We start from the raw sequence: 115,343 nt of genomic DNA, 5'->3' as shown, positions 1-115,343 counted from the left end.
TGACAGCTTATGGTGAACTCGATCTCATTAAAGAATCAATGAATTGGGGGGCGGAGCGTTATTTCACTAAGCCTTTCGATGTCTTTGAAGTGCGTGATGCAGTTAAGCAACTACTCGAACAGTAGATAGCGAAGAAGTGGCGTAACTACTGGGTTTTTGATATAGTATAAAGGATATTCGCTTTAACCATCGCTGAGGAGGAAATTTAAATGCCGTTAGTTTCTATGAAAGAAATGATGATAAAAGGTAAACAAGAAGGATATGCAATTGGTCAATTCAATTTAAATAATTTAGAATTCACACAGGCTATTCTTCAAGCCGCACAAGAAGAAAATTCTCCAGTTATTTGTGGAGTTTCTGAAGGCGCAGCACGTTACATGGGTGGATTTACAACAGTTGTTAACATGGTTAAAGGATTGATGCACGATTATAAAATTACGGTTCCGGTGGCGATTCATTTAGACCACGGTTCGAGCTTTGAGAAGTGTAAAGAAGCGATTGATGCAGGATTTACATCGGTCATGATTGATGCATCTCATCATTCGTTTGAAGAAAATATTGAAATTACAAAACAAGTAGTCGAATATGCACGTCAGCACAATGTTTCTGTGGAAGCAGAATTAGGGACTGTCGGTGGACAAGAAGACGACATCATTGCGGATGGCGTTATTTACGCGGATCCACAGGAATGCAAGCAAATGGTTGAACAAACAGGTATTGATTGCCTAGCACCTGCACTTGGTTCAGTTCACGGACCTTATAAAGGTGAACCGAATTTAGGGTTTAAAGAAATGGAAGAAATCTCACAGCTATGTGACGTACCGCTCGTGTTGCACGGCGGAACAGGAATTCCATTAAAAGATATTCAACGTTCAGTTTCTCTTGGTACATCGAAAATCAATGTCAACACAGAAAGCCAAATTACATCGGCTCAAGCAGTTCGTGAAGTGTTGAAAAACGATGCGGATGTTTATGATCCCCGCAAATACATGGGACCAGCCCGTGAAGCGATTAAAAAAACAGTTACTGGTAAAATGCGTGAGTTCGGAAGTTCAGGAAAAGCATAATTTAAAAACAACAAGACGGAGGAGAAGCGTCCGAAAGGCGTCTTCTCTTTTTCCCGTCAAACTGGAGGAGAGAACATATGAAATTTTTTATTGATACAGCAAACTTTGACGAAATTAAAGAAGCACACGCATGGGGGATTCTTTCGGGGGTTACAACAAATCCATCATTAGTCGCAAAAGAAAAAAATGTTTCGTTCCATGACCGCTTAAAAGAAATTGCTGCGCTTGTTGACGGTTCAATTAGTGGAGAAGTGATTGCACTTGATGCAGAAGGGATGATCAAAGAAGGTCGCGAATTGGCTGATCTTGCTCCAAACATCACGGTGAAATTGCCGATGACACCAGAAGGCTTGAAAGCTTGTGCAGTTCTTGCCTCAGAAGGCAAAAAAGTAAACGTTACATTGATCTTCAGTGCGAACCAAGCATTGCTTGCAGCACGTGCTGGAGCGGCTTACGTGTCACCATTCCTTGGGCGTCTTGATGACATTGGACATAACGGCATGGACTTGATCGCAACAATTTCAGAAATTTTTGCAATCCATGATATTTCTTCAGAAATTATTGCGGCATCTATTCGCCATCCACAGCACGTTACAGAAGCGGCTTTAAACGGTGCACATATTGCGACAATGCCAATTAAAGTGATGCACCAAATGTTCAGACACCCGTTGACAGACCAAGGAATCGAAGCATTCCTTGCAGACTGGGAAAAACGTTCAGTAGAAGTAAACTAAAAAAGCTTGAAACAGTCGATTCCTTCCTGAAATGGGAAGGGACGCCTTCGTGAAAGTGGAAAAAATGCAAGTTGAGATCGGCAATCAGCTGAAGCGCCGAACCAATGGAACTTTTCAAGCCAACCAAACGGCCCGAAAAGTGGATAAAGGAGAAATTCAATGGATGTTTATAAAATAAAAGGTGGTAATCGCCTTTCCGGAACGATTAAAGTCAATGGCGCTAAAAATAGTGCAGTAGCATTGATTCCTGCGTCGATATTAGCTAATTCGCCAGTATCGATTGAAGGGTTACCGGGGATTTCTGATGCATGGACACTGAAAAGTATTTTGGAGGAAATTGGTGGAGAAGTGACTTTTGAAGACGGAACAATGACGATTGATCCGACGACAATGGTAGATATGCCTTTACCAAATGGCAATGTGAAAAAATTGCGAGCTTCTTATTACATGATGGGCGCAATGCTTGGCCGATTTAAGCACGCAGCAATTGGTCTTCCGGGAGGCTGTTTCTTAGGACCTCGTCCAATTGATCAGCATATTAAAGGCTTTGAAGCGCTTGGCGCAAAAGTAACGAATGAACAAGGTGCGATCTATTTGCGTGCCGATGAACTTCGTGGTGCTAAAATTTATTTAGATGTTGTCAGTGTCGGAGCAACCATTAACATTATGTTGGCGGCCGTTATGGCTAAAGGACAGACAACGATTGAAAATGCGGCAAAAGAGCCGGAGATTATTGACGTTGCGACTTTATTGACGAATATGGGCGCCAAAATCAAAGGAGCCGGAACCGATGTTATCCGAATTGACGGTGTAGAGGAATTACATGGAACCAATCACACAATCATTCCTGATCGAATCGAAGCCGGAACATTCATGATTATGGCAGCTGCAATTGGTGATGGCGTGACGATTGATAACGTCATTCCATTCCATATGGAAGCATTGACTGCAAAATTACGTGAAATGGGTGTTGACGTTCAAGAAGGTGAAGAATCGATTTTTATTCCTAAATCTACTGATCTTCATGCGATTGACGTAAAAACATTAGTTTACCCAGGGTTTCCAACAGATCTTCAGCAGCCATTTTCTGTACTTATGACTCAGGCTCAAGGATCTTCTATGATTACCGACACCATTTACTCGGCACGCTTTAAGCATATCGATGAACTTCGTCGCATGAATGCCAGTGGCCGTGTTGAAGGCCGAGCAGCAATTGTCACAGGGCCAACGCCATTGACGTCTGCAACTGTAGTGGCATCTGACTTACGTGCAGGAGCAGCTTTGGTAATCGCAGGGCTACTTGCAGAAGGTGAAACTGAAATTCGTGAAATTTATCATATCGAACGTGGGTATTCATCTATTATTGAGAAGCTTCAAGGTCTGGGTGCTGATATTCGGAGAGAAACAATTGACCCTGTGACGAGCATGAAGTCCGACCTTAGCCAAGACGCAAATTGATCTTCTTTTAGCATAAAAATATGTGCTACACTAACTAAGACATAGTTAAAGCTGAACGGAGGAACTGATCGTATGGAACGAAGTTTATCGATGGAATTAGTGCGTATTACTGAAGCAGCAGCAATTGCCTCTTCAAAATGGATGGGCCGCGGCATGAAAATCGAAGCAGATGATGCAGCGACCACAGCGATGAGAACGGTATTTGATACCATTCCGATGCGTGGTGTAGTGGTCATCGGTGAAGGTGAGATGGACGAGGCACCTATGCTTTATATCGGTGAGGAATTAGGAACAGGCAATGGTCCTGAAGTGGACGTTGCAGTAGATCCTTTAGAAGGAACGAATATTGTTGCCGCTGGTGGATGGAATGCTTTGGCAGTTCTAGCAATCGCGGATCGTGGCAACCTGTTAAATGCACCTGATATGTACATGGACAAAATTGCGGTTGGCCCAGAATCGGTTGGCAAAATTGATATCAATGCGCCAGTTATTGATAATCTCCGTGCTGTAGCAAAAGCTAAAAATAAAGACATTGAAGACGTGGTTGCGACAATTATGGATCGTCCGCGTCACAAGGATGTTATTGATCAGATTCGTGCAGCGGGAGCCCGCATCAAGCTAATTGGTGATGGAGACGTTGCCGGCGCAATCAATACCGCATTTGATCAAACAGGCGTGGATATTCTATTCGGAATTGGTGGAGCACCTGAAGGCGTAATCGCTGCAGTTGGCTTAAAATGCTTAGGTGGCGAAATCCAAGGGAAGCTGCTTCCGCAAAACGAAGAAGAAGCACAACGTTGCATAGATATGGGGATTGATGTGAACAAAGTGTTGATGATGGATGATCTTGTTAAAGGCGACGATGCTATTTTTGCAGCAACCGGTGTTACAGACGGAGAACTGTTAAAAGGCGTTCAGCTAAAAGGTGGCTTCGCAGAAAGCCACACACTGGTTATGCGAGCAAAATCAGGAACCATTCGCTTTATCGAAGGACGTCACAGTCTGCAGAAAAAGCCAAATCTCGTAATGAACGATTAACGATCCTACTTCATAAATGAGTCCGGCAATTTGCCGGGCTTCTTCTTTAAGATCTTCTCAATCATTCACTACTGATCCTCAAATTACGTAACAAGAATCAAATGCCATCTGCACCATCTTTAAACGAGCAGACGTTAAGAATGCTTAAATCAACAGATAAATGAACAAAGCAATAAGCCTATTTAAACGATTTATAAAAAATAATACGAATAAGAGTGGTGTCCGATACATGGCAACGATAACAATCTCCGCATTGGAGAATATGACGTTAAAAGAGCTTTACAATTTAGCAAAAGAATACAAGCTAACTAACTACAGTAAGCTATCTAAAAAGGAACTAATTTTTGCGATTTTGAAAACGCGTGCAGAACAAGAAGGTTTTTTCTTTATGGAAGGTGTATTGGAAATTATCCAATCTGAAGGTTTTGGTTTCTTACGACCAATCAATTATTCGCCTAGCTCACAGGATATTTATATTTCCGCTTCTCAAATCCGTCGTTTTGATTTGAGAAATGGCGATAAAGTTTCAGGGAAAGTACGTCCGCCGAAAGAAAATGAACGCTATTTCGGGTTACTGCAAGTAGAAGCAGTCAACGGTGAAGATCCAGAAGTGGCGAAAGAACGTGTTCACTTTCCAGGGCTTACACCACTTTACCCAGATCGTCACATTCGTTTAGAAACGACGCCGGCTCATTTATCTACGCGCATTATGGATTTAGTATCGCCTGTCGGATTTGGTCAACGCGGTTTAATCGTAGCGCCGCCTAAAGCGGGTAAGACAATGCTACTAAAAGAAATCGCTAATTCCATTACAACGAATCACCCAGAAGCAGAACTAATTGTCTTGTTAATAGATGAACGTCCAGAAGAAGTAACGGACATCGAGCGATCAGTAAATGCAGATGTCGTGTCATCGACGTTTGATGAAGTCCCTGAAAACCACGTGAAAGTCGCTGAACTTGTTCTTGAACGTGCTATGCGCCTCGTCGAACATAAACGTGACGTAGTTATTTTAATGGACTCAATTACGCGCCTAGCTCGAGCATATAATTTGGTGATTCCTCCGAGTGGACGTACACTATCAGGAGGAATCGATCCAGCAGCTTTCCACCGACCAAAACGCTTTTTCGGAGCAGCACGTAATATCGAAGAAGGCGGCAGTTTAACTATTTTAGCGACAGCTTTAGTAGAAACTGGATCGCGTATGGATGAAGTTATTTATGAGGAATTTAAAGGAACAGGTAACATGGAATTGCATCTTGACCGCAGTTTGGCTGAGCGTCGAATCTTCCCAGCACTTGATATTCGTCGTTCTGGCACACGTAAAGAGGAATTGTTAATTGAACCGAAACAACTTGAAAAGCTTTGGACTATTCGAAAAACGTTCTCGGATACACACGATTTTGGAGAACGTTTCCTGAAAAAACTAGGTCAAACAAATACCAATGAAGAATTTTTTGAGCAATTAGCAACTGAGATGAAAACGCATCGGAACAATAAGAAGATGATTTAATTACTTGCAAAAGACGCAGGAATTTGATATGATTGCGTTAATGAATTAAAGCAAAGCTATTGCATATACGGTCTGAAGAACCGTGTAAGGCAATAGTAAAATAGATTAAACTCTGTTCCAGATGGTTCAGGGCGAGAGGAGAAAATTACGATGAAAACAGGAATTCACCCAGATTACAAACAAGCTACAGTAACTTGCTCATGTGGAAACTCTTTCACAACTGGTTCTGTAAAAGAAAACATCAATGTTGAGCTTTGCTCGGAATGTCATCCATTCTACACTGGACGTCAGAAATTCGCAGCAGCTGATGGCCGCGTAGATCGTTTCAACAAAAAATACGGCTTAAAAGAAGAAATTAACGAGTAATACTTGCTCAGCGCTAGACTGGGATTGGGGATTTCAATTGTTGAATTTCCAACTTCCAGTCTTTTGCTTTCTTCTATCAATTAAAATTATACCTGCCTCGCGCGAAAACGCCTGGCGGGTATTTTTTCGTTTTATATCAGAAAAAACGCCTTACATATTCCAAAAAATCAGCAGGTTACGACATTATTTTGGTATGATAAATAGCAAAGAAACTCCTTAATCCATCTATTTCTTCGCTCATTGAGTAAATAACTAGGGATAAAAAGCGTTGCTGATCGCTAAAACAGTAAAAAACACAAGTGTTTGAAAGGGGTCTCACCTATGTATGTTATGAAGCAAACAGGCTGGGTCGAATTGATCTGCGGGAGCATGTTTTCCGGGAAATCGGAAGAATTGATTCGCCGTGTCCGTCGTTCCCAATTTGCTAAACAAAAAATTGCTGTATTTAAACCGAAAATCGACGATCGTTATAGTAAAGAAGAGGTCGTTTCTCATAATGGTTCAACTGTAATTGCCTTGCCCATTTCTTGCTCATCTGAAATGTGGGAATACATTACGGATGAATTTGATGTAATTGCTATAGATGAAGCTCAGTTTTTTGACGAAGATATTATTGGCAATGTTCAGAAACTCGCCAATCACGGATTCCGTGTAATTGTTGCGGGACTCGACCAAGACTTTAGAGGCCGTCCGTTCGGACCAATGCCAGCACTACTCGCAATTGCTGAGCAAGTAACAAAACTTCAAGCAGTTTGCACAGTTTGTGGTTCACCGGCAAGTCGCACGCAACGTTTAATCGACGGAAAACCGGCAGGCTCGGACGATCCAACCATTTTGGTCGGCGCATCAGAAGCCTACGAACCTCGCTGCCGCCATCACCATGAAGTGCCGACTGGCGTTACTGTTAAGTGAATAGAGTATAGATATTGAGATGGTTTTGACGAAATCGCTGCAGGCGGACGCTTTCCGCGGGCACGGCTTCTGCCGCTCTTCCTTCTAAGAGTCATGTGAACAATTATGTAAAGTGAAAACTCTATTTAAAAATTACAGTTGGCTTATCATTAAATCATCAGTGAAGACTTTGATTATTAATATCATTTATTAAGATATGAAGCAAACTAGCGGAGACTCCCGCGGGATAGCGAAGTACCGAAATCCACTCGGGCATAAAGCCCGAGTTAGTTCGGTGCAAGCCCGCAGGAAAGCGGAGCTAGTTTGCGGAATATCACAACAATAACCAAAAATTAGAACTTGAGGTGACACCTATGTTTGATCGATTACAATCAGTAGAAGATCGGTATGACCGTTTAAATGAATTGCTAAGTGATCCAGATATCGTTAGTGATACCAATAAGTTACGCGACTATTCAAAAGAACAATCAGACTTGCAAGAAACGGTTGAAAGTTACCGTGAATACAAAGACTTAACCACTCAATTGGCAGAAGCCAAAGCCATGTTCGACGAAAAAATGGATGCCGATATGCGTGAAATGGTCAAAGAAGAAGTGAGTGAACTAGACCAACAGGTTTCGGTTGTTGAAGAGCGCCTTCACAAATTATTGATTCCAAAAGATCCGAATGATGACAAAAACGTTATTATGGAAATTCGTGGAGCAGCAGGTGGCGATGAAGCAGCTTTGTTCGCTGGAGATTTATACCGCATGTATACGCGTTTTGCTGAATCCAATGGCTGGAAAGTGCAAGTAATGGATTCAAATCCGACGGGTCTTGGCGGATTCAAGGAAATCGTCTTTATGATTACGGGTAAAGGTGCTTATTCAAAAATGAAATACGAAAATGGCGCACACCGTGTACAACGCGTTCCGGAAACAGAATCAGGCGGACGTATTCATACTTCTACTGCTACGGTTGCTTGTTTACCAGAAGTTGAAGAAGTAGAAGTTGATATTCATGAAAATGATATTCGTACCGATACGTATGCATCTTCTGGAGCAGGTGGACAATCGGTAAACACGACCATGTCAGCTGTTCGTTTGACGCATCTTCCAACGAATACAGTAGTAACGTGTCAGGACGAGAAATCACAAATTAAAAACAAAGCGAGTGCAATGAAAGTATTACGTGCGCGTGTTTACGAAAAATTCCAGCAAGAAGCTCAGGCTGAATACGATGCAGTCCGAAAATCAGCTGTTGGAACGGGTGACCGTTCTGAACGAATCCGCACATATAATTTTCCTCAAAATCGTGTAACGGATCATCGAATTGGTTTAACCATTCAAAAGTTAGATCAGATTTTACAAGGGAAAATGGATGAAATTATTGATGCCTTGATTATTGAAGAACAATCTGCTCGTATGGAAAGTCTCAATAATGACCAAGCTTAAGTATGTTTATGAGGCCCTGAAGAGGGCTTCTTCTTATTTAGAGGAAAATGGCCGCGAAGAAGGAGCCGCACGTGTGCTTCTTCAACACCAACTGGGTCTTTCGTATTCAGGGTTAATGGCATCAATGCGTGATGAAATAACCGAAGCGCAATTAGAAAGTTTTTGGACGAATATTGAACTACACACAAAAGGAATTCCTGTCCAACATTTGACAGGTACAGAAGAATTTTATGGGAGGCAATTTCGCGTAAATGCCGATGTATTAATTCCTAGACCCGAAACTGAAGAGTTAATAGAAGAAACGCTGCAACTAATCGAACGCCATATGTTAAAAAAAGAAATCGCAATTGCGGATATTGGTACGGGAAGTGGTGTTATTGCCATTACGATGAAATGTGAATTGCCACAAGCGCAGGTCACTGCGACAGATATCTCCGAGCCAGCGCTACAAACAGCAATGCAAAATGCGGAAGAGTTAAATGCTGAAATTGATTTTCGGTTAGGTGATTTAACAAAACCAATCGAAAATCAAAAATGGGACGTTATATTATCCAATCCGCCCTATATCGCCTATGCAGAAGCCCCAGGACTATCGGATAGCGTTCGTGATTTTGAGCCGCATCATGCTTTGTTTGCAGATAATGAAGGGTTGGCGCTTTATGAAAAAATGGCAAAACAATTTCCGAAATTGCTAAATAAACCGGGAATTATCGGATTTGAAATAGGTTATCAACAAGGAGCTGCCGTAGAAAAGATGCTAAAAAGAGCTTTTCCGACAGCATTAATCTATTGTAAAAAAGATATCAACAAAAATGACCGAATGGTTTTTGCGGTAATCGAGTAATTTATACACAAGTTACGCACAAGCTGCATGACTTTATCCACGATTTGTGGATAAAAGATGAAAAACCCTTAAAAATAGGAGTTGTTCGTGTGAAAACGAAAATTGTTGTTGTGGATAAAAATGTGGATGAGGAAAAAAGTTATACACAGGCCGTGGATATTTTGAAATCTGGTGAAATAGTCGCTTTTCCAACCGAAACAGTATATGGTCTAGGAGCAGATGCAACGAATTTTGAAGCAGTCAGTAAAATTTTTGAAGCAAAGGGCCGTCCTGCAGATAATCCACTGATTGTTCATGTTGATTCAAAAGAAACGGCATTGAGATATGTACGAGAAGTATCATCAAAAGCATTGGACTGCATGGATGCTTTTTGGCCGGGTGCTTTGACGTTGATTTTAAAAGCCGAACCTGAAATTTTTGCGTCTAATGTAACAGCGGGTTTGCAAACGGTCGGAATTCGCGTACCCAATCATCCAGTTGCGTTAACCTTACTGCAAAAATTGCAATTGCCTTTAGCTGCGCCGAGTGCCAACACGAGCGGCAAGCCTAGTCCAACTTTAGCTGAACATGTATTTCATGACATGGAGTCTAAAATCCCATTGATTTTGGACGGGGGAGCTACTGAGATTGGTATAGAGTCAACTGTTTTAGATATGACGAGCGAACCACCGGTCATTTTACGTCCGGGTAAAGTTTCAAAAGAACAAATAGAGGCAGTAATCGGAACGGTCCGGTCGTCATCAGGTAACACAAGCAATGTACCTAAATCACCAGGAATGAAATACATGCATTACGCGCCTACAGCTCCTTTGTATTTGATTGAAAATGAAAAAGGCTTGATTGAAAAAGCGATCGAATACGTTCAAGAAAAAGGGAAAAGCATCGCAGTCATTAGCGAAACTGAATACCCAATGGCTGACTTTAATTTTCCACTGTCGATGGACAGCCTCTATGCTAGTTTACGGAAATGCGATTTAACAGATGCTGACTTGATTTTGGCATCAGTAGAATCTGGCATGAAAGAAAATGACGCATTAATGAATAGACTCGAAAAAGCGGCCGACCATAAATGGTTTAGTTGAGTTGCTGAAAGGAGATGCAACATGAAAATTCTTTTTGTTTGCACGGGCAATACATGCCGAAGTCCGATGGCTGAAGCAATCTTAATGTCCAAAAATGTGGCTGGTGTAGAAGCGCGTTCTGCTGGTATATTCGCTGGAATTGCTCCACTCTCTACAAACGCCCAAGCGGTTCTGAACCAACAGCAAATTTCGTTTGCGCACACTTCAAAGCCGCTCGATGCTGAAGATTTGCAGTGGGCAGAATTAGTTTTAACTATGACCCATTCACATAAAATGACGCTGTTGCAAGCATATCCGGAAGTGGCCACTAAACTTCATACGTTAACTGAATTCGCCAAAGATTCGAGTAAGGATATTAGTGATCCATACGGTGGACCACTGGAGCTGTATGAAAAAACATTCCAAGAACTCAAGTTCTTAATTGATAAAATCGTTCTCAAAATGACGTGAGCAAAAAAGACAGACAAGCCTTTCAGGGGTTTGCCTGTCTTTTTTGCGTAAAAATGTTAGAATTAATTAAAAGCGTGAAGAAAATTCGGCATGATTCGACACTGGCGCTTTTGCTGATTCATAAATTTGATTCCAAGAAAAGAGGGTATATTATGAGAGTAGCAATTTCATCAGATCATGGCGGCAATAATCTACGGAAAGAAATCGTTAATTTAATGAACGAAATTGGGATTGAATACAAAGATTTTGGTCCACATACAGACGATTCAGTAGATTACCCAGATTATGCAAAACCGGTAGCAGATCTTGTAGCAAGTGGAGAATTTGATCGGGGTATTTTGATTTGCGGCACGGGTATCGGGATGTCTATCTCTGCGAATAAAGTTAAAGGAATCCGTTGTGCACTTGTGCATGATGTATTTAGTGCAAAAGCGACAAGAGGACATAACGATTCGAATATTTTAGCAATGGGCGAGCGCGTTATTGGTCCAGGTCTTGCACGCGAAATTGCGCAGACTTGGCTAACTGAAGAATTTGAAGGCGGTAGACACGAAAAACGCATTCAAAAAATCACAGACCTCGAAAAATAAGGAGGAGTCGGCATGCAAACTTTATGGCAATTGCAACTTGAAGAGGTTTTAAGCGAATTAGAGCAGCAGATCGAATTCAGGAAAGGCCAAGTGTTTGTAGTCGGCTGTTCAACATCAGAAGTAGCAGGAAAGCGTATCGGAACAGGTGGAGGCCTGGATATTGCAGAAAGTTTGTTTGGACCTTTAGCAAAATTTGCAGCTCGCCACCATCTCTTTTTGGCGTTTCAAGGCTGCGAACATATTAACCGGGCCTTGACTGTAGAGCGCCGGGCAGCTGAAAAATATGGCTGGGAACCGGTCACGGTGATTCCTGCTCCAAAAGCGGGAGGGTCAATGAGTGCATACGCATTCGGTAATATGATCGATCCTGTGGTGGTAGAAGAAATCCAGGCACATGCGGGGATTGATATTGGACAAACAATGATTGGCATGCATTTAAAAAGAGTTGCCGTTCCGTTGCGTACATCTGTTAAACTAGTAGGTGAAGCGGTTGTGGCATCCGCTACGACACGGCCGAAATTAATTGGCGGTGAGCGTGCGAACTATAATCGTGAGCTTGTTCAATCACGGGAGGGATATACGGATGGAATTGATTAAGACGCAAGACCCAGCAGTATATGAAGCGATGAATGCAGAAAAAGGAAGACAAGAAGCGAATATCGAATTGATTGCTTCTGAAAACTTTGTTTCGCAAGCCGTTATGGATGCACAAGGATCAGTATTAACAAACAAATACGCAGAAGGCTATCCGGGCAAACGCTATTACGGAGGCTGTGAATATGTAGATGTGGTTGAAAACATCGCTCGCGACCGGCTGAAAGAGATTTTTGGCGCAGAGCATGCGAACGTTCAACCCCACTCAGGATCACAGGCCAATATGGCTGTATACACAGCCATTTTGGACAAAGGCGATACGATTCTTGGGATGAACTTAAACCATGGTGGGCATTTAACACATGGTAGCAAAGTGAATTTTAGTGGGATGCAGTATAATTTTGTTGAGTACGGAGTCACGGAAGAAGAGCAATTAATTGATTATGAAGCAGTTCGTCAAGCGGCATTAGAGCATAAGCCAAAAATGATCGTTGCTGGAGCAAGTGCTTACTCACGTCAATTGGATTTTGCTAAGTTCCGTGAAATTGCTGATGAAGTTGGCGCATACTTGATGGTCGACATGGCTCATATTGCAGGTCTAGTTGCTACTGGAGCTCATTCCAATCCTGTCCCTCATGCTCATTTCGTTACATCGACTACGCATAAAACATTGCGTGGGCCACGTGGTGGATTGATTCTTTGTAACGCAGAATTTGCGAAAAAAATTGATAAAACGATTTTCCCAGGAATTCAAGGCGGTCCGCTTATGCACGTAATCGCAGCGAAAGCCGTTGCATTTGGTGAAGCGCAACAACCAGAATTCAAAACCTATATTGAACAAGTTGTAAAAAATGCGGATGCACTAGCTAAAGCATTGATCGCAGAAGGTGTGAATATCGTATCTGGCGGCACGGACAATCATTTGCTGCTGCTCGATCTTCGTTCGTTAAATCTGACCGGGAAAGTTGCAGAACATGTACTTGATGAAGTTGGTATTACGACGAACAAAAATACCATTCCATTCGATCCAGAAAGTCCATTTGTCACATCGGGTATCCGCTTAGGAACTGCTGCTGTTACATCTCGTGGATTTAAAGAACAGGATATGAAAGAAATTGCTGCGATTATGGCAATGCTTTTGAAAAATCCGGAAGACGAAAGCGTGAAAAAAGATGCTACAGAACGTACGGCTAAACTAACTGCTGCGCATCCCTTATATAAATAAATTCATGCAGCTACCGAGTAAAACTGCTTGGTAGCTGTATTTTTACACTATTAAATTTGAAGAGGTACTTCATTTCTCGTAGTGATAGCGATTCTTCTAGCTGCTACGCTCAGCTTGCAGAAGTCTATACTTTTTTTCGTTATATAGCGGCACCACTTTAAGTTGTAGATGGTCAAATTTCTTCGTATCAGCATGTAAAGGTGAATGTATATTGTTCAGTTGAAGTACATAGAAATAACAGCAGGAGGGACGTGTCGCATGTACACGAATGAACTTGAAAGAGATAAGAAAGTGATTATAGAGTGGCTGCGCCGTCTAGGTGTAGAATTCCATACATCGTTTCTAATCATCAATTCTGAAATAGAAAATCATCCCATCGTTTATGCAAATGATGCTTTCTACAAAATGATCGGCTATAGCGAAGCGGAAACGCTTGGGCGCAATGGACGCTTTCTGCACGGAGAAAAAACAGCGAAAGAAGCAAGTGATAAAGTACGTGCTTGCGTGGCTTCTGGTGAGAGTGGAGTAGTTGAAATCGTCAATTACCGAAAAAACGGCACACCTTTTTGGAACGAAATATCAATGGAGCCTTTGTCTTTTCCAGAGAAGAATTTCAATTTCACTTTGATGCTGCAGCACGATATTACAGATCGTAAGCGTGCGGAAGCGCTGATTAAACTTCAAAAAGAAACGTATAGAGGCATTGAAAAAGGACATATGCTCAGTGTGCTGTTGCAGGACATCTGTCATACAGCCGAATCGTTTTTTATTGATAGTGCAAAATGTACAGTTTTGTTGATCGATGATGATGAATTTTATAAAATCGGTGCAGCCAATTCTATGCCAAAAGGTTTTCAAGAAGCGATTAGTGGCTTAGCCGTTGAAGAAGATATTGGAACGTGCGGAGCTGCGTTTCATAGACAGAAATTAGTAGTTGTCGAAGACATGGGCACAGATTATCTATGGCGGAATCATCAGCAATTAGTGAAAGATTATGAATTAGTATCAAGCTGGTCCATTCCCATATTCAACGTTGAAGGAAAGACAATGGGTACGTTTGGGATTTACTTTTCTGTTCCATTGACTCCACACGAAGAAGATTTAGCCTTTATGGAAGAAATCGGATCCATTACTTCACTGGCGATCAAGTATTCTCAGCAGCAAGAAAAAATTCTGCGGCTTGCTTATGTCGATGAGCATACAGGATTGCCCAACCGAAATTATTTCAGAAATGAAGTCGCTGAACTGCTCAAAGAAAAACGAGAAGGCTTTATTGCCTTTATATCAACAGATGAATACGTCGCAGTAGTCGATCAATACGGTCACAGCACAGGAGATACCATTATGAGTGAAATCGGCAAACGGTTGATGCTGTCACAAAATTCTTCTGAGGGCTTGATTGCCCGGTTTTCAGATTCAACGTTGGCCATGTTTAGCATGATGCCATTCACTAAAATCCCGGAATATTTAGAGCATCTGTTGCAGGGGCTAGTCGAACCGATTACTGTTGGCGATATGGAATTATTTCTAACTTTGAAAATTGGTGTAGCAGTTGTGACTCCTCATCAAGAGAATTCGGAAGAATTGATTCGTTGTGCAGATAGTGCTTTGTCTCAGGCAAAACTTCGAACAGGCGAAGCGATTTGTTATTTTGAGAGTGAACATGATGAGTTTATGATGAAATACCTGCGTGTGGCTAATGAATTGACCGCAGCCCTCAGGCGCAATGAAGTGGGCGTGCACCTGCAGCCGAAAGTCGATTTGGCAACTGGTGAAATTTTAAGCTTTGAAGCGCTCGCTCGCTGGACTTCACCGGACCTTGGCACGATTCCGCCGGATGTCTTTATTCCAGCAGCTGAAAAAAATGGCAAGATTCGTTTGTTGGAGCAGAACATCTTACAGCAAGTGTTGGACTGGATGAAAAAAAGAGTAGAGCAGGGCTTGAAGGTTCGACAAGTAGCTATCAACATATCAGCAGATCATTTTTTCCATCATTCATTTGTTCCGCATCTGATGGATATGACTGCCGAGTATGGTATTGATCCACAGTGGATTCAATTGGAAATTACAGAACGAATTGGCTTTGTTGATATCGAGACAGCCAATAAAGTATTCAAACACTTGAAGCAGTGCGGCTTTACTACGTCGATTGATGATTTTGGAACAGGTTACTCATCACTCAGCTACTTGCAAAAACTGCCTGTCGAAGAATTAAAAATCGATCGTTCATTCATTTCGAATATGAATGAGCCAGGAACATTGGCAATTATTCGAACCATCATCCAGCTTGCAGAAAACCTGAACATGCGTGCAGTAGCAGAAGGTGTGGAAACGGAAAAAGATCGTCAAACATTGTTGGAGCTTGGCTGCAAAGTAGGGCAAGGTTATCTGTTTTATAAACCGATGCCACTGAATGAAGCGTTTTTCTTGTAACAGAAAAACTTGTTAGCAACTGAACATTAATTGCGTTAGCTCAAAAATGAATGGCGCTGATGGTTGTCCGAAAATTTGATGCCAAGAAAAGCTGGGGAAGTTATCCTGGCTTTTTTTTTGTGAAATAAACCATAGGTGAAAATAACTGAATAATGCTAAAGCAATATCTGACAACTTGGGCTACTGGTTTTCTGTTATACTATTTAAGATAATATTTGAAAAGGAGAGATAGGCCATGGGAAAAGTATACGTTTTCGATCATCCGCTGATCCAACATAAAGTAACGTACATCCGTGATAAATCTACAGGCACAAAAGAGTTTCGTGAATTGGTGGATGAAATTGCTACATTGATGGCATTTGAAATCACACGCGACTTGCCATTAGAGGAAATCGACGTGGAGACACCAGTTCAAATGGCGAAATCTAAAGTTTTAGCAGGAAAAAAATTAGGCGTTGTGCCGATTTTGCGTGCAGGAATTGGAATGGTAGATGGAATTTTGAAATTGATTCCAGCTGCTAAAGTTGGACATATTGGGTTATACCGTGACCCGGTTACGTTGCAGCCGGTTGAGTACTACTTGAAATTACCTTCTGATGTACAAGAACGAGATTTCATCGTAGTTGATCCAATGCTTGCTACAGGCGGATCAGCAATCGAAGCAGTCAACTCTATGAAAAAACGTGGAGCCACAAAAATCCGTTTCATGTGCATCATCGCAGCTCCTGAAGGTGTAGAAGCTTTGCAAAAAGCTCATCCGGATGTGGATATCTACATCGCAGCGCTTGATGAGAAATTGAACGAAAAAGGATATATCGTACCAGGTCTTGGAGATGCTGGCGACCGATTATTCGGAACAAAATAAGAGAGCGAGGTATATCAGCTTGACGAAAAAATGGAAAGTAATGACGATATTTGGTACGCGGCCTGAAGCCATTAAAATGGCACCGCTTGTGTTAGAACTGCAAAAACATCCAGACACCATTGAGCCATTAGTCACGGTGACGGCGCAGCACAGAGAAATGCTGGACCAGGTTCTGGAGACATTCGGTATCACGCCTGATTTCGACTTGAACATTATGAAAGATCGCCAAACATTGACTGATGTGACAATGCGCGCGATGCAAGGGCTTGATGAAGTTATGAAAAAAGCAAAACCAGATATCGTACTGGTTCATGGCGATACGACAACAACTTTCGCCGCTAGTCTTGCCGCATTTTATAACCAAGTTGCCATTGGACATGTAGAAGCGGGTTTGCGTACGCACAATAAATACTCGCCATATCCTGAAGAAATGAACCGTCAATTGACGGGAGTCATGGCAGACATTCATTTTTCACCAACTGAAAAATCTGCTCAAAATCTGCTTGCTGAAAACAAAAAAGAAGAAACCATTTATATTACAGGAAATACAGCGATTGATGCACTTCAAACAACGGTGCGTGAAACGTATTCGCATCCAATTTTGGAGAAAATCGGTACGGATCGTATGATTCTTTTGACGGCACATCGTCGTGAAAATTTAGGCCAACCGATGCGCAATATGTTCCGTGCCATCAAACGTTTGATCGAAGAGCATGACGATATTCAAGTAGTTTACCCGGTGCATATGAATCCGGCAGTACGTGAAGTAGCAGATGAGGTATTGGGTCGCGATCCGCGTATCCATTTGATCGAACCGTTGGAAGTTTTGGATTTTCACAACTTTGCAGCACGTTCGTTCTTTATCCTGACTGACTCTGGTGGCATTCAAGAAGAGGCGCCATCACTAGGTAAGCCGGTATTGGTCCTGCGTGATACGACTGAACGCCCTGAAGGTATTAGTGCGGGAACGCTTAAGCTTGCGGGAACGGACGAAGAAACAATTTACGGAATGGCCAAAGAATTGCTGACGGATGAAGCGGCTTATAAAGCAATGTCGCAAGCATCTAATCCATATGGAGACGGTAAAGCATCTGCTCGGATTGTAGAAGCATTGCACACTTATTTCTCGAAGTTGTAAAAGAGTGAATCGCCGATTCCACTTTTCGTGTTGTCCAGTTGCATCGGCTAGCTCCTCGGGGTCTTAAGTCAGCCTGGCTGTGTGGCTGAAAAAACGCCACTTCGCCATTCTGCCTTAAGCCTGTCGGAGCTAAAATAGCCGATTCCACTTTTCGTGTTGTCCAGTTGCAAGTGCCCAGCTCTTCGGGATGTAAGCCACTCCGGCTGTGCGGCAAAGAACGCCGCTTCGCCAGATTGTCTTACACCTGTCAGAGCTAAACAAGCACTTTCACTTTTCGTGTTGTCCAGTTGCATCGGCTAGCTCCTCGGGGTCTTGAGTCAGCCTGGCTGTGTGGCTGAAAAAACGCCACTTCGCCATTCTGCCTTAAGCCTGTCGGAGCTAAAATAGCCGATTCCACTTTTCGTGTTGTCCAGTTGCAAGTGCCCAGCTCTTCGGGATGTAAGCCACTCTGGCTGTGCGGCAAAGAACGCCGCTTCGCCAGATTGTCTTACACCTGTCAGAGCTAAACAGGCACTTTCACTTTTCTAGTTAAAGTTTGTCGACAATATGTCAGAGGGAAATCGCTTGTGAAGTTTTTCACTTCTACTAATTGACATGATTTTACCCCTAATGTATGCTTACAAAGGGTATGCATGAGAAGGTTTTCTTACATAGAATATGTAATTTGGAAGCCTGATGCGACTACTCTTTTTGAGGGTGTAATGTCAAATCAACGAAGTTCGAGGGGGTTGTCATGCGCCCAACAAAAAGGCCCTTGCAAGCGATGGCAATTTACAGCGCCATCCTCTCACAACTTGTCGGGTCCGTACTCATCGGGGTGTTTACAGGTATGTGGCTCGATGAAAGGATCGGAACCGCCCCGTTTTTCATGATCATCTGCCTATTCATAGGCATTACTGCCGGTGTTTGGGCAATGCTTCAGACTGTCCGCAAATTCGAATCAGGAGACAAGTGAAAATGGATGGACTTAGGGAGATATATACAAGGCTGAAAAAGATGATCCTTTTCATCTTAGCGTTCTACGTTATTGGTTGGGGGTTTACCTCTTATCAAGAAGTGTTCGCAGGTCTCATCATCGGAACTTTGTTCGGCATTTACAACATGTGGATTCTCGTTCGTCGGATGGAGAAATTCGACCGAGCGGTGGCTGAAGGCTCGAAAGTTCGTTCGCTTGGAACGGCATTACGGTTTGCATCAGGTGTTGCAGCTGTGGCGATTGCCATTTTATTCGCAGAGCACATTCACTTGGTCAGTACAGTAATTGGGTTGATGGTCCCTTATGCTCTGTTATTAACAGAGCGGATTGTTTATCACGTGAAACACCATTAAGAATGTGGAAAGAGAGGTGAAACTATCGTGGAACATGGCGCTCCTATGCTCAAGGTGTTCGGGATCTGGTTCAACCTATCGAACGTTATGATGCTACTTGTAGCCGCTCTTATCGTCTTCCTAATTGCTTTTGTCGCTACACGGAATTTGCAACTCAAACCGACGGGTATGCAAAACTTCATGGAATGGATCATGGATTTCGTGAAAGGGATAATCAAAAGCAATATGGATTGGAAAGATGGTGGCCGATTCCATGTTCTTGGAATCACCCTGATTATGTTCATTTTTGTGTCGAACATGTTGGGTCTTCCATTTGCAATAGTTGTCAACGGAGATCTGTGGTGGAAATCACCAACAGCTGATCCGACGGTAGCAATGACACTAGCCGCAACGGTACTAGTTTTGAGCCATTTTTATGGGATCAAGCTAAAAGGACTAAAAGGATATGGCGGAAGCTATCTTAAGCCCATGCCATTCCTATTTCCTTTAAAGATTATTGAGGAATTCGCAAATACGCTGACACTCGGTCTGCGTCTTTACGGTAACATCTATGCGGGGGAAATCTTGTTAACTTTGTTAGCAGGCCTCGCATCAGCAAGTGCTTTCGGATTTGCAACAGCTATTTTACCAATGATGGCGTGGCAAGGGTTCTCGATCTTTATCGGGGCAATCCAATCATTTATTTTCGTTATGTTGACGATGGTCTATTTATCGCATAAAGTTGCCGACGACCATTGAGTATAAACTGCTCATCGAGCAAACAAAAAAACAACTATCCTGAGGAGGACACATTACAATGACAGGTTCATTAGGTTTATTAGCAGCAGCAATCGCAGTAGGTTTAGCAGCACTAGGCGCGGGTATCGGTAACGGTCTTATCGTTTCAAAAACAGTTGAAGGTATCGCTCGCCAGCCAGAAGCTCGTGGCGTATTACAAACAACTATGTTCATCGGTGTTGCATTGGTTGAGGCATTGCCAATCATCGCTGTAGTTATCGCGTTCATCGTTATGAACCAATAGTATTTTTATACAAAAAGTTAAATGGTGGGGATGCTTCGACATGGTTTTCGCCATTTAAACTTGTATGAACTAGTATTTTTCAGAAACACAACTTACGAAAATAAAAGATCTTACTATAGAAGAAATTGCATTTTAGGCTCTTGAAGGGAGTGAAACAATCGTGTTTTTTGATCACCTCGTACTCGGTGCAACCGGGGAGTTTTTGAATATTGGAGACATTCTCGCTACACTTGTGATCTTCATTTTACTAATGTTGCTATTGAAGAAGTTCGCATGGGGTCCTTTGATGGGCATAATGCAGCAACGTGAAGATTTGATCAAGAGTGAGATCGAAACTGCTGAAAACAGCCGTCTAGAATCACACAAATTGCTTGAAGAGCAGCGCAGCCTTCTTAAAGATGCGCGTACGCAAGCACAAGAAATCGTTGAAAACGCTAAAAAGCAAGGCGAAGTTTCGCGTGAGGAAATCATTACAACTGCACGTGCTGAATCTGCTCGCATGAAAGATGCTGCAGTTCAGGAAATTGCTAACGAAAGAGATAAAGCGATTTCAGCTGTTCGTGAAGAAGTTGTGGCATTGTCACTACTTGCTGCTACGAAAGTGCTTGAAAAAGAAATCTCTGAGGAAGACAACCGTCAGTTGATTAATGAAACGATTGCGAAGGCAGGCGAAGTTCAGTGAGTCAAGTTGCAGAACGCTACGCTTTAGCATTGTTCCAAGTCGCTCAAAAGCATGAATCGTCTTTGGCAATTGAACATGATTTACGTGAAGTGAAAAAAGTCTTTGAAATGACTCCTGAACTTTACAATTTGATTGTTTCTCCAAAACTTTCAGCTGATAAAAGAACAAACTTAATCAATGAAGTGTTTCATGAGGCAAATCCGTTTGTCGTTAACACACTTCAATTGATGGCAGAACGCAAACGTCTGAACGAAGTTGGCTCATTGGCTGATGAGTTTATTGCTTTATCTAATCATGCACAAGGAATCGAAGATGCAGAAGTATATTCTACACGTCCATTGACTGAAGAAGAACGTGCATCGATTTCTTCTGTATTCGCTAAAAAAATTGGTAAACAATCTTTGCGAATTGAAAATATTATCGACCCATCGTTGATCGGTGGATTACGTATTCAAATCGGTAACCGTATTTATGACAGCAGCGTGAGCACGAAACTGGCACGCTTGCAACGTCAACTAATCGGTTAATTATGAAATTATGAGAGGGTGACATACATGAGCATCAAAGCTGAAGAAATCAGCGGTCTGATTAAACAACAGATTGAAAATTATCAATCAGAGATGAAAGTTGACGACGTTGGTACTGTAATTACCATTGGTGATGGTATCGCGCGCGCTCATGGCCTCGACAATGTCATGGCTGGAGAACTTGTAGAGTTCTCAACTGGTGCTATTGGTATGGCGCAAAACTTGGAAGCCAACAACGTTGGTATTATTATCCTTGGCCCTTACACAGACATCAAAGAAGGCGATGAAGTACGTCGAACTGGCCGTATTATGGAAGTACCGGTAGGACACGAACTTATCGGACGTGTAGTAAATCCACTTGGACAACCTGTTGACGGTCTTGGACCAATCAACACAACAAAATCTCGTCCAATTGAAAGCCCTGCACAAGGTGTAATGGCCCGTAAATCGGTTCATGAGCCACTTCAAACAGGTATTAAAGCGATTGATGCACTTGTGCCAATCGGTCGTGGACAGCGTGAGTTGATCATCGGTGACCGTCAGACAGGTAAAACTTCTGTAGCGATCGATACGATTTTAAACCAAGCTGACCAAGATATGATTTGTATCTATGTGGCAATCGGACAAAAAGAATCTACTGTACGTAACGTAGTAGAAACTTTCCGTAAAAATGGAGCATTAGATTACACAATCGTTGTAACAGCTTCAGCTTCACAACCAGCTCCATTATTGTACTTGGCTCCTTATGCAGGTATTACAATGGCAGAAGAATTCATGTTTGAAGGCAAACACGTGTTAATCGTCTATGATGATTTAACAAAACAAGCATCTGCTTACCGTGAACTTTCACTACTACTTCGTCGTCCACCAGGCCGTGAAGCTTACCCAGGTGACGTTTTCTACTTGCACTCACGTTTACTAGAACGTGCTGCAAAATTAAACGAAACTCTTGGTTCAGGTTCTATCACAGCATTGCCGTTCGTTGAAACGCAAGCTGGCGATATTGCTGCATATATTCCAACAAACGTTATCTCGATTACAGATGGTCAGATTTTCCTTCAGTCGGATCTATTCTTCTCGGGTGTACGCCCAGCGATCAATGCGGGTCTTTCTGTATCACGTGTTGGTGGTTCAGCTCAGATCAAAGCAATGAAAAAAGTTGCGGGTACATTACGTCTTGACTTGGCTGCTTTCCGTGAACTTGAGTCATTCTCACAGTTTGGTTCAGATCTTGATGCTGCAACTGCTGCGAAACTTGAGCGTGGAAAACGTACAGTTGAAGTCTTGAAGCAAGACTTGAACAACCCAATCAAAGTTGAAAAACAAGTTGTTATTTTCTACGCGTTAACTCGTGGATTCCTTGACGATATCGCGATCAACGACATTTCTCGCTTTGAAGCTGAATTGACAAGCTGGTTAGATCTAAACCACACAGAAATTTTGGATACTATTCGCACAACTCAAGGATTACCAGCTGATGAAGCATTTGCTGCAGCGATTAATGAATTCAAACGCACATTTGCAAAATCTGAGTAATACCGAGTTCGAATAAGAAGAAAAAATAATAAGGTGGTGAAATACCAGTGGCATCATTACGCGATATAAAAAACCGAATTACGTCAACGAAGAAAACAAGTCAAATCACAAGAGCCATGCAAATGGTTTCTGCATCTAAACTAAGCCGTGCGGAAGTAAACGCGAAAGCGTTCGTTCCATACATGCACAAAATTCAGGATGTTGTCGCATCTATCGCAGCTGGGTCTTCAGACACTAGCAACCCGATGATGATTGCTCGCCCTGTAAAGAAAACCGCTTATTTAGTGATTACATCAGATCGTGGGCTAGTAGGTGGATATAACAGTAATATTCTTCGTACTGTTATGGCTAAAATCCGCGAACGCCATACATCTAATGACGACTTTGTAATCCTCAGCGTTGGCCGGAAAGGAAAGGAATTCTTTGCAAAGCAAGGAATGACGATTCTTGAGAGTGCAATCGCACTTCCGGATCATCCGACGTTTGCGGACATTAAAGAAATAACGCGCAAAGCTGTTGGTATGTTCTCAGATGGTACGTATGACGAAGTTTATATGTACTACAATCACTTTGTTTCAGCTATTCAACAAGAAGTCACAGAGAAAAAAGTCTTGCCGCTGACGGATATTCAACCGACAGGATCAACTGCATCGTATGAGTTTGATCCTTCAGCAGAAGCAATTTTGGAAGTTCTACTTCCTCAATACGCAGAAAGCTTAATCTTTGGGGCTGTTCTTGACGGCAAAGCGAGTGAACATGCTGCATCCATGACAGCAATGAAGAGCGCGACTGATAATGCGTCTGATTTGATTAGTGGACTTACACTTCAATACAACCGTGCACGCCAAGCAGCAATCACACAGGAAATTACAGAGATTGTCGGCGGAGCATCTGCTTTAGAATAAAACATACAGAAGTATTCATGTAGACTCGACAGGCTAATGGCGAAATGCACTAGAAATTTTATTTCTAGAGTAAATTGCCTGAGAGCCTGTAAAATCTAGATGCTACATTCTAAAAAGCGAGTATCCCGTATAGGGAATTTTATAAAAAAGTAAGACAGGAGGGAACAGCATGAATACAGGACACGTTCTTCAGGTTATGGGACCTGTTGTAGATATCAAGTTCGCTAACGGACAGCTACCAGCTATTTATAACGCCTTAACTGTAAATATTGATCGTCCCGGCCAAGATCAAGTCGTTTTAACGCTTGAAGTGGCTCTTCACCTTGGTGATGATTCAGTCCGTACAATCGCGCTGGAATCCACTGATGGATTACAACGTGGTTCAGTAGTAACTGACTTGGGCAAAGCAATTTCTGTTCCAGTTGGAGATGTAACATTAGGCCGTGTATTCAACGTGCTTGGTGAAGTTATCGATTTAGGGGAAGAAATTCCAGCAGCAGTGCGTCGCGATCCGATTCACCGTTTAGCACCTACATTTGAGCATCTTTCCACAGAAGTTGAAATTCTTGAAACAGGTATCAAAGTTGTCGATTTGCTTGCACCTTATATCAAAGGTGGTAAAATCGGTCTCTTCGGTGGTGCCGGTGTAGGTAAAACAGTTCTTATTCAAGAATTGATTAACAACATCGCACAAGAACACGGTGGTTTATCCGTATTCGCTGGTGTTGGTGAACGTACACGTGAAGGAAATGACTTGTTCTTTGAAATGAGCGATTCTGGCGTTATTAAGAAAACGGCTATGGTTTTCGGCCAAATGAACGAGCCACCGGGTGCACGTATGCGTGTTGCTTTGACTGGTTTGACAATGGCAGAATACTTCCGTGACGAACAAGGCGCAGACGTTCTTCTATTCATCGATAACATTTACCGTTTCACACAAGCAGGATCTGAGGTATCTGCATTACTAGGCCGTATGCCATCAGCAGTTGGTTACCAACCAACACTTGCTACTGAAATGGGTCAATTACAAGAGCGTATCACGACGACAAGCAAAGGGTCAGTAACATCAATTCAAGCAATTTATGTACCAGCCGATGACTATACGGATCCGGCTCCGGCTACAACTTTCGCTCACTTAGATGCAACGACTAACCTTGAGCGTAAACTTTCTGAGATGGGTATTTACCCAGCAGTGGATCCTTTGGCATCAACTTCTCGTGCATTGTCACCAGAAATTGTTGGCGAAGAACATTACGGAATCTCGCGTGAAGTTCAAGAAACTTTGCAGCGCTACAGAGAATTACAAGATATTATTGCAATCCTTGGTATGGATGAGCTAAGTGATGAGGACAAGCTGACGGTTAACCGTGCACGCCGCGTTCAAAACTTCCTTTCTCAAAACTTCCACGTTGCTGAACAGTTCACAGGCCAAAAAGGTTCTTATGTTCCAGTTCAAGAAACGATCAAAGGATTCAGAGGAATTCTTGATGGAAAATATGACCACTTGCCAGAAGATGCTTTCCGTTTAGTTGGACGCATTGAAGATGTTATTGCAAAAGCAAAAGGCATGGGCGTAGAAGTCTAAAACCAGGGACCAGGAGGGAAAAAAATGAAGACCATTACAGTCAATATTGTCACTCCCGACGGCCCGGTATACGATTCAGAAGTATCTATGGTTATTGCAGTTACAGCAACAGGTGAGATGGGTATTTTACCAGGTCACATTCCAACAGTAGCTCCTCTTGGAATCGGTGCAGTCCGATTAAAGAAAGACAACTCGACAGAATTAGTTGCGGTAAACGGCGGATTTCTTGAAATCCGTCCTGAAAAAGTGACTATCCTTGCACAATCGGCTGAACGCGCAACAGACATCGATCTGTCTCGTGCTCAGGAATCCGCTAAACGTGCAGAAGCACTTTTACAGGCAAATAAAGATGAAATCGACTTTAAACGTGCAGAATTGGCGTTAAAGCGTGCGATGAATCGTATCAACGTTTATGAGGGTAATGTTTAAAGAAAAGCGTAAGAGCCCGTGTAGATTCGACGGGCATAAGACGCACTGACGAAGCGGCGTTCTTTGCCGCACAGAAAGAAAAGTGAAAGTGCCTGTTTAGCTCTGACAGGCATAAGACAGACCAGTAGTGTGGCGACTTTTGCCACACAGCTGGGTTGCCTTATGACCCGAAGAGCTAGGCACTTGCAACTGGACAGTCAGAGTGGCTTATGACCCGAGGAGTTGGCCGTTGGAACTAGAAAATAAAGAAAAGCAGAAGCGGGCAAAAGGGCAATTGACTTTTGTCCGCTTTTTCAATTTATGAAAGGATGGATAACATGGAAAACATGATTGGACAAACAGCATTGATTTCTATTTTTAGCCATATTTTCTTCACCGGGGTTGCTTTTTATGCGATGCGTGCATTAATGTTTGAAAAATTTATTCACAAGCATCATGTGTTACAGGCCCAAATTCTATATATTTTTCTTAGTATTTCAATAGGGACAATGGTATCTACTTTTTTCCTAAATATTTCATCTTGGTCTAGGCAATTGCCTTATCTGTTTTAAAATTGCCGTTTTGCCATGGCCTTGAAGTTCATAGCTGTGGCAAAACGGCAAAATTAATATTTCCGGGGAAATAAAAGAGTGTATAAGGTTTACGCTAATGACAGAGGGGAAAAGGTTTAGTAGAAATACTTTTAAAACATGACTTTTAGCCTTAACGGACATAAAAGTGAATAGGTATACGAACAATGTAGTGTTCCGATTAATAATAGAACAAAATGAGAGTATAGTTGCTTGTTTTTTATTAAAAAAAAAGGTAATATGAATAAGGTTTTGGTTCTAAATAATGACATTGGACTTTTAATTGTAGATGAGATATATAGATGAATATTAAACATATGGAGGGCATATTAGTGGATCAGATTATTGTAAAAGGCGGCCAAAAGTTAAAAGGAAAGGTACGGGTAGAAGGTGCTAAAAACGCAGTTCTCCCTGTATTGGCTGGAGCATTATTGGCTTCTAAAGGCTCAAGTGTAATTAAAGAAGTACCGAATTTAGCAGATGTATACACAATCCAAGAGGTCTTGAAAAGCTTGAACGTTTCCATTGAGTATTTCCCAGAAAAAAATGAAATGTTAATTGATTCTTCTGCAACGTTATCGAGCGAAGCACAATTTGAATATGTACGTAAAATGCGTGCCTCAATTTTGGTAATGGGACCAGTTCTTGCGCGTAATGGTTTTGCTCGTGTAGCGTTGCCAGGTGGCTGTGCAATTGGATCACGTCCCATCGATCAGCACTTAAAAGGTTTTGAAGCAATGGGTGCGAGCATTACATTTGGGAACGGATTTGTTGAAGCAAAAACAGTAGGTCGTTTACGTGGTGCGAAAATCTATTTGGATTTTCCGAGTGTAGGCGCAACTGAAAATATTATGATGGCTGCTGCTTTAGCAGAAGGCACAACACTTATCGAAAATGCTGCTAAAGAACCTGAAATTGTTGATTTAGCTAATTACATAAATGAGATGGGTGGTCGCGTTATTGGCGCGGGTACAGATACGATGCGCATCGAAGGGGTAGAAGAGATGCATGGTGCTGAACATTACATCATCCCAGATCGTGTTGAAGCAGGAACGTTTATGGTCGCAGCTGCAATTACAGAAGGCGATGTAACGATCGAAAACGCTGTGCCAGAACATATGACAGCTTTGATTTCTAAAATGGGTGAAATGGGTGTTGATATTCAAGAAACAGCAGAAGGATTGCGTATCCGTGCAAGTCGTCCGCTCCGTTCAATCGATATCAAAACAATGCCACATCCAGGATTCCCAACAGATATGCAATCGCAGATGATGTCATTAATGCTAACGGCAACTGGCAATGGTATTTTGACGGAAACAGTTTTTGAAAATCGCTTTATGCATGTGGAAGAATTCCGTCGCATGAATGCTGCAGTTAAAATTGAAGGACGTTCGGTAATTATGGAAGGTCCCTCAAAGCTTCAAGGAGCTGAAGTTGCGGCTACAGATTTAAGAGCTGCGGCTGCATTGATTCTTGCGGGACTTGCTGCAGATGGAATTACACGAGTAAACGAACTTTATCATTTGGATCGCGGCTATGTTAACTTTCATTTAAAACTAGCAGCTTTAGGCGCAGACATTGAGCGTGTAACTACTGAACAGATTGATGTTAAAGTTGAGCAATTGGTCTAATACGTTTATAAAGGGCTTGCGGCACTGTTTACCAGTCTCGCAAGCTTTTTTAATTGGTGTGAATAAATCGAGGAATTTTTGTCAATGAGATCTACATTATGATAAAATACTCTGTTAAGAGAATCTTTTTGAAGGTACATAAAAATGGTGGGAAATTTTTGTCAATGAGGAGTTTTCTATCGTTGAGTAGTAGGGAAGTCAAACGGATTTGTGCATTTTGTACATATGCCGTTCGAAAAGCGCTAGATTATAAGTCGTCAAACGGAATAACTGGTTTAAAAGGAGTGCGAGCTTAATGTTTTCTAAAGATATCGGAATCGATCTAGGGACTGCAAATGTATTAATATATGTTAAAGGCAAAGGAATCATTTTGAACGAACCTTCAGTAGTAGCCATGGATAAGAAAACAAATGAAATCGTGGCTATTGGAAAAGAAGCGCATAAAATGATTGGTAGAACGCCAAAACACATTGTGTCTGTCCGTCCATTGAGAGATGGAGTAATCCACGATTTTGATGTTACTGAAGCAATGCTGAAGCACTTTATTCATATTTTAAAGTTAAAGGGTTTTATGTCAAAGCCACGCATTCTAATATGTTGTCCGACGAATGTCACGAGTATTGAACAAAATGCAATCCGTGAAGTCGCAGAAAAAGCAGGTGCCAAAAAAGTGTACGTGGAAGTCGAACCAAAAGTAGCGGCAATTGGTGCCGGTCTTGATATCTATCGACCAAACGCCAGCATGGTCATTGATATTGGTGGTGGGACGACGGATATCGCAGTTTTATCTATGGGGGATATTGTCACAAGTGAAACCATTAAAATAGCCGGTGACCGCTTTGATCAGCAGATAATGACTTATATTAAACATCACCATAAGTTGTTGATTGGTGAAAAAACTGCCGAAAAGATTAAGCAGGAAATTGGGACAGCAGTATCGTGTACCAAAGCAAAAGAAATAGAAATACGTGGACGTGATCTGTTAACGGCTTTTCCAAAAACGTTGATCATTACTTCACCGGAAATCGAAACTGCTTTACGGGATTCGATTCAATCGATAGTTGAAGCAGCGCGAATGGTATTGGAGAAAACGCCACCTGAACTAGCGTCAGACATTGTTGAAAGTGGCGCAATTTTAACGGGTGGTGGCGCATTAGTGGACGGGCTGGATCAGTTATTAGCCGAAAAATTAGAAATCCCTGTTTCAATTGCCGAAAATCCATTGGAATGTGTTGTGTTGGGAACGGGTCTGATGCTGGAGGCAAAAGAAAATATTTTTCGCCACAGAAAATAAGGGCAATCGGCAGATAGTCAAAGTAGAATATTCTAGTTATACTAACTACAGTTTATCTATTCGAGTTTTGTTTGGAATTCGATAATTCAGTAGATGGAAAGGTTGACGGAGTGAATGGCTGAACTGAAGAAAAACTTTTCTCTTCGAAAAAAAACGTCTAAAGATGCAGCAAGTACAGAGAATCCGAAAAAGACGTGGTGGGTTCAAATACGGCTGTTTCCAATCTGGCTTCGTATTATCATTGTCATTGCATTGATTGCGTTAGCGGTTGTTTTAGGCGTCATGATTGGCTTTGGTGTCATTGGTGATGGTGAACCGGCTGATGCGCTGAAATGGGAAACTTGGCAGCATATAGTAGATATCATGAGTGGCAAATAACGAAAAACTTCACCTAGTAGATGGCACTTGAAAAAAGAGTAGTAGACACTGTAAAGTAAGATAAAAGGAGCTGGATCAATTGTTGACAACAGAACAAATTCAAGCAATTTTACCTCATCGCTACCCATTTTTGATGGTAGACCGCATTTTAGAAATTGAAGCTGGCAAGAAAGCTGTTGGCTTAAAAAACGTATCGGCAAACGAAGAGTTTTTTAATGGGCATTTTCCAGGGTACCCTGTTATGCCGGGTGTTTTAATCGTTGAAGCGCTCGCACAAGTTGGTGCAGCCGCTGTTCTACAACTAGATGCCAATAAAGGCCGTCTAGCATTTTTTACAGGCATCGACAACTGCCGATTTAAAAGACAAGTTGTGCCGGGCGATCAGTTGCGTTTAGAGGTAGTATTGACAAAATTGCGCGGTTCAATGGGCAAAGGTCATGCAATTGCTACAGTGGATGGGGAAATTGCGTGCGAATGCGATATTCTCTTTGCACTGGGACCAGTAGCTTCAGCAGAGTAAGTTGCTAAAGCTGCACATCTAAATTTGGCGTTTGGAAATGGAGGCTAGTCATATGTACAAATCACTGCCACCAAGTGTGAAAAGCAGTATTACAAAATCCATCTCGAAAGTATTCGAAAAATACATGACTCAAATTGAATGGCAAGAAGAGAAATACCAGTTAGTCGATTTTCTGGCTGCTTGGAAAGCATATATTGAAAATGAGGCAAAGTGGTATAAACAAGTACCGGAAGAAACGAAGCTTGCTCCTGCATTTCACGAAAGTATTGCAGAAAGAATCAATCAAACAATTGAACGGATAGTAAACGAACCCCCTTCTGAAGAACAAGTTGCCCGCATTGAAGCCAAACAGGAACTTTTACATACCTCTTATGACTATGCATGCAGAGCAGAAGCGGATTTTATTGAAGAAAAGCTGGTAAAAAAATCACTCGATTAAAGTTTGAGTAAACGAATAAACATCGCTTCCATTCATTTAAGAATAAAAAAGCTGTTCCTGAAAGTCAGAATGTAGACTTTCAGGAACAGCTTTTTATATGGGATTTTAAGGTGCCGTTAAGTTTCGTCTTTACGAAGCCCTGGCCGCGTACGCATATCGATTTCAAAGCGTTCGAGTAAGTCTTGGCCTTCAAGTCCATCTTCTAGCAACTCTGACAGCAAAGTTTCTGCGTATTTTCGACGAGCTCGTTTTAGTGTACCTTTCATTAAGACTGAAACATGATCACCCATGATTTTCACATCATGAACTTCTACTTCAAAAGGGGCAGGTTCGTTTCCAGGATAAGAAATGACAACTTGGACGGCGACCGTCTCTTTTGTTTTTTTTAGCTGATCAAACGTATCTTGATGTTCTAAATCAATCAGCATTTCAAGAATCCACGAGCGTTCACTATTTTCTTGGTTGATGATGATGCCGTCATTTACCGGATAATCCGTCACTTGGTCATCTTTTTCAATACCCAATGACAGCATTTTAAATGTTTTCATTTAGCAATGCCTCCTATACAACTTTGTTTCAGTATAGCATATAGAAGATTTGGCTGGCATACCGAAAAAGCTTGTTTGGAAATATCCAGATTCTACTAAAAATCAGTTTTGATTTGCAGTGCACTCGTATGAAAACTGAACAAACTCAACTAATAGCAGCGAAAACTATTTTTAGCAATCGATCAAAAATGAAATATGATAGAGGAAAAGCCCCAAAAAATTATTTTTCCTACTTTGCAAAGAATTCAATCTTCTTAGTATGCTCTAGTTAAGCAAAGGGGGTGAGAAAATGAATCAAGTTGGGATTGTAGGGCGTTTAACAAAAGATCCATCCATGCGAGTCATGAATGAAGGTCGGATACATACTTCCTTCATCGTTGCAGTTTCGAGAAACTACAAAAATCAGAAAGGAGAAATAGAAACAGATTTTGTACTTTGTTCCAGCTGGGGGAAACCGGCGCATAATGTCTCGAAATACTGTGTCAAAGGTTCACTCGTCGCAGTTACAGGACGTCTTCAGTCACGCTCCTACGATAAAGAAGACGGCACACGTATTTATGTGACAGAAGTACTCGGTGATCAAATTCGATTCCTGGATAAAAGAAAGTCACAAGAAGAAAATGCTCCGCAGTCAGAAGTGCCGCAAAACGATGCAGACTTCGATTTCCAACCGCCACAAACTGAACAAATCAATGCATAAATGAGTAAACAAAGGAGGCACTTAGCTATGCCAAAAGATGTGCAGCTGCAGCTAGAAGTGCATATGGAGCAATTAATCAAACTAACGGCTTTGCTCCATCAACGATTGGCAGAGGCCGAGCGGGAACTAAGTGAACTAAAAGTGATTTTCCGTTCGATTCAAAAAGGGTGAGTATTCGCGTCTAAAAGGGGAAATCCGGCCAGGTGGGGACCTGGCCGGATTATTTAACGCTAGTTAAAGTGTGTAAGTAAATAATTCTTTCAAGTCGTGATCAGAAAGGTCGGTCATCCATTGACTGGATTGAATAAATTCTTCTGACATCGATTGTTTTTGAACCAATAACGAATCAATTTTCTCCTCAATCGTCCCGATTGTCACAAATTTATGGACATGAACAAATTGGGTTTGACCAATCCGGTAAGCACGGTCAGTCGCCTGATTTTCCACAGCTGGATTCCACCATCTGTCTGCATGTAAGACATGCGTTGCGGCTGTTAAGTTAAGGCCCGTACCGCCTGCTTTTAAAGACAAGATGAAAATCGGGAATTTTCCAGCTTGGAACTGAGCCACTAAGGTATCCCGTTGTTGTTTTGGCATGCTGCCTGTTAAGAATGGCACTTCGTGTCCGTATAATTCATTGATTGCCTGTTGCAACAAATGTCCCATCCCGATGTATTGCGTGAAAATCAAACATTGTTCCCCGCGTTCAGCAATTTCTCCGGCCAAGGTCACAATGCGCTCCAGTTTTTGAGAACGAGGCAGAACTTCAGCAGCGTTGGTATACGGCTCTTTCAAGTAAAGAGACGGATGATTACATAGCTGCTTTAATTTACTAAGCATTTTCAAGACTAGTCCTTTTTTCTCGAATCCTGTGAGCGTCTCCATTTTCTGCACCGTATCCTGGACAAGTCCTTCGTAAAGAGCCGCTTGCTCTGGTGTTAGTGGACAATATTCCAGCTGTTCTTGTTTTTCAGGCAAGTTTAACTGAAGATCCGGATCTTTTTTCGTCCGGCGTAGCAGGAACGGCTGAATCCGCTGACGCAATTTTTCTTTGTGTTCTTCAGAATTATCCCGTTCAATTGGAATCATAAAGTTCTCCTGGAATTGCTTAATCCGATAGAGATAGCCTTTGTTGATAAAATCGAAAATTGACCACAATTCAGACAAACGGTTTTCAATTGGTGTTCCTGTCAAGGCAATGTGATGGTCACCTTTGAATTTTCGAATGGTCCGGGATTGTTTTGTGTACATATTCTTGATGTTCTGCGCTTCATCGAGTGTAATACTCGACCAGTGCAAGCTTTGCATTTCCTCACCATCCGAAGAGGCGATGCCATAAGTCGATAAAACAACATCCGGTTTTTCTTCAGCTAAGAAGGCATTAAATTCTTCGCCTTTCGGACGGATGCTTCCGTAATGAGTGACGACCTTTAGCTCAGGCGCAAAACGTTCTAATTCTTTTTGCCAGTTGCCGAGCACTGAAGTTGGGCAGACGATGAGCGATGGTTGATCGGGATTTTTTCCATGGACATGAAGCAAGTAGGTGATCAACTGAACCGTTTTTCCAAGCCCCATATCATCTGCCAAACAAAGTCCAAAGCCTTCTTCACGCATAAACACCAAATAATCGAAACCAATTTTCTGGTAAGGACGTAGCTCTGTCAATAAATTCTGTGGCAAGGGTGTCTCAGGTAAGTCGCGTTTGTCCAGTAGTTTATCCAGCAATGTTTTTAGCGATCGGTTCAAATGGAATTCAACTAATGGATCTTCTTCATCAGCCGTTTCCTCCAACATGATATCAGGGACATTTTGGAACAACATATCTTTGATTGTCCAATCAGCATCTTCTGCTTCTTCAATCATCTTCCGCAATTGCATCAATAAGTTTGAATCGACACGCACCCATTCGTTCCCAATACGAATAAATTCTTTGTTCTCAGACACTAAGCGTTGGAAATCTTGCATGCTCAGCTCATGACCATTTAAGGAAAACTGCCAGTCAAAATTAATGATTTGATCAAGCCCGACAACCGATGCTTTTTTGATCGGTGAATTGACATTCGCTTTGACGCGGATTTTTGATTCTTGAACAACTTTCAACCAAGACGGAATGGACACTTCAATACCAAAAGCTTGCAAAATTTCTGCATCATTGCGCAGAAACTCAAGAATTTCTGCGTCTGTCCATTCGGTATGGTAAAAGCGATCTTCATCAAAACTTTCTATAGAAGGGCATAAACTCAGTAGCAACGATTGACGTTTTTTGATATCTTCAGCAAAAGAGCGCCATTTCTCTGGTAAAGCTTTATCGATGAGTTCATCTGCACGGCGCTTAGAAGGAGACCAGTAAACACTGCCACGCTTCGAACGCATAACCACTTTAAAAGACCAAAATTCATTAGCATCCGGTTCGCTCAGCTGCACTGCTACGACATAATCGTCAGCATCCGGTAACCCTTGCCAACCTGCTTGTTGAACAAAGCCTTGAATATAAGGAAGTTGGGCTACTGATAATCCTTTTTGGCGCAATTGATGTTGAATGGTATCAGCAAGAAACGTTCGAATTTCACTATCGCCGTAGGCATCATGAATGATAATATTATTTTCTTCAATCGTCACGTGATCCCATAGCTTAGGATCACTTAACGAGTCTGCCACTTTTCCGGCAAGCTTCAACCAGCCCTCATCTTCAGCGCGCTGTCCGACAAATGTAACGTAATGGTGAGGTTCGCTTTGAAATAGACGAACAAAATCAGCGGGAGTCAAGACCAAATCCAGGCCATCAGTCTGTGCAGTCAAGCCAAAAAAGCTGTCTTTATCCAGAAAATATAAATACGACTTCCAGATTTCAGGAGGAATCCGGTTGCCGGCTTCATTGACCGCTTGAATACGGAAAAGTTCTCCACGGGTAATGGTTAAATAGTAGAGACGGCTTCCTTCAGTTTGGAATTGATTCATATAAGATTTCCTTTCTCGATCTCTTCTTGCAGTGCACGCAGGCGTTTGTTCTGTGTCCGGATTTCAGCAATATAAGCAGTCCAAAAATCTAGTTGACCACTCTTTTTACAGGCTGCTTTCATCTTTTTCCAGATTCGGACCGCTTGTTTGTAGCTTGGACGGTTCCGTTCTTCAAGGTGAGCCAGCGCGTATCGGTGAAAGAGCGGCAGCACATAGTCAGGTGCCTCATTTTGTACTTCTTTAAGACCGCACTCCTCTGCAAAATACAAAGGGGAATTGTGAAGGTGATGCAATTCTGCCCACTGTTTATATAATTGCTTTTCGATTAAATAAGCAGAGTACGCAGGCAACCCATAATGACCAAACTGCTTGAATAGATCTTCCCAGTCTAATTCGCTTAATTCGATTTGTGAAAACAAGCGACTGAGCGTTCGAACATATTGATGCCGGTATTGTGTATAGAGTCCTTCAAAGAGAAATGTTTTTACGTGAGGCTTGATGGCCAAGAGAATACTGGTCAGCGCTTGTAAGTGCCCTTCATTTTCAGCAAGAACAGCTAAAGCGACCCAGTCGTGTGTTTCGTTTGGCGATATTTTTTTAACGTCCAATTCTTTCTTTAACAAAACGGCAAAAAAAGTTTTTAAACGTTCATCCGGATTTTTAAAAGCCAACAGTTCTTCTTCACGCAATCTGCTCGTAGTAAACAAGGTAGTCCAAAATAATTCGTAAAGTGAAAAACGCTGTGAAAACGATTGATCTTTTTCTTCTATAAACTCTCGGATTATGATTTTCAAGTGTTCAAAAAAAGCATCTGTTTCGAATGTCCGGTGCTGCACACGCAGTTGCTCAAGCAAATCCCGCAATGCATGGATTTCGTCATCAAACCAAGTCTTAAAAAACGAATGGTGAACTTCTTGTGTACCCGTGATAAAAGTCGCCCATACTTCCGTCAAAGAAATAAAATGAGCATAAGTGCGGTAAAGAACCTTCCACTCACGTTCTAAAGGCATATAAGACAATGCGTTTTTCAAACGACCATCATACATTTGTTCAAAATAAAAATAATTGCGTGTTGTGTAATCTGGAATTTCATCGCGCCAGATGCTGCGGATTAGCTTTGTCCACTGCTCAGGAGAGCGTTTCTCAGCTAATAAGGTGAGTTGTTTATTTTCAGGTTCACGCCAAGAGGTTACCCATTCTGAAAGAGAACCGATTTTTTGATACAGCGCAAAAATGACCGCCAATCGGTGGCGGCACATGGGCTCCTGTGGACAAGCACAAATTGCCGTAAGCTTGTCAAAGTTCAAAATAACCTTCACTGCATGAGCATCTTTTACAATAGCTTCAAGTAATAAGCGTTCTTCGTTAAATGATTGAATTTGTACACCATCGTGTCGCACTAAAAAGACTGCTTTTCGAACCATTTCTTCATCCAACGCACGAGTCGGTAGAAGTGATTTGTCGATAGCAGCCATATAATTGTGAATCGTATCTTCGAATCTTTTCGCTAGGGATTGAACCGTAGCCATATGCATCGCCCCAAAATAGACTTTCCTTCTATTATACGACTTTCAGACTGCTCCGTAAACGGTGAACAATCGTTTAGTGCAGCATAGCCTAAAAAATAGCGAATTTATTTCTGCTTAGTCCTCTTTTTGTGTAAGATAAATGGTATTATAAAAGTTATAAAGACCTAATTATATCGTTTTGGATAGGAGAATGATAGTTGTTCAATTCGTTTGTTTTAGAAATTCCGGACTTGCGTTCTGTTTTGCATCCGAAGGACGTTGGAGCTTGGGAAGTAGTCTATACGAAGGATGAATTGGTGTTTGGTAAAATCAGTTGGCAAATTTCATCAGATGGTGATTGTTACAGTATCCATAACCCTCAATTGTTTCCAGAGCACCTAGCGCAAATACAGATTGATTTCAAAATGAACCGAATCGTTTTTTACAAACGGCAATTATCTGATGAGGAGTTTCATGTTTTGGTGGCATGTATTTTGGAACAACTATGTATTTATATTGAGCCAAACGAAATGCATTTTATGGTCACCACTCCACGTCACCGACATCAACGAACGCGCACGAAAAAATAACAACGCGATTCTCCTGTGCCTACCAGCTAACCTATTTTGGTTAGTTGGTAGGCTTTTTCGTATTAAGTATTCTCTTGGCAGAGATAGATCGGTATAGAGTGCGATTTTGTAAGTAGTCGTGTGTGAGGAAGAACCTTTGTTCATCGTACTTAGTGAAAGAGATCTGTGCTTCAACTTCGTAAGAAAAAAATTTCGGGAGGATCTGAAAGAACGATGAATCACAGAAATAGCATAAAAGTTGTGACAAAAAATGTTCATAAACGTCTACTAAATAAGAAGTTTGTTATGCAATTCTATATTCGAGAAGAGACTTTTGTGCTATAATTTATGTAATCAGAATATTACAAATAAATAGGGGGGTGAGTCATATGTTGCATGTAAAACTCATGAAGCCATTCTATACAAAGAAAGAAGGGCATCTAGTAAAGTTTGTGTTTGCTTATCAGTACTTTTCAATTATGAAAGATGATGAGTTGTTTCACTTTATTCCCGTAGAAGGCAAAGAGATTATCGTCAACCTCAATACCTTTCAAGTAGAAAACCTTTCGGAAGTGTTCGTCTTCCAAAAAGGCAATCGCTTTATCCGCTTGCCTCTGTATCAATTGCTGCTCGTGTCGGATATCCACAAGCATCTTCAAGCAATATTGCAAGAAGAAAGAGATGAATTGATTGAAGTGAACGAACAAACAAGAAAAGAAGCAACCGATGCTATTTACTTTTTAGAGCAGGAAAACTACGGTCGCCTGATCGATGAAGCATTGAGTACAGGAAACCGAGCGATGTTCGATGAGTTATTAACTCAGCAGCGCGAATTACAACAATTACATGGAGGTTTGTAAAGTGGAATTAGTAGCCTATGGATAAAAAACGTCTTTCCGGATTGTAAGGGGGAAGGCGTTTTTGAATGCAAAAAAAAGCATGTTAAAAGCTCTTTTCCATTTGAATCGGAAAAGAGCTTTTAAGTATCTACGTTAATCATATGTCACCCCTTACATTAAAGTGTAGAAATTGATAAATAGCATAACGGCTGTTGAGCCAGCTACTCCGATTGCAAGATCTCCCCAACCTAGTTCAAGTACTTTATCGAAATTCATAATCATCCGCTCCTTTTTTGTTTTTTTATGGAGATCTTACAGGTAAGTTACGGTGTTTGCTAACTTGTTTTTAGTATAAATGAATGATTTGTGATAAACATCGTACAAAATAACTAAAAATTCTAAAAAATAAAATAAAAAGGCTCTTTTTATCCTGTTCTTGGATAATCTCGGCGTCCGGTGGATTGAACTATGTTATGTGTATTGGTACATTGAATCATAAGAACGGAACAGAAATGAATAGCAAAGGAGTTTTTCAATGAAATTTTATTTGTCTATGGACATGGAAGGCGTCACAGCATTGCCGGACTATACCTATGTAGATGCTAAAGAAAAAAATTACGAACGTGGACGTCATTTGATGACAGCAGATGCCAATGCGATTATTCATGGTTTAGTGGATGCGGGTGCTGACAAGTTGTTGGTCAACGACAGTCACTCGAAGATGAATAACCTAATTGCTGAGGAGTTGCATGAAAGAGCGGAGTTGATTACGGGTGGAGTTAAAGCGTATTCTATGGTTGAAGGTTTAGATAGTAGTTTTACAGGTGCTTTTTTTGCATATCATGCATGAGCAGGACAAAAAGGGGTTATGGCTCATTCCATGGTTTTTGCGGTGCGATCAATGTGGATTGATGACGTCGAAATTGGTGAGCTTGGTTTTAATGCCTATGTTGCCGGCTACTACGGGGTACCCGTATTGTTAGTAGCAGGAGACGATTGTGCGTGCAAAGAAGCACAAGCATTAATTCCGAACATTACCACAGCAGCTGTTAAACAATCTCTAACGCGTTCAGCGGTGCAAACTTTGCATCCGAAAAAAGCACAACAGCTTCTACAAGCACAAACTATACGCGCAATTGAGAACCGGGAAAATGTTAAACCACTCGTTCCACCGGACAAACCGCTATTAAAAATCGAGTTTACCAATTACGGTGAAGCAGAACTTGCCGCCATGATGCCGGGGTGCGAATTACAACAACAGACGACCATTGTTCATTTTCAAGCGAAAGATATACTAGAAGCTTACCGTGCCATGTTAGTAATGACGGAACTTGCGATGCAAGCAAAGTTCTGTTGAATCCCGATTTCAGTAAACAGTGTGTCTGAAGGGGTATACTGAAAAAAACGTTAGTACATAAAAGGAGTAGATGATTTTGCGTAAATTACCAAGTCGATTAAAAAAAGGGGACTTAGTAGGTGTCATCGCGCCTTCGAGTCCACCCAATCAAGAAAGTCTTCAGAAAGCTTTACCGTTTTTAGAAGAGCTCGGCCTAAGAGTCAAACTGGGAAATTCCGTGACTGCGGTCAATGGTTATTTGGCAGGAACGGATGAAGAACGTTTGGCCGATTTGCACGCGATGTTTGAAGACCCAGAAGTGTCGGGCATTTTTTGTGCGGGTGGCGGCTACGGGGCGGCGCGTATAGCAGACCAAATTGATTACGCCATGATTAAAGAAAACCCGAAAGTGTTCTGGGGCTATTCGGATATTACCTTTTTACATACAGCTATCGGGGAATACGCCGATTTGGTGACGTTCCACGGGCCAATGTTAGCTTCAGATGTTGGCAAACCAGAATTCCATGAACGCAGTCGCCGCATGTTCAATCAATTGTTTGAACCCTTCGAATTGCATTACACAGAAGAAGTCACGCCTCTCGAAACACTGGTCGGAGGGGTCGCTCAAGGCGAACTTGTCGGAGGCAATTTGTCTTTAGTCCGCAGTGCAATTGGCACCAAGTTCGATTTGGATGTGAAGGGTAAGATTTTACTGATCGAAGAAATAGATGAGGAACCGTATGAAGTGGATGAAATTTTAAACCAGCTGCGCATGGCGCGGAAATTTGATGAAGCAGCAGGCATTGTTATTGGCGATTTCAAAAACGCTGAGCCAAATAAACGACAACCTTCGTTGACATTAGATCAGGTAGTCGATCATTACTTTAGTCAATTGAAGATACCTGTTGTCAAAGGCTTTAAAATTGGCCATTGTGAACCCCATTTTTCTGTACCACTTGGTGCGCTTGCACGTTTAGATGGCGATGCCAAAACCTTGACTATTCTTCCTGGTGTCGAATAACTGGTTCTAAATTAGAACAGAAATGGAGTGAATCGTTTGTTGCAGACAGAATCCACGGCATGGGTATGTCGTGTTCCGGTTGCAACCGTTTGGACAGCACCAGAAAAAGCGCGTGCGGTCGATGCGGAAGGAATTGCGGAACACCCTAATTTGAATAACTGGCTACGAACTATGAGCCGGGAAGACAAACAAGACTTAGTTGATAGCAACCGAATCCAAACGCAACTCCTGTACGGGGAACCTGTGTTGATTGAGGAAGTAGTAAACGGCTGGGCGAAAATCATTGCGCTTTGGCAACCGTGCCAAAAAGATGAACGTGGCTATCCAGGATGGGTACCTAGTAGTCAATTAAAAGAAGTCGAAAACTTAACAGAACTTGGCTATGCCCGTGTTACGCACCATAAAGCACAACTTTGGACAGAGAATTTCAAGCCGCTAAAAGTGGTGTCGTTTAATACAATGTTACCTGTCAAAGAAATAGCTGACTTTATTCGTTTGCAAACGCCTGATGGAGATGCATTCATTATGGCAAATACGGTGGAAATAGTTAGTGCGTATAACCAAAGTCCAAAAGGAAATGGATTGGACATCGCCAATCTTGGAGCGGAGTTTTTGGATTTGCCTTATTTATGGGCAGGCATGTCGAGCTATGGCTATGACTGTTCAGGTTTTACGTATAATTTAATGAAAGCCAATGGCGTCATTATTTCGCGTGATGCGGTAGACCAAGTACTTGAAGGCATTGAAATTGACCTGCATGCACAAAACACGTGGCACATTGGTGATTTGTTGTTTTTTGCTTACGAGGAAGGACGAGGCAAACTTCATCATGTGGGTGTTTATTACGGCAATGGTTTAATGCTTCATTCGCCTACTCCTGGAAAAGCGGTTGAGATTATTGAATTGGCAGGAACAAAGCATGCCACCGAGTTATGTGCAGTCCGCCGATTTGTAGATGAAGAAGAGTAGCGTTAAAGAAAAAACGCCTCACTTTATTTCAAACGCCACCGAATGATGGATACTTACTGCGTAAATTTGTCTGGATAGCCTATTTGTTTAAAGATGAAATAGAAGCTGAATTGTGGTACAATAAGCAGATAGCGTTTTAAAAAGAGAGGCGTGGTAATGATGGCATTCCAACCCCATGAAAAAGAAGTATCTGAATTCGTAGCAGCGCGCTACATAGGCGAATGGATTTCGTTCACTCGCAACGGCGTCGATGTTAACGGCACAATCTTTAAAATTATGGACAACTCGGTGATTGTTGAAATATCACCAGAAGACGCAAAAGAAATTGGTGCGGCATCCAATATGACCGTAATTTCACATAAGAAATACCGAATCACGGAAGCGTAATTTGGTGAGAAGGAGGCTGTTCGCCATGAACAGCCTTTTTTTTTTGAGTGTTTTGGTTTCGAGTCGATCCGACCCTCCCGTAACGCGCTTTTGCTAGAAAGGGGGAGGTGTTTAAGAATCTGTGGCGATAGTTAAGATGGGGAGCCCATCACCATGGCCCATATGGTCGATTCGAAAGCGTTCGCTTGAAGCAATTTCTTCGTTTTCACGCGTAGATATCAGACCAGATATCTAAGTCTTTCGACTCAAAGCGATTAAAAAATGGAAAATGTACCAGCTAATTCATTCCAAAGGTGACGCTTTTTTGGTAAAGTAAAGTGAAGCAGAACGTTAATTGCCTTGAAAGGAACTATACGCATGATATCAGACTTTAAATTCTGGCATTTTTTCTCTAGACAAGGGCAACTTATACATAATATACAAACGACTGAAATGCGCAATGTCAACAAACGCATTGCCTGCATCATTGCCATCGGTCTGTTGGTTTTTGCCATCGGTGAAGTTTGGGGCATGAATACTTCTTCATTGACGCCACTGTTATCAGCAGGGATGTGGGACGCTTATACGTTGGCACGTTGGACTTCGCTTACGGGCACACTTCTTTGGGCTGGGTTTTATGTAGCTTTCCATTTATATGGAGCTTCTTTTTTATTCAGCAAAATTCTGAAGATGCCGTGGCGAACCGCGATCATCATGCAAATGTATGTGACTGCTTTACTGGTCATCGAAAAAGGGTTGATTTTTTTACTGTTTGCTGTGACTGGTTTTACGACGTCGGTTTCATTTTTCTCGTTCGGACCGATTGCCGCGACGTTTTTGGATAATCATTTCTTGATTTATTTCTTTAACCAACTCACTGTATTTACTTCCTTAATCATCGCTGTACAATATCGTTTTATCCGCAGCTTTACAAAAACCAGCCCGAAACTGATTTTATTCGGCTTGATTATGCTGCATATTTTCGTAGCACTGTTCGTAGCCTTGTTTAGCTTGGTTCCGGTAAACGACATGTTGAGTGGTTTCATGGAAGGGGGCAACCCATTTGAATAAGTTCTTTTTTGTCGGTTTATCGGTAGCAGTTGTTGCTTTTTTGACAGCTAATGCTCTTTTGCTATTTGGTGAGAAAAGCATTTTGCCGAAAAGCGTGTATGTTAGTGATTATGAACAAAGTTATGCTCGTACATACGATACGGAATTGTTCAAAGAAGCTCTAACAGCTCCACAAGGAACCGTGGAAATTTATGTTCAAGATCATGAAGCACTTGAACAATGGACCGTGAGTGAAGGAGACCGCGTAACAGCAGGATCTGAGCTAGCGCTATTAAACGAAGCAGAAACAGAAGAACAGCGTGCGGCGTGGGAAACACAGAAAACGGCTTTAGAAGGGCAGCAAACCGAAGTGAAAAGCTCGCTTGCCACACTTCAACAGGCTAAAAACGCTCAAAGCGGTCCTGTATCACAAGGTGCATCGAATAATTCCGAAGTTACCAACGAAGACGGTGAAACCATCGAGTTTGACGTCAATGTGTCTGTCGGTGTAGCGGTTCCACAAGATGGCTCTTACGCTGCAGGCATTGCTCAAGCAGAACAACAATTGGCTTCTATTGAATCACAATTAGCGGTATTGAATGCGCAATTGTCACAAAGCTTGTCGAACCCGTCTGTTATCAGTCCCGTAGATGGAACGGTGTCCAAAATCAACCGCGACACAGCACCGTTAAGTATTGAAATTTATTCCAATGAAAAAGTATTTCTTAGCTATGTGTTAGAAGATGAATGGCCGTTAGTCCAAGTCGCAGATGCGGTAAAAATTCAAGGCGAAGGCATTGATGGGATAGCTACGGGGACAGTTCAAAGCGTTTCTGAAGTGCCAGCTGAAAGATCCAAATGGCTAGAAGCTTATCATCAGTTAGATCCAAAAGAGCAAAACAACCCACTGGCGTATTACGAAATTCGAGTGGTGGCGGATACGCCGATTGAAGAGGTAATGCCCTTTGGCACTAACGTCAACACGTCGATTACAGTAGAAAAAGCTGAAAATGCGGTTGCATTACCGACAGCTTGGCTTTTCGATTACGACGGAGTAGATGGCAAAACACATGTATTGAACATTAACGGTCGTCCGCAGACATTGCCTGTAACTACCGATTTTGAAGACGGTGCGAAAGCCGTATTGTCAAAAGGGCCAGAAGCCGGAACGGTTATTATTCATGAAGACAAGCTCGAGACTTTTGTCTCGCCGCCAAAAGTCTTTATGCCATTCCCGGGACGTCAACCCAATTTTGAAGATGCGAAAAATACGTCTTGGCGTGCTTATGTTGAATACGTCTTGGCGCGTTAAACGAGCAAAAAACCCGGAAGCAACAGCTTTCGGGTTTTTGACTGTTTTAGAAAGACTGGATATCATCAGTTAGAACGGGCAATCATGTACGATAGAGTAAGAAAAGACGTGAATTTCGACTTGCCGTTAAAAGTAGACGAACGGAGTGTGTAGAATGGAAAAAACAGATTGGCGGTTTAAAATAGCTCACAAAGAAGCATGGATTGGCGTCGGGTTGGCATTGTTTAATTTTATTTGGTGGTTTGGCTTTGCGTATGGTCTCGGTTCACGACCTGTTGATGAGTACAGCTACATTTTCGGTTTGCCAGATTGGTTTTTTTACAGTTGTGTCGTTGGCTTTTTGCTGATTTCGGTATTGGTCATCGTCGTGGTCCATTTTTTTTTCACAGAAGTACCGTTTGACGAAGAGGAGGATTCATGATGAATTATGCAGTATTGGTGCCGATGATTGTCTTTTTACTGGTCATTTTCTTTATCGGCTATTGGTCGAGTCGTAAGTTGTCGACGTCTTCCAATTTCATTAGTGATTATTTCCTCGGCGGTCGTGAACTTGGGGGCTTCGTACTGGCGATGACGATGGTCGCGACTTACGGCAGTGCGTCGAGTTTTCTTGGTGGTCCGGGCACGGCCTATACGATGGGATTTGGTTGGGTGCTGCTCGCCATGGCACAAGTCGTAACCGGTTATTTTGTGTTAATGATCCTCGGTAAAAAATACGCCATTATGGCACGCCGCTACAAAGCAATTACGATGATTGATTTTTTGAAATCACGTTACAACAGTTCAGCTGTCGTATTGCTATCTGCTTTTAGCATTATTGTTTTTCTTTTCTCAGCGATGGCAGCACAGTGGATAGGCGGGGCACGCCTTGTCGAGTCACTAACGGGTTTATCGTATAATTCAGCGCTGTTTTTGTTTGCGGTTAGTGTACTTGTTTACGTTACAATTGGCGGTTTCCGCGCAGTTGCACTGACAGATGCCGTTCAAGGCGCCGTTATGCTAGTCGGGACACTGGTGTTGTTGGTCGCAGTTATTAGTGCAGGCGGCGGCATTCCGAATATCGTGAATGACCTGATCAATGAAAACCCGAATTTGGTGACGCCTTATGGTGCAACTGGTGATTTAACGGCCGCTTACGTGTCATCATTTTGGATTTTGGTTGGTGTCGGCGTAGTTGGCTTGCCGCAAATTGCGGTGCGTGCCATGTCTTATAAAAATTCGCGTTCGATGCACCGAGCTTTGATTATTGGAACCCTTGTCACCGGTGTGATTATGCTCAATATGCATTTGATCGGCGTCTTTGCACGCCCCGTGATGCCGGGTATTGAAATTGGCGACAAAGTGATTCCACTGATTGCACTGGAAACCTTGCCGCCTTGGGTAGCGGGCATCGTTCTTGCAGCTCCAATGGCTGCCATTATGTCAACAGTCGATTCGTTGCTCCTGCTAGTTAGCTCGTCGATTGTGAAAGATGTTTACTTAAATTACGTAAAACCTGACGCCACGATCCAAACGATCAAGCGCATTTCTTTTGGTGTGACAGGGGTTCTTGGTGTTATTGTTTTTTTACTGGCATTAAATCCACCAGAACTATTAATTTTCTTGAATTTATTTGCCTTCGGTGGCCTAGAAGCCGCTTTTATTTGGCCGATTGTTCTTGGGTTGTACTGGAAGTGGGGCAATAAATACGGCGCGATTGCATCGATGGCAACAGGGATTAGTAGCTATATCGCTTTGCATTTTTATAACCTGGAAAACGGCAATCTGTTCGGTGTGCACACAGTGACCATGCCGGTGCTGTTATCACTCGCTGCTTTTGTTGTATTTAGTTTATTGATCGATAGAAAGGCCTATCAGTATAATGTTCCTACGCTTAAATAAGGGCTAGGTACAAAATGGTAAAATAAATGCTTGTCCTAGGATAGGCGAAAGAAGGTCTGTACAATTGACTCCTTGGAAAATTTACGGCATCTTAACAGCTGTCATGATTGTGTGGGGCTTTAACTTATCTGCTGTTAAATACATGTTGGAATTTATCGACCCCGTCACTTTAACGGCATTTCGAATTTTGTTGGCGGGAATATCGGTAATGGCGATACTCGCGAGCTTTAGAATGCTCAGATGGCCAGCCAAAAGTGAATGGAAATTTATCTTCCTCGGTTCGTTACTCAATGTGGTGGCCCACCATTATTTCTTGTCAAACGGCTTGTCTATTACGACCGGTTCGAATGCAGGGCTAATTCTAGGTACCGGGCCGATGCTAACAGCCGTACTGGTGTCTCTAATCATGCGCAATTATCCGTCTAAACTGCAGTGGCTCGGAGTAGTGGTTGGCTTTGCCGGAGTGGCGGCTACCGTCATGGTAGGAAATGGTGCAGCTAGCGGATTGAACACGGGTGACATTTTTGTCTTTATCTCGATTTTAGCGCAAGTCTTAAGTTACATTGTGATCGCTAACGCTGCACGTACCTTAGACCCGCGCATATTGACGGGGTATATGTTTGTGACAGGTGCACTCGTGTTGTTCGTTATTTCACTCTTACAAGAACCCGGTGAAATCCAAGCGTTTGCTGCTGTACCTGTATCATTTTGGGTTGCGTTCGGATTTTCCGCGATGATTGGAACGGCCGTTGGTCACATGCTTTACAATTATTCAATTGGACAAGCAGGACCAACAAAAGCAGCTATTTTCATGAACTTGAATACTTTGTTTTCGTTAGTAGGAGCCAGTGTGATTTTAAATGAAAAAATCACAGTCGGCCATATTTATGGATTGGTGCTCATAGTAATCGGCGTGCTATTCGGTTCTGGTGCCGCTGAAGACTTGTTAAAAAAACGTAAAAAGCGGCTCTCGTCTTGAGCCGTTTTTTATCTGTCTAAATCGGTATTGCGACAAGGAGACTTGCTATTTTTAAGTCGCCGCTCTTTTTATTTAGACGAAGTTTTACTATAATAAAATAAAGATAGATAGACAGCTTTAGACAACTAGAGGAGTGAAGAGCCGTGGCCACATTATGGGGGACGCCAGAGAAATTACAGGAATTATTGTGTGAACTTGTTAGTTGGAAAAGCTTAACGTTGACGGATGGAGAAGTGGAGTTTGCTTACAAGCTTCAAGACAAATTAATGGAGCTGCCCTATTTTCAAGCAAACCCAGAACATATCGGCATGGGTGAAGTAAACTGGGGGCGGCAAAGCGTAACGGCTCTTTATAAACACCCAGAAGCGGTAGACACCATCGTCTTGCTGAGCCATTTTGATACGGTACACACAGGAGAATATGGAGATTTGGAACCTTTAGCATGCAGTCCCCAGTTACTAGGCAAAGCTTTTCAGCAGATTCGCGATGAACTCGATGCAGATACCGTACGTGATCTTGATTCTGGAGAATACCTCTTTGGCCGCGGAACGATGGACATGAAAGCAGGTCTTGCGCTTCACATGGCGTTGGTCGAAAAAGCATCAATCGAACAGTGGCCGATCAACTTATTGTTGATGACCGTTCCGGATGAAGAAGTAAACTCAGCAGGCATGCGCTACGGGGTAACTAGGCTGCTCGACCTCGAACGCGAACACGGGTTGGAATTTATTTTATTTCTAAACGGCGAACCGGTTTTTGCGATGAAGCCAGGTGACACAGCGCATTATTTATATACGGGGTCTATCGGTAAAATCATGCCATCGGCTCTTTTTTACGGCAAGGAAACACATGTCGGCGAACCGCTTTCAGGCATCACGTCGAGCTATATTTCCACATACTTAACGCACCGGATGGAATGGAATTCTAGCTTTAGAGAAGTGGTTTACGGCGAACCTACGCCGTTACCCGTGACATTAACGCAACGTGATATGAAAGAAGAATACTCAGCGCAAACACCTTACCGCACTTCTGCGATGTACAATGTCTTTACGATGGAACGCAATGCAGAAGAAGTATTTGACATTTTCGAAAATGTGGCAAAAGGAGCAGCTGCTCATTGCGAACGTGATTATTACGCCATGTGTGAACGTGAAAACATCGAACCTGTCGGTGGCATTAACGTCATGCGCTACGAAAAATTAATGGAATACGCACGCACTAAATTCGGCCATGATTACATTACAGACTTACTGCGTGACACGTTAATGCATCCTGAGTGGGACGTTCGTGAAAAATCCATGCATGTTACAGACATTTTGCTCATCAACTGCCAAGAACTAACGCCAGCAATGGTGTTAATGTACGCACCGCCTTTTTACCCGCCAGTAAACTCATCTGAAAATGAACTGGTTAAACGCTGCGTTGCACAAGTCATAGAAAACGCCAAAGAAAAATTTGATTTAGATGTTAAACAAGGTCACTTTTTTAACGGCATCTCAGACCTCAGCTATGTTAGCTACAAAGACCAAAGCGACGGCTGGGTCACTTATGAAAACAACACACCGGTTTACGGCGATTCCTACAGCATTCCGTTTCAAGCGATGAAACAATTATCTGCGCCTGTTCTCAATGTTGGGCCATACGGCAAAGACGCACACAAACGCACAGAACGACTGCACATCAAAAATACATTTGAAGAAATGCCGATCCTCTTAGAACAAATGATTTTATCCATTCCAGTAAAAAGTCGCCACTAAGGCGGCTTTTTTTTATGGTTTTTGCTCGTGAAAAACGTCTATGGGCTTTGGGCATATATGGATTTCAGAATGCTGAGCGAGCGTGTGGCAGAAGGCTGAAAAGTTCGGCTAGAGAACTGAAAATGAAGCATTCACATAGCGATAGCCAGCTTCTAAATCTCAGATTTAAAAGCTATAACGCTCTCAAAAATGATTTTTGGATATAAATGGAAACTAACTGAAAAACCTGTTAAACTACTTAAAAAAGGAGGAACTGTATGATTATCAAATACCGAGAACTGCCAGCAAAAATTAAAGGTTATGAAGCTTTATTGAAAAGACTATCGCCAAGGCACCCGAAACGAACAGCTATTAAAACAAGCCTTCATAAAGCAAGAGCCGGTTATGGAGGGGAAGAGCGTCTAGACGAAGCGCTCTATTTTTTTGATCCGCCATACGCATATCAAATGATCCAAGATTTTTCATTGGCTGAACCGTTCAAAATTCAAGTCGATACTGTTTTGATTACACAAAGCTGCGTGATTTTACTGGAAGTCAAAAACATTACAGGCAAACTTCAATTCAAGCAAAATCCTAGCCTGCTGCATACCATTTCGGCAGACGGAGAAGTTAAAAGCGATACAAGTCCAATCCCACAAATGGATGAGAAGGTGCTGCGTGTAGAAAAAATTTTAAGGAAAGTGGGTTATAATTTGCCGGTTTCTAGCATATTTGTCATTGCCCACACCTCTCAAATCGTCGAAGAAGTATCACGAAACTGTCGAATACTAGCAGTCGGCGACATAAACTTCTATTTGTCTACCTTAAACTTACCCACTCCGATCCTTTCACTAGAAGAACTTCATGAACTCGGCAAAACACTCCTCACATTCCATCAAAACGTTCAAGCTTTTCCACTTGCTCCTAAGTTTCAAATCGAACAATCTGAAATCGAAACCGGCGTTTTCTGTCCACGCTGTCACCTTGGAAAAATGGAACGAACAACAATAGCATGGGAATGTGAAACATGCCGGTTGATCAGCAGAAACGCACACTTAACAGCACTCGACGAGTGGTTCATGCTAATAAAATCATCAATTAGCACAGCAGAATGTTGTGGATTTATTGGGATGACAAATCTCGAAACAGCTAAACATTTTCTACTGAAAAACGGTTGTCAACCAGTAGGCGGAAGGCGATATCGTCACTATACTCGTCAATAATAAACGGGAAACTTGAATTGCGAACACACGGATTGAATAGGGAAAATCCCCGTGTAGCAACGCGGAATACTGAGGTTCCCCCCCTCACTTATAGCATTTCTTCACAACTTTCTCCTGTCCTCGTGTACAATCAAACTATAGTATTTAATTTTTCAGTTAAAGGAGTCGAGCCGATGAATAGTGAACAGCAAATAGTGGATTATTTTCATCATTTTCACGCGCATCCAGAAGTCAGTTGGAGAGAAGTAGAAACGACAAAAAAATTAGCAGCGATTATGACTGAACTGGGCGTCAAACATCATACGTTTCCAGATGTTACCGGGTTGATTGCTGAAATTGGTGAAGGACCGGAAGTAATTGCAATGCGGGCCGACATTGATGCGCTTTGGCAAGAAGTGGACGGGACATTGCAAGCTAATCATTCGTGCGGCCATGATGCCAATATGGCGATGGTGCTCGGTGCATTGCTGTATTTAAAAGATGAAACACTAACGAAACGTGTACGTTTTATTTTTCAGCCGGCCGAAGAATTGGGCAATGGCTCACTGTCAATGATTGAACGTGGGGCAATTGATGAAGTTTCGCAACTATATGGTGTTCATTTACGTCCTATCGAAGAGTTGCCATTTGGCCAAGTGACACCTGCACTTCATCACGGATCGGGTATTTTCTTAAGAGGGAAAATTCAAGGTGTCGATGCTCACGGGGCACGTCCGCATCAAGGGAAGAATGCTATCGATGTGATTGCAGCCATTCATCAATTTGTAAAATCGATTTATTTCTCGCCGTTTGAATCTTATTCAGCAAAGCTGACTCATATCCAAACAGGTGGAGACAGCCTCAACATCATTCCGGGAGCAGCGAAATTTGCACTGGATGTTCGGTCGCAATCGAATGGATTAATGATAGAACTGCAGCAAAAAATTAGCGACGGCTTAACAGCGATTGCCAAACTGCATGATGTCGAAATCACTTTTGAATGGACGGATTATACGCCTGCTGCGGAAGTGTCAGAAACCGCGATGCACATTGCGGATGCCGCTATTCGTCAGACACTTGGGGACGAAGCAACTGCACCACCTATTCAAACAACCGGTGCAGATGATTTTCATTTTTATACCATTAAAAAACCTGAACTTCATGCCGCGATGATTGGCATTGGAGCAGATTTGACGCCAGGGCTTCATCATCCAATGATGAGTTTTAACCTCAAAGCGCTTGATATTGGTGCACGTGTTTTAGCCAATATAGCAAAGCACAAATAAAAATATAAAAAAATGATAGAAAACAAGGAAAAAGGGTATAGGTAAAATAGAGTGAAAAAAGCATATTTGAGAGATCTCAAATAGGAAGGAGGGCATATGAAAAAAAATATTGTTTCTATACTAATCGCTCTCTTATTTTTACTTCCTGTCTCATCTGTTCAAGCTCACCACTTTCCGGACTTGTCAAAATATCATTTTGCTTATTATTCAATTCATAATTTATCCAAAGCGGGAATTTTAAATGGGTACAGTAACGGAAAATTTGGTCCTAATGATAATGTGACACGAGCACAAGCAGCATTAATTTTAGCTAAAACCTTAAAAATCGATTTGAACACAAGGTTCAAACCCACATTCACAGATGTTCCAACTACTCACTATGCCTATAAAGAAATTGCTGCTTTAACTGAAAAAGGCGTATTTGCTGATGCTACGAAATTTAATCCAGACAATCCTTTACCAAGAGCGCAGATGGCGAAAATTGTAGTAGCAGGTTTTGATATTACGGTAGACGCTAACGATGAAATTAGTTTTAAAGATGTTCCCTTAACGCATTGGGCACATTCTTATATAGTGACGATGGCGGAAGTTAATATTACCAGAGGGGTAACAACAGCAACGTTTCAGCCGGAGACTTTAGTAACACGCGCACAATTGGCTGCTTTTATTGAACGGTCTATTCAATTCTCAGAACGTGTCAATGCGAAAACGATTACTTACGACAAGGCAAAAAAAGCATATTCAGGTGTGACATCAGTTGCCTACGACACCATCGCAATGGTCAATGAAATCAGACAAGCAGCAGGTGCAGGAAAGCTACAGGAAGACTCAGCTTTGACCAAAATTGCTCAACTAAAAGCAGAAGACATGGCGCGCAATAATTATTTTGCTCATAGCTCTCCAACTTATGGCTTGCCGTGGGAAATGGCAATTGATTTAGGCTACCCAACCAATCAAGTAGGCGAAAATTTAGCGAGTGGGTATATAACTGCAAACGAAACAGTGGATGCATGGATGGAATCTTCAGGCCATAAAGACAATCTTTTATTAAAATCGTATACAGTAATTGGCGTAGGGTATACGGAAGATTCAGACGGATTCCCTTATTGGGTGCATATGTATGCGATTAGGTAACGAAAAAGGTATGTAAAAGCGGTACATGAAGCCATCAATATTCCCCGGGAAATAACTTAAAATACTAAAAATTCTCATCACCTTTAATCAGGTGATATAATGAGAGTGAGCCGATATCCGAGACCCTCTTTTACAGAGGGTCTCATTTTTATATCTAGTAGCAGAAAAATGTTTTAGCTACTGGTGACAGGGTATTGATAACAAGTTGAGTAAAAGGGGAGAATTTAAATGGATGCTTTTTTAGATGGGATCACGTGGTTCGTTGATAACGTTAATACTTTACTGTGGACATACATATTAATTGCATTACTGATGGGCCTCGGCCTTTATTTCACCATTCGTACCAAATTCGTCCAAGTTCGCTTGTTTGGCGAGATGTTCCGAGTGATTACTGAGAAAAAAGACGGGGACAGCGGCGTATCTGCTTTCCAAGCTTTTACCATCTCAACTGCCTCACGTGTAGGAACAGGGAACATCACCGGTGTCGCTTTGGCAATTGCCATTGGGGGACCTGGAGCTGTTTTTTGGATGTGGATGGTCGCGATTATCGGAATGGCTACTGCATTCATCGAAAGTACATTGGCTCAAGTTTACAAAGTACGTGACGGTGAACAATTCCGTGGCGGTCCCGCTTATTATATGGAAAAAGCGTTGGGTAACCGCAAATTAGGAATCGTTTTTGCGATTCTCTTAACGTTGGCGTTTGGATTTATCTTCAACTCGGTTCAATCAAACACCATCGCGCAATCATTTGAAGATGTCTTCAATATTCCCGATTGGTCGGTTGGATTGGGACTTGTTCTTTTGACAGCGGTCGTTATTTTCGGTGGCGTTAAACGAATCGCCAGTGTGACACAAATAGTCGTACCGATCATGGCAACTGTGTACATCATTGTGGCCTTGTATATTGTCATCATGAATTTTACTGAAATTCCGGCTGTCTTTAGTTTGATTATGAAAAGTGCTTTCGGTTTAGAAGAAGCAGTTGGCGGCGGTATTGGTGCAGCCATCATGCAAGGTGTTCGTCGGGGATTGTTTTCCAACGAAGCCGGTATGGGTTCTGTACCAAACGCAGCAGCATCTGCCAACGTTTCGCATCCAGCGAAGCAAGGACTTGTTCAAAGTTTAGGAGTGTTCTTCGACACTATTGTTATTTGTTCGGCAACGGCTTTTATCATCATCCTAGCCGGATTGTATTCAACGAGTGAAAAAGAAGGAATTCTTCTGACGCAAGCTTCACTGGATGTCCACCTGGGTAGCTGGGCGCCTTACTTTTTAGCAATTGCTATTTTGTTCTTTGCTTTTAGTTCAATTATTGGTAATTATTATTACGGTGAAACGAATATTGAATTTATCAATGCGCATAGCGGTTGGTTAATGGCTTACCGTTTTGGTGTCTTGGCGATGGTCATGTTCGGTGCACTCGCTCAAGTTCAATTGGTTTGGAATATGGCTGATCTGTTCATGGGCTTCATGGCCGTACTCAATTTGGTCGTCATTGCGATGCTTGGCAAAACGGCTTTCAAGGTACTCGACGATTATACAGAACAACGTAAAGCTGGAAAAAATCCAGTATTCTTTGCGAAAAACATTCCCGGTTTAAAAAACACAGAATGTTGGGGTGAAGGCGAAAGCCGTCACGAATAATAAAGAAAAACCCTTTTGCTAATTGGCAAAAGGGTTTTTTAGATTTCAAGAAAATAGAAGGGATGAATTTTTAAATGGGATCCCTCGATTTTTGCGAAGTAGAATCGAGCGTTACCATCGGTTTTATGAAGTCTATCAATAGGAGTCGAGTAAACGCCTAACTAAATAGTGGAGCCAAAACATGAGTGTGTCATTTAACCTACAGAACAATTAAAAGAATAATGTGTTTTTTGTGTAAATTGTCTAGCTGGACCTTGTTTATTTTGGTAAAGTAGAAGAGCAATGAGAAACATAATCCTTAAGGAGGAAAGAGCACATGACAAATGTCTTACAGAACAAAAAATTCATCGCTTCGGCAATCGCTGTAACAATGGTGGCTTCCGCAGTTTCAACCGTATCAGCGGATACGACGAAATTTCAAGATGTTTCCGACCGTTACATGAAAGCGGTTAATTTTTTAGTTGAAAATGGCATTACCAATGGTATTTCTGAAACACATTACGGTACGGCGGAAAACATAAAAAGACAAGATGCAGCTGTAATGATTGCGCGGGCAATAGGATTTAATTCAAATCAAGATTTTAACGATTCCGGATTTACAGACGTTCCGGCTTCAGCCAAGTGGGCTGTAGACGCTTTAGTGCAAGCAGGTATTGTTCACGGGAAAACAGCAAAACGCTTTGGTTCAACAGATTTGCTGACACGAAACGAACTTTCGAAAATCTTGGCCGGCGCTGCACAATACGATATAGATGACAAAGTAACAACAACACAATTTACTGATGTCAACTCCAAATTTGCAAAATACGTAGACGCATTACTTAAAAATGGCGTTACAGTAGGGAAATCTAAAACGCAATACGGTTCAGAATTCAATCTGACACGTGGAGAAATGGCATTATTCATTTTCCGAGCAAAAGAAGATTTGAAGAGAGAGTTATTCTCGATGTCTTTGATGCATACAAATGATACACATGCTCGCTTAGCGTCAGCCCCTAAACGCGTAACGGCTGTGAAGGAATTCCGAGCAAAAAATCCGGATGCTTTATTGCTAGATGCTGGGGATGTATTTTCTGGAACGTTGTATTTTAACGAATTCACTGGGGAACCGGATGTTAAAATGATGAATTTAATGGGCTATGATGCGATGACTTTCGGAAATCATGAGTTTGACTTAGGTTCTTCTGATGAAGGACATCAGGCATTAAAAGATTTCGTCACAGCTGCCACATTCCCATTCTTATCTGCTAATACAGATTTTTCGAAGAATCCGTTGTTTGAAGGCTTGTTCCAAGCAAAAATTCCAACAAAAGCAGAATCAGGAAATATTTATTCAGGTATGGTAAAGGAAATTAATGGCGAAAAAGTAGGGATATTTGGTCTTACAACAGAAGATACAGCTGCTATTTCCAGCCCGGGCGATATCACGTTCTCAAATTACATCGATGAAGCTCAAAAAATGGTAGACGAATTTGAAAAAATGGGAATTGATAAAGTAGTCGCTCTGACGCACATTGGATTTGATGACAACGCTGCCGTAGATAACGATCAAGAATTAGCAAAAGCAGTCGAAGGAATTGACGTCATTGTAGGAGGGCATACGCATACAAAGTTAACTAATCCTGTCTTGGTGAATAAGTTTGAGGCGCCAACAATTATTGTTCAAACGGGACAATACGGTGATAGTTTAGGAACCTTGAATGTTGAATTTGACGAGCATGGCGAAGTGTATGCATATGGCGGCGAGTTGATCAAAATTGAGGCGCAAGCTGAAGATGCAGAAGCGCTGAAAATCCTTAAACCTTATACAGACAGAGTAAAAGAAATTGAAGAAGAAGAAACGGCAGCAGTTGCTGTATCGGCTCTCCTCAATCCACGATCGGGTGATGAAGGCAATACAACTGGAGCTAGCGTGCGCAGCAACGAGACACCATTAGGCAATATTATTACGGACGGCATGCTGGCAAAAGCAAGAACTTTTAGTCCAGAAACTGTAATGGCTTTCCAAAATGGTGGCGGGATTCGCTCTGGGATTAACGCGGGACCAATTACAGTGGGAGAAGTCATCACTGTATTACCATTTGGCAACACATTAGCGACAATGGATTTAACAGGTGCTGAAATCAAACAAGCATTTGAAATCAGTGTAGGTCAGTATCCAAACGAAAATGGCGGATTCTTGCATGTGGCTGGAGCCGAAATTCGTTTTGATGCATCAAAACCTGCCGGATCGAAAATTGTGTCAATTACGTTTGTTGATGCGAACGGAGTTAAAACACCTTTAGTAGATTCAACAACATACAAAGTGGCTACTAATGCCTTTACAGCTAAAGGCGGAGATGGTTATGACGTGTTAGCGAAAGCCTACGCTGAAGGTCGCGCGATTGATTTGGGCATCTCAGATTGGATTAACTTCCAAGAAGAGTTAGAGCGGATTGGTCAAATTACACCTAAAGTTGAAGGACGTATTGTCGAAATTAACACACCTCAATAATTCAGTAACTTTACTATTGTCGAAAGCTTTGTCCTGAGTAAAAAGGGCAAAGCTTTTTTTTGTGATCAAAATTTTTTTTAGAAAATGAAAGAAATGTATGGTCGCTAAGATAAATTTACTATGAGTCAAAAGACAGAGTGTTTTCTTCTCACCGGAATGCAATTAAACGAGATGTCTCAATGAGTTAAAAAGAAGAACAAGATGAAAAAAAAGTAATAAAACCGAAACACTGACGTTTAAGTAAAGATCCAATAAGTGACTTTTGGTTCACTATAGTTCTTAAATTTAATTGTTAAATAAAGTAAATAGTCTTAAAGTTACATAGAATTTATATGATTTATAGTTTAAAGTGTTGATTAACAAAGTCATCTAGGAGGAATATAAGTTTGAAAAAGTGGATAATTTTACTATGTATAGCACTCATTTCTTCAGTAATAGTCCCTAACAGTCATGTGGAAGCAAGTGGAAATTTCCAAGATATTGGGGATAGTCACCGTGCTGTAACTGAAATATCTTATTTAGTGAATAAGAACATCATTAACGGTGTAACGTCAACTCACTTTGTGCCTGATAGAGAAGTGACAAGAGGAGAAGCTGCTGCAATGATTGGCAGATCTTTAGGGTTGAATGGTACGAAACGTGATACGGGATTTAAGGATGTTGGAGCTGGCAACATGGCTTCAGGTTATATCGTGGAACTTGTTAATAAAAAAGTAATTAGCGGCTATAGCGATGGAACGTTCCGTCCGAATGCTAAGTTAAATCGTGGTGAAATGGCAATTTTAATCAATCGTGCTTTTAATCTAGGAGGCACCAATTCATCAAACTCTGCTCAGATTCTGATGGATAAAGGAATTGCGCAAGGAATGACAGATGGCAGCTTTGGAACGAACGTTACGATTATTCGTTCAGACTTTGCTGTATTCTTAGCAAGAACACTCAATGCAGATTTCCGTGTGCAGAGTGGAGATACCTCTATTTTTAAAACAACACAATACGTGAATGTAGGATCGACTACATTGAATATGCGCTCTAAACCGCAAATTACCAATTCGCCTTCAAATGTTATTGCGAAACTTACACACGGACAAGCAGTAAGTGTTGCAAGTTACACTGGCAACTGGGCATATATTAAAGTCAATAACCTTAAAGGATATGTTGATAAATCCTATTTACAATCAAAAAAACCATCTGCTGTACTGCCGGCTCCTCCCCCAGCAGCTGGCAATGATATCACAGTAATTATTGATCCCGGGCACGGTGGTAGTGACCCAGGAGCAGATGGTTTCGGATTTTTAGAAAAAAATGTTGTGCTAAATGTTGGCAATCACATGAAAGCTTATTTCGACAAGACGGCGATTCAAGTGAAAATGACACGGACAGGTGATACGTTCCCGAGTTTGACACAGCGTGCTCAATTTGCTGGGAAATACGGCGGCGATTTATTTGTTAGTATTCATGCCAATGCTTTCAACAACTCGGCTAATGGACAAGAGTCGTTTTACTATAGTTCAAGAGCTGCAACAAATCCCTATACAAATCAGTCTAAAGCGCTGTCTATCTATATGCTTGGCAGAATGCAAGAAGCTTGGCCGTTAGTTAATCGCGGAGTAAAAGAAGGCAATTTAGCCGTATTGCGTCAAAATACAGTGCCTGCTACTTTAGTTGAAATGGGCTTTATTGACAGTGCAACGGATATTAAATACATTCAATCAGAAACTCATCGTAAAAATATGGGCAGAGCCTTATTCTTAGCCACTCTGGATTACTATTACCATTACGAAGGACGCACGGATTTAGCTCAGTATTACAGTGTAGCTGGATCTTCACCAAGTAAACGACTTCACTAATATGTATTCTTTTCCACAAAACCTCCACCGGTATTGTCATCAGGTGGGGGTTTTGTATTCAGGGAATAGCATATTAAAATTTGAAAAAAAATACTGTTGACTAAACAAAAGGGCCTTGATTCTGAAAAAATATATACCTTTTTATTGTAATTATTAAACATATAAAAGCGACTTGTTACACAAATGTAATGAAAATGTAACAATAACTGTGAGAATTGTCTGTTAAAATCAAAATTAGGTTAACAGCACGATTAGATGATTCGGTGCTTGATCAGCTAACCGGATCAAAAAACAATAAGAGGTGACAAATTGAAGAATCGCATATTGCTAATAATGATGATGGTACTAATACTTTCAGTAGTCAGTCCGTTTTTATCTACTGAAGCTAAGGCAACAGCACCAGACGATATTGCCAGTTATGCTCTTAAATTTAAAGGAACACCTTACAAATTTGGTGGCACTACTACAGCGGGATTCGATTGTTCAGGTTATATCCTGCATGTATTCAAAAATTTCGGTATTTCGTTACCAAGAACTTCAGCAGAACAATTTAATGTAGGGACACCTGTTTCGAAGAGTAACCTTCAAGAAGGTGACCTAGTATTCTTTGCCAATACATATAAGCCGGGAATTTCTCATACAGGTATTTATTTGGGAGACGGCGACGTAATTTCAGCAGAAAGTAAAGGTGTAGCAATTTCGAACCTTGATACAAATCCTTACTGGGGACCTAAATACGCGGGTGCCAAACGCTTAAGTGGTGCAACAAGTGTTACGCCACCTATTCAAGCGGTGTTGCCACCAGTAACAGATGGTGAATTTGTAGATGTGGCTGCGACGCATCCAGCCTATAAAGCGATTAAATCATTAAATACTTCTGGAATTATTAATGGTTTTGAAAAGCAGGACTTCCGTCCAAATGAATCAATCACGCGTGGACAAGCAGCAGCTATGGTGAATCGTGTGTTGCAACTTGAACCATCAGGCGCTGTTAAGTTCACAGATGTTTCAACGACACATCGTTTTGCAAAAGACATTGCAGCGATGAATCAGTCAGGAATTATTCTCGGGTACACAAATGGCGCATACGGCGTAGATGATACGTTAACAAAAACGCAATTGGCAGTTATTTTAGATCGTGCCTTTAAAATGTCTGAGTCCAGCAAAGCACAAGCGAGTACATCGTCTATAAAATATTTAGATATTCCTTCAACATTCTGGGCTCACAAGCCTATCGTTACCCTTAAAGCAATTGATCAAACAACGGTTTTCCAAACATCAAGATATTATGAGTCCAAAAATGCAAATCGTTCAGAATTTGCAGCTGGGTTATACAGTGCAATGAGAGTGAAGTAATCGAATACGCAAAAGAACCTTTCTCTACAAGGGGAAAGGTTCTTTTTTTGGTACTAGAGATAGGTGTAAAGAATCAGTTTCGAGAGCTTTTTTTTGATGTAGTTAAATCACATTAGGCATAAGGATCTTATTTTAGTGTATTCCCAGATTCTCCTTCTTTAAAACATATTTTTACTATAAACTATGTATAAAAGAGGTTTATATTGGCAACTAATGAACTATTAGGATGATTCAAAACTACGAGTAGGATGCGTTGCAAAACGCTATTCGTACACTCAACAGGGGGCACATATGAAGACAGTCAATAAGTTAGCAGTCATTATTTTACTAATTACCGGTATTTTTGGCTTTGCCTCAAGCAGTGAAGCTACTGACATTGTACCTGGCAGTGCGCTAGAAAAAGAAATGAAAGAAATGGTGCAAAAAGGAATTTTGACAGGGTACAAAGACGGTACATATAAGCCGACAGCTAATGTAACCCGGGAACAATTTGCTGCATTTATTAACCGTGCATTAAATTTACCAGCAGGAATCCACCCGTTTAAAGACGTTCCAAAAAATTCTAGCCTTTCAAATGAAATTGGAGCAGCCTATAGTGCAGGCTTGATGGTCGGAGTTACAGACAGCACATTCCGGCCAACTGCTAACATTACACGCGAACAAATGGCTCAAACCTTAAAAAATGTTCTTGAATACCAAGACATGGAGTTAATAGAAAAGCGCATCGAGTTTTCAGATGCTGAAGACTTTGTTTCTTCTGGCGGGATTCGCGCAGTATTTGCGATTGTTCATTACGAGATTACAGAAGGTATGCCGGATGGGAAGGGCGGTTTAAAATACGGACCGAAAGATATTGCTAGCCGTGAACAAGCTGCTGCTTTTATCTATCGCTTCTTGTTGGCTCATGAAAAAGCAAGTGTGCCACCGATTTTGCCAGACATACCAAATGATGGATCGTTGTATTATCTTGGGTATGTAGATAAAGGCGTACTCGTCAAACAGCAGTACGGTCATAAAGACTATCAGCTAGCGGTCGAATCGTTTAAAAAGGTTCCAACTGCACAAGTCATTTTCCATGGAGATGAAATCATTCAGATGAAGAGTGGATTGGCTTTTGGTAATCGAGTTTCAGGGAGCGGTACAAAAGAAGTGACCACCATTTATTATGATTCTCAATTCACCAAACAAGCTACATACATCGAACACGGCAGAGAATTGCGTTATATCGATTCAACTGAAGAATTTGTAAAAGTTCAAGTGGGTGGAACGATTGGGTATGCAAAACATAGCGAAGTGGATTTTGTTCCTTCAGAACTAATTACAAATCAAGACTATTACTTGAAAAACAAATGGGGAACGCTAGAGCATTACCAATACAATTACGTTAGTAAAACTCGCGCTAGCCATTCAATTGGGCCTGCGCCTTCAGAAATGGCTGAAGGAGTAAAATACTACAGCAAAGACGGGATACATTTTGCCAATGCAGCAGGAGTTACTCAGTTTGTTCACTACCCTTATTTCCAATATCAATCTGTTCGCACAACTACCAATTACACTGCTGAACAGCTAGATCAATATGTGATGAGCAAACTAAAAGCAGTCACGACGAGTTCAGGAACATATAAAGACGCAGTAAACAAGTCGAAGTTAATTGGTACGGGTAAATATTTTATTGCGATGCAAAACAAATACAATGTCAACGCTTTGTTCATGCTATCTGCTGCCATGCACGAAAGTGCTTATGGCATGAGTGGCAATGCACAGACCAAAAACAACTTGTTCGGAATTCGTGTTTTTGACGGCTCTCCACATGAAGGCACGGTTTACTCTAAACCCGAAGCAAGTATCGATGCTTTTGCACGCGAGTACATGAACCGCAATTACGCAAATCCGCTCGGTGGCTATGCAAACGGAGCAAGTCCTGGCAACAAGACGACAGGCTTTAACGTTAGCTATGCTTCAGATCCGACATGGGGTGCGAAAGTAGCGGGACACATGTTCCGTGCAGATTTAGAATTAGGCAAAAAAGACATCGGGCAACACAAATTAGGCATTACCAATACCGCTTCAACAAACGTTCGAAACGCACCAAACGGTCCGACGGTATTGTATCAATTCAAGCGTGGAAACCTAGGTGTCAACAATGCGTTTGGTTATCCTGTCGTCATTCTAGACACTCAAAAAGCAACGGATGGCTATACTTGGTACAAAGTCATTTCTGACTTGAATCCTGAGGCAGATACGAATAACGGTGTAGGGTGGATTCGTTCCGACTTAGTTGATCCTATTAATTGATATCGACAAATAAAAAACAAAAGGCGCGTTGGATAAAATCCAACACGCCTTTTGTTTTTTCGGGTCGTAGACAAAAGAATTTTTATAATCACTTCATCATTGATATATAAGACTCTGCGCTCCATGCTGACGCGATGTCAGTTGCCGAGGATGAAGCTTGAGCCTCCTGATCGCATTGCGCTCCAAATCCTTGAGAGAGTGCTTATGAAAACTAGATTCGGTGGTCAAACCGGTTGACTTATACACAGTTATTTATTTTGATTAAATCTTTTTCTTTTTGCATACCACTTAATTCAAAATGACTCCTAACACTACTCCATCAGAATCGTCACTTTTTCAATCAATTCAATGTTCTCTTCCTCTAAATAAAGAAGTTTCGAATCAATCATGTCATCAAAATAGGCATTGCGTTCCATTCCCAGTTTTTCTAACAATAATTGCGTTTCCAGTAAATCCAGTAACGTCAGCTGAGGATAATCATCTCCGCTAAATGTCCCATCAGGACGCGCCTGGTACCAGAGATCCCCGTTTTCGCGAATCCATCCGCCAGCATTCTGACCAAATTCTTCGATGCCGCTCGTTACGCTTTCGGCTGCCTCTAAATAATCCTTATTTTCTGTATCCCCATAGGCCTGTAGCAAAATCTTTAAGCCGCCTAATTCGTGGTTTAACGAAGCATGCGTTAACGGCGTTTGGTCATCTTCATCAAAATAATCTACGATTAAAAATCCGTTAGCAGTAGGAAGTGTTTGTTCGGCGTTGATCTGCGTTAACAAATAATCAGCATAAGTTTCCACGGCTAACTCATTTTGCTCAATTTGGTCGTCATACAGTTCAGCAGTTTCATCCAAGTAAAATGCGACGTATTCGTTATAACGAGTATCCACATAAGGTGCCGTGACTTCATAAGCGTTTTTTAACCATGTGCTGGTATATTCAGTGGGCCAACGCGATCCGTCAAACTCAGCCAAGTAATAAAGTAAGTTGACACGTGAGTTTAAAATCATCGTTTCGTGAAAAGCAGAAGGGTCTTTTTGGTTCCAGCGTAAGGCCTCATCGTCTTCGAAACGACCAATTGCGCGGCCATAGCCCATTTTGGAGCTAGGTTCAATCGAAAAAGGCAGTTTGGTATAAGGGCCGTCGGTTGTCAGCCAGTTTAGTTGAACGGTTTGATTGTTCAAGGAATGATCAATCCACTCTTCTTCGGATGCGGTTGACGAAAACAACGGCTTTTCTGAAATCATCGCCCAAGATTCAGCCAGCTGAAGGGGCTGTAACCAAAACTTCTTGACGAGGGTGTTGCCCGAAATTTCTAGGTCTCGTACTTCTTTAGAAAGCTTGCGAAGATGACTGCTTGTTCCGTCATCGTAGTCGGTTTGCATTTTTTTAGACACATAGACATTGCTTTGAAGAAGCTCGAAATCGGAACTTTTCAGTGTACCAAACGGATTAACAGTAGGGTCCATTCCGAAAACATCATGGTACTCATGTTCAATAATAGCAGGATTCCAACTGGTGAATTCAGGGTCTTCTAACCCCGATACAACGACCGTAGCAGGAAAGAACAACCAGCTATTGTTTTCAAAGCGTTCAAAAAGAAAGGTAGAACCATTGCCTAAAGTTCGTTCCGTAATATCAACAAAGCCCACTTCCACGCCAAACAACTCGATGTGTACACGGTGACTTTTGTCTATCGTGTTTTCAACTGTACGTTCTGTTTTTTCAGGTGGCATGATCGTAAATAGAGCTGGCAATTCAATGGTCACAGCCAATTCATCGCCTTCGTAAATAACGCGATTTTCTGTGACGAAGAAAAACGCAGCGAGTAGGAGCGAAGCAACCAGTAAAAAAAGGCCAGCTCCCCAAAAGACTTTCTTCAACACGTGATCATCCTTTCTTTTTCCGTTTGATTAATCCCACAAAACGTGCAAATCCGGCTGGGTGCATGAACCGCAGCAGCACGCCGTAAACAACAATTCCAATAGGAACAAGAACAGCCAGTTGAACAAGTGCGGGCCATTCAGATGCTGACAAGGCTGTCTTTGCGCCCCATACAGCAAACCCCATCGCCGTAGCCGGTACAATCACACGAACTGCCATGGACACGAAGCGTTTAAATTCGTGCATGCCTAAATCTTTGTAGACAACGACCATTGATAAAGTGAAGTAGTAGATCGAAACGATAGAGGCAGCAAAAGCCAACGCCAAATAGCCATAATCATCTACTAAGAACCAGTTTAACAAGAAGTTCAGTACGATGGTCGTCACGCTAATCCGAAGAACCACTGCTGTTTTACCGCGAGCATACATCGATTTTGACAGCATCAATTGCATACCTTGGAAAATGATGATAGGCAAATAGAACAGTAAGGCCATATACGTATAGTCTGCGTCTTGTGCAGTAAACGCGCCGCCTTCGTAGATGAACGAAATAATGGCATCACCCACGACTAACAAACCAACAGAAATCGGCACAAGCGTAACAAACGAAATTTCCATGCCTAAAAATAAAGTATCTTTGAATTTGGCTGGATCCGTTGCTTGTTCAGACATTAAGGTGAAAATGATTGCTGCCAAAGTAGCCGCATAAATGGCCGTTGGGATGCTAATGATCAACGAAGCGTTATTCAAATAAGAAACAGCCGCTTCAATCGTCCCTGAGGCAAAAGCTTTATTGACGAACAAATTTACTTGCCCGACAACCGAATTTAAAAGAGAAGGGATGATTAAAATAACGAAAGCTTTTCGGAAATCAGACTCCAACTTTAACGTTGGCTGCCAGCTGTAATTTGATTTGATCAAATAATACATCTGGATGATGGCACCGATAATGGTTCCTGTCACAAATCCATAAGCTAATGCATAAATGCCCCATATGTCACTAAACAACAACGCGAACATGGCGGACATAAATGTCGCCAGTAGCTTGGATACAAGAGTCGGAACAAAAATGCGGCGTGATTGAAGGTAAGATTCTAAAAGTCCTGCTAATGCGATAAACGTCATAAAGATAAAAAAGACTTCCGTCATCTGAATCGCAATAACTTCTGTTTCTGGCAGCATGTTGCCATAGATGAGCGGCACGATCCAACCGGCAGTGGACCAGCCGACAATCGACACACCGATAAACAGCAACATCGTCCAGTTTAAAAGCGCATTTGCGTTGCGATCGGTTACATCCAATTTACTTTGTCGCCGTTTAATATACAGCGGCAAGAAGACGTTATTAAAGCCAGTAGCGATCATGGCCACTACTAATGTAATAAAGGAAAAAGCCAAAAAATAACCATCTGTTTCAGCAGAAGCACCGAATTCCCGGGCGACAATCGATTCGCGTAGTAATCCCGATAGTTTTAATAACAGAGCCAGGCCAGTCGTCCAAATAGCCGCTTTTTTAAGACTCGACATAAATTCACTTCTTTCTCAGCAAAAAGCGGCTGGCTCAAAATAGAGAACCGGCCACTTTTTCTTTGGATACTCAGTTTGTTGTGAGCGCTTGTTGATAAATCTTTTCGTATTTCTCAGCAGCCGCAAAATGCGAATACTGCTCGATAATTTTAGTGCGGGCAGCTGTTGCCAGTTTTTCGCCTTCTTGTGGATTCGCCAGTAAATAAATCATCGCGTCCGATAATTGCTCTACATTTTGCTCTTCAACGAGCAGTCCGTCCGTGTTATGATCCACAATTTCTTTTAATCCACCCACCGCACAAGCAATCAAAGGAATACCTGAGCCCATAGCTTCTAAAGCAGAAATCGACGTCGCTTCTTCGACACCCGCGGAATAGATAGAAGGGACAAGCGCGATGTCACTAAGTGCGTAATACTGAATCATGTCTTTGTGATCGACTGCACCGAGCATGGTGACGTTTTTATCGATACCAAGCTCTTTTGCTTTGGCTTTCATCTGTTCCATCATTTCGCCAGTACCGGCAAAAACCAAGCGAGCATTCGGGTATTTTTCGAGTACCGGTGGAAACGACAAGATCGGATAAATGACACCGTTTTTCTTTGTTAACCTGCGAGGGATAAAGAAAATCAGCTCGTCTTGCGCGATGCCGTATTTCGTCCGGAATTCGGCGCGACGTTCGAGTTCGGGTTTGAAATCTTCCACATCGATAAAGTTTTTGATCATCGACGCTTCTACATTCGCTTCGCGCTTTATATATTCCTTGATTCGTGTATCAACCGTAATCACAGCGCGCGTTTTTTTGTACATGCTGTATTCCACATCTAGTAACTTTTGTGCGTGCTTGCTGCCTTCTGCAACAGAACCTTTAGAGATGCCTTCAAACGTTAAGTAACCGTGAGTCGTCGTCACTGTAGGAAGTCCCACGTTGAGCGCAGCACGTGTTGCGAATACATCTTGCGCATTAATCACATCAAATGACTTGTAAGCTTCATCTTTTAAAATCTGTTCCAGAAATTCCTGGCGGCGATTTAAGGTCCAAACGTAACCTGCTCCAAGGGATGCTTTATTCAGTAAGAAAGAAGGGCCACGTGCGATAAAATCACGGCGCCATTTAGGGACGTCTGAAAAAGACAGTGTTTCAACAGTATGTCCTAAATTTTCAAGACCCGTTTTTAATGTCGTCATATGTGTTGAAAGTCCACCTAAATGGGGATAGTCGTAAGTTGTTGCCAATAAAATTTTCATTTGACAGTTCCTTCCTAAAAAGCTTATTTCACAAAATTTTCTTGTAACAATTCGATATTGCGCATCGCTTCAGCGTGAAGCTTGGCCACATTCGGTTCCATAATTTGCTGTGCTTGTGTTTTGTTATCCAATAGGTATAACGCATTGGTTAATAGTTTGGTTTCATCTATCTCACCTAAACGGAAAGAATAGTCCCACATTCCTGAACGTTTCAAGAAACTTTCTACTTTTTTGTCGTAGCTGAATCCAAGATGAGGCACATTTGATAAAGCCGAGAAGATTAACGCATGCAAGCGCAAACCGACAGTTAGTTCGGCATGGCGAATGAAATTCAAAAACTCATTCGGCGTAAAATCAGAACCGAGCAAGTAGGTTTTGTCTGCGTGTTTCATTTTTGCCATGACGTCTTTTGAAGCGGGCACATCGTATTTGCCTTCCATTGGAACAAATACCGGTGTCACGCCGCGCTGTTCGATCAATTGATCGAGTAAGTGAGCTGTTTTCTCAATATAATCCGGATGACTAAACCACGGACGAACCGTAACGGCCACAATTTTTTCGTCGCCGGTCAACGGCAGAGACTGATACGCACGATCTTCTTCGTCTGCTTTAAACGCAAAAACGATATCGGCAGTCACAACTGTTTCGGGACGCGTCACACCAAGCTTTTTCAAATAATCTTTCGAATACTGATCACGTACCGTAATAAAATCTGCGCGGTTCGCAAAGAGCTTCATCAAGATTTTACCCCAAGTTGATGTCACAGGGCCAATCCCTTGTGAAAAGAACATGACTTTTGTGCCGCAAAGTTTCGCCAACATGACAATCAACAAGTAATAAGGAAGTGGACCAAACAAAAATTTCGTCGGGTAGGTGTCTTGCAACAAGCCGCCGCCTCCAGAAATCATCAAATCTGCACTCCGTAACGCTTTTACTTTTTCTTTGTTTTCACGTCTCCATGCGCGGTATACCGATTTGACGCCATATTCTTTTGCCGTCTGGTCTGGGGATAAGGAAAACACAGTAATTTCGGGGTTGGTTAATTCGGCTCTTAAATTATCAATAATCGCTTTTAGGATGGCTTCATCGCCAGTATTGCCCAATCCATAAAAGCCAGATAGTACTATTTTCACACTATTTCCTCCTCAAACTAAAGCTCTCAAGCCTTGTCCTTGCTAAATTCTATCACTTGTTAAACAGCCTATGCAACTACTGTTGAAATCTGCTATACTAATAAAATTGAAAGCTAGCGAATAGAGGGTACTCATGATGAAAGAAAGCTATTTAGGGGTGAATGTTTCACCTCTGTCATATGAAGGTATAATAGAAGATTTAAGACAGCGGATTCTAAATGGAGATCAGTCGACCATCATCGCTGTTAATCCGGAAAAGGTCATTGCCGCTGAGCGGGATCCGCAAGTGAAACAACTGATCAATTCGGCAACTTACCAGATTGCGGACGGCATTGGCATTTTGCTCGCCGCTAAAATAAAAGGCGGCAACATCACTTCACGTGTAACAGGTGTCGATATGATGGCGAAGTTACTAGAATTTGCGACTGCAGAAAAACTTCCCGTGTATTTTTACGGTGCACAAGAAGAAGTGGTCACAAAAGCAATTAGCAGCATTCAAGAAACCAATCCGGGAATCCTTGTCGCGGGATACACCAACGGCTTTGAAAAAGATGAAGATGCACTCGTTGAGCGGATTAACACGAGCGGTGCAAAACTCATTTTTGTTGCACTTGGTAGTCCAAAACAAGAATTGTGGATTCAACGAAACATGGAGCGACTCCAAAACGTCCAAGTATTCCAAGGAGTCGGCGGCAGTTTTGACGTCTTTTCCGGAACCGTTAAACGAGCGCCGTTACTTTTTCGCAAGCTCGGAATTGAATGGCTTTACCGATTAATTTCCAGTCCGTCTCGCATCAAACGACAAATGAATTTGCCCATTTTTTTAATGAAAGTATTACGATCACGCTAAAGGAGCTAATGTAAAAATGAAGAAGTCTATCTGTGTTGTCGGTCTTGGCTATATCGGTTTGCCGACAGCTGTTATGTTTGCCAATCACGGACATCAGGTCCACGGTGTTGATATAAATGAAAAAGCAGTGAAAATGATTGGGAATAAAGAACTTCATATAGAAGAAGATGGATTGCAAGAGCGTTTAGACACAGCAATCGACAACGGTGCTTTTACGGTTGGCACAAAACCTGTAGAGGCAGATGTATTCATTATTGCGGTGCCTTCACCGATCAATCCGGATAAAACAGCGGAACTTGAATACGTGCGTCAAGCAACGGCTTCTGTTGTGCCGTTTTTGAAAAAAGGCAATCTGGTTATTCTTGAATCGACTGTGCCACCTAAAACGGTGGAAAACGTCATGATCCCTGAACTCATTCAATCAGGTCTTAACATGGGAACGGAATTATTTGTTTCTCATTCACCTGAACGTGTGATTCCAGGCAAAGTATTTACTGAATTGGTCTCTAATGACCGGATTATTGGCGGCATTAACGAACAATCTGCTCGCGTGACGTCGGAGTTATACAATTCGTTCGTCGAAGGACGTATGCACGAAACGGATACGACCACTGCTGAACTTGTAAAAGTCATGGAAAACACATACCGAGATGTCAACATTGCATTCGCAAACGAACTAGCCATGATTGCGCAAAACATCGGTGTCAATATTTGGGAAGCGATCCAGTTGGCGAACTACCATCCGCGTGTCAATATTCATACGCCAGGACCAGGTGTGGGCGGACATTGTATCGCTGTCGACCCATGGTTCTTAGTTGAATTAGATCCGCAGAAGTCGAAAATGATCCATTTGGCTCGTCAAACAAATGACGGCATGCCGGCCTACACAGCTCAGCTAACAGCAGACATTTTAAAAGCTAAAGGCATTGTTGATCCGAAAATCGCTATTTTTGGGTTAGCGTTCAAAGGCAATATTGACGACATGCGCGAAAGCCCTTCAGTAGATGTTGTCGAGCAGTTCACGTTGCGCAACTTCAATGTGAAGGCATTCGATCCGCATATTAAAGTTAATAATATTGACCAGCAAACACAACATGCAGAAGAAGCCTTAAAAGACGCGTCTGCACTCGTTATCGTAACGGATCATCAAGTATTTAAAGACTTAGATCCGATGACGTTGACTTCGATGAAAAACAAAATCATTGTCGATACAAAAAACTGCATAAGCCGTGAAAAATGGCAAGCTGCTGGTTTCGATGTGTACGTACTTGGTGATTCGAAGAACTGAAATAAGAAGGGAACTTTGAGGTATGGGTTGGAAGAAATCGCCCCAAGTGGACGCTTTCGGGCCCGCAGGATGCGGGTCATGCAGCTGGCGCGACAGGACGTCGCGGTGTCGGCTGCCGGGGGCTCGCAGGAGTCGCTACCTTCCGCTCTTTCTTCTAGGAGTCATATTAAATAAATAAAAGTTCTAATATTTAACTGCCATTAAGATATGGAGCAAAACAATGGAGACTCCAGCGGGATAGCGAAGTGCCGAAATCCACTCGGGCGTTAAGCCCGAGTTAGTTCGGCGCAAGCCCGCAGGAAAGCGGAATTGTTTTGCGGAATATCGACTATAAAATTAAAAATTTCAACTAAACGAGGAGACAAGCCTATGAAAAAAGTAAGGAAAGCGATTATTCCCGCTGCTGGATTAGGTACGCGTTTTTTACCAGCAACAAAAGCGATGCCGAAAGAAATGCTGCCGATTGTAGACAAACCGACCATTCAATACATTGTGGAAGAAGCAATTGCTTCGGGTATTGAAGACATTATTATCGTGACTGGAAAAGACAAACGGGCAATTGAAGATCATTTTGATTCGGCTCCTTTTCTGGAAGCGCGTCTTGAGGAATCCGAAAAGTTTGAATTGCTGAATGCCGTTCAGTTATCCAGCAAAGTGGATATTCACTATATCCGTCAAAAATCACCTCTGGGTCTTGGTCATGCAGTTTGGACTGCACGGAAATTTATCGGCGATGAACCTTTTGCTGTGTTGCTCGGCGATGATATTATTCAATCAGAAGTTCCAGGACTTCAGCAGTTGATGGCGCAATACAACAAAACGCAGTCTTCGGTCATTGGTGTTATGGAAGTTCCAGAAGAAGAAACCTATCGTTACGGTATTATGGATCCGTCCACAGTAGAGGGGCGGCTATACAAAGCCAATAAATTCGTCGAAAAACCAAGAGCGGGTACGGCTCCCTCCAATTTAGCCATTATTGGGCGTTACGTCTTCACTCCAGAAATTTTTGGGTTTTTAGATAAGATGAAAGTCGGTGCGAATGGAGAAATCCAATTAACCGATGCCATTGAACAATTAAACGCAGTGCAAGATGTTTACGGATACGCGTTCGAAGGAAAGCGTTATGACGTAGGAGAAAAACGTGGGTTTGTTGAAACAACACTGGAATTTGCTTTGGCACGTCCAGAACTTCGTGAAGATTTACTGAATTTCATGAAACTGAAACTAGAAGAATACAAGTAAAGTTCGAAAGGAAGGCCTATCTTTGAAAATTTTGCTCGTATCAAACATGTACCCTTCAGAAGAATTTCCGAGCTTCGGCGTTTTTGTAAAAAACACCGAAGCCATTTTAACGGATGAAGGATTTACTGTAGACAAAGCGGTTGTAACAAAGTCTATTAAAAAATCACAAAAAATAGCGGCTTATCTTGGCCATTATGCCAACGTTCTTCGGAAAGGGCTAACAGGTAACTACGATGCGATTTATGTGCATTATGCAGCTCACAATGCTTTTCCGCTTTTACTATTGAAAAAACTAAAGCCATCTGTCAAAATTATGACAAATGTTCATGGCAGTGACGTGGTTCCGGAAGTAGCCTCTCAAGAAAAATTCCAACCTTATGTTAAAAAGCTATTGCAGCAATCTACGATGATTATTACGCCATCACATTATTACAAAGAGCTTGTTCACGAGAAATATGCAGTGACGACACCGATTGAAATTTTTCCGTCAGGTGGCGTAAACTCAGCAGTCTTTTATCCGAATCCCAGTGCACGACAACGCCAGCTAGAACAATTAGCATTAGATTCGACAATGCGTTATTTTGGTTACGTTGGACGGATGGATGTCGGCAAAGGCTGGGACCATTTACTAAAAGGGTTTTCTGCTTTTCTTGAGCAGAATCCAGCTGAAAAAAGCAAAACACGGTTAATCATGGTTGGTTCAGGCAAAGACGACGATGCATTTTTTCAAATGAGATCAGATCTCGGCTTAGACGACATAGTGGTGCATTTTCCGTTGATGAAACACCAAGATTTAGCGGCCATTTATAACATCATTGAACTTTTCATATTCCCGACGACGAGAAAAGGGGAGAGTCTCGGATTGGTTGGTCTCGAAGCAATGGCTTGTGGCACACCGATTCTAGCAAGCCGAATTGGTGGCATACTGGACTATGTCCAAGATGGTGCCAACAGCTGGTTATTTACTGCTGGTGAGTGGGAAGATTTGGTTAAACAGTTGGAGCTGTATAACCAATTAACAATGGAAGAAAAGCAACAAATCGCTAAAGCTGCCTATGAAACAGCGCAAAATTATGATCAGCGAAAGATTCAATCGAAACTTTCTGCGATATTTCATAAATTAGAGCTAACTAAATGAAAGAGGATTTAACTATGGACTCTAAAAAAATTCTACTATTTTTTATCGCATTTATTGCCGTACAACCGATCATCGATATTTTAACGACGGCTTCTATTTTTATGGTAGATACAAGTCTAACTGTAGGAGTACTTCTTCGAACGGCATATATGGCGTTAGCGATCGTATTTCTTTTGTGGATGGCAAGGACCAGCAAAAACAGCCGTCTTTTTACTGGGTATTTAATCGGTTTAGCGTTGCTAATTGGTATTAACATCGTCAGTAATCTTCAACTTAAAGACCCTTATTATTTGTTCCAGGAACTTAAGTTTTTCAACAAAGCTATTTATTTCCACATCGTCTTATTTGGGTTGTTAGTTGTTTACCGTCAGCTGAAAGACAAACAATACGACATTGCTAGTCAAACGACCAAGTATTTATGGGTTGCTGGACTATTCATTGGTGTTATTTTTATCGTTGCCCAATTGACGGGTACGAGTTTGTCTAATTATTCGCATACGAAAACGGGATTTACAGGTTGGTTTTATGCCGGTAATGAAATAGGTGCCATCATGGCAATTATTTTGCCTATCATGGCTTTGTATGCAATTGAGAAAACCGATGCCTGGAAAAAATCTTGGTCGTGGATCCCTTTTATCCTGTTAGCTGTTGGCATGCTCGCGTTAGGAACGAAAGTGGGCTATGGCGGCATTATTATTGTCTTATTATCAGTTGTGATCGGTAGTTTAATCATGCTCGCTATGAAAAAACGCACGGCGACCATTAAAATTAATTTGCTCATTGCGACGTTCTTAACCGTTGTCTTAATTGCGGTGACGCCGGTCACGCCGGTGTTCGGCAACATGTTTGCTCACATCACTTCTCTCGGCATCAATTTCGGAGAACCAGTTGACCGTCCTGGAGATGAAGTGTTAGTAGAAGGTGACGAAGGATTTGAAAAACAACAAGAAGAGGAAGAAGATACCGGAATAACAAGTGCACAAGTACAGAATTTAGTGTTTAGTTCGCGTGAAACCTATGCACAATTTATGAAGGAAGATTTTCAAAATTCGCCGATGATGCAGCAATTATTCGGTTTAGGCTTTGCAGGGAATTATGAAACGCCAGCCCCTGGCAAGTCGCCGACGATGATCGAAATGGACTTTCATGACTGGTTTTATTCGTTTGGTTGGGTGACCTTCATTTACATGATGATTCCGTTCGTTTGGTTTACCGGTAAATTCCTGCTTCACTTTTTGTTCAATATCAAAACCCATTTTACCTATTTTTATATTTTGTACGGCGTTGCCTTTCTTCTTGGCATCGGCATTGCGTACACTGCGGGACATGTATTAACGGCACCTGCTGTTTCAATTTATGTCGCAGCAATTTTGGCCATGTTAGTAGTGAATGAAGATTTGCTCGAATCAAAATAACCAATCGTAAGTTTTGCCCCGAAAGGTAGCGTTGTAATGACGCGGTCTTTCGGGGCTTTTTTTATGGAGCGCAATTGCAAGTTTAAAAACAAGGCTAAACAAGGGATAGGAGAGGTCCTTACTAGGAGAGGGTACAAAGACTAGTTGAATTTGAAGAAACTTTTTATTGAAACTAGTTAAGAAAAGAGGTGGTAAGTAAAAAGTCTTTGTTTTATTCGACAGAAATAGGAGTTAAAAGTTTTAAAATATTATTTTGATAAATATTTGTTTTTTTGATGAGGTTTAAAAAGATGGATTCCAATAAAAAATCATTTTTATTGGAATTGTATGATAAATGGGTTGATTCTCTAGGTACTAATTGCCATTTTAAGGTTTCAATATTTAGAGAATCGTATTAAATGTAATTCTTTTGTATTATTTTTGTAAGTATTAGTAAATTTTTTGATATATTATTACATTAGTGGTTGATTAAACTTAATTCTTTGGTAAACTAAGTAAGAGTTTAGTTATCTGTACAAAAACTTTCATCTGATCCACAAGAGGTAGGACCTTTGCTTCGTTCATAAGACGTTGTTAATCTACAAATAGTGGAAATGTGATGGTAAAACGGATAATTGAATTGAGTTATATGACTCAATATAGTTATAGCACCACAAACCCAAGGAGGAATTACATTAATGGCTTACCAACCAAAAAATTACAAGAAATTCGTAGCAACTGCAGCAACGGCTACTTTAGTAGCAACGGCAATCGCTCCAGCAGCATTCGCAGACCAAGCTTCAACTTCAGCTTTCACTGATGTGGGAGATCGTTATACAGACGCAGTTGATTACGTAGTATCTGGCGGAATTGCAATCGGTATTACTCCGACTCAATTCGGTGTTAGCGCTTCAATCACTCGTGGCGATGCAGCGATCATGATCGCTACTGCAGCAGGTTTGATGAACGAAAAAGCTCCAGCTTCAGGTTTCTCTGACGTTCCTAAACGTGGTGCGGTTGCAGTCAACTCTCTTAAAGAAGCAGGAATCATCAACGGCGTTTCAGCTACAAAATTCGGCTGGGATCAAACAATCACTCGTGGACAAGCAGCATTCATGCTTGCACAAGCTTATGACCTAAAAGACGGCGACGTTTCTAAATTAAACTTTACTGACGTTGGTTCAAAACACCGTTTCGCAACTGAAGTTGCATCATTAGTTGAAAACAAAATCACTGATGGCGAAACTGCAACTAAGTTCGGAATCGAATCATCAATCAAACGTGGAGATTTCGCAATCTTCCTTCATAGATTACATGAGTTAACTAAAGCTCCTATGGCACCTACAGTATCATCTGTTACTGGTCTTAACACTAACCAGGTTCAAGTTAACTTCAACACAACTTTGAACGCTGATGATAAAGTTGCTAAAGATGCAACTGAAGTTGCAAACTATAAATTAGGTTCAGCAACTCCAACTAAAGCAGAATTGTCAACTGACAAGCGTTCAGTAGTCTTAACTTTTGCATCATCAGTTGAAGGCAAAGATCAAGTTCTTGTAGTTGAGCCAACTGCTACAAACGTAAAAGACACAGACGGTAAATGGGTAAACACTGAGAAATTTAGCGGCGTATTCACTTATACGGATACTGTTAAACCAGTTATCACTAGCACTGTTTACGAAAACGGTAAAATTACTTTGACTTTCTCTGAAGACCTTGGAACAGCTCCAACAGTAATCCGTGTAAACGGTGAGCCAGTTACAGGTGCGACTACTGGAAACAAAGTTGTAATCACTAAATCGTTAAACGCTAGTCAAACAGCTTCTCTATATGTAGCAGGAGCTACTGACAACGCAGCAGTTAAAAACGAAATGGTTATCTATAACGGTTCAGTAACTGCTCCATCAGCAGATATGGAAAAACCACGCGTAACAAGTGTACAAGTAGTTGATCAAAAAACTGCTAAAGTTACTTTAAGCGAAGATATTGTTGAAGACAACGTATCTGTTAAATTGCAACAAGGTGGAACACAAACTACAGCTACTTTAGTTCGTGATACTACTGACACAACTGGCAAAACGTATTTGTTAAATGTAGGGGAATTATTCCCAGCAGGTTCTACAGCAACTTCACAAACTTTCACTTTGTACGCTGAAGCTGGAGTTATGACAGATCTTGCTGCAAACAAAAACGAATTTTACAGTACTTCAGTAACTTTCGCTAAAGACTTGACTGCACCAACACTTTCTTCTACACGTGTTTCTGCTGAAAACGAAAAATTAGAATTCACTTTCAACGAGAAACTTGTTGTTGCAGGTTCTGATAGCCAAATCACTATCCGCAACTCACAAGGTGTAAACTTCACAGCTGTTGATGCAGAATCTATGCTGAAAACTGATGACGCTTCTACTTACTTAGTAGATTTCAAATCAACTACAGCAGCTTTAGATGCTGGCACTTACACAGTAACATTCCCAGCTGGATTCTTCACAGATGTACAAGGGAACAAATCAGCAGCAGTTTCATCAACAATCACTGTACCTGGAACTCCAGCAGCAGTTGATAACGTGAAACCAACTGCTTCAGTAGTTACTACAGGCACTAACGAATTCACTGTTTCTTACAGCGAAGAAGTTGCTGCTAACGGAATCAGCCTTTCAAGCTACCGTCTAGACGGACAAGCTTTACCTGCTGGAACGGACATCTACTTCACTGGTACTGACAAAATGACAGCAGTAATCAAATTGCCTGCTGGATCTGTAAACATCGGTAACCAAACAGCTGGTACTCCAGCAGTATTAACAGTATTGAACACTACTGACAAAGCAGGAAACGTAATTGTTACTGCTAACTCTGAAGTAACAATCAAAGACAACACACCTGCAAAAATCACTTCAGTACAAACTGCTGGTGACATTGTAGCAGTAACATTTAACGAAGCAATCTCAATCCCTGCTAATGTTGATGCTAATGATGTATTCGATGTTAAAATGGGCAACACAGTACTAGATGCTAACGACCTTACATTAGTTGTCGGTAACGACAACCAAGTAAGATTCAAACTTGCTACAGCTCCAACTGGCACAGTAAGTGCTACAGTTAAAGCTGGACAAAATGAATTGGTTGACAGAAACGGCGTTCTTGTAAAATAATAGAATGTTAGTTGAGCGCTTTGTGCTCATAATAAAAAAAGTGATACCAGGCTAGTGCCTGGTATCACTTTTTTGCTATTTGGTGCCTGGCACGCACGCAATTCACACACAATTCAATAAATGGTAAGATACGTATAAAAAGAGTGCAAGAAAGGTGAAAATCACATGAGGTTTCCTCAAAAATGTAACGCTGCCGTTATCTTTACGGGACTGCTGTCAATACTCTTGTTTTTTTCGACCATAACTACGTCGGCTAGTGCCGCTGCGCCATTAAAAGATGTGGCTACAACGCATTGGGCTTATCACGACATTCAGTCGCTGCTCGGAAAAAACGTCTTGACTGGCTATTCGAATGGAACGTTCAAACCAGAACAAGACGTGACGCGTGCACAAGCGGCGAAAATTATTGCACTGGCTGCGGGTATTGAGCCGCTCAATCCGAAAACAGCGAGTTATCCTGATGTGGCGACGGGTCACTGGGCGTTTGGTTATATTGAAGCATTGAAAAAAGAAGGGGTTATTCATGGCAAAGGCAATGGGCTGTATGCTCCGGATGACAAGTTAACGCGTGGACAAATGGCCAAGATTTTGACAGAAGGTTTTGATCTTGTTGGTCATTCCACGAATTTCTTTGCCGATGTGACCACAAAAGATTGGGTGTTTACGTATGTCTTAGCACTGCGTGATAACGGCATTACGGTTGGGTATTCGGAAGACAATACCTACCGGCCAAATGGCATCGTCACACGTGCGCAAATGGCTGCGTTTGCCAATCGCGCGATGGAATGGAAAGCTCTTCAACAACCAGCACTTCCGAGTAAAGTTATTGGATTTGGAGACAGCAATACGTCAGGTTCTTATTTACCGAAAGAATTTCCCGACTACCCGAATCACAATTGGCCGGCTTTAGCAGGAATCACCAATGCCGGTGTCAGTGGCAATACGACAGCAAGTGCCTTGAAAAGATTCAAACAAGACGTGTTGGATCAACAGCCATCTACGGTCGTCATGATGTTCGGCTTGAACGACGCATTAATGCGTGCAGATACGAAACAACCACAAGTCAGTAAGGAGCAATTCGAAAAAAACATCTCGCAACTGACAACGCAAATGGTGGCAAAAGGCATAACGGTTGTGTTGATGACCAATTTGCCCGTCAATGAACGTGTGTATTACCAGTCTCAAGCAGCGCAAACCCCAGGTATTGAAAAACTCTATGCCAGTAAGGGTGGCCTTCATGCGTGGCAAGACAGCTACAATGATATTATTCGCAAAGTCGCTCAACAACAAGGTGTTGAACTCATCGATAATTATGCCAACGCGGTGCAAAAAGCAGGAGGCGCAACAGACACTGATCTTGCAAACAGCGGATTAGTCGATCCACTTCTCGGATTTCATTGGACGCCGCGCGGGCATATGATGGTGGCGCATTCCGTAAATGTGCGGGTGCCAGGCACCCACACAACTCTCGCGCAATTCAACAACAAAACCCCCACAAGCCGGTAATTCGGCGTGTGGGGGTTTTAACTGCGGTTTTAGGGTTATTTACCAAACAGTTTTTCGAGTGAGTATTGATCTCCGAACAGCAGGTCGTATTGAATCATTTCGTATTGCTGTTTGGTGGTCTCCACTTTATCGGGAGTCACTTTATAAAGTTCGCCATCTCCGTCTATTTTCACTTCGTTGGTGTAGCCGGGCATTTCCGCTTGGAAGTTTTCCAGTACTGCGTGATACAAAGGCTGCTCAATTCCAGCTAGGTCAAAGACGGTTGGTGCTAGGAAAGAGGGGCTGATTGTACCAAGGTCTGGAACTTCAGTGCCGTAGTTATTCCAAATAGCCAGCGGTGTGGATCTCATTTTCTTTTGATCTTCTAGGCTCCAATTGACGTCGCCTGCTCCGCGAGGGACATATCCAGCTTGCTTGAATAATTTGTAGTCATTGCCGATCGCAGGTAAATGGTCTCCGAAAAAGACGACAATGGTTGGTTCGTCAGACGTTTCGTAATAATCGATCAAGCTCTTAAATGCAGCATCAGCGTCTGCGACTCCTTGTGTGTACGACCGCAACAATAAATTGAAAACGGGATCCACTCCAGGAGGTGTCTGCGTTTCGACAGTGAAATCTGGGTATTTATCCACGTTGTAACTCGTGTGGTTTTGCATCGTAATTGCATAGATAAATGACGGATCTTCATTCGCTTCTGTTTGTTCGATGATGGTATCGGTCACTTGCTGGTCAGAAACGTAAGGTCCTCGGTAGACAGGATCGGTAAACCCGTCAATATCAATGAATTCATCAAAACCGATATGTTTATACACTTCTTCCCGGTTCCAAAACCATTTCGGGTAAGGATGAATGGCCGTCGTCTCATACCCGAGACTTGCTAAATAGTTAGGCATCGCTGGAATTTCACTTTTAATGTATTGCTGGTACGGAACGGAACCAGGCGGTAGGAACATATTGGTAAAACCCGTCAGCGCTTCGAACTCGACGTTACTCGTGCCGCCGCCAAAAGCAGGAGCCAAAATATGGCCATCTTGCTGTGCTCTGACGTTTGGCATAGGGTCTTCATTAAACGACAACCCTTCAATCGACGTCGGGTCCCAGAAAGATTCGCTCATGATAAAGATAATGTTCGGATCTTGTTTGGCAGTTGAATTGGATTGTGGTTCGACTTTAGTCAAGTTGTCAACAATATCCATCAGGTTCTTTTCGTTGTAGCCACTTGGTGGCAGCACGATGGCACTTTGCATATTCAACATAAACGTCAACAAAAAGCCATTGGTTTTGTAATTGCGTTCTTGATCAAATGTCAGGTTGTTAATGTCGACATCTTTTAACGTGGACTCTACTTCAGGAATGGACCGATAGAAAACGAAAATGCTCAAGTACGCGGCACCTAAACCAATAAACAGCATACGAACCCATGGGTTTAAGCGAATCCAGCGCTTTGGCTTTTTGATAAACAGAAACACCGAAATGGCGACAATGACCGCCACGATAAGTCCGAAAACAAGAATAACTTGTGTCAAGTTGATCGTTTCATATAAATTTGGCAATAAATTCAATACATTATTATAAAGCAACAAATCCCAAGGGTATAAAAATTCCCCTAAAAAACTGAATTTATAATAGCTGAAAACAGCCAGAGTCACCACTAACGCATTGGTGACGACAAAACTAACAAAATAACGATTAAAGATTCCTAAAAACACGATGAACAAGCTAAAAACAATCATGTAATTAAAGAAAAAGGCTTCTTTGTGATCACTGCGCCACACAGCGCGTTCAGCGTAACTACCGTTCAAATAGGTTTCAATTCCATTCACCAACAAAAAGAAATAAAACATGGTGGCTAACATCACCAAAACCGGCTTGTAGCTCCATTTGACTTTCATGTAAATCACCTCAAAAAAAATTTTCGACTTTGCTGCTCCTGCTGCAATCGGAATATCGACTACCCTCAAGTATAAAGGAAGTACAAGAGGCAAGCAAATTGCGCGAGAGTTGTGTGGGTGCCTGGCACCCATACAATATACCCAAAATTTTAAGAAAAAACGGTCAACAAGATAGCTTTGGAACCATGGACTTTTGATGTGTAAAATGGAAAAATGAAGGTGAATTAATTAATTGATAATTTAGATAATTTTATCTTGAAAGGGAGGAATCAAGATGAGGAAAACGAGTTTTTGGTTAATGGTGTTCATCTTATTGATCAGTAGTGTCACAGGGTTCAGTAGTCCGGTCGCATCAAAAGCGCCAAATCCCGAAGTGAAGCTGTCGAAAACCTTAGTAAAGCCGCAGTCACCAAAAGAAAAAGTGCGAATCATCATTGAATTACAAGAACAGCCGACGATTGAAATCGCAACGACAAAGGGTGTTCTTTACAAAGAGTTGCCGGAAAGTCAGAAACAACGCATTGAAGCGGCTGCCGCTAAAAAACAAAAAACGGCACAAACAGCTATTACGAAAGTGGCACCCAAAATCGATTATCTTCAAACGTTTACAGCGGTCTTTAACGGTTTCTCAGCAGAAGTTATTGCGGGACAAGTAGCCGAAATCGCGGAGTTGCCAAGTGTTAAAGCTGTATATGAAGCGACGGAGTATAAACGTCCTGCAGTCCAGCCGACGATGAAATACGCCAAAGAACTGGTTCAAGCGCAACAAGCCTGGCGTGATTATGGCTTTAAAGGAGAAGGCATGATTGTCGGAGTAATCGATACAGGCATTGACTCGGGACATCGCGACATGAAACTGAGCGATAACAAGACGGCTACCTTAACAAAAGGCCAAGTCGATGCGTTTGTCTCGGATCACGCAATTGAAGAAGGTGCATTTTTCACAGAAAAAGTGCCGTTTGGTTACAATTATATGGACGCTAACACCGAAATTCGTGACGTGGCACCGGGTGCTTCGATGCACGGCATGCACGTAGCCGGAACGATTGGTGCAAATGGCGATGAAAAAAAGGGCGGCATTAAAGGTGTTGCTCCGGAAGCGCAATTGTTGGCGCTGAAAGTGTTCGGTAACGACGCTTTATACCCAACAACTTTCGGTGATATTTACATTAAAGCGATGGACGACGCCATTAAACTTGGTGCAGACGTTATCAACATGTCGCTCGGCGCCACCGCTGGATTTGTCGATACGTCGAGTCCCGAACAGCAAGCAGTAGAACGCGCGACAAATAATGGGATTTTAGTAGCGATTTCTGCCGGCAACGAAGACATGCTGGGGTCTGGTTTTCAAGCACCTTTTGCCAAAAACCAAGACTACGGTTTGATTGGTACACCGGGAACTTCGGTGGATTCGTTCGGGGTAGCATCATTTGAAAATACAGTGATTACAACGGAGAGTTTTGTCTACAGCGTAGACGGCAAAGTGTCGGCTCGTGCGCTATACTTGCCGGCAAACGAAGTCGACCCGCAAAAACTACCAGATGCTTCTTATCAAGTGGTTGAAGTTGGACTCGGTATGCCTGAGGATTTTGTAGGCAAAGACTTGACCGATAAATTCGTGTTGATTGCACGCGGCACCATTCCATTTGCGGAAAAAGCTTTTGCAGCGCAGTCTGCTGGAGCAGCAGGGGTTATTATTTACAACAACACGACAGGACCCGTTAATATGGAATGGGATCCGTCTATTACCATTCCGTTTTTGTCGACACTTCAAAAAGATGGATTGGCCATGAAAGCAGCATTACAAGCTGGAAAAGCGGTCACCATTGCGTTTGACGGAAAAGAGCTTGAGACGCCGAATCCAAATGCCGGTAAAATGAGTGATTTTACGTCTTGGGGACCAACACCCAACTTGGATTTTAAGCCAGAAATCACTGCACCTGGAGGTAATATTTTCTCGACGCTAAATGACAACGACTACGGGTTGATGAGTGGTACATCGATGGCGGCACCACACGTAGCAGGAGGAACGGCATTGATTTTTCAGCGCATTGAAGAGCTTGGCTTAGCAGGCAGAGACCGCGTTGAGTTCGCCAAAAACTTGCTGATGAATACGGCCAATCCAGTTGAACTGGTAGCGGGTCAATTCGTGTCACCAAGACGTCAAGGCGCAGGACTGATGCAGTTGCACGACGCCTTATCGACCGACGTAATCGTCACGGACGGAGCGACTGGTGACGCCAAAGTCGCGTTAAAAGAACTGACAAAAAATCAACTCACCATCAAGTTGCAAGCTAAAAATTTCTCGGACACGGCAGCAACTTACGCAGTCACAGTTAACGTTCAAACCGATGCAATTGCAAAACACAAAAAGCGCAAGATCAACACAACCGATCCCAATCGAGCAGGATCAAAAGTGGTAACAGATCTCGTCAACATTACCGCACCCGACCTTGTGACGGTGCCAGCAAATGGCACGACGGAAATTCAAGTGACGATCGATGCGTCAACTTTAGTAGGACGTCCCGAATTTAAAGCGTTCACTAACGGTTTTTTCATTGACGGGTTTATTACATTAACCGATGCGAGCGAAGAAGTGACCGGCAACACGCCACTGACTGTGCCGTATTTTGGCTTTAATGGCAAATGGGACGCAGCGTCGATTTTTGATGACGTCGCATGGAGTCCAGAAACGTTTTACGCTTCGACGTTTTTAACGGACGACTTTGGTTTGATCGTCAACGGCGGCAGTCACCAACAAGGTTTTGTTCCTGAGCGTTTTGCTTTTTCACCAAATGGCGACGGGAGCCGGGAGTCGATTATTCCCGTATTTTCGCTGTTGCGTAACGCCAAAGCGTTGGAAGTAAACGTGCTGGACGCGGATGGCAAGAAACTCCGGACCTTGCAGACAGGAAAAAACCTAGTGAAAAACTTCACGGAAAGTTTTTCTTATTATTATGATTTTTTCAACGAATGGAACGGCGAAGTGCTCGGCAAGCCAGTTAAAGACGGCCAGTATCAACTGCAAATGCGTGCGGTTATTGATTATCCAGGTGCTAAATGGCAGTCACGAGTCATGCCGATTTTAGTGGATACCGTCGCACCTAAAGCAACTGCTACGCTGGATAGGAAAACGGGCACGGTGAAAGTCACCAGCTTTACCGATAACAAAGAAGGCGGAGGACCTGACCGCTGGGAAGTGTTCCATAACGGTGTAGAACTAACGCAAGCTCCGGACAGCTTTGAAGACCAGTCGTTATCACCGAGCGTCAAGAGTTACAAATTGCCCGTGGTCATCAAAAAAGGCGACAAGCTAAACGCAGTATTCCACGACACCGCCGGCAATAAAATCACGGTGCCACTAACCGGTGTTGTTGCAGATACACAACAACCAGCAGTGTCCATCATCTCGCCGGGGCTTTTCGAAGTGCTAAGTACGAAGAGAGTCGGCGTATTCGGTGTCGTAGAAGACCAGTCACGTATCGTCTCAGTAACCGTTAACGGTGAAAAAGCCGAACGCTTTGACGGAATTTTTTTCCAACACACCTTAACACTCAAAGACGGGCGTAACGACATCTTCGCTAAAGCCGTCGACGAAGCTGGCAACGAACTCGAAGTACGCAGCCAAGTGTTAATCGATACACAGCCGGCGCTACTGAAATTTTTGGATCTGCCAGAAACTGTGGGTGCAGAAGCGGATTCTGCAGAAGTAAGGTTTAATGTCTCAGACAACATGAACGCCATCCAAGTGTATGTAATCGACAGCGAAGTTTTTCGCCAAGACATGACCGAGCCCTACGGCGAAGTCGGCTTTGATGAAGACATCACCATCACGGTTCCAGTTGCTGCTCTAGGTGATAACAAATTCACCTTGAAAGTCATCGACGCAGCAGGACATGTCACAGAAGAAAGCTTCACGATCAAGAAACAGTGAGTGAATAATAGAGTGTTTGATTGTTTGGGTGCCAGGCACCCAAACAATTCAAACACAATTCAAAAAAATATTTTGAAAGAGAATTTGCAGGTTATCGAGTGGTTTCACAGTGAAAAATTAGTTTTGAGTCAGTATGCGTACATAAATCCAAGTTATTGTCTTTTTAGAACAATTGACGAACCTCAATCTTATTTCTACTATAGTTATAATCAGTAGTTGAAAAGGAAGGAGCGTGAAACGATGGGGAGAAGTCGACGTATTTGGACTCCGCATGCATACGAACATGTTGTGATGAGAGGCAACAACAGGCAAGCGATTTTTCAAGAGAAATCAGATATCGACGCTTTTTTTAGAGTCTTAACGTATGCACACGAAAAGTACCCGTTTACCATGTTGGCCTATTGCTTAATGACCAACCATTACCACTTATTGATCCGCTCACCCGAAGTCCCGTTAAGCAAGCTAATGGCGCTCATCAACAAACGCTACAGCGATTATCACAAGAAAAAATACAACTACAGCGGCTATTTTTACGAAAGCCGTTATTATTCGGGCAAAGCCATAACCCACAAAAGCATCCTCGCAGTTAGCCGATACGTCCACAGAAACCCCATAGATACCAGTACCCCCATGGTAGCCACAATGAAAGACTATCCACACAGCTCGTACCGATTATACGCAGATGCGCTACAAGCTCCCTATCAATTCCTCGATTTAAGTTATTTGCCAACCATTCTGCCAAGGCCATATTCCAAATGTTTAACGGGTTATTTGATGTACTGCGAAGAACGGGATCTTCCGGAGAGGAGAGATGGGGAATAGAATTGTACGAGAATTGAGCGGGTGCCAGGCACCAAATAAGAAAATTATTTCATTATTTGCATAAATTTAATAAAGCGTTTACAATTTTGCGCTATACTTGATAAGTAACTCATTCTATTCAAAGGAAGTGGAGCTTTTGTCGAGAAACACATGGACGAAGATTTTTTTGAGTTTACTACTGGTTTTGTCTGCAGTACTGCCTTACACAGCAGCAACTGCAACTGCTGCAGAACCGATTACGGTAGCTGAAGCCATTGCGAATAATTCCGGTTCGGCTACGGTGAAAGGATTTATCGTCGGGACAGTCATTAGCAAGACTAGCTACGACCAAGAAGCGCCTTTTACAGCTGTTTCAAATCTAGGTCTTGCTGATTCACCAAATGAAACCGATCCGACGAAAATTCTTCCAGTTCAGTTGCCATCAAGTTCCGCAATTCGTGCAGGCTTAAACTTGGTGGACAATCCGACTAAGTTTAAAGCAGAAGTGACCATTACAGGTTCATTGGAAACTTACTTTACAACAGCAGGTCTAAAGTCTCCAACGGCTTTCACGATTCTGTCTGAAGGTGAAGTACCACCTGAGGCAACTGTCGTCGATACGTTGGCACAAGCGCGCACGATGTCGGGCAAACTGGTCCAAGTTGACGCCACGGTGACAACGGGCATAGGATTTTGGGGCGCGACTGCCTTTTATGTACAAGACGATACAGCTGGCATGTACGTTTATGCTTCAAACGCCACCGTTGCACCGGGAGACAAGGTGCGGTTGACGGGAACGGTCGCGGAGTATAACGGCGAGCTTCAGCTGCAGCCGAATACAATAGAAGTTCTTTCTACAGGCAACGACTTGCCGTCCGTTCAAACCGTTACACCGACCGCTATCAATGAACAGACACAAGGCGAGCGTATTGAATTAGAAAATGTGACCATCACAAACTTGAAATCCGTTAACGATTTTGGAACGTTTGAGTTTTCGGCAACAGCTGAAAACGGTGAAACGGTCACCATTCGTAACGATAACCGCAACGGACTAAACTTCGAACAATTTACGAAGCAATACAAAGAAGGCGATTTAATCCATGTCAGCGGAATCGCTTCAAAGTTCAACGCTTCTTATCAGGTGAAAACACTCGGCTTCGAGAGCTTTGACCTTGTGAATAAGCCAGCTGTCTACGTAGATGTGTTTCCAGGTGTCGTTTCGGAAGGCACTGAAATCACGTTAGCTTCAGGCTGGAAAAACGCCGCTATTTACTATACGCTTGACGGTTCCACACCAACTGCCGCAAGCACCAAATACACAGCGCCAATCGTTTTGACAAAAGACGTAACGATCAAAGCCATCGCCATTACGGACGAAACGTCTGAGATTTTTACTTTTACTTACACCGTTTTGAAAACAGGGGACTTGAAAATCCGTGATATTCAAGGCGCGAATCATTACTCAGATTACCAAGGTGTCGTTGTCAATGAAATCGTCGGTGTCGTGACACACGTCTACAACTCGGCAAACTTCGTCATTCAAGACATCAATCCAGATGATGATGTGACAACTTCTGAAGCGTTGATGGTCAATAAAGCATCAAGTGGTTTTCAAATTGGTGACCTGGTTACCGTCACCGGAACTGTAGAAGAGCATTTCCAAGAAGGCTATTCAGATGCAAAAGATAACGATTTACCAATCACGCGTATTCGTGCGACTGACGCAACCAAAACAGCGACAGCCGCACTTCCTGAACCCATCATCATTGGAAAAGACGTTCAACCGCCATCTGAGATTATCGATAACGATGGCTTAACATCGTTTGATCCGACAGAAGACGGCGTTGATTTCTGGGAATCCCTTGAACTTATGCGCTTAGCTGTACCAAACGCACAGGTTGTAGGACCACAAAACTACGGCGAAGTGGTCGTCGTTGCTGAAAACTCACCAGGCACAGAATTCCATAAACAAGGTGGAATTTTGCTTTCAGAAAATGACTATAACCCAGAACGCATTACCGTTGATTTCAACAATGAAAGCTACGTAGCCAAAGCAGGCGATTTATTTAATGGTGATATCGTTGGCGTAATGGGCTTTGGTTTTGGAAATTACAAGCTATGGACACAGGAAAGTGACCTGCCACAATTAGTAGATGGAGGCACACAGCCCGAACAAACGTGGATTCGTACGTATAAAGACGAACTAACTGTAGCCGCTTATAATGTAGAAAATTTTTCTGCAGATCCGAGTCATACGTCTGATGCCAAAGCACAGCGCATTGCAGAGTCGTTCGTTAACGACTTAAACTCACCAGACATCATCGTTATGGTAGAAGTACAAGACAATGACGGTCCGGTTGCATCAGGAAACAGTGACGCAACGTTAAGCTATGAACGGTTGATTCAAGACATCAAAACAGCAGGCGGTCCAACGTATGCCTGGACTGACATCGCACCTGAATACAACAAAGACGGTGGCCAACCAGGTGGCAACATCCGTGTCGGGTATCTGTATAATCCTGAACGCGTAACCTTGTCAGAAGGAACAAAAGGAACAGCAACTCAAGACAACTCGTGGGTAGACGGCGAACTGGCTTTGAATCCAGGACGCGTTCAACCAATCGCAATGCCAAACACCCGTAAACCAATTGCTGCACAATTTGACTTCCAAGGTGAGCAAGTCGTCGTTATTGGCGCTCACTTAAACTCAAAAGGTGGAGACCAGCCACTATTCGGCAAAAACCAGCCGCCTGTTCTTGGCTCTGTTGCAGAGCGCATTGAACTGGCAACAGCGATTAACGGCTTTATCGCGGATGGACTTAAACAAAATCCAGACTTGAACGTGATCGTTGCAGGAGACATGAATGATTTCGAATTTACGCCTGCGCTAGCCGCATTAAAAGGCGATATTTTAACGAATAAAGTCGAAGATGTGCCGGTAGAAGATCGCTTTTCGTATTATTACCAAGGAAATTCACAAGTACTCGATCACTTGCTTGTGACGAACAACTTGGCACAACGTACAGAACTGGATATGGTCCACATTAACGCGATGTTCATGGAACAACATGGCCGCGCATCAGATCATGATCCGCTACTAGCACAAATTGCCTTCGAAAAACCATCAGTTCCGGGCGAACAACAAGCAAATCCTGACTTTTCAGGTGACCAGGCTGTCGTTACAGCGGGCGAGCCGAATAAAGATGGAGAACTTGCCATTACATTTACTGAAAGAAATCTAGTTGAATTGCTTAACAGCGGCAAAGACTTACGAGTCGACATGCCAACAGCAGATGTCAGCTTTTCAGCTGAAAACATTCAGCAAATTGCCTCAGCTGCAGGATCTGCATTTGTATTAGAGCTAGTAGTGGCAGACGCAAAAGAAGTCGACAAACGCCCAACTCTTACGAAACAAATCGACTTGTCGGTAACGGATGCAGCAGGAAAAGACCTTGCTTTGACATTCACTTCACCGGTGACACTGGCATTTGACACAACGAAAGACGTGAAAATCCAGTTTGGTGCGCGTGAAGATCGTAAAGGCAAGTGGAAAATCATGCAAGGCACATTAAAAGGGTCAACGTTTACTCTTCATGTGAACGAGTTAGGAAACTACACAGTCGTTACAAATAAAGGCCAAATAAAGAAAAAATAATACCCAAACAAGCATCCCCGTTTGAATCGTGCCTAAAAAGCGCGGTTTAACGGGATGCTTTTTCTTTGTGCGCACAAGACCTTTTATCAGCGAGTTGATATAATGAACACAAAAAGAAGCGAGTGAACACGATGAATCAACTCTCGAGCTATAAAAAAATACGGCCAGTTCTTTTGTTTTTTGTTGTTGTCATGAGTGCCTGTCAAGCACCAAAAGAGGACACGCGACCAGTTCCAGAAGAAACTGAAATGGTAGAGCAAAGCCAAGCAACGATGATCGCCCATGCTAAAACGCATGTCTACACACTGTATACCGATCTTGAACAAGGTTCGGGTTTTTTGATTAACAACAAAGGGGACATCTTGACCAATGCCCACGTCGTTTTAGATGCATCCTACATCACCGTCAAAAATAGCGACGGTCAAGAGTTTAATGGCAACGTGATCGGTATATCAGAAACGGAGGATCTTGCCATTGTTCGTGTCGCTGAACTGGCGGGGAAAGAGCCGTTAGCGATTAAAATGGAGCCCGTTGAAGTCGGTACGCCAGTCGTCGCAATCGGCAGTCCAAACGACCAAAGCAACACCGCAACAACCGGTGAAATCACAGCAACCGATCTCGATTTTTCGGATCAATACCAATACACAGACCTTTACGAAATGACCGCAGAAATCGCCCAAGGATCGAGTGGTGGGCCGCTCATCGCAGCAGATACAGGAGAAATTCTTGGCATCAACTCGATTATTCTCGAAGAAAAACCAGGATCTGGCTACAGCATTCCGCTCTATACAGTCTGGGATCAACTAAGCGAATGGATCGAAAACCCACTGGTTACCGAAGAACAGGAAATCGTCTTGCAAGATGTTAAAGATGCTTATTTTGCTGAAGATTTGCTGGAAAGTTTTATATCCGCCTACTACGAATTACTGCCTTATTCATTAAACGACGCTAACTCGGCTTATTACTTGTCCTACGTGTTGCCAGGCAGTCAAGCGGAACAGGAAGCAACCCGTTTGATTGGAGAGTATAGCGGACAAAATCGCATATACGATACGGTTCAACCGACAATCACGCGTATTGAGATTAACGAAGAAAGCGCAGTAGTTACTGCTGAAGCAGAGTTTACTTACCACGAAGAAACTGGCGACAAATCAACAACTGTGTCACACGCAGGTGTTTATACGGTGGTGATTGATGAGTACGGAGATTATCAAATTACGGATATTGTGAATAACTGACGAGCAGGCTCTTGAAGGGGTCTGTTTTTTCATAGGTTCTATACACCGCTTCGGTCGCTTTGGGCATGGCTCTCGCACTAAGCCGAGAAAAGCACTCGTCTTAGTGCTTCGCCTAGCCCGTGGCGCGCCTCAGCTAGGGAGTGGTGGATGCATAAGTGCACCTATTTTTATGTGGAGTAGATGGGTGTAAGGTTCTGGAGTCGCTTGGCCGCGGTGGTGCACGCGCCTTCGCTGAGTAAGGTTGCATTGAACTGGGATAATACGTTTTCTTAGGTTCTATACACCGCTTCGAACGCTTGGGCATGGCTCTCACACTAAGCCGAGAAAAGCACTCGTCTTAGTGCTTCGCCTAGCCCGCGACGCGCCTCAGCTAGGGAGTGGTGGATGCATAAGTGCACCTATTTTTATGTGGAGTCGCCGGCGCTTTTAGGGTGATGATTGCCTGGGGCTAGACACAAATGTTCTGCAATTTGTGTCTAGCCCGTTGTCGTCCCTGGGTCGGACTCAAATGTTCCTTAATTTGTGGCCGACCCAGGGACGTGCTCCCAAGCCAAGGTTCTGCACAACACTTTCAAAAAAAAGTGTTTGTAGTTTTTTGGGGGGTCTCTTAGTCGCCTTCGGACGCTTGGGGTAGAGCAAAGACGATTGCTCCTGCGCAAGCTCGTCGCACTAAGCCGAGAAGAGCACTCGTCTTAGCGCTTCGCCTAGCCCGTGACGCGCCTCAGCTAGGGAGTGGTGGATGTATAAGTGCACCTATTTTTATGTGGAGTAGAGGGTGTGAAGTTCTGGAGTCGCTCGGCCGCGGTGGTGCATGCGCCATCGCTAGAGGTGAAGGAAGAGTTGACGAGGTTTACCCGGGTGGTTGCTATCTGTACATGGAAATTTCACATCTTCATCTGATTGTTTTGCTATTCTAAATGAACTGGTTACTTCTATACACAAAATTCACTCGTTATTTCAATTTTATAGCTTAGGAAGAAACCGAGAACAGAGCGGTAGATAGTATTACCGGCAAGGCTGTAGCTTTAGCTATCTCCAACTAAATTTCCACATAAAAAAAGAGGACCGGCAAAGGCCTGCTGTCAGCAGACGTTCGGGTCACTCTTCTGAGTATCTGATTTGATTAGAAACGTTTGAAGCTGTGGAATTTTTTGCCCCAGTAAGGATCGTTCATGCTTTTCACTTCTGATTTTGCTCCGCCTGCATGGACGAACTTGTTGTTACCGATGTAAATCCCAACATGTGAGATTCCAGCGCGGTACGTGTTCGCAAAGAAAACCAAATCGCCTGGCTGTGGGCTGCTGACTTTGTAAGTCTCAGCATATTGTGAAAGCGTTGTGCGTGACACGCTTTTGCCTGCTTGTTTAAATGCGTATTGGATAAATGCGCTGCAGTCGAATCCAGCAGTAGTTGTGCCGCCAAATTTGTAAGGAATGCCTTGAAGTTCTAGCGCTTCTGATACCACTGATGAAGAAGAAGATGTTTTCGCTGAAGCTTTTTTCACTGTAGTTGAAGTAAGCAACGTGCTTAGTACCCAACCAGATTTGCCGTTGACTTTTACTTTGTACCAAGTCGATTTGCCGACTTTCTTTTGGTGAGTAGCCGTTGCGATTGAGCCTTTTTTAGCCATCGTCACAACTTTGTATTTGGTTCCTGCATCAGCACGAACGTTTGAGTTGTATTTCATTTTAAATGTACCTGATTTTGCAGTTGCTTTGCTGGCAGCAACTTGCTCTATGGATAAATCCGTAGTTACCTGAGATGAAGCGTCGTTTTGGATAGGCTGAGTTGCCTGTGCGTCTGTGGCTGAGTTAGCAAATAGCAATGATCCTGCTGTAAGTAGCGTAAAGAAAAGTTTTTTCATTGTTGTTGGTTCCTCCAAGTTTTTATTATTCACATTCATGAATTAATAATATTTTGCTCTGTCATTTACTATATAGAGAGAACAACTTAAAAACAACGTCAATTCAATTGCAGTTATATTACAGTTGTATAACAAAGTGAAAAATGCTTTGGAAACCTTGATATAGAGGGATTTTGAATGGCAATAAAAAACGAAAAAAAGGTTTAACTCTCTGAAAAAGAGCTTTTCACGTCTTTATGTAGTTGCTTTGTAACAATTAACATCCTAATAAATCCAGAATTAAAAGTCTTGCCAGCTCTATTTTAGCTACACAAAGCCAAAAAAATACAATAGAAATTCAGTTAACTAGTCTTTTTTTCATTCACCTACAAAACGCACGAACCGACATAAAGAAATAATATTACTATCTCAATAGTGTGAAAAATGAGATTGGACAAATGAATTTGGAACCAATTTTGACAACATTCGAAACGCTTCTTACAATTAGATTAATCAGAAAATTAGAGGGGGGGCACTAGCGTGAAAAAAGTTTTAGCGATCGATGGAGGCGGTGTGCGTGGCATTATTCCTGCAATGCTACTCGCCGAATTAGAAGCAGAAAGTGGAAAACCCATTTCTGAGTTGTTCGATTTGATTGTCGGGGCATCGACGGGTGGGATTTTGGCACTCGGACTTGTCGCACCAAATCTGCAAGATGCTACAAAACCGCGCTATTCGGCACAGCAATTTCTTGGGTTTTATATAGAAGAATCTCAAGAAATATTTGATAAGAGCTTTTTTTACAAAGTTACGCGCGGCATCTTCACGAGCCGTTACCATGCACGTACACTTGAAAAAGTGCTGAAAAAGTATTTTGGACGCACGATGCTCTCAGAAGCAATCAAACATGTCGTCGTTCCGAGCTATGAACTCCGCGGCCGATTTACTGCCTTTTTCAAAAGTCGTGATGTCCATACAAAGAAAATCGAAAAAGATGTACTGATGCGGGATGTAGCACGGGCAGGATCGGCAGCTCCCACTTACTTTACGCCCAAAAAAATAAAGGCCTATCCAGGTGCCAGCTTTATTGACGGTGGGGTGTTTGCCAACAATCCAGCGATGTGTGCCTATGCGGAAGCAAAAGAAATTTTTCCGGATGATGAAGATCTACTCGTTGTGTCACTCGGAACAGGAAATCCACAGCTGACCATCGAATTTGAAAATTACCGTACATGGGGCCTGCTTAGATGGGCACGTCCACTTTGGTATATCCTAATGGACGGCAGCTCAGATGTTGTTCATTATCAATTGAATTATGTGTTACCGGAACGAGAAAAAAACAAGCGCTACTACCGCTTTCAAATTGAATTGTTGCAAGATGGCAGGGAAAAACTAGACGATGGTTCTCCAGAAAATATCCAGGCCTTGGTTAAACTTGGGCAAGAGTTAGTCGACACACGAAAAGAAGAAATCCGAAAGCTTTGCCGGCAATTAGTGGAATCCTAATTTGTCATCAAAATGTATTGGTTCAAAGCTCTGCAACAAGCTAAGATGATAGAGGGAACAAAAAGTGGTGAAACTCTTTCTTCTATATATAGAAGGAGTCGAACTTGTTCAAGTGATTTTCAGTGACAATGAATACGTATCCAATTTAGTTAGAAAAAGGAGATACCCGAAATGGCCAGAAGATACGACTATATGGATTGGCTGCGGGTCTTGTCGATTTTTGTTGTGGTCGGCATCCATGTAGTATCAAAAATTATTAACAATGCTACGACAGATGAATGGATTTGGCATTTTGCCAACGCCTTTGACGCAGGGTTGCGTTGGTGTGTGCCTATTTTCTTCATGCTTAGTGGGGCGTTGCTCCTGACGCGCGGCAAAGAAGAAAGTGTTTGGCAATTTCTCCAGAAACGATTGGCAAAAGTTGTTATTCCGTTGTTATTTTGGAGCTTGGTGTACACGCTATACAATATTTACATACTGGATGAATCGTATAGCGCTTATGAAATTTTGGTGCAGTTTTTAACCGATGATATTTATTACCACTTGTGGTTTTTATACACCATCACGGGTCTTTACTTGATGGCGCCTTTTTTGAAGCTGCTCGTCATGCATATGGACAAGAAGACGTTTCAAGCCTTTTTGCTGTTTTGGATTTTCTTTTCTAGCTTTTTACCATTCTTGCCAAAGTTCTTTGACTTTGAACTTGCTTTTGCTGCCGGCTTGTTTGAACCGTATATTGGGTATTTTTTGCTCGGTGCGTATCTCGTGCTCTATCCGGTACCGAAGAAATACTTGCCAACACTTGGCATACTCGCAGCAGTCAGTTATGTGGTGACGGTGTGGGGGACTTATTATTTAAATGTAGGATTGCCGGCGGGCGAATTTGATGAATTTTTTTATGAGCATTACCGGCCGAATAATTTATTGATTACGCTGTTTATTTTTATCGGCTTTCAGCATATGGCGAAACGAATCAAACCAAATGTGTTGATCACCCGCATCAGTACAGCGACGTTCGGCATTTACATCATTCACCCGCTTATTCAAGTTTTTTTGAATAGAAGCTTTGGTTTAAATGAAACAACGTTTAATCCACTGATTAGTGTGCCGCTTGTTTGGATCTTAATCTTTGTTATTTCATTCGGCATCATTTTGGCGATGCAAAAGTTACCGGTTGTTAACCGACTGGTGCCATAGAACCGAGCCAGCCTTTCTGTTGAGGGGCTGGCTTTTAATTTTTGTGGGGTTCTGGAGTTTCTAGGCGGTGGAAAGAACGCGAAATCTTGATAGGTTTGGTGAGGTTCTGGACATCGCCTTCGAGCGCTTTGGGTAGAGCAAAGACGATTGCTCCTGCGCAAGCTCGTCGCAAATGAGGTCCCAGGAATGCCTGGTCCCTCATTGGCTCTCGCACAAAGCCGAGAAGAGCATTCGTCTTCGTGCTTCGCCTAGCCCTTGTCGCGCCTCGGCTGGGTGTTGGGGAAGTCGCAGCAAACTTACTTTGTTTGGGTTGGGTAGTGTGTAGTTCGGGTTCGAGTTTTTAGTTTTGGTGAGGTTCTGGAAGTCGCCTTCGGACGCTTTGGGCATGGCTTTCGCACAAAGCCGAGAAGAGCACTCGTCTTCGTGCTTCGCCTAGCCCTTGTCGCGCCTCGGCTAGGTGTTGGGGGAGACGCAGCGAACTTACTTTGTTTGGGTTAGGTAGTAGGTGTTGGGTTCTGGAATCGCTTGGCGGCGGTGGTGCACGCGCCGGCGCTAGGAGTGGGTAATTTGGGTTCGAGTTTTTAGTTTTTGTGGAGTTTTAGAAGTCGCTTTCGGACGCTTGGGGCATGGCTCTCGCACAAAGCCGAGAAGAGCACTCGTCTTCGTGCTTCGCCTAGCCCTTGTCGCGCCTCGGCTGGGTGTTAGGGGAGACTTAGTGAACTTACTTTTTGGGGTTGGGTAGTAGGTGTTGGGTTCTGGAGTCGCTTGGCGGCGGTGGTGCACGCGCCGGCGCTTTTTGTGTTCAGATTCGGGATTGTTGGAGGAGTTTTTGTGGAGTTTTAGAAGTCGCCTTCGAGCGCTTGGGGCATGGCTTTCGCACAAAGCCGAGAAGAGCACTCGTCTTCGTGCTTCGCCTAGCCCTTGTCGCGCCTCGGCTGGGTGTTGGGGAAGTCGCAGCAAACTTACTTTGTTTGGGTTAGGTAGTAGGTGTTGGGTTCTGGAATCGCTTGGCGGCGATGGTGCACGCGCCTGCGCTTTTATCATGAGGCTGGTTTCATGTTCACTTGGGGCTAGACACAAATGTTCGCCAATTTGTGGCCGACTCAGGGACGTGCTCCCAAGCCAAGATTCTGCACAACACTTTCAAAAAAGAATACTTGTAGTTTTTTTTGGTGGTGCACGCGCCGGCGCTTGTAGGGTGATGATTTTTGATTTTGACACTTTAGATTTAGGGGGGACGTGGGTTGTTTTCTAGACATAATGGAAATTTATTTATTCTGATATCTTTTTTTGAAAAGAGCTTTCTATCTTTGCTGGAAGTGCGTACAATACAAGTAACTAAACACTGGATACAATTGGCTTTGACGCGTATGCGGACATCTTATATACTGAAATTGGAAACGGATTTATACGTATGTTAAATATTTCTTTTATTTTTGGAAAATTAAACAAATTCAATTGTTTTAGCAAAGGGGGGGTTTTTATTGAAAATAGTTTATGGCGTGTTGAGCGCGTTACTTTTGTTCGCAGCAATGGGACAACTAACGGTTTCCGCTCAAGATCAGGATGAAAAACGCATGATTATCGTTTATGAAAAAGAGCAAAAGAGCTTTTCAATCGCTGAAAAGACCGAAGATTCTGGTGGTTCTGATGTAGAGGTTTATGATGAAGTGGCGATTGCGTCTGCTATGATGACAGACGCAGAAGCGCAGGAACTTTTAAAAGATCCGTCAGTTCGGACAATTGAGGAAGATATTGTGTTTTCGCTTAGTGCGCAAACAGAAGGCTGGGGAATTCCTCAAATAAAAGCACCTGTAGCTTGGAATTCAGGATTTACCGGAAAAGGCGTGAAAATTGCTGTCATTGATTCGGGAATTTCTCCGCATAATGATTTGGTGATCAAAGGCGGGATTTCAACTGCCGATTATACAACTTCCTATTCAGATGATCAGGGACATGGAACGCATGTTGCCGGGATCATTGGTGCCCGCAATAATGGCATTGGCATAAAAGGGGTGGCGTATGACGCTGATATTTATTCTGTAAAAGCTTTTGACTGGGAAGGCAATGCTTATTTGTCGGATTTGATTGAAGGTGTGGAATGGTCAATCGCGAATAAGATGAACATTATTAATCTTAGTGGAGGTTCTGCGGAAAATTCCAACGCCTTTAAAGCCGTTTTTGACCGAGCATATGCGAAAGGGCTGTTGATCGTAGCGGCCGCTGGAAATGTCGGTACTTTAAGTGGAAAAGAGGATAATGTGGAATTTCCTGCTCGCTATTCGTCTGTTATTGCAGTCGGTGCATTGGATCAAGATGCTAAACGTGCAGAATTTTCTTCAACAGGACCCGCTGTTGAAGTGATGGCACCCGGCGCATATGTTTTCAGTACGATGACCAGTAATCGGTACGAATATTTATCAGGAACTTCTATGGCCACGCCTTATGTAGCTGGTCAATTGGCTTTGTTAAAGCAAGCTTATCCAAAATTAACAAACAAGGATTTACGTGCGATTATAGCGGAAGAAGCAAAAGATTTAGGCAAAGTGGGCAGAGATCCGCTATATGGTCATGGCTTGATTCAAATTTCTTCCTATAAAGCACCGAGAGTATCGGAAACAAACAATCCGTTACTTAGTTTACGTCCGGACAAGTCGTCAATTACGAGTACAGTCGGCAATTCGGTTCAACTGGCGTTAACGGCTTCGTACACAAAGGGGGAAGTCATCAATGCAGCAGAAACCGCAAAATGGGTTTCTGCAGATCCCTCGATTGCAACGGTATCCAAAGGGAAAGTGACGATGAAAGCAGTTGGCAGTACGACGGTAAAAGCGACTTTAGGAAGCAAAACGGTATCGCTGAAAGTAGAGGTTGTGCAAACAGCTAGATTGTTTACGGATGTTTCTGAAAAGTATTTCCCAGCCGTTGATTATTTGGTGAAAAGAGGACTTACCAAAGGTGAGCGTTCGACGCGATTTGGCATTCAAAGCCCGATCCTGCGTGTAGATGCAGCGATTTGGCTGGCAAAAGAGTTGGAATTAGATTTAGCAGCAGCTCCAGCTTCTAGATTTACCGATGTCCCGGCACGTGCTGTAGCGTCCGTTAATGCGTTAAAACATGCGGGCTACATTGATGGCAAGACGGAGACATTATTTGGTGCTGCGCAAAGTATGACGCGAGGTGAAATCGCATTAATTTTGCAAAATAGTTATGCTTTGCAGCCAACTACCGAAAAATTGCCATTTACAGATGTCTCTCCACGCTATGAAGAAGCGGTCAATGCACTTGTAGCGAACGGAGTTACGAATGGCGTAACCGCTACACAATTTGGCGTGAGTCAAAATGTAACGCGAGGTCAGCTGGCAATCTTTATTTATCAACTATCTCTTAAATAAGATGGAATTTGATTGGTGCTTAGAAATCGTCTGCCTATGGGTAGGCGATTTTTTGTTGTCTACATCAGAGTAATTTAACTACTTCTGTAACAATTGTAACGTAAACGTAATATATATTTGACAAAAGAATAGTGGCAAGAGTGTTTTAATATGGTAAATTTAAACTGTCTTTTAGTTTGAAAATTCCGTTAGTTAAACAAGGGGGAGAAAGATTGGGGAAGATACGTTCGATTTTATTGATGGCATTGGTGTTTTTAGTCGCTTTTGGTTCGTTTTCGGCAGGTATACCGAATGTTTCAGCAGCACCGAACAAAACAGGTGCCGGCAACGAAGAATTGCAGCTCAAAAAACCAGCAGTTAAAATACCAGAAACGCTGAAGAACCCGAAAAATCCGAAAAAACAAGTTCGGATTATCGTGGAATTAGAAAGTGATCCAACGATCGAAAACGCAACACGTAAAGGGGTACTTTACAAAGATTTACCTAAGAAACAAAAAGAATCATTAGAAGCAACAGTAAGCACTGAACAAAATTCAATTCAATCGACTATTTCAGAACTTGCTCCAGAGATTACCTATTTAGAAAATTTCACGACGGTTTTTAACGGCTTTTCTGCTGAAGTCGAAGCAGGAAAAGTAAAAGAAATTGCCTCACAAACAGGTGTAAAAGCTGTTTATGAGTCAACCGAGTACAAACGTCCGGAAATCAAACCGGAAATGAAATACTCAAAAGAACTTGTGCAAGCGCAACAAGTTTGGAACGATTATAAGTATAAAGGCGAAGGCATGGTCGTTGGAGTGATTGATACCGGCATCGACCCAAGCCATAAAGATATGGTATTAACAGATGACACATCAGGTGAAATTACAAAAGCTGAAGTCGGTGCATTGCTCGGCGACCAATCCATCGAAGGCGGTCAATTTTTCACTTCTAAAGTGCCATTTGGCTATAATTACATGGACGGCAACAACGAAATTTTAGACCTTGGACCTGAAGCTTCAATGCACGGCATGCACGTAGCCGGCACAGTGGGAGCAAACGGCAATGAGGAAAATGGCGGCATTAAAGGCGTAGCACCAGAAGCACAATTACTGGCATTAAAAGTGTTCGGCAACGATCCGTTGTATCCGTCAACTTACGGAGATATTTACATTAAAGCGATTGATGACTCGATCAAATTAGGAGCAGACGTCATTAATATGTCACTTGGATCTGTTTCAGGATTTGTGGATTCTCAAAACCCGGAACAACAAGCAGTAGAGCGCGCGACGAATAGCGGTATTCTCGTGTCCATTTCAGCTGGAAACTCGGATATGCTGGGATCGGGTTATTTCTATCCTTACGCAGAAAACCAAGATTACGGCTTAACAGGTTCACCAAGTGTTTCATTTGACTCGTTTGGTGTAGCGTCATTTGAAAACGATATTATTACGGCCATGAGTTTTGCTTATCAAGCGGACGGTGCAGAAGCTGGACGCGCGATGTACTTATTGGCAAACGATAAAGACCCGCGTGAGTTGCCAGCAGCTTCTTATGAAGTGGCAAGTGCAGGATTTGGTACAGCGGCTGACTTTGCTGGAACAGATTTCACCGGCAAATTTGCGCTTATTTCACGCGGCAGCATTGCCTTTGTTGAAAAAGCAACCAATGCGCAAGCAGCAGGAGCAGTAGGGGTTATTATTTACAACAACACAACAGGTACCATCAATATGGCATCAGACCCATCGGTTACGATTCCTTATATGTCGACTCTTCAAACAGATGGCGTGGCGATGAAAGCGTTAATCGATGCTGGCAAAAAGGTTACGGTTAACTTTGATGGGCAATATTTAGAAACGAAAAGCCCGACAGCTGGCCAAATGAGCAATTTCACTTCTTGGGGACCAACGCCAAACTTGGACTTCAAACCTGAAATTACAGCGCCAGGTGGCAACATTTTCTCAACTTTAAACAATGATGAATACGGCTTAATGAGCGGAACGTCTATGGCAGCACCGCATGTTTCAGGTGGAACGGCATTGATCTTCCAACGACTAGATGAACTCGGCCTAGACGGCGAAGAACGTGTTCAGTTTGCGAAAAACCTGATGATGAATACAGCCAACCCAGTAGAATTGATTGCGGGTGAGTTTGTTTCACCACGTCGCCAAGGAGCAGGGTTGATGCAATTGCATGATGCGCTATCGACAGATGTGACGGTAGTTGAGAAATCAACAGGCGAATCCAAAGTAGCGTTAAAAGAAATCCAAGACGACAAATTTACATTTACGGTCGTTGCAGAGAATTTCTCTGACCAACCGGCAAATTATCAAGTAGCTGTAAATGTTCAAACCGATAAAGTGTTAAAAGCAAGCGGCGTCGACGTAACGGCACCAAACATTGCAGGATCGAACGTAGTGACAGAACAAGTGGTGATTGACGCGCCTAAAACGGTCGCAGTTCCGGCAAATGGCAGCAAAGAAATCACCGTGTCAGTGGATGTATCGGCACTGGAAAAAGATGCAGCTTATCAAGCCTTTACAAATGGCTTTTTCGTGGACGGGTTCTTAACATTAACGGACGTGAACGAAGAAGTGACAGGCAACACACCATTAGTTGTACCTTACTTCGGCTTTAACGGCGGATGGGACGATGCAAATATTTTTGATTACGTGGCATGGAATCCATCCACTTATTACGGCACGACGTTCTTAGCAGATGAAAAAGGCAAAACCATTACAGGTGGAACCCATCAACCAGACTTTGTGCCAAGCCAATTCGCCTTTTCACCAAACGGCGATGGTGTCATGGACAAAGTAATTCCGGTGTATTCATTGCTCAGAAACGCCAAAGAATTTGAAGTGAAGGTATTGGACGCGGCAGGCAAAACCTTGCGGACGATACGCACAGAAGATGAATTGGTAAAAAATTACGCATCAACTGAATCGTATAATTTCAACCCAGCAAATGGCTGGGACGGAAAAGTGCTTGAAAAAGCAGTAGCAGACGGCAACTACCAAATTCAATTGCGCGCGGTCATCGATTATGAAAATGCGGAATGGCAGTCATTTGAATTCCCCGTCAAAGTCGATACGGTCGCACCAGTAGCGGTCGCAAGCTTTAACGCAGCAGCTAAATTGGTAGAAGTTGCAAGCTTTACCGATAACCCACAAGGAGCGGGCCCAGATCGTTGGGAAGTGTTCTTAAATGGTAAAGAACTAACAGAAGATGCAGCAACACCGAAAGACGACTCATTAGCTCCTGGCGTTAAGAACTATGCAGTGTCAGCTGAGCTAAAAGCCGGTGACAAACTAAGTGCTGTATTCTACGACACAGCAGGCAACAAACAAGTAGTTGACTTAGCAACCGCGACGCCAGAAAAAGTCAAACCGGTCGTCTTTATCGATAAGCCGGACGTCTTATCCGTACACAAAACAAAAGAAGTGGCGATCGCTGGACGAGTAGAAGACGATTCGAAAATTGTCTCAGTGACCGTCAACGGCGAACCGGCAAAAGAATTTGACGGCAAAACCTTTAGCCACAGCCTGACATTAGCGGACGGTTCTCATTACGTTAAAGTCAAAGCGATTGACGAATTCGGCAACGAAATGGAAATTCGCCGTCAAGTGTTAGTAGACACGAAGCCTGCGGTAATCACATTAGTAGACGTACCGAAAAAAGTCGGTTCTGACCAAGACGAAGTGGAAATCACGTTTAACGTCAAAGACAATTTCGACGAAATTAGTGCGTATTACTACGACGATGAGATTTTCGCACAAAAACTAACAGCACCATACGAACTGAAAAACTTCAGTAAAAACATTACGACAACCGTACCTGTACTAACCGATGGCGCAAACGAGATCAAACTCAAAGTCGTTGATTTGGCTGGACATGTTACAGAAAAAACGTTTACCATCACGAAAAAAGCCGGGAAACCGGACAAGCCGGGTAAACCTGACAAACCAGGAAAACCGAATAAGAACTAAATGAAAAAAGCCGGAAGCTTTGCTGCTTCCGGCTTTTTTCTATTGAATTGAATTGCATGAGAATTGTTTGGGTGCCAGGCACCAATTACTGGATTTTTATCAATTCGTAGAAAACTTTACCATCAAGAGCGACCGTTTTAACATTGCCGAATCCTTCGACCATGTAATATTTATAGCCCGTGTCGTGTTTAACTGAAGGATCAACTGGGACGGTAACTTCAGTAGCATTAGTAAACGTTTTGTAGCCGGTCTTGACGGTTACATTTACACCAGTAATTTTACTTTTAGGTGCGAAAGGATTGTCAATGTTGAATACTTTCCCTTTTTGGATGGGGTAAACCAATTCAACTACATATTCAGAGTACGGATAGCCAATAGCATACATGTCGTCGGTTTCGTTTTCTGTATAGAAGATGTCATCCTCGTCTTTAGTGTAGTTTTCCCAAAGAAACCCGAGTGATTCGCCAGTTGCTGCGAGCTTAGAATCTTCCGTATAGCGAGAATTTAATGTCGTGCCATCGTCCAAACGGTATGAATAAATCTTCGTTTTATCACGCAAGTAAGAGTTTTCCATATGCGTATCATTTTTGAAGACAGGCTCTAATCCACGCGCAAGAAATGCAGAAAACTGACCGCGAGTCACAGCGTCTAAAGGACGGAACGTTTTGTCAGGATAGCCGACGGCGATATTGTAACTAACGATTTTGTTGATTGACTCAAATGCCTTCATGTTGCTTGAAACATCTTTAAAATTCAATTCAGTTGAAAGAGGTGTCGTGAAAACATTCCCAAGGACAATCGCCATATCGCCGCGAGTCATTTTTGCATCGGGACGGAACGTTTTATCTGGATAACCGTTCAAGTAACCGGCTTTTTGCGCAGCGGCAATATACCCGCTCGCTTTACTGCTTTTACTCACATCGGTAAATTGAGTCGCTTTTTGAGTAACATCCAATCCTTTTAGCTTGCCAATCATAATCGCCGCTTCGGCGCGAGTGACAACGTTATCGGGACGGAATGTGTTGTCCTCATAGCCCGTAATCACTTTCTTGCCAATCAGGTAATCGATCTCGTCGTGAAAGCGGTAGTTTTCTGGCACGTCAGATGCAGCCAAAGCAGGTGTAGCGATCAAACTCAAAGCCAATACAGTGCTACATAAAAACAAAGTTTTCTTCAAAGTTATCCAACCTCTCCAAGATCTATAGTTAATTCCATTTATAATTGTTTGGGTGCCAGGCACCAAATACGCTATTTTTACTCATTCAAACAAAAATCCATCACCCTGCATTGTGAAATTTTTGTAAATGCCTCCTATTATTTCGGTTGTCGTATATAATGGAGTTGTTCGACTATTCGATTAAAGGGAGATGGAGAAATGACGTTTGGCAGAAAAGCTTCTATGATTCTGGTGGCACTCGTTCTGGTGCTTAGCGGACTTTTCACTGCGAGTCCTAGGGCAGCGGCAGCGAACGAAGTGACGAGAGGCGAGTTTATTCAGCATTTGGTAACTTCTTTAAAAGTAGAGTTAGGAGACGGTTCGACGATCAGCTTTAAGGATGTCGATAAAAAACTCGCTCCCTACGTGGAAGCGGCATACAACTTAAAGCTCACAAGCGGCAAGTCGAAGACCGTATTTGCACCAAACGAAAAATTGTCTCGTGAGCAAGCATTTTCAATCGCTTCACGTGCAGTGATAACCGATAAAGTATATTCAACGGGATTGCTCGGCGGGTTTAAAGATCGCCATTACTTAAGTCAAAGTCTGTTAAAAGACTTGGCAAAAGGAGTGGGCATCGGTTTACTGGTCGGGTACGGAGACGGTACGGTAAAGCCATCCAAACCTGTTTCTCCGGGCGAAATGCGGGCCATTGTTCAGCGTTTGCTGAAAGAATATCAGCCAGCAGGCAGTAAGAACGTCACATTGCGCATTTTGGGAACATCTGATTTACACACGAACTTTGTCAATTACGATTATTACCGAGACCAGCCATCAAACAGTTTAGGTTTAGCTAAAACAGGGGTCTTAATCGAACAAGCACGCGCAGAAAACAGCAACTCGCTGCTATTTGATAACGGGGACTTGATTCAAGGAACGCCATTTGGCGGGTATAAAGTATCCGTCGACCCCATCGAAAAAGGAGAGTTGCACCCTGCTTACGCAGCACTCAAATCACTTGATTTCGATGCTTCAACTTTAGGCAATCACGAATTTAACTTTGGATTGGATTATTTGGACGAAGCACTAGACGATGCACCGTTTCCTGTCTTGAATGCCAACGTCTACGATGCCAAGACAAATAAAAACCGCTACAAGCCGTACACCATGATCGACAAACAAGTCGTCGATGGAAAAGGCAAAAAGCACACCATTCAAGTAGGCGTCATCGGAGTTGTTGCTCCGCAAATTATGAAATGGGACCGCGCGCATCTTGAAGGGAAAGTTACGGCAAAAGATGCAGTCGAGTCCGTTAAAAAATTCCTTCCTGAAGTGGAAAAAGCGGGAGCAGATGTAGTCGTTGTGTTATCCCACTCTGGAATGGGGGATGAAAAATACGACGTCGGTGAAGAAGACATCACCTATCAACTTTCTGAAATTGACGGCATCGATGCCATCGTCACAGGTCATAATCATGACGTATTCCCTGGATCGTACGGGGACTTGAAGAACGTCGACCAACAACAAGGAACGATTAACGGCACACCTGTTGTGATGCCAGGTAACTTTGGTAGCCATTTAGGCGTTATCGATTTACAGCTTTCTCCAAAAGGAAAAGACTGGAACGTTGCATCCGGAAAAGCGCAATTGCGCAAAATTGACACCGAATCAGACATCGTTTCACAGCAAGTGATTGATGCAGTCAAAGAAACACACGAAGCAACCATCGACTATGTGCGCAGCCCAGTCGGTGAAACCACAGCACCCATTAACAGCTATTTCTCATTGGTCAAAGACGACCCATCTGTTCAAATTGTCAACAACGCACAGAGCTGGTACGTCAAACAGCAAGTAGCAGGAACAGCCAACGCAGACTTGCCAATTTTGTCCGCAGCAGCACCGTTTAAAGCAGGCGGACGAAACGGCGGGAATTATTACACCGATATCAAGACAGGCGAAATCGCCATTAAAAACGTCGCCGATTTATACGTCTTCGACAACACCATTTATGCCTTGAAACTAACCGGGAAAGAAGTGAAAGAATGGCTAGAAATGGCGGCAGGGCAATTCCAACAAATCAACCCGTCAGCAACAACAGAACAACCGTTGATCAACACAGACTTCCGTACCTATAATTTTGATGTATTGGACGGCGTCACGTACGAAATCGACGTCACGATCCCTGCAAAATACGATGCAGAAGCGGCACTCGTCAATCCAACTTCGAACCGCATCAAAAAGCTTTCTTATAACGGAGCGCCTGTAACCGATACACAGGAATTCTTAGTCGTCACAAACAATTACCGCGCAACAGGCAACTTCCCAGGCGTTACCGATGCCAAAGAAGTCATCGACTATGCCTATGAAAATCGCCAAGTCATCATCGACTACATGCTTGAAGTCGGAACAATCGACCCAGCAGCCGATGATAACTGGAAATTCGCACCGATTGCCGGTAACCAAAACATCACCTTTGAAACGTCAGCTAACGCACAAAGCCTCATACCAGAAGCGAGCGGCATCACTTACGTCGCACCATCTGCCAATGATTTTGGCAAATACCGCATCGACATTAAGTAACATAAAAAAGCTTTCCGCGACTCGCGGAAAGCTTTTTTGAATTGTTTGGGAGTTGTTTGGGTGCCTGGCACCCAAACTCATTCTAGCTCGGCCGCTAACTTTCGAACCATCGCCAAATGCTCTTCGATATTATCTTCCGTCACCCACACACCAAAATCTTCGGGCACCTCGGCATGTTCACCTTGTTCCAAACGCTCGGAAATCAGTTTGCCGATTTCTGGATAAAAATGGTGGCCGTCGTAGTAATTCAAAATGTCGTTCGTTACATCATTGGGGTACATGAAATTCCAGACACCACCGTATACAGCGACCAAGTCACGGAGCCACATTTCGTATTCGTCCAGTAAGCCGGTTCCGACCATCGACTTGAACAACTCTGTTGAAATCGGTGTCGTGTAGACAATTTTTTCAGCTTCTGGGTGCGTATCGTGAACTTTTTGCATGATTTCTTTGTAGCGCGAATAATAAACATAATGATCGCCGTAAAACGTATTTTCAAAACGCGTAATTTTAGCTGCCGTGTCGCGTTTGGTTTCTTCTGCCGTCAGCTTTTTCGCAAACGCATCGCCTTGTCGATTGTACAAACGGTCCGCCGTAATGTCGTCCGCTGCCGATAATTTTAAGTTATCAACCGCAAAACCGAATGTGTCAAAGGACAGCAAATTTTTTGCTCGGTAAAAAGGCTCGTGCACTTTTGTTTCATAGCCCGTAATTGCACGAGCATCTTTTGCCTGTTCTTCACTCGATTTGAAAAAATCGACACCAATCAAAACCCGCTCATAATCCGGATGTTGATCAAAGGCATAAAGCAACATCGTATAATATTCGCGCATCGATAAATTGGCAACGGCGTAATTATAAACGGTCCATTTTTCGAACCCTGACGGCTGAACATACGTGCTACGGCTACTGCCAAGCAACAACGTATCGGCATCTGTCGGGTCATAAAGCTGTTGCGCGGTTTTTTGTTCCCGCTCGTCCGCGACAATTTGCACATCGTTCAACCCATGCGCATGACCATAATGCCACAAAGGATCTATCCAAAAGTTAAAAGCAGCAACAGCAAACGTCAGTGAGGCGAAAATCGCCATGACGGCAAAGCTAAATTTTTTATCGTTCATGGGATCATCTCCTAAAAGTTAAAGTACAAAAATTCACTAACTTGTTGCAGCTGCATGACGCTATAGAAAAGCAGAACAGCAATAAAAACAGCCATACCGGCATTGCGTTGCTTTTGCTCCATAATTTCAACAGAATTTTTCGCAAAGAACGCCAGCGCCAACCCAATCGCTAAAGTTAACGCAACTTCGATAGAAGACGCAGAAAACGGCAGCTTCAGCAGCCAATTTTCATCAATCGATGGCAAGAGCGAAGCCAATCCACTCGGCAAGTAAAAGCCGTTAAATCCGAACATCGCCTTTAAAACCGTCAACGCATCAGCCAAGGTCAAAGCACGGAAAAAGACCCAAGCAAGATGGACAAACAAGAACGTCACAATCCAAGCGGACACGTTATTCATACGGTGACCGGTGCCTTTCCACCAACGGCAAATGACACTGGCAAAGCCGTGCAGCGCCCCCCAAATCAGAAACGTCCATCCAGCACCGTGCCAAATCCCACTAATAAAGAAAATAATCAGGATATGTAAATACGTGCGGGCAGGCCCTTTTCGGTTGCCCCCAAGTGGAATGTAAATATACGTCGTCAAGAAATGAGACAAAGTAATGTGCCAGCGTCTCCAGAAATCTTGAATATCCAATGCTTTATAAGGCGAATTGAAATTCAGCGGCAAGCGAATGTTAAACAACAACGCCAGCCCAATCGCCATATCCGAGTACCCACTAAAATCGAAATACAATTGCAGCGTATAAGACAACGTCGTGAACCAACTATCCACAAAAGTCAGCGAACCGACATTGCCATAGCCTTGATTGGCCCATTCCGCAAACTGATCCGCAATCGCCACTTTCTTAAAAAGCCCAATCGCAAAAATCAGCAAGCCTTTGGAAATATTCTCATAAACAATGCGGTAAGAATCCTTAGACGAAAACTGAGACATCACTTGCCGGTGATGAACAATCGGTCCCGCGATCAATTGCGGGAAAAACGACACAAACAACCCGTAATTCAAAAAATTATATTCTTTCGTTTCCAACCGGTACGAATCCACCAAATACGCAATTTGCTGGAACGTATAAAAACTAATCGCCAGTGGCAACAAAATATTCTTCAAAACCAAATCTTCACCAAAAACCACATTGATGTTTTCAACAAAAAAGTCGTAATACTTATAATAACCGAGCAGCAACACATTAAACAAAATTCCGGCAGTTAAAATGCCTCTCCGGTAAACGCCACCCCGATCACGCCCAAGAAAAGCCCCAATCGCATAATTGAGCAGCATCGAAATCAAAATCAGCGGCAAATAAGCAGGATTCCAATAGCCATAGAAAAACAAAGAAGCAACCAGCAACCAAGTCTTCGCAAACGGAATATGGATGCGCCCAAGAACATAATACAAAATCCAAACAATCGGCAAAAACAAAAAGATAAACTCAAAAGAATTGAAAATCATGTCCAGACACCTTCACAATACTAGAATTAATCGCTTAAAGTACGCTCAAAACGTAAAAAAACTTTCAAAAAAGCGAGAAGCAAAAACCTCGAACAACCTCTTCGCCAAACCTCACCCAGCCCAACAGAAACGCGATCATCATTCCGCAGCAACCAAGTAAAGTTTCATAACCCATCTATTATAACGTGAGAAAAATCTATTGTCATGAAATTGTTTGGGTGCCTGGCACGAATTACCACATTTGTACTACCCAACACAAGAAAATATCATCAAAAAACAGATGTAACGAATCTCAAAAAAACAAAACCATCTCCACACCCAGCGCCGGCGCGTGCACCACCGCCGCCAAGCGACTCAAGAACTCCACACCCACTACCTAACCCAAACAAAATAAGTTCGCTGAGTCTATCCCACAACACCCAGCCAAGGCGCGCCAAGGGCTAGGCGAAGCACGAAGACGAGTGCACTTCTCGGCTTTGTGCGAGAGCCAATGAGGGACCAGGTGTTCCTGGGACCTCATTTGCGACGAGCTTGCGCAGGAGCAATCATCTTTGCTCTACCCAAAGCGTCCGCAGGCGAAGTCCACAACTCCACAAAACGAACTCCAACAAAAAAACACCCAGCGCCGGCGCGTGCACCACCGCCGCCAAGCGACTCAAGAACTCCACACCCACTACCTAACCCAAACAAAATAAGTTCGCTGATTCTATCCCACAACACCCAGCCAAGGCGCGTCAAGGGCTAGGCGAAGCACAAAGACGAGTGCACTTCTCGGCTTTGTGCGAAAGCCATGCCCAAGCGCTCGAAGGCGAAGTCCAGAACCCCACAAAACGAACTCCAACAAAAAAACACCCAGCGTCGGCGCGTGCCTCACCGCCGTCAAGCGACACCAGAACCCGACGCTCACTCCCAACCCAATACCAGTAGGCTCATGAAGTATTCCCACAACACCCAGCCAAGGCGCGTCAAGGGCTAGGCGAAGCACAAAGACGAGTGTACTTCTCGGCTTTGTGCGAGAGCCATGCCCAAGCGCCCGCAGGCGACTTCCAGAACCCCACAAAAAGAACTCCACCAAAACTCAACATTCAAAAAACTCCCACATAACCCCAAAACAGAAAGCCATTTCACTAAATCTGGGAATCATGATATGATAGCTTAGTTAATGTTTAAAATCAAAAGGAGAAAATGTCTATGAAAATTGCAGTATTACTGCCTTGCTACAACGAAGAAATGACCATCGGCAAAGTGATAGATGACTTTAAAAGAGAACTTCCAGAATCGACAATATACGTCTATGACAACAACTCGAAAGACAAAACCACAGAAGTCGCGCTAGCCCACGGTGCAGTCGTTCGCCAAGAACCTCGCCAAGGAAAAGGCAACGTCGTGCGTTCCATGTTCCGAGAAATCGATGCAGACGTTTACGTCATGGCAGATGGCGACGATACATACCCGGCCGAATTCGTCCACAACATCATCAAGCCCGTCATTGATGGAGAAGCCAACCTCGTCATCGGCGACCGGTTATCCAATGGGACGTATTTCAATGAAAACAAACGAAAATTCCATGGCTTCGGCAACACACTTGTCAAAAACTTGATCAACGGCTTATACAAAAGCAACATCACCGACATCATGACAGGCTATCGTGCATTTGACCGCTTGTTCGTCAAATCACTGCCAGTCACAAGCCCGGGTTTTGAAATCGAAACCGAAATGAGCATTCACGCACTGGACAACAACTTCTTGATCAAAGAAGTGGCCATCGATTACCGCGACCGTCCAGAAGGCAGCGAATCAAAACTGAATACCGTACAAGACGGCATCAAAGTACTGCGAATGATTTTCACCTTATTCAAAGACTACAAGCCGTTACTATTCTTCTCGTGCTGGGCTGCCTTGTTCTTCATCTTGGGACTAGCTGCGGGAATTCCTGTAATCGTCGAGTACGTTCAAACTGACTTTGTGACGCGCGTACCGTCCGCGATTTTAGCAGTCGGCTTAATGCTGTTGTCTATGTTGGCATTTGCTTGTGGCCTCATCCTCGACACCGTAGCGGGCACGCATCGCAAGCAATACGAACTCGAATTAATTCGAATTAGCGACCGCATCAAAAGCGAGAAAACTTTATGAAAAAAACGTACCTACTAGGTGCTGCATCTTTTGTTGCAGCACTTTTCCTTGCTTTTACTGCCATTTTTTACTTCCAGCCAATCCGGAATGCACATCCTTTACTCATTGTTTTTGTCACGCTCGTGCTGTTCGGCTTACTCGTATACAGTCGGTCGTTCGTGCACACAGTCAACGGGTGGACGCGCGCTAAAAAAATCAGCTTAGCTATTTTCATGCCGCTGTTCACCGTGTTAGCAGGACTCAGCTTACTTGGCGACCAGCAATACTTAGCCGACAACCACTGGCTCGTTAAAACCGCTGTTTATCTCGGTTTGTTTTTAACGATTGCACTCGTCGTGCTGTCCATCATCAAGCTCTTGCTCAGCATTCAAACGCCAGCAGGTGAACAAAAAGTATCGCCGTTTTATGTGCTGCTTTACATGTTGCCGATGCTCGGTGCGTCACTGGTCATGTTTATCGCCTTTTATCCCGCGGCCATGACGCCCGATTCGTTATCGCAATGGGAGCAGTCCGAAACGAAAGAATTTACCAACTGGCATCCCGTCATGTTCACATGGCTCATTATGTTCTTACGAAAAATCTGGGATAGCCCCGGCATCATTGCGTTGTTCCAAATTGTTGCGTTGGCACTGACGATGGGCTATATGGGTTATCTAATGAAACGCTTTAAAGTCAACACCTGGATTCTTTGGGCGGTGCTAATTGTCGCGGCGATTGTGCCCGTCAATTCCATCATGTCGATCATTATTTGGAAAGACGTCTTATACAGCACGTCGTTGTTGTTCTTTTCTTTATTAATTTTACTGCTCGTGAAAACAAAAGGACTGGAAACGAAAAAAGTTTCGTTCGTTTTGTTATTCCTGTTAGGCTCGTTTATGTTGGTGTTTTTCCGCCATAACGGGTTTCCGGTATTCGTCATCACCATGATCGCGGCACTCATTATGTACCGCCGCATGTGGAAGCAATTGCTGCCGATGACACTTGGCATCATCATCATTCACCAAGTCATTACCGGTCCCGTGTATACCGCACTTGACGTGGTCGATTCCGATCCGCAAGAAGCGCTCAGCATCCCAACGCAGCAAATCGCCAACATCGTCACCAAAAATGGCGACATGACCGAAGAGCAGCGCGAATACATCAATCGCCTTATGCCGCTCGAACTGTGGCCTGAGAAATACAACCCGTCTAGCGTGGACCCGATCAAATTTTCATGGGGCGAATACGATCGTTGGGTCATTTACGACGATCCGGCGCAATACGCCAAGCACTGGGCGCAGCTGGTCCTTCAAAATCCAGGACTTGCCGTCGAAGCCTTTCTCGACGAAACGTCCTTGGTGTGGCAGATGCGACTCGAAGAAGACGGGCACATGAACCGCTTTGTCACCAACATCTATTATGGCAATGAATTCAATCTGCTCAATCAAGTCATTTACCCAAAAGTGACCTATAGCGCGCAATTGTATTTGAAAGTCGACACAGAAGCAGAAGAATTCTTGTGGCGCCCGGCGGTGTACTTGTTCTTCATCACCTTGTTCCTGTATGTTGCGTATTTACGCAACAATTGGCGCATTTGGTTGATCTTGTTGCCAATCGCCTTAAACACAGCGGCCGTCATGGCAACCATGCCCGCTCAAGATTTCCGTTATTTGTTCAATGCGTCGCTCTTTTTCTACGCCGCCTTGCTAATCAGCTTGCTCAATTTCGACGACAAGGGTGGGTCTCTGCGTGAATAAACCCGAAAAAACGGCTCCCATCGGCATCTTGTTGATGATCTTTGCCGCCATTTCCACAGCAACGGGTCAATTGCTATGGAAACTGTCTGACGCGATACTGGACGTGCACATGCTCGGCGGTTTCGTCTTGTACGGCATGGGCGCTGTGCTCATGACCGCGGCATTCCGTTTTGGTAAATTGTCCGTGCTGCATCCATTACTCAGTCTCGGTTACGTCATCGCCATTTTTTACGGAACGTTGTTTTTAGACGAAGCCATCACGTTTAATATCTCGATGGGCACTTTGCTCATTTTGATCGGGGTTATCGTCATAGGGGGTGACAGCGATTAATCTGTTATTGGTCTTGTTGTTAGTCGTCATGACGTGGGTCGGTGCATTTGGCGGCTTTTTCCTAAAAAAAGCGTCGTCGTTCAATATCAACATGGAGCGCAAAGCATTTATGCTGCGCTTGCTGTTTGGGGTTTTCCTCTACGGCGTCAGCGCCATTTTGAACATTGTGGCGTTGAAGTTCTTGCCGTATACCATTGTGTTCCCGTTGACGGCGATCACGTACATTTGGACGATGCTGATTTCTTATTTCCTCTTAAAAGAACACATCGGCAAACGCAAAATTCTAGGTGTGTTGCTCATTGTGACGGGGGCATTCGTGCTTGTCAGTTAAGAAATAAAAGCTGCAGAAAGACTTGGCATTGCCGAGTTTTCTGCAGCTTTTTTGTGTTTAGGAGGGGGGTGGGAGCGAGTGCTTATAGTTTTCTAGGGGTTCTGGAAGTCGCCTTCGAGCGCTTTGGGTAGAGCAAAGACGATTGCTCCTGCGCAAGCTCGTCGCAAATGAGGTCCCAGGAATGCCTGGTCCCTCATTGGCTTCCGCACCAAGCCGAGAAGAGCACTCGTCTTCGTGCTACGCCTAGCCCTTGTCGCGCCTCGGCTGGGTGTTGGGGTAGACTTAGCGAACTTACTTTTTGGGGTGGGGTAGTGGGTGTGGAATTCTGGACTCGCTTGGCGGCGGTGGTGCACGCGCCAGTGCTTTTTGTGTTCAGATTCGGAATTGGTGGAGGAGTTTTTGAGGCGTTCTAGGAGTCGCCTTCGAGCGCTTTGGGCTTGGCTCCCGCACTAAGCCAAGAAGTGCACTTGTCTTATTGCTTCGCCTAGCCCTTGTCGCGTCTCGGCTGGGTGTAGGGGGAGACTTAGCAAACTTACTTTTTTGGGTTGGGTAGTGGATGTGGGGTTCTGGAGTCGCTTGGCGGCGATGGTGCACGCGCCGGCGCTTTTATCGTGAGGATGGTTTCATGTTCACATGCTCCCAAGCCAAGGGTCTGCACAACACTTTCAAAAAAGAGTGCAAGTAGTTTTTGTAAGGTGCTGAACATTGCATTCGTGCATCCAGAGCAATAAGGCGCTTCCCATATATAACACTTTTAACCAATGCCAATAGTATTTTTTTGACACCTGACCACACGAAAATACAATTTCTCCAACAAATCCTCGGTTTTAAAGATAGTCTACAAGAACCAAAAAGCAATACATCATTCTAATCAATCTCGTTTTAAAGGAAAAATACATCAAATAAATTCCATTTTAATAAATATTCCTGACTAATTAAAATTTAAACATGTCTATAGACTAACTATTTTTTCGTTTAATGATGCAAAGTATCTAATTCCGTTGTATAATGATTAAATATTTAGAAAATAATATCTTTTAACCTACTTTTAACACGGATGTCATAACATTGGAAGTATAACTGGTACGAAAGAAGGGTTGGTTAGGCTTAATTGCTTAGGTGAGACCTGATTTCAGTAATTGAGTAGGAGAGGTGAATGGCAGTGAATACGAAGACCCTACTTGTGACAGGTGGCCACGGATTTATCGGCTCCCATATCATCCATTATTATTTAAACAAATACCCAGATTACCAAATCGTTAATATCGATTACAATACACAAGCTGGCTGCATAGAAACTCTCTCAAAACATACAGCGCGCTATGCCTATCACCGCGTGGATATCCGCAATGCGCATGCCATCAATCACTTGTTTGAGCTTTATAACATAACGGACATCCTTCATTTCGCAGCAGAAACGCGCAGCATGGACTGTGTCGGGGAAATTCGGCTTTATGAACAAACCAATGTTTTCGGAACGATGAACCTTTTGTATGCTGCACAAAGTGCGTGGATGCTAGGTGCTCATCAACCTAACCCCAACTACGCGGCGTCCCGTTTTCATCACTTGTCACTGGCAGATACGAAACAAGAAACTTTATATAGCGAAAGCAAAGAAAAAGCCGACGTCATGATCCGAAATTTTCATGAGCAGTACGGTTTGAATATCGTCACTACTGCCAGTCCAGAAGTTTTTGCACCTATGCAGCAAGAGGACAAACTGACTGGGAGCTACTTTCAGCATTCAGTAGAAAGTAAACTCGCCCCCTTAGAAGAATCCACAGCTGAACTGCGAGGTAGGCTGTTTGTTCGTGATCTATGCGAGGCAATCGACACGGTTTTTCGTTTAGGAGAAACAGGTGAGCGCTATGAAATGGGTTTGAATGCGCATTTAGGGAACAACGAATTTACTTGGAATATCCCCTCGTTACTAGAGGATCATTTCCCGGGAAATACCCGAGGCAACAGACAACCCAACAGTGGCTGTGCTCTTGACTAACCAGACGCTAACATGCACCTTTCAGAATTCGCGCAGCATTCAAGCAGGACTTACACATAAGCATAAAACAAGTTATTTCTGAACAACTAATAGAAAACAGACTAGTAGATGAGGTGAATTTATGAGTACATTCAGCAATGCCCGTTTGTTTGATTTTGAAAAGCCGGAACGTCCGATCAAATCGATTGCACTGATTCATAAAAACATGAAGCCGGGTGGTGTGGAAATGCTTGTCGTCCGCATGGTTAAGTGGCTCAGCGCGAATGACTACAAAGTGACGTTGTTTCTATTTAGTAACGGTGGCCCTTTACTGCACGAACTCGAAGCGATTGAAGGCGTCACAATCGTGGTCGATGAAGACGCAAGTGATCCTTCGGTGAACTTGTGGCTCGTCACAAAAATGCTGAGCAGGCGCTTAGAACAGAAATTCGATTTGGTGTATTCGTTTGGGCCCATGTCGTTTTTGTTATCCTATCTGTTGCCGGCCAGTAAGCGCATGTCGGGTGTTTACAACCCGAACAGCTATGCACCAAAAGGGCTGCACGGAACGGTCAAAACACTCAAACTAATCGATCCCAAGTACTATCAAAAACTGCTGTTTATGAATCCGTCTGTCAAAGAAAAAACCGAACAAGTAATTGGCGAACCGTTAGAAAACGCCATTTTCCCACTGCCTCTGGATTTTTGTGCGCCAACGAAAACCTTAGGCAACTTCCATTCGCGTCGCATCGTTTCTTTCGGTCAACTCGCTGACTTTCGCACTTATAATTACTACATGATCGAGATTATGGAAAAGCTGATCCAAATCGACCCGGAATTCACCTACCACATTTACGGAGACGGTCCAGGAGAAGACAGCTTACGCAATAAAATCAACAACTCCGCGGCGCGTGAACACATTTTCATGCACGGCAAGTTTACTTGCGATGACAAGAGGCGCGGACTGCCAAACACGTTTTGCTTTATCGGGATGGGGGTTTCACTAATCGAAGCAGCAGGTTGCGGCATTCCGGGAATCACTACCAAGATCAATGATCCGTTCGGATTGACACAGGGCTTTCTCCACCAACTGCCGCCATACGAAAGCGGCGAT

Annotated in this window: 90 protein-coding genes and 1 pseudogene (2 of these 91 running past the window's edge); 79 read left to right on the top strand and 12 right to left on the bottom strand. The window is 42.9% G+C overall.

The genetic code is table 11. The annotated features are described in order from the left end of the window. From FQ085_RS03770 to FQ085_RS03605, 35 genes are all read left to right on the top strand, one after another. Positions 1-125, top strand: the end of a protein-coding gene (locus FQ085_RS03770) for a response regulator (protein WP_058384446.1). The gene continues 235 nt to the left of window position 1, outside the view; the window shows 125 of its 360 coding nt (coding positions 236-360); its start codon lies beyond the left edge, outside the window; the stop codon is at positions 123-125. A gap of 84 nt (positions 126-209) precedes the next feature. After that, a complete protein-coding gene (locus tag FQ085_RS03765) occupies positions 210-1,067 on the top strand; it encodes a class II fructose-bisphosphate aldolase (protein WP_058384447.1) in 858 nt (285 codons plus the stop codon). Positions 1,068-1,144: 77 nt separating this feature from the next. Then, complete coding sequence (gene fsa, locus FQ085_RS03760; protein WP_058384448.1) at positions 1,145-1,801, top strand: fructose-6-phosphate aldolase; 657 nt, start codon at positions 1,145-1,147, stop codon at positions 1,799-1,801. A 49-nt stretch (positions 1,802-1,850) separates the two neighbouring features. After that, positions 1,851-1,979 (top strand): hypothetical protein, encoded by a 129-nt coding sequence (locus tag FQ085_RS18250; RefSeq protein WP_256204103.1) that lies wholly within the window; start codon positions 1,851-1,853, stop codon positions 1,977-1,979. Continuing rightward, positions 1,961-3,259, top strand: coding sequence for a UDP-N-acetylglucosamine 1-carboxyvinyltransferase (locus tag FQ085_RS03755; protein ID WP_058384449.1), 1,299 nt, complete (start codon positions 1,961-1,963; stop codon positions 3,257-3,259). Before FQ085_RS18250 ends, FQ085_RS03755 begins: the two co-directional genes overlap by 19 nt. A 72-nt stretch (positions 3,260-3,331) precedes the next feature. After that, positions 3,332-4,297: a class II fructose-bisphosphatase gene (gene glpX / locus FQ085_RS03750; RefSeq protein ID WP_071153045.1), complete on the top strand. Its 966-nt coding sequence runs from the start codon at positions 3,332-3,334 to the stop codon at positions 4,295-4,297. 229 nt (positions 4,298-4,526) lie between these two features. Beyond that, positions 4,527-5,810 (top strand): transcription termination factor Rho, encoded by a 1,284-nt coding sequence (gene rho, locus FQ085_RS03745; RefSeq protein WP_071153046.1) that lies wholly within the window; start codon positions 4,527-4,529, stop codon positions 5,808-5,810. 150 nt (positions 5,811-5,960) lie between these two features. Next, positions 5,961-6,176: a 50S ribosomal protein L31 gene (rpmE, locus tag FQ085_RS03740; RefSeq protein ID WP_008432981.1), complete on the top strand. Its 216-nt coding sequence runs from the start codon at positions 5,961-5,963 to the stop codon at positions 6,174-6,176. Positions 6,177-6,497: 321 nt separating this feature from the next. Next, positions 6,498-7,088 carry a thymidine kinase gene (locus FQ085_RS03735; RefSeq protein ID WP_071153047.1) on the top strand — a complete coding sequence of 197 codons (591 nt, stop codon included), beginning with the start codon at positions 6,498-6,500 and terminating at the stop codon, positions 7,086-7,088. 353 nt (positions 7,089-7,441) lie between these two features. Next, entirely contained in the window at positions 7,442-8,521 is a 1,080-nt protein-coding gene (gene prfA / locus FQ085_RS03730; protein WP_058384453.1) for a peptide chain release factor 1, read from the top strand. Next, positions 8,508-9,365 (top strand): peptide chain release factor N(5)-glutamine methyltransferase, encoded by an 858-nt coding sequence (gene prmC, locus FQ085_RS03725; protein WP_149455974.1) that lies wholly within the window; start codon positions 8,508-8,510, stop codon positions 9,363-9,365. The genes prfA and prmC overlap by 14 nt, the downstream gene beginning before the upstream one ends. An 89-nt stretch (positions 9,366-9,454) precedes the next feature. Further along, positions 9,455-10,447, top strand: coding sequence for an L-threonylcarbamoyladenylate synthase (locus FQ085_RS03720; RefSeq protein WP_149455973.1), 993 nt, complete (start codon positions 9,455-9,457; stop codon positions 10,445-10,447). Between the two features lie 21 nt (positions 10,448-10,468). Next, positions 10,469-10,897, top strand: a complete 429-nt coding sequence (locus FQ085_RS03715; protein WP_149455972.1) for a low molecular weight protein arginine phosphatase — start codon at positions 10,469-10,471, stop codon at positions 10,895-10,897. Positions 10,898-11,049: 152 nt separating this feature from the next. Then, positions 11,050-11,487, top strand: coding sequence for a ribose 5-phosphate isomerase B (rpiB, locus tag FQ085_RS03710; protein WP_058384457.1), 438 nt, complete (start codon positions 11,050-11,052; stop codon positions 11,485-11,487). A 12-nt stretch (positions 11,488-11,499) separates the two neighbouring features. Beyond that, a complete protein-coding gene (locus FQ085_RS03705; protein WP_058384458.1) occupies positions 11,500-12,084 on the top strand; it encodes a TIGR01440 family protein in 585 nt (194 codons plus the stop codon). Next, a complete protein-coding gene (glyA, locus tag FQ085_RS03700) occupies positions 12,071-13,306 on the top strand; it encodes a serine hydroxymethyltransferase (protein WP_058384459.1) in 1,236 nt (411 codons plus the stop codon). Before FQ085_RS03705 ends, glyA begins: the two co-directional genes overlap by 14 nt. A 258-nt stretch (positions 13,307-13,564) precedes the next feature. Next, positions 13,565-15,739: an EAL domain-containing protein gene (locus FQ085_RS03695; RefSeq protein WP_149455971.1), complete on the top strand. Its 2,175-nt coding sequence runs from the start codon at positions 13,565-13,567 to the stop codon at positions 15,737-15,739. A 235-nt stretch (positions 15,740-15,974) separates the two neighbouring features. Next, the gene (gene upp / locus FQ085_RS03690) at positions 15,975-16,604 is read left to right on the top strand and encodes a uracil phosphoribosyltransferase (RefSeq protein ID WP_058384461.1); all 630 of its coding nucleotides are present in this window, start codon (positions 15,975-15,977) and stop codon (positions 16,602-16,604) included. A gap of 19 nt (positions 16,605-16,623) precedes the next feature. Then, complete coding sequence (gene wecB, locus FQ085_RS03685; RefSeq protein WP_058384462.1) at positions 16,624-17,742, top strand: non-hydrolyzing UDP-N-acetylglucosamine 2-epimerase; 1,119 nt, start codon at positions 16,624-16,626, stop codon at positions 17,740-17,742. Positions 17,743-18,475: 733 nt separating this feature from the next. After that, positions 18,476-18,697 carry an AtpZ/AtpI family protein gene (locus FQ085_RS03680; RefSeq protein ID WP_058384463.1) on the top strand — a complete coding sequence of 74 codons (222 nt, stop codon included), beginning with the start codon at positions 18,476-18,478 and terminating at the stop codon, positions 18,695-18,697. Between the two features lie 2 nt (positions 18,698-18,699). Beyond that, positions 18,700-19,071, top strand: coding sequence for an ATP synthase subunit I (locus FQ085_RS03675; RefSeq protein WP_058384464.1), 372 nt, complete (start codon positions 18,700-18,702; stop codon positions 19,069-19,071). Between the two features lie 27 nt (positions 19,072-19,098). After that, positions 19,099-19,809 carry a F0F1 ATP synthase subunit A gene (atpB, locus tag FQ085_RS03670; RefSeq protein ID WP_058384465.1) on the top strand — a complete coding sequence of 237 codons (711 nt, stop codon included), beginning with the start codon at positions 19,099-19,101 and terminating at the stop codon, positions 19,807-19,809. A 58-nt stretch (positions 19,810-19,867) separates the two neighbouring features. Further along, the gene (gene atpE / locus FQ085_RS03665; RefSeq protein WP_006829234.1) at positions 19,868-20,092 is read left to right on the top strand and encodes a F0F1 ATP synthase subunit C; all 225 of its coding nucleotides are present in this window, start codon (positions 19,868-19,870) and stop codon (positions 20,090-20,092) included. A gap of 160 nt (positions 20,093-20,252) precedes the next feature. Further along, positions 20,253-20,774, top strand: a complete 522-nt coding sequence (atpF, locus tag FQ085_RS03660) for a F0F1 ATP synthase subunit B (protein WP_058384466.1) — start codon at positions 20,253-20,255, stop codon at positions 20,772-20,774. Further along, a complete protein-coding gene (locus FQ085_RS03655) occupies positions 20,771-21,301 on the top strand; it encodes a F0F1 ATP synthase subunit delta (RefSeq protein WP_058384467.1) in 531 nt (176 codons plus the stop codon). Before atpF ends, FQ085_RS03655 begins: the two co-directional genes overlap by 4 nt. Before the next feature lie 27 nt (positions 21,302-21,328). Further along, positions 21,329-22,837, top strand: a complete 1,509-nt coding sequence (atpA, locus tag FQ085_RS03650) for a F0F1 ATP synthase subunit alpha (protein WP_149455970.1) — start codon at positions 21,329-21,331, stop codon at positions 22,835-22,837. 47 nt (positions 22,838-22,884) lie between these two features. Next, positions 22,885-23,742 (top strand): ATP synthase F1 subunit gamma, encoded by an 858-nt coding sequence (gene atpG, locus FQ085_RS03645; RefSeq protein WP_058384469.1) that lies wholly within the window; start codon positions 22,885-22,887, stop codon positions 23,740-23,742. A 169-nt stretch (positions 23,743-23,911) separates the two neighbouring features. Further along, entirely contained in the window at positions 23,912-25,327 is a 1,416-nt protein-coding gene (atpD, locus tag FQ085_RS03640; protein ID WP_058384470.1) for a F0F1 ATP synthase subunit beta, read from the top strand. Positions 25,328-25,351: 24 nt separating this feature from the next. Continuing rightward, complete coding sequence (locus FQ085_RS03635; protein ID WP_058384471.1) at positions 25,352-25,756, top strand: F0F1 ATP synthase subunit epsilon; 405 nt, start codon at positions 25,352-25,354, stop codon at positions 25,754-25,756. Positions 25,757-26,073: 317 nt separating this feature from the next. After that, positions 26,074-26,307, top strand: a complete 234-nt coding sequence (locus FQ085_RS03630) for a DUF1146 family protein (RefSeq protein ID WP_058384472.1) — start codon at positions 26,074-26,076, stop codon at positions 26,305-26,307. A 350-nt stretch (positions 26,308-26,657) separates the two neighbouring features. Continuing rightward, on the top strand, positions 26,658-27,956 hold the full coding sequence (murA, locus tag FQ085_RS03625; RefSeq protein WP_058384473.1) for a UDP-N-acetylglucosamine 1-carboxyvinyltransferase: 1,299 nt from the start codon (positions 26,658-26,660) through the stop codon (positions 27,954-27,956). A gap of 295 nt (positions 27,957-28,251) precedes the next feature. Beyond that, the gene (gene mreB / locus FQ085_RS03620) at positions 28,252-29,250 is read left to right on the top strand and encodes a rod shape-determining protein (protein ID WP_058384474.1); all 999 of its coding nucleotides are present in this window, start codon (positions 28,252-28,254) and stop codon (positions 29,248-29,250) included. Positions 29,251-29,364: 114 nt separating this feature from the next. Next, positions 29,365-29,628, top strand: a complete 264-nt coding sequence (locus FQ085_RS03615) for a DNA-directed RNA polymerase subunit beta (RefSeq protein ID WP_058384475.1) — start codon at positions 29,365-29,367, stop codon at positions 29,626-29,628. A 79-nt stretch (positions 29,629-29,707) separates the two neighbouring features. Beyond that, complete coding sequence (gene fabZ / locus FQ085_RS03610; RefSeq protein ID WP_058384476.1) at positions 29,708-30,148, top strand: 3-hydroxyacyl-ACP dehydratase FabZ; 441 nt, start codon at positions 29,708-29,710, stop codon at positions 30,146-30,148. 52 nt (positions 30,149-30,200) lie between these two features. Further along, positions 30,201-30,587 carry a hypothetical protein gene (locus FQ085_RS03605; RefSeq protein ID WP_071153058.1) on the top strand — a complete coding sequence of 129 codons (387 nt, stop codon included), beginning with the start codon at positions 30,201-30,203 and terminating at the stop codon, positions 30,585-30,587. Between the two features lie 116 nt (positions 30,588-30,703). Here the strand turns inward: FQ085_RS03605 and FQ085_RS03600 are convergent, their stop codons facing one another. Beyond that, positions 30,704-31,135: a YwpF family protein gene (locus FQ085_RS03600; protein ID WP_058384478.1), complete on the bottom strand. Its 432-nt coding sequence runs from the start codon at positions 31,133-31,135 to the stop codon at positions 30,704-30,706. A gap of 289 nt (positions 31,136-31,424) precedes the next feature. On the opposite strand from FQ085_RS03600, the gene FQ085_RS03595 reads away from it, so the two are divergent. Both FQ085_RS03595 and FQ085_RS17980 read left to right on the top strand, forming a co-directional pair. Continuing rightward, entirely contained in the window at positions 31,425-31,835 is a 411-nt protein-coding gene (locus FQ085_RS03595; protein WP_058384479.1) for a single-stranded DNA-binding protein, read from the top strand. Positions 31,836-31,862: 27 nt separating this feature from the next. After that, positions 31,863-32,006, top strand: a complete 144-nt coding sequence (locus FQ085_RS17980; RefSeq protein WP_169793176.1) for a hypothetical protein — start codon at positions 31,863-31,865, stop codon at positions 32,004-32,006. Positions 32,007-32,069: 63 nt separating this feature from the next. Here the strand turns inward: FQ085_RS17980 and FQ085_RS03590 are convergent, their stop codons facing one another. Continuing rightward, positions 32,070-34,793 (bottom strand): DEAD/DEAH box helicase, encoded by a 2,724-nt coding sequence (locus FQ085_RS03590; protein ID WP_058384480.1) that lies wholly within the window; start codon positions 34,791-34,793, stop codon positions 32,070-32,072. Beyond that, positions 34,790-36,322 carry a hypothetical protein gene (locus tag FQ085_RS03585; protein WP_149455969.1) on the bottom strand — a complete coding sequence of 511 codons (1,533 nt, stop codon included), beginning with the start codon at positions 36,320-36,322 and terminating at the stop codon, positions 34,790-34,792. Before FQ085_RS03585 ends, FQ085_RS03590 begins: the two co-directional genes overlap by 4 nt. A gap of 197 nt (positions 36,323-36,519) precedes the next feature. On the opposite strand from FQ085_RS03585, the gene FQ085_RS03580 reads away from it, so the two are divergent. The 20 genes and pseudogenes from FQ085_RS03580 to FQ085_RS03485 all read left to right on the top strand — a co-directional run bounded on the left by FQ085_RS03580 (position 36,520) and on the right by FQ085_RS03485 (position 61,623). Continuing rightward, positions 36,520-36,891, top strand: a complete 372-nt coding sequence (locus tag FQ085_RS03580; protein WP_149455968.1) for a long-chain fatty acid--CoA ligase — start codon at positions 36,520-36,522, stop codon at positions 36,889-36,891. A gap of 368 nt (positions 36,892-37,259) precedes the next feature. Further along, the gene (locus FQ085_RS03575) at positions 37,260-37,730 is read left to right on the top strand and encodes a transcriptional regulator (protein ID WP_149455967.1); all 471 of its coding nucleotides are present in this window, start codon (positions 37,260-37,262) and stop codon (positions 37,728-37,730) included. 514 nt (positions 37,731-38,244) lie between these two features. After that, positions 38,245-39,066: pseudogene (locus FQ085_RS03570) on the top strand (M55 family metallopeptidase). A 76-nt stretch (positions 39,067-39,142) separates the two neighbouring features. Then, entirely contained in the window at positions 39,143-40,066 is a 924-nt protein-coding gene (locus tag FQ085_RS03565) for a S66 peptidase family protein (RefSeq protein WP_058384484.1), read from the top strand. A gap of 27 nt (positions 40,067-40,093) precedes the next feature. Next, a complete protein-coding gene (locus FQ085_RS03560; protein WP_316833316.1) occupies positions 40,094-41,035 on the top strand; it encodes a C40 family peptidase in 942 nt (313 codons plus the stop codon). 156 nt (positions 41,036-41,191) lie between these two features. Continuing rightward, the gene (locus FQ085_RS03555; RefSeq protein WP_237150114.1) at positions 41,192-41,422 is read left to right on the top strand and encodes a DUF2187 family protein; all 231 of its coding nucleotides are present in this window, start codon (positions 41,192-41,194) and stop codon (positions 41,420-41,422) included. 357 nt (positions 41,423-41,779) lie between these two features. Further along, complete coding sequence (locus tag FQ085_RS03550) at positions 41,780-42,472, top strand: hypothetical protein (RefSeq protein WP_262499747.1); 693 nt, start codon at positions 41,780-41,782, stop codon at positions 42,470-42,472. Next, complete coding sequence (locus tag FQ085_RS03545; protein WP_149455965.1) at positions 42,465-43,763, top strand: efflux RND transporter periplasmic adaptor subunit; 1,299 nt, start codon at positions 42,465-42,467, stop codon at positions 43,761-43,763. The genes FQ085_RS03550 and FQ085_RS03545 overlap by 8 nt, the downstream gene beginning before the upstream one ends. A 154-nt stretch (positions 43,764-43,917) precedes the next feature. After that, entirely contained in the window at positions 43,918-44,184 is a 267-nt protein-coding gene (locus FQ085_RS03540) for a YhdT family protein (RefSeq protein WP_058384487.1), read from the top strand. Next, positions 44,184-45,644 carry a sodium/pantothenate symporter gene (gene panF, locus FQ085_RS03535; protein ID WP_058384488.1) on the top strand — a complete coding sequence of 487 codons (1,461 nt, stop codon included), beginning with the start codon at positions 44,184-44,186 and terminating at the stop codon, positions 45,642-45,644. Before FQ085_RS03540 ends, panF begins: the two co-directional genes overlap by 1 nt. Before the next feature lie 64 nt (positions 45,645-45,708). Continuing rightward, on the top strand, positions 45,709-46,623 hold the full coding sequence (locus FQ085_RS03530) for a DMT family transporter (RefSeq protein ID WP_149455964.1): 915 nt from the start codon (positions 45,709-45,711) through the stop codon (positions 46,621-46,623). Between the two features lie 143 nt (positions 46,624-46,766). Next, positions 46,767-48,380 carry a M20/M25/M40 family metallo-hydrolase gene (locus FQ085_RS03525; RefSeq protein ID WP_149455963.1) on the top strand — a complete coding sequence of 538 codons (1,614 nt, stop codon included), beginning with the start codon at positions 46,767-46,769 and terminating at the stop codon, positions 48,378-48,380. Positions 48,381-48,637: 257 nt separating this feature from the next. Next, a complete protein-coding gene (locus FQ085_RS03520; RefSeq protein WP_149455962.1) occupies positions 48,638-49,582 on the top strand; it encodes a nuclease-related domain-containing protein in 945 nt (314 codons plus the stop codon). A gap of 173 nt (positions 49,583-49,755) precedes the next feature. Further along, positions 49,756-50,847, top strand: a complete 1,092-nt coding sequence (locus tag FQ085_RS03515) for an amidohydrolase (protein ID WP_149455961.1) — start codon at positions 49,756-49,758, stop codon at positions 50,845-50,847. Between the two features lie 96 nt (positions 50,848-50,943). Next, entirely contained in the window at positions 50,944-51,981 is a 1,038-nt protein-coding gene (locus FQ085_RS03510; RefSeq protein ID WP_149455960.1) for a CAP and S-layer homology domain-containing protein, read from the top strand. A 228-nt stretch (positions 51,982-52,209) separates the two neighbouring features. Beyond that, entirely contained in the window at positions 52,210-53,628 is a 1,419-nt protein-coding gene (locus FQ085_RS03505; RefSeq protein ID WP_149455959.1) for an alanine/glycine:cation symporter family protein, read from the top strand. 316 nt (positions 53,629-53,944) lie between these two features. Next, the gene (locus tag FQ085_RS03500; protein WP_149455958.1) at positions 53,945-56,122 is read left to right on the top strand and encodes a 5'-nucleotidase C-terminal domain-containing protein; all 2,178 of its coding nucleotides are present in this window, start codon (positions 53,945-53,947) and stop codon (positions 56,120-56,122) included. Positions 56,123-56,508: 386 nt separating this feature from the next. Further along, positions 56,509-57,972, top strand: a complete 1,464-nt coding sequence (locus tag FQ085_RS03495; protein WP_149455957.1) for an N-acetylmuramoyl-L-alanine amidase — start codon at positions 56,509-56,511, stop codon at positions 57,970-57,972. Positions 57,973-58,281: 309 nt separating this feature from the next. Then, positions 58,282-59,328: a C40 family peptidase gene (locus FQ085_RS03490; protein WP_143039495.1), complete on the top strand. Its 1,047-nt coding sequence runs from the start codon at positions 58,282-58,284 to the stop codon at positions 59,326-59,328. 291 nt (positions 59,329-59,619) lie between these two features. Beyond that, positions 59,620-61,623 carry an S-layer homology domain-containing protein gene (locus tag FQ085_RS03485; protein WP_058384498.1) on the top strand — a complete coding sequence of 668 codons (2,004 nt, stop codon included), beginning with the start codon at positions 59,620-59,622 and terminating at the stop codon, positions 61,621-61,623. 311 nt (positions 61,624-61,934) lie between these two features. On the opposite strand, the gene FQ085_RS03480 is transcribed toward FQ085_RS03485, so the two are convergent. The 4 genes from FQ085_RS03480 to csaB all read right to left on the bottom strand — a co-directional run bounded on the left by FQ085_RS03480 (position 61,935) and on the right by csaB (position 67,410). Next, positions 61,935-63,503 carry a hypothetical protein gene (locus FQ085_RS03480; RefSeq protein WP_149455956.1) on the bottom strand — a complete coding sequence of 523 codons (1,569 nt, stop codon included), beginning with the start codon at positions 63,501-63,503 and terminating at the stop codon, positions 61,935-61,937. A gap of 7 nt (positions 63,504-63,510) precedes the next feature. After that, on the bottom strand, positions 63,511-65,031 hold the full coding sequence (gene murJ, locus FQ085_RS03475) for a murein biosynthesis integral membrane protein MurJ (protein WP_149455955.1): 1,521 nt from the start codon (positions 65,029-65,031) through the stop codon (positions 63,511-63,513). Between the two features lie 70 nt (positions 65,032-65,101). Next, on the bottom strand, positions 65,102-66,277 hold the full coding sequence (locus FQ085_RS03470; RefSeq protein ID WP_058384501.1) for a glycosyltransferase family 4 protein: 1,176 nt from the start codon (positions 66,275-66,277) through the stop codon (positions 65,102-65,104). Positions 66,278-66,300: 23 nt separating this feature from the next. Continuing rightward, positions 66,301-67,410 (bottom strand): polysaccharide pyruvyl transferase CsaB, encoded by a 1,110-nt coding sequence (gene csaB / locus FQ085_RS03465; protein WP_149455954.1) that lies wholly within the window; start codon positions 67,408-67,410, stop codon positions 66,301-66,303. Positions 67,411-67,543: 133 nt separating this feature from the next. On the opposite strand from csaB, the gene FQ085_RS03460 reads away from it, so the two are divergent. The 7 genes from FQ085_RS03460 (at position 67,544) to FQ085_RS03430 (ending at position 77,980) form a co-directional block, all read left to right on the top strand. Next, entirely contained in the window at positions 67,544-68,260 is a 717-nt protein-coding gene (locus tag FQ085_RS03460) for a WecB/TagA/CpsF family glycosyltransferase (RefSeq protein ID WP_149455953.1), read from the top strand. A 16-nt stretch (positions 68,261-68,276) separates the two neighbouring features. Then, positions 68,277-69,548 carry a nucleotide sugar dehydrogenase gene (locus FQ085_RS03455; protein ID WP_058384504.1) on the top strand — a complete coding sequence of 424 codons (1,272 nt, stop codon included), beginning with the start codon at positions 68,277-68,279 and terminating at the stop codon, positions 69,546-69,548. 369 nt (positions 69,549-69,917) lie between these two features. After that, on the top strand, positions 69,918-70,790 hold the full coding sequence (gene galU / locus FQ085_RS03450; protein ID WP_149455952.1) for a UTP--glucose-1-phosphate uridylyltransferase GalU: 873 nt from the start codon (positions 69,918-69,920) through the stop codon (positions 70,788-70,790). A 22-nt stretch (positions 70,791-70,812) separates the two neighbouring features. Beyond that, a complete protein-coding gene (locus FQ085_RS03445; protein WP_149455951.1) occupies positions 70,813-71,928 on the top strand; it encodes a glycosyltransferase family 4 protein in 1,116 nt (371 codons plus the stop codon). A gap of 14 nt (positions 71,929-71,942) precedes the next feature. Continuing rightward, the gene (locus tag FQ085_RS03440) at positions 71,943-73,343 is read left to right on the top strand and encodes an O-antigen ligase family protein (protein ID WP_149455950.1); all 1,401 of its coding nucleotides are present in this window, start codon (positions 71,943-71,945) and stop codon (positions 73,341-73,343) included. A 677-nt stretch (positions 73,344-74,020) separates the two neighbouring features. Next, positions 74,021-76,474, top strand: coding sequence for an S-layer homology domain-containing protein (locus FQ085_RS03435; RefSeq protein ID WP_149455949.1), 2,454 nt, complete (start codon positions 74,021-74,023; stop codon positions 76,472-76,474). 165 nt (positions 76,475-76,639) lie between these two features. Further along, positions 76,640-77,980, top strand: a complete 1,341-nt coding sequence (locus FQ085_RS03430; RefSeq protein ID WP_149455948.1) for an S-layer homology domain-containing protein — start codon at positions 76,640-76,642, stop codon at positions 77,978-77,980. 35 nt (positions 77,981-78,015) lie between these two features. Here the strand turns inward: FQ085_RS03430 and FQ085_RS03425 are convergent, their stop codons facing one another. Beyond that, positions 78,016-79,872, bottom strand: a complete 1,857-nt coding sequence (locus tag FQ085_RS03425; protein ID WP_188074706.1) for an LTA synthase family protein — start codon at positions 79,870-79,872, stop codon at positions 78,016-78,018. 274 nt (positions 79,873-80,146) lie between these two features. Here FQ085_RS03425 and FQ085_RS03420 point away from each other — a divergent pair, with 274 nt between their 5' ends. From FQ085_RS03420 to FQ085_RS03405, 4 genes are all read left to right on the top strand, one after another. Further along, a complete protein-coding gene (locus FQ085_RS03420; RefSeq protein ID WP_149455946.1) occupies positions 80,147-83,806 on the top strand; it encodes a S8 family serine peptidase in 3,660 nt (1,219 codons plus the stop codon). Between the two features lie 240 nt (positions 83,807-84,046). After that, positions 84,047-84,628: a transposase gene (locus FQ085_RS03415; RefSeq protein ID WP_149455945.1), complete on the top strand. Its 582-nt coding sequence runs from the start codon at positions 84,047-84,049 to the stop codon at positions 84,626-84,628. 136 nt (positions 84,629-84,764) lie between these two features. Next, a complete protein-coding gene (locus tag FQ085_RS03410) occupies positions 84,765-88,262 on the top strand; it encodes a DUF6359 domain-containing protein (protein ID WP_149455944.1) in 3,498 nt (1,165 codons plus the stop codon). A gap of 131 nt (positions 88,263-88,393) precedes the next feature. Then, positions 88,394-89,500 (top strand): S1C family serine protease, encoded by a 1,107-nt coding sequence (locus FQ085_RS03405; RefSeq protein ID WP_262499746.1) that lies wholly within the window; start codon positions 88,394-88,396, stop codon positions 89,498-89,500. 1,123 nt (positions 89,501-90,623) lie between these two features. Here FQ085_RS03405 and FQ085_RS03400 read toward each other — a convergent pair. Further along, positions 90,624-91,364 (bottom strand): C40 family peptidase, encoded by a 741-nt coding sequence (locus tag FQ085_RS03400; protein WP_149455943.1) that lies wholly within the window; start codon positions 91,362-91,364, stop codon positions 90,624-90,626. 519 nt (positions 91,365-91,883) lie between these two features. On the opposite strand from FQ085_RS03400, the gene FQ085_RS03395 reads away from it, so the two are divergent. The 4 genes from FQ085_RS03395 to FQ085_RS03380 all read left to right on the top strand — a co-directional run bounded on the left by FQ085_RS03395 (position 91,884) and on the right by FQ085_RS03380 (position 101,409). Continuing rightward, entirely contained in the window at positions 91,884-92,849 is a 966-nt protein-coding gene (locus FQ085_RS03395) for a CBASS cGAMP-activated phospholipase (RefSeq protein WP_149455942.1), read from the top strand. Between the two features lie 171 nt (positions 92,850-93,020). Then, positions 93,021-94,046 carry an acyltransferase gene (locus FQ085_RS03390; protein WP_149455941.1) on the top strand — a complete coding sequence of 342 codons (1,026 nt, stop codon included), beginning with the start codon at positions 93,021-93,023 and terminating at the stop codon, positions 94,044-94,046. Positions 94,047-95,530: 1,484 nt separating this feature from the next. Further along, positions 95,531-97,441: a S8 family serine peptidase gene (locus FQ085_RS03385; RefSeq protein WP_149455940.1), complete on the top strand. Its 1,911-nt coding sequence runs from the start codon at positions 95,531-95,533 to the stop codon at positions 97,439-97,441. 212 nt (positions 97,442-97,653) lie between these two features. Continuing rightward, the gene (locus FQ085_RS03380; protein ID WP_149455939.1) at positions 97,654-101,409 is read left to right on the top strand and encodes a S8 family serine peptidase; all 3,756 of its coding nucleotides are present in this window, start codon (positions 97,654-97,656) and stop codon (positions 101,407-101,409) included. An 85-nt stretch (positions 101,410-101,494) separates the two neighbouring features. Here the strand turns inward: FQ085_RS03380 and FQ085_RS03375 are convergent, their stop codons facing one another. Beyond that, positions 101,495-102,586, bottom strand: coding sequence for an S-layer homology domain-containing protein (locus tag FQ085_RS03375; protein WP_149455938.1), 1,092 nt, complete (start codon positions 102,584-102,586; stop codon positions 101,495-101,497). 198 nt (positions 102,587-102,784) lie between these two features. On the opposite strand from FQ085_RS03375, the gene FQ085_RS03370 reads away from it, so the two are divergent. Continuing rightward, a complete protein-coding gene (locus tag FQ085_RS03370; RefSeq protein ID WP_149455937.1) occupies positions 102,785-105,145 on the top strand; it encodes a bifunctional 2',3'-cyclic-nucleotide 2'-phosphodiesterase/3'-nucleotidase in 2,361 nt (786 codons plus the stop codon). 77 nt (positions 105,146-105,222) lie between these two features. Here the strand turns inward: FQ085_RS03370 and FQ085_RS03365 are convergent, their stop codons facing one another. Continuing rightward, on the bottom strand, positions 105,223-106,266 hold the full coding sequence (locus FQ085_RS03365) for a hypothetical protein (protein WP_149455936.1): 1,044 nt from the start codon (positions 106,264-106,266) through the stop codon (positions 105,223-105,225). Positions 106,267-106,277: 11 nt separating this feature from the next. Then, the gene (locus FQ085_RS03360; protein ID WP_149455935.1) at positions 106,278-107,720 is read right to left on the bottom strand and encodes an MBOAT family O-acyltransferase; all 1,443 of its coding nucleotides are present in this window, start codon (positions 107,718-107,720) and stop codon (positions 106,278-106,280) included. 1,191 nt (positions 107,721-108,911) lie between these two features. On the opposite strand from FQ085_RS03360, the gene FQ085_RS03355 reads away from it, so the two are divergent. The 6 genes from FQ085_RS03355 to FQ085_RS03330 form a co-directional block, all read left to right on the top strand. After that, positions 108,912-109,853 (top strand): glycosyltransferase family 2 protein, encoded by a 942-nt coding sequence (locus FQ085_RS03355; RefSeq protein WP_058384526.1) that lies wholly within the window; start codon positions 108,912-108,914, stop codon positions 109,851-109,853. Continuing rightward, on the top strand, positions 109,850-111,589 hold the full coding sequence (locus FQ085_RS03350; protein ID WP_149455934.1) for a DUF6020 family protein: 1,740 nt from the start codon (positions 109,850-109,852) through the stop codon (positions 111,587-111,589). Before FQ085_RS03355 ends, FQ085_RS03350 begins: the two co-directional genes overlap by 4 nt. Continuing rightward, on the top strand, positions 111,582-111,920 hold the full coding sequence (locus FQ085_RS03345) for an EamA family transporter (RefSeq protein ID WP_237150116.1): 339 nt from the start codon (positions 111,582-111,584) through the stop codon (positions 111,918-111,920). Before FQ085_RS03350 ends, FQ085_RS03345 begins: the two co-directional genes overlap by 8 nt. Beyond that, positions 111,907-112,251: an EamA family transporter gene (locus FQ085_RS03340; protein WP_237150117.1), complete on the top strand. Its 345-nt coding sequence runs from the start codon at positions 111,907-111,909 to the stop codon at positions 112,249-112,251. The genes FQ085_RS03345 and FQ085_RS03340 overlap by 14 nt, the downstream gene beginning before the upstream one ends. Positions 112,252-113,407: 1,156 nt before the next feature. Then, positions 113,408-114,250 carry a GDP-mannose 4,6-dehydratase gene (locus FQ085_RS03335; protein ID WP_262499745.1) on the top strand — a complete coding sequence of 281 codons (843 nt, stop codon included), beginning with the start codon at positions 113,408-113,410 and terminating at the stop codon, positions 114,248-114,250. Positions 114,251-114,371: 121 nt separating this feature from the next. Then, positions 114,372-115,343 carry the 5' portion of a glycosyltransferase gene (locus FQ085_RS03330; RefSeq protein ID WP_149455933.1) on the top strand. 189 nt of this gene lie beyond the right edge of the window, so 972 of the gene's 1,161 nt are visible here — the first part of the coding sequence; the start codon lies at positions 114,372-114,374; its stop codon lies beyond the right edge, outside the window.

Origin of the sequence: Planococcus sp. ANT_H30 (assembly GCF_008369335.1) — a bacterium.
In the GTDB taxonomy this organism is placed as follows: Bacteria; Bacillota; Bacilli; order Bacillales_A; family Planococcaceae; genus Planococcus; species Planococcus kocurii.
This window is presented reverse-complemented; position numbering and strand designations above follow the sequence as displayed.

Excerpts from the sequence above, each read along its gene's own strand:
- FQ085_RS03765 (WP_058384447.1), top strand. The coding sequence starts at position 210 with ATGCCGTTAGTTTCTATGAAAGAAATGATGATAAAAGGTAAACAAGAA.
- fsa (WP_058384448.1), top strand. The coding sequence starts at position 1,145 with ATGAAATTTTTTATTGATACAGCAAACTTTGACGAAATTAAAGAAGCA.
- FQ085_RS03755 (WP_058384449.1), top strand. The coding sequence starts at position 1,961 with ATGGATGTTTATAAAATAAAAGGTGGTAATCGCCTTTCCGGAACGATT.
- glpX (WP_071153045.1), top strand. The coding sequence starts at position 3,332 with ATGGAACGAAGTTTATCGATGGAATTAGTGCGTATTACTGAAGCAGCA.
- rho (WP_071153046.1), top strand. The coding sequence starts at position 4,527 with ATGGCAACGATAACAATCTCCGCATTGGAGAATATGACGTTAAAAGAG.
- rpmE (WP_008432981.1), top strand. The coding sequence starts at position 5,961 with ATGAAAACAGGAATTCACCCAGATTACAAACAAGCTACAGTAACTTGC.
- FQ085_RS03735 (WP_071153047.1), top strand. The coding sequence starts at position 6,498 with ATGTATGTTATGAAGCAAACAGGCTGGGTCGAATTGATCTGCGGGAGC.
- prfA (WP_058384453.1), top strand. The coding sequence starts at position 7,442 with ATGTTTGATCGATTACAATCAGTAGAAGATCGGTATGACCGTTTAAAT.
- prmC (WP_149455974.1), top strand. The coding sequence starts at position 8,508 with ATGACCAAGCTTAAGTATGTTTATGAGGCCCTGAAGAGGGCTTCTTCT.
- FQ085_RS03715 (WP_149455972.1), top strand. The coding sequence starts at position 10,469 with ATGAAAATTCTTTTTGTTTGCACGGGCAATACATGCCGAAGTCCGATG.
- rpiB (WP_058384457.1), top strand. The coding sequence starts at position 11,050 with ATGAGAGTAGCAATTTCATCAGATCATGGCGGCAATAATCTACGGAAA.
- FQ085_RS03705 (WP_058384458.1), top strand. The coding sequence starts at position 11,500 with ATGCAAACTTTATGGCAATTGCAACTTGAAGAGGTTTTAAGCGAATTA.
- glyA (WP_058384459.1), top strand. The coding sequence starts at position 12,071 with ATGGAATTGATTAAGACGCAAGACCCAGCAGTATATGAAGCGATGAAT.
- FQ085_RS03695 (WP_149455971.1), top strand. The coding sequence starts at position 13,565 with ATGTACACGAATGAACTTGAAAGAGATAAGAAAGTGATTATAGAGTGG.
- upp (WP_058384461.1), top strand. The coding sequence starts at position 15,975 with ATGGGAAAAGTATACGTTTTCGATCATCCGCTGATCCAACATAAAGTA.
- FQ085_RS03680 (WP_058384463.1), top strand. The coding sequence starts at position 18,476 with ATGCGCCCAACAAAAAGGCCCTTGCAAGCGATGGCAATTTACAGCGCC.
- FQ085_RS03675 (WP_058384464.1), top strand. The coding sequence starts at position 18,700 with ATGGATGGACTTAGGGAGATATATACAAGGCTGAAAAAGATGATCCTT.
- atpE (WP_006829234.1), top strand. The coding sequence starts at position 19,868 with ATGACAGGTTCATTAGGTTTATTAGCAGCAGCAATCGCAGTAGGTTTA.
- atpA (WP_149455970.1), top strand. The coding sequence starts at position 21,329 with ATGAGCATCAAAGCTGAAGAAATCAGCGGTCTGATTAAACAACAGATT.
- atpD (WP_058384470.1), top strand. The coding sequence starts at position 23,912 with ATGAATACAGGACACGTTCTTCAGGTTATGGGACCTGTTGTAGATATC.
- FQ085_RS03635 (WP_058384471.1), top strand. The coding sequence starts at position 25,352 with ATGAAGACCATTACAGTCAATATTGTCACTCCCGACGGCCCGGTATAC.
- FQ085_RS03630 (WP_058384472.1), top strand. The coding sequence starts at position 26,074 with ATGGAAAACATGATTGGACAAACAGCATTGATTTCTATTTTTAGCCAT.
- mreB (WP_058384474.1), top strand. The coding sequence starts at position 28,252 with ATGTTTTCTAAAGATATCGGAATCGATCTAGGGACTGCAAATGTATTA.
- FQ085_RS03615 (WP_058384475.1), top strand. The coding sequence starts at position 29,365 with ATGGCTGAACTGAAGAAAAACTTTTCTCTTCGAAAAAAAACGTCTAAA.
- FQ085_RS03605 (WP_071153058.1), top strand. The coding sequence starts at position 30,201 with ATGTACAAATCACTGCCACCAAGTGTGAAAAGCAGTATTACAAAATCC.
- FQ085_RS03600 (WP_058384478.1), bottom strand. The coding sequence starts at position 31,135 with ATGAAAACATTTAAAATGCTGTCATTGGGTATTGAAAAAGATGACCAA.
- FQ085_RS03595 (WP_058384479.1), top strand. The coding sequence starts at position 31,425 with ATGAATCAAGTTGGGATTGTAGGGCGTTTAACAAAAGATCCATCCATG.
- FQ085_RS17980 (WP_169793176.1), top strand. The coding sequence starts at position 31,863 with ATGCCAAAAGATGTGCAGCTGCAGCTAGAAGTGCATATGGAGCAATTA.
- FQ085_RS03590 (WP_058384480.1), bottom strand. The coding sequence starts at position 34,793 with ATGAATCAATTCCAAACTGAAGGAAGCCGTCTCTACTATTTAACCATT.
- FQ085_RS03585 (WP_149455969.1), bottom strand. The coding sequence starts at position 36,322 with ATGGCTACGGTTCAATCCCTAGCGAAAAGATTCGAAGATACGATTCAC.
- FQ085_RS03575 (WP_149455967.1), top strand. The coding sequence starts at position 37,260 with ATGTTGCATGTAAAACTCATGAAGCCATTCTATACAAAGAAAGAAGGG.
- FQ085_RS03555 (WP_237150114.1), top strand. The coding sequence starts at position 41,192 with ATGATGGCATTCCAACCCCATGAAAAAGAAGTATCTGAATTCGTAGCA.
- FQ085_RS03550 (WP_262499747.1), top strand. The coding sequence starts at position 41,780 with ATGATATCAGACTTTAAATTCTGGCATTTTTTCTCTAGACAAGGGCAA.
- FQ085_RS03540 (WP_058384487.1), top strand. The coding sequence starts at position 43,918 with ATGGAAAAAACAGATTGGCGGTTTAAAATAGCTCACAAAGAAGCATGG.
- panF (WP_058384488.1), top strand. The coding sequence starts at position 44,184 with ATGAATTATGCAGTATTGGTGCCGATGATTGTCTTTTTACTGGTCATT.
- FQ085_RS03520 (WP_149455962.1), top strand. The coding sequence starts at position 48,638 with ATGATTATCAAATACCGAGAACTGCCAGCAAAAATTAAAGGTTATGAA.
- FQ085_RS03515 (WP_149455961.1), top strand. The coding sequence starts at position 49,756 with ATGAATAGTGAACAGCAAATAGTGGATTATTTTCATCATTTTCACGCG.
- FQ085_RS03510 (WP_149455960.1), top strand. The coding sequence starts at position 50,944 with ATGAAAAAAAATATTGTTTCTATACTAATCGCTCTCTTATTTTTACTT.
- FQ085_RS03505 (WP_149455959.1), top strand. The coding sequence starts at position 52,210 with ATGGATGCTTTTTTAGATGGGATCACGTGGTTCGTTGATAACGTTAAT.
- FQ085_RS03500 (WP_149455958.1), top strand. The coding sequence starts at position 53,945 with ATGACAAATGTCTTACAGAACAAAAAATTCATCGCTTCGGCAATCGCT.
- FQ085_RS03485 (WP_058384498.1), top strand. The coding sequence starts at position 59,620 with ATGAAGACAGTCAATAAGTTAGCAGTCATTATTTTACTAATTACCGGT.
- murJ (WP_149455955.1), bottom strand. The coding sequence starts at position 65,031 with ATGTCGAGTCTTAAAAAAGCGGCTATTTGGACGACTGGCCTGGCTCTG.
- FQ085_RS03470 (WP_058384501.1), bottom strand. The coding sequence starts at position 66,277 with ATGAAAATTTTATTGGCAACAACTTACGACTATCCCCATTTAGGTGGA.
- FQ085_RS03460 (WP_149455953.1), top strand. The coding sequence starts at position 67,544 with ATGATGAAAGAAAGCTATTTAGGGGTGAATGTTTCACCTCTGTCATAT.
- FQ085_RS03455 (WP_058384504.1), top strand. The coding sequence starts at position 68,277 with ATGAAGAAGTCTATCTGTGTTGTCGGTCTTGGCTATATCGGTTTGCCG.
- galU (WP_149455952.1), top strand. The coding sequence starts at position 69,918 with ATGAAAAAAGTAAGGAAAGCGATTATTCCCGCTGCTGGATTAGGTACG.
- FQ085_RS03440 (WP_149455950.1), top strand. The coding sequence starts at position 71,943 with ATGGACTCTAAAAAAATTCTACTATTTTTTATCGCATTTATTGCCGTA.
- FQ085_RS03435 (WP_149455949.1), top strand. The coding sequence starts at position 74,021 with ATGGCTTACCAACCAAAAAATTACAAGAAATTCGTAGCAACTGCAGCA.
- FQ085_RS03430 (WP_149455948.1), top strand. The coding sequence starts at position 76,640 with ATGAGGTTTCCTCAAAAATGTAACGCTGCCGTTATCTTTACGGGACTG.
- FQ085_RS03425 (WP_188074706.1), bottom strand. The coding sequence starts at position 79,872 with ATGAAAGTCAAATGGAGCTACAAGCCGGTTTTGGTGATGTTAGCCACC.
- FQ085_RS03420 (WP_149455946.1), top strand. The coding sequence starts at position 80,147 with ATGAGGAAAACGAGTTTTTGGTTAATGGTGTTCATCTTATTGATCAGT.
- FQ085_RS03415 (WP_149455945.1), top strand. The coding sequence starts at position 84,047 with ATGGGGAGAAGTCGACGTATTTGGACTCCGCATGCATACGAACATGTT.
- FQ085_RS03405 (WP_262499746.1), top strand. The coding sequence starts at position 88,394 with ATGAATCAACTCTCGAGCTATAAAAAAATACGGCCAGTTCTTTTGTTT.
- FQ085_RS03400 (WP_149455943.1), bottom strand. The coding sequence starts at position 91,364 with ATGAAAAAACTTTTCTTTACGCTACTTACAGCAGGATCATTGCTATTT.
- FQ085_RS03390 (WP_149455941.1), top strand. The coding sequence starts at position 93,021 with ATGGCCAGAAGATACGACTATATGGATTGGCTGCGGGTCTTGTCGATT.
- FQ085_RS03370 (WP_149455937.1), top strand. The coding sequence starts at position 102,785 with ATGACGTTTGGCAGAAAAGCTTCTATGATTCTGGTGGCACTCGTTCTG.
- FQ085_RS03365 (WP_149455936.1), bottom strand. The coding sequence starts at position 106,266 with ATGAACGATAAAAAATTTAGCTTTGCCGTCATGGCGATTTTCGCCTCA.
- FQ085_RS03360 (WP_149455935.1), bottom strand. The coding sequence starts at position 107,720 with ATGATTTTCAATTCTTTTGAGTTTATCTTTTTGTTTTTGCCGATTGTT.
- FQ085_RS03355 (WP_058384526.1), top strand. The coding sequence starts at position 108,912 with ATGAAAATTGCAGTATTACTGCCTTGCTACAACGAAGAAATGACCATC.
- FQ085_RS03350 (WP_149455934.1), top strand. The coding sequence starts at position 109,850 with ATGAAAAAAACGTACCTACTAGGTGCTGCATCTTTTGTTGCAGCACTT.
- FQ085_RS03335 (WP_262499745.1), top strand. The coding sequence starts at position 113,408 with ATGGCAGTGAATACGAAGACCCTACTTGTGACAGGTGGCCACGGATTT.